This is a genomic window from Streptomyces sp. NPDC107454 (genome assembly GCF_055582885.1).
On the sequence record NZ_JBVJPA010000009.1, the window covers coordinates 1 to 111778 of the forward strand.

The 111778-nt window shown below is 70.9% G+C and carries 111 protein-coding genes and 2 pseudogenes; 57 read left to right on the forward strand and 56 right to left on the reverse strand.

Annotated elements, in window-relative coordinates; genetic code table 11:
- Nucleotides 1–70: 70 nt before the first annotated feature.
- Together ACZ69M_RS23335 and ACZ69M_RS23340 are read right to left on the reverse strand one after the other, a co-directional pair.
- Complete coding sequence (locus ACZ69M_RS23335) at nt 71–2074, reverse strand: alpha-1,4-glucan--maltose-1-phosphate maltosyltransferase (RefSeq protein ID WP_470052473.1); 2004 nt, start codon at nt 2072–2074, stop codon at nt 71–73.
- Nucleotides 2075–2151: 77 nt separating this feature from the next.
- Complete coding sequence (locus tag ACZ69M_RS23340; RefSeq protein ID WP_470052475.1) at nt 2152–2463, reverse strand: DUF5133 domain-containing protein; 312 nt, start codon at nt 2461–2463, stop codon at nt 2152–2154.
- 304 nt (nt 2464–2767) lie between these two features.
- Here ACZ69M_RS23340 and ACZ69M_RS23345 point away from each other — a divergent pair, with 304 nt between their 5' ends.
- Nucleotides 2768–3283: a pep a2 gene (locus tag ACZ69M_RS23345; protein WP_470052477.1), complete on the forward strand. Its 516-nt coding sequence runs from the start codon at nt 2768–2770 to the stop codon at nt 3281–3283.
- Between the two features lie 141 nt (nt 3284–3424).
- On the forward strand, nt 3425–4822 hold the full coding sequence (locus tag ACZ69M_RS23350; protein ID WP_470052479.1) for an FAD-binding oxidoreductase: 1398 nt from the start codon (nt 3425–3427) through the stop codon (nt 4820–4822).
- Here the strand turns inward: ACZ69M_RS23350 and ACZ69M_RS23355 are convergent, their stop codons facing one another.
- The 4 genes from ACZ69M_RS23355 to ACZ69M_RS23370 all read right to left on the reverse strand — a co-directional run bounded on the left by ACZ69M_RS23355 (nt 4823) and on the right by ACZ69M_RS23370 (nt 7464).
- Nucleotides 4823–5632, reverse strand: a complete 810-nt coding sequence (locus tag ACZ69M_RS23355) for an SAM-dependent methyltransferase (protein WP_075029307.1) — start codon at nt 5630–5632, stop codon at nt 4823–4825. It abuts the gene before it with no gap.
- 30 nt (nt 5633–5662) lie between these two features.
- On the reverse strand, nt 5663–6163 hold the full coding sequence (locus ACZ69M_RS23360) for a hypothetical protein (protein WP_470052481.1): 501 nt from the start codon (nt 6161–6163) through the stop codon (nt 5663–5665).
- A 230-nt stretch (nt 6164–6393) separates the two neighbouring features.
- On the reverse strand, nt 6394–6639 hold the full coding sequence (locus ACZ69M_RS23365; protein WP_101406967.1) for a DUF397 domain-containing protein: 246 nt from the start codon (nt 6637–6639) through the stop codon (nt 6394–6396).
- A gap of 3 nt (nt 6640–6642) precedes the next feature.
- Nucleotides 6643–7464, reverse strand: coding sequence for a helix-turn-helix domain-containing protein (locus ACZ69M_RS23370; RefSeq protein ID WP_470053173.1), 822 nt, complete (start codon nt 7462–7464; stop codon nt 6643–6645).
- A gap of 295 nt (nt 7465–7759) precedes the next feature.
- On the opposite strand from ACZ69M_RS23370, the gene ACZ69M_RS23375 reads away from it, so the two are divergent.
- Nucleotides 7760–9172, forward strand: a complete 1413-nt coding sequence (locus tag ACZ69M_RS23375; protein WP_470052483.1) for a hypothetical protein — start codon at nt 7760–7762, stop codon at nt 9170–9172.
- A 140-nt stretch (nt 9173–9312) separates the two neighbouring features.
- On the opposite strand, the gene ACZ69M_RS23380 is transcribed toward ACZ69M_RS23375, so the two are convergent.
- Entirely contained in the window at nt 9313–10104 is a 792-nt protein-coding gene (locus ACZ69M_RS23380; protein WP_470052485.1) for an SDR family NAD(P)-dependent oxidoreductase, read from the reverse strand.
- 174 nt (nt 10105–10278) lie between these two features.
- Between ACZ69M_RS23380 and ACZ69M_RS23385 the strand changes: the two genes are divergently transcribed.
- The 3 genes from ACZ69M_RS23385 (at nt 10279) to ACZ69M_RS23395 (ending at nt 12048) form a co-directional block, all read left to right on the forward strand.
- Complete coding sequence (locus tag ACZ69M_RS23385; protein ID WP_470052487.1) at nt 10279–10761, forward strand: ATP-binding protein; 483 nt, start codon at nt 10279–10281, stop codon at nt 10759–10761.
- Nucleotides 10758–11348 (forward strand): DUF6624 domain-containing protein, encoded by a 591-nt coding sequence (locus tag ACZ69M_RS23390; protein ID WP_470052489.1) that lies wholly within the window; start codon nt 10758–10760, stop codon nt 11346–11348. Before ACZ69M_RS23385 ends, ACZ69M_RS23390 begins: the two co-directional genes overlap by 4 nt.
- A 181-nt stretch (nt 11349–11529) precedes the next feature.
- A complete protein-coding gene (locus tag ACZ69M_RS23395; protein WP_099925902.1) occupies nt 11530–12048 on the forward strand; it encodes a hypothetical protein in 519 nt (172 codons plus the stop codon).
- Nucleotides 12049–12068: 20 nt separating this feature from the next.
- Here ACZ69M_RS23395 and ACZ69M_RS23400 read toward each other — a convergent pair whose 3' ends face one another.
- From ACZ69M_RS23400 to ACZ69M_RS23420, 5 genes are all read right to left on the reverse strand, one after another.
- Nucleotides 12069–13220: an MFS transporter gene (locus ACZ69M_RS23400; protein ID WP_470053175.1), complete on the reverse strand. Its 1152-nt coding sequence runs from the start codon at nt 13218–13220 to the stop codon at nt 12069–12071.
- A 351-nt stretch (nt 13221–13571) separates the two neighbouring features.
- A complete protein-coding gene (locus tag ACZ69M_RS23405; protein ID WP_470052491.1) occupies nt 13572–14441 on the reverse strand; it encodes a LysR family transcriptional regulator in 870 nt (289 codons plus the stop codon).
- A gap of 97 nt (nt 14442–14538) precedes the next feature.
- Entirely contained in the window at nt 14539–15219 is a 681-nt protein-coding gene (locus ACZ69M_RS23410) for a response regulator transcription factor (protein WP_403692700.1), read from the reverse strand.
- Nucleotides 15216–16430, reverse strand: coding sequence for a sensor histidine kinase (locus ACZ69M_RS23415; RefSeq protein WP_470052494.1), 1215 nt, complete (start codon nt 16428–16430; stop codon nt 15216–15218). The genes ACZ69M_RS23410 and ACZ69M_RS23415 overlap by 4 nt, the downstream gene beginning before the upstream one ends.
- Nucleotides 16431–16644: 214 nt before the next feature.
- Nucleotides 16645–17244 carry a TetR/AcrR family transcriptional regulator gene (locus ACZ69M_RS23420; protein ID WP_470052495.1) on the reverse strand — a complete coding sequence of 200 codons (600 nt, stop codon included), beginning with the start codon at nt 17242–17244 and terminating at the stop codon, nt 16645–16647.
- A gap of 123 nt (nt 17245–17367) precedes the next feature.
- Here ACZ69M_RS23420 and ACZ69M_RS23425 point away from each other — a divergent pair.
- Nucleotides 17368–17562 (forward strand): annotated as a pseudogene (locus ACZ69M_RS23425) (MarR family transcriptional regulator); the annotation flags it as partial.
- Here the strand turns inward: ACZ69M_RS23425 and ACZ69M_RS23430 are convergent.
- Nucleotides 17507–17725, reverse strand: a pseudogene (locus ACZ69M_RS23430) (RNA-guided endonuclease TnpB family protein); the annotation flags it as partial. The pseudogenes ACZ69M_RS23425 and ACZ69M_RS23430 overlap by 56 nt on opposite strands.
- Before the next feature lie 42 nt (nt 17726–17767).
- Between ACZ69M_RS23430 and ACZ69M_RS23435 the strand changes: the two are divergent.
- The 4 genes from ACZ69M_RS23435 to ACZ69M_RS23450 all read left to right on the forward strand — a co-directional run bounded on the left by ACZ69M_RS23435 (nt 17768) and on the right by ACZ69M_RS23450 (nt 20471).
- On the forward strand, nt 17768–17974 hold the full coding sequence (locus ACZ69M_RS23435) for an Arc family DNA-binding protein (protein ID WP_470052497.1): 207 nt from the start codon (nt 17768–17770) through the stop codon (nt 17972–17974).
- 80 nt (nt 17975–18054) lie between these two features.
- A complete protein-coding gene (locus tag ACZ69M_RS23440) occupies nt 18055–18744 on the forward strand; it encodes a response regulator transcription factor (RefSeq protein WP_470052499.1) in 690 nt (229 codons plus the stop codon).
- 333 nt (nt 18745–19077) lie between these two features.
- Nucleotides 19078–19275 carry a ferredoxin gene (locus tag ACZ69M_RS23445; protein ID WP_054235675.1) on the forward strand — a complete coding sequence of 66 codons (198 nt, stop codon included), beginning with the start codon at nt 19078–19080 and terminating at the stop codon, nt 19273–19275.
- On the forward strand, nt 19272–20471 hold the full coding sequence (locus tag ACZ69M_RS23450; RefSeq protein WP_470052501.1) for an NAD(P)/FAD-dependent oxidoreductase: 1200 nt from the start codon (nt 19272–19274) through the stop codon (nt 20469–20471). The genes ACZ69M_RS23445 and ACZ69M_RS23450 overlap by 4 nt, the downstream gene beginning before the upstream one ends.
- Before the next feature lie 76 nt (nt 20472–20547).
- Here the strand turns inward: ACZ69M_RS23450 and ACZ69M_RS23455 are convergent, their stop codons facing one another.
- Complete coding sequence (locus tag ACZ69M_RS23455; RefSeq protein WP_470052503.1) at nt 20548–21600, reverse strand: NAD(P)H-dependent amine dehydrogenase family protein; 1053 nt, start codon at nt 21598–21600, stop codon at nt 20548–20550.
- Nucleotides 21601–21698: 98 nt separating this feature from the next.
- Nucleotides 21699–22292 carry a TetR/AcrR family transcriptional regulator gene (locus ACZ69M_RS23460; RefSeq protein WP_470052505.1) on the reverse strand — a complete coding sequence of 198 codons (594 nt, stop codon included), beginning with the start codon at nt 22290–22292 and terminating at the stop codon, nt 21699–21701.
- A 199-nt stretch (nt 22293–22491) separates the two neighbouring features.
- Here ACZ69M_RS23460 and ACZ69M_RS23465 point away from each other — a divergent pair, with 199 nt between their 5' ends.
- From ACZ69M_RS23465 to ACZ69M_RS23495, 7 genes are read left to right on the forward strand one after another with little or no spacing between them, the layout of a single operon-like run.
- A complete protein-coding gene (locus ACZ69M_RS23465; protein ID WP_470052507.1) occupies nt 22492–22683 on the forward strand; it encodes a hypothetical protein in 192 nt (63 codons plus the stop codon).
- Nucleotide 22684: 1 nt separating this feature from the next.
- A complete protein-coding gene (locus ACZ69M_RS23470) occupies nt 22685–23962 on the forward strand; it encodes an acyl-CoA dehydrogenase family protein (protein ID WP_470052509.1) in 1278 nt (425 codons plus the stop codon).
- Entirely contained in the window at nt 23959–24975 is a 1017-nt protein-coding gene (locus ACZ69M_RS23475; RefSeq protein ID WP_470052511.1) for a phosphotransferase family protein, read from the forward strand. Before ACZ69M_RS23470 ends, ACZ69M_RS23475 begins: the two co-directional genes overlap by 4 nt.
- On the forward strand, nt 24972–25913 hold the full coding sequence (locus ACZ69M_RS23480; RefSeq protein ID WP_470052513.1) for an NADPH:quinone oxidoreductase family protein: 942 nt from the start codon (nt 24972–24974) through the stop codon (nt 25911–25913). Before ACZ69M_RS23475 ends, ACZ69M_RS23480 begins: the two co-directional genes overlap by 4 nt.
- Nucleotides 25903–26826 carry an acyl-CoA dehydrogenase family protein gene (locus ACZ69M_RS23485; RefSeq protein ID WP_470052515.1) on the forward strand — a complete coding sequence of 308 codons (924 nt, stop codon included), beginning with the start codon at nt 25903–25905 and terminating at the stop codon, nt 26824–26826. Before ACZ69M_RS23480 ends, ACZ69M_RS23485 begins: the two co-directional genes overlap by 11 nt.
- Entirely contained in the window at nt 26823–27971 is a 1149-nt protein-coding gene (locus ACZ69M_RS23490) for an acyl-CoA dehydrogenase family protein (RefSeq protein WP_470052517.1), read from the forward strand. The genes ACZ69M_RS23485 and ACZ69M_RS23490 overlap by 4 nt, the downstream gene beginning before the upstream one ends.
- A 15-nt stretch (nt 27972–27986) precedes the next feature.
- Nucleotides 27987–28778: an enoyl-CoA hydratase gene (locus ACZ69M_RS23495; RefSeq protein ID WP_470052519.1), complete on the forward strand. Its 792-nt coding sequence runs from the start codon at nt 27987–27989 to the stop codon at nt 28776–28778.
- Nucleotides 28779–28864: 86 nt separating this feature from the next.
- On the opposite strand, the gene ACZ69M_RS23500 is transcribed toward ACZ69M_RS23495, so the two are convergent.
- From ACZ69M_RS23500 to ACZ69M_RS23525, 6 genes are read right to left on the reverse strand one after another with little or no spacing between them, the layout of a single operon-like run.
- Entirely contained in the window at nt 28865–30082 is a 1218-nt protein-coding gene (locus ACZ69M_RS23500) for a metal-dependent hydrolase family protein (protein WP_470052521.1), read from the reverse strand.
- A gap of 1 nt (nt 30083) precedes the next feature.
- Nucleotides 30084–30404: a hypothetical protein gene (locus tag ACZ69M_RS23505; RefSeq protein ID WP_470052523.1), complete on the reverse strand. Its 321-nt coding sequence runs from the start codon at nt 30402–30404 to the stop codon at nt 30084–30086.
- Nucleotides 30391–31653: an aromatic ring-hydroxylating oxygenase subunit alpha gene (locus ACZ69M_RS23510; RefSeq protein ID WP_470052525.1), complete on the reverse strand. Its 1263-nt coding sequence runs from the start codon at nt 31651–31653 to the stop codon at nt 30391–30393. Before ACZ69M_RS23510 ends, ACZ69M_RS23505 begins: the two co-directional genes overlap by 14 nt.
- 34 nt (nt 31654–31687) lie before the next feature.
- A complete protein-coding gene (locus tag ACZ69M_RS23515; RefSeq protein ID WP_470052527.1) occupies nt 31688–32218 on the reverse strand; it encodes a carboxymuconolactone decarboxylase family protein in 531 nt (176 codons plus the stop codon).
- Nucleotides 32215–32919 (reverse strand): SDR family NAD(P)-dependent oxidoreductase, encoded by a 705-nt coding sequence (locus ACZ69M_RS23520; protein ID WP_470052528.1) that lies wholly within the window; start codon nt 32917–32919, stop codon nt 32215–32217. The genes ACZ69M_RS23515 and ACZ69M_RS23520 overlap by 4 nt, the downstream gene beginning before the upstream one ends.
- Nucleotides 32916–33722 (reverse strand): TauD/TfdA dioxygenase family protein, encoded by an 807-nt coding sequence (locus ACZ69M_RS23525; RefSeq protein WP_470052530.1) that lies wholly within the window; start codon nt 33720–33722, stop codon nt 32916–32918. The genes ACZ69M_RS23520 and ACZ69M_RS23525 overlap by 4 nt, the downstream gene beginning before the upstream one ends.
- Nucleotides 33723–33958: 236 nt before the next feature.
- Between ACZ69M_RS23525 and ACZ69M_RS23530 the strand changes: the two genes are divergently transcribed.
- The 11 genes from ACZ69M_RS23530 (at nt 33959) to ACZ69M_RS23580 (ending at nt 44943) form a co-directional block, all read left to right on the forward strand.
- Complete coding sequence (locus ACZ69M_RS23530; RefSeq protein WP_190173865.1) at nt 33959–34693, forward strand: SDR family oxidoreductase; 735 nt, start codon at nt 33959–33961, stop codon at nt 34691–34693.
- Nucleotides 34690–36126, forward strand: coding sequence for an aldehyde dehydrogenase family protein (locus tag ACZ69M_RS23535; RefSeq protein ID WP_470052532.1), 1437 nt, complete (start codon nt 34690–34692; stop codon nt 36124–36126). Before ACZ69M_RS23530 ends, ACZ69M_RS23535 begins: the two co-directional genes overlap by 4 nt.
- On the forward strand, nt 36126–37328 hold the full coding sequence (locus tag ACZ69M_RS23540; RefSeq protein ID WP_470052534.1) for a CaiB/BaiF CoA transferase family protein: 1203 nt from the start codon (nt 36126–36128) through the stop codon (nt 37326–37328). Before ACZ69M_RS23535 ends, ACZ69M_RS23540 begins: the two co-directional genes overlap by 1 nt.
- Before the next feature lie 37 nt (nt 37329–37365).
- Nucleotides 37366–38727, forward strand: a complete 1362-nt coding sequence (locus ACZ69M_RS23545) for an ABC transporter substrate-binding protein (protein ID WP_470052536.1) — start codon at nt 37366–37368, stop codon at nt 38725–38727.
- 27 nt (nt 38728–38754) lie between these two features.
- Nucleotides 38755–38946: a ferredoxin gene (locus tag ACZ69M_RS23550; RefSeq protein WP_054235694.1), complete on the forward strand. Its 192-nt coding sequence runs from the start codon at nt 38755–38757 to the stop codon at nt 38944–38946.
- A gap of 15 nt (nt 38947–38961) precedes the next feature.
- Nucleotides 38962–40329: a cytochrome P450 gene (locus ACZ69M_RS23555; RefSeq protein WP_470052538.1), complete on the forward strand. Its 1368-nt coding sequence runs from the start codon at nt 38962–38964 to the stop codon at nt 40327–40329.
- 61 nt (nt 40330–40390) lie between these two features.
- Nucleotides 40391–42052, forward strand: coding sequence for a thiolase C-terminal domain-containing protein (locus ACZ69M_RS23560; protein WP_470052540.1), 1662 nt, complete (start codon nt 40391–40393; stop codon nt 42050–42052).
- Nucleotides 42049–42945 (forward strand): alpha/beta hydrolase, encoded by an 897-nt coding sequence (locus ACZ69M_RS23565; protein WP_470052542.1) that lies wholly within the window; start codon nt 42049–42051, stop codon nt 42943–42945. Before ACZ69M_RS23560 ends, ACZ69M_RS23565 begins: the two co-directional genes overlap by 4 nt.
- A complete protein-coding gene (locus tag ACZ69M_RS23570) occupies nt 42942–43460 on the forward strand; it encodes a DoxX family protein (RefSeq protein ID WP_470052544.1) in 519 nt (172 codons plus the stop codon). Before ACZ69M_RS23565 ends, ACZ69M_RS23570 begins: the two co-directional genes overlap by 4 nt.
- Nucleotides 43460–44278 (forward strand): NAD(P)-dependent oxidoreductase, encoded by an 819-nt coding sequence (locus tag ACZ69M_RS23575; protein ID WP_470052545.1) that lies wholly within the window; start codon nt 43460–43462, stop codon nt 44276–44278. The genes ACZ69M_RS23570 and ACZ69M_RS23575 overlap by 1 nt, the downstream gene beginning before the upstream one ends.
- Before the next feature lie 98 nt (nt 44279–44376).
- A complete protein-coding gene (locus ACZ69M_RS23580) occupies nt 44377–44943 on the forward strand; it encodes a TetR/AcrR family transcriptional regulator (RefSeq protein ID WP_470052547.1) in 567 nt (188 codons plus the stop codon).
- Here ACZ69M_RS23580 and ACZ69M_RS23585 read toward each other — a convergent pair.
- The 3 genes from ACZ69M_RS23585 to ACZ69M_RS23595 all read right to left on the reverse strand — a co-directional run bounded on the left by ACZ69M_RS23585 (nt 44897) and on the right by ACZ69M_RS23595 (nt 47451).
- Entirely contained in the window at nt 44897–45625 is a 729-nt protein-coding gene (locus ACZ69M_RS23585; protein WP_470052549.1) for an alpha/beta hydrolase fold domain-containing protein, read from the reverse strand. The two genes, ACZ69M_RS23580 and ACZ69M_RS23585, sit on opposite strands and share 47 nt — an antisense overlap.
- On the reverse strand, nt 45615–46334 hold the full coding sequence (locus ACZ69M_RS23590; RefSeq protein ID WP_470052551.1) for an enoyl-CoA hydratase/isomerase family protein: 720 nt from the start codon (nt 46332–46334) through the stop codon (nt 45615–45617). Before ACZ69M_RS23590 ends, ACZ69M_RS23585 begins: the two co-directional genes overlap by 11 nt.
- Before the next feature lie 109 nt (nt 46335–46443).
- A complete protein-coding gene (locus ACZ69M_RS23595; protein WP_470052553.1) occupies nt 46444–47451 on the reverse strand; it encodes a 2Fe-2S iron-sulfur cluster-binding protein in 1008 nt (335 codons plus the stop codon).
- A gap of 64 nt (nt 47452–47515) precedes the next feature.
- Between ACZ69M_RS23595 and ACZ69M_RS23600 the strand changes: the two genes are divergently transcribed.
- The 7 genes from ACZ69M_RS23600 (at nt 47516) to ACZ69M_RS23630 (ending at nt 55850) form a co-directional block, all read left to right on the forward strand.
- The gene (locus tag ACZ69M_RS23600) at nt 47516–49066 is read left to right on the forward strand and encodes an AMP-binding protein (protein ID WP_470052554.1); all 1551 of its coding nucleotides are present in this window, start codon (nt 47516–47518) and stop codon (nt 49064–49066) included.
- Between the two features lie 35 nt (nt 49067–49101).
- Nucleotides 49102–50280, forward strand: coding sequence for an amidohydrolase family protein (locus ACZ69M_RS23605; RefSeq protein ID WP_470052556.1), 1179 nt, complete (start codon nt 49102–49104; stop codon nt 50278–50280).
- The gene (locus tag ACZ69M_RS23610) at nt 50277–51704 is read left to right on the forward strand and encodes a FadD3 family acyl-CoA ligase (RefSeq protein ID WP_470052558.1); all 1428 of its coding nucleotides are present in this window, start codon (nt 50277–50279) and stop codon (nt 51702–51704) included. Before ACZ69M_RS23605 ends, ACZ69M_RS23610 begins: the two co-directional genes overlap by 4 nt.
- The gene (locus ACZ69M_RS23615; protein ID WP_470052560.1) at nt 51701–53305 is read left to right on the forward strand and encodes a methylmalonyl-CoA mutase family protein; all 1605 of its coding nucleotides are present in this window, start codon (nt 51701–51703) and stop codon (nt 53303–53305) included. Before ACZ69M_RS23610 ends, ACZ69M_RS23615 begins: the two co-directional genes overlap by 4 nt.
- The gene (locus ACZ69M_RS23620; protein WP_470052562.1) at nt 53305–53736 is read left to right on the forward strand and encodes a cobalamin B12-binding domain-containing protein; all 432 of its coding nucleotides are present in this window, start codon (nt 53305–53307) and stop codon (nt 53734–53736) included. Before ACZ69M_RS23615 ends, ACZ69M_RS23620 begins: the two co-directional genes overlap by 1 nt.
- Nucleotides 53737–53859: 123 nt before the next feature.
- Nucleotides 53860–54801, forward strand: coding sequence for an LLM class F420-dependent oxidoreductase (locus ACZ69M_RS23625; protein WP_470053177.1), 942 nt, complete (start codon nt 53860–53862; stop codon nt 54799–54801).
- Nucleotides 54798–55850 (forward strand): CaiB/BaiF CoA transferase family protein, encoded by a 1053-nt coding sequence (locus tag ACZ69M_RS23630; protein WP_470052564.1) that lies wholly within the window; start codon nt 54798–54800, stop codon nt 55848–55850. Before ACZ69M_RS23625 ends, ACZ69M_RS23630 begins: the two co-directional genes overlap by 4 nt.
- A 68-nt stretch (nt 55851–55918) precedes the next feature.
- Here the strand turns inward: ACZ69M_RS23630 and ACZ69M_RS23635 are convergent, their stop codons facing one another.
- Both ACZ69M_RS23635 and ACZ69M_RS23640 read right to left on the reverse strand, forming a co-directional pair.
- Nucleotides 55919–56683: an SDR family NAD(P)-dependent oxidoreductase gene (locus ACZ69M_RS23635; RefSeq protein WP_470052566.1), complete on the reverse strand. Its 765-nt coding sequence runs from the start codon at nt 56681–56683 to the stop codon at nt 55919–55921.
- Nucleotides 56680–57441: an SDR family NAD(P)-dependent oxidoreductase gene (locus ACZ69M_RS23640; RefSeq protein ID WP_470052568.1), complete on the reverse strand. Its 762-nt coding sequence runs from the start codon at nt 57439–57441 to the stop codon at nt 56680–56682. The genes ACZ69M_RS23635 and ACZ69M_RS23640 overlap by 4 nt, the downstream gene beginning before the upstream one ends.
- A 54-nt stretch (nt 57442–57495) precedes the next feature.
- Between ACZ69M_RS23640 and ACZ69M_RS23645 the strand changes: the two genes are divergently transcribed.
- Both ACZ69M_RS23645 and ACZ69M_RS23650 read left to right on the forward strand, forming a co-directional pair.
- Complete coding sequence (locus ACZ69M_RS23645; protein WP_470052570.1) at nt 57496–58923, forward strand: class I adenylate-forming enzyme family protein; 1428 nt, start codon at nt 57496–57498, stop codon at nt 58921–58923.
- A complete protein-coding gene (locus ACZ69M_RS23650) occupies nt 58916–60067 on the forward strand; it encodes a thiolase family protein (RefSeq protein WP_470052572.1) in 1152 nt (383 codons plus the stop codon). The genes ACZ69M_RS23645 and ACZ69M_RS23650 overlap by 8 nt, the downstream gene beginning before the upstream one ends.
- Nucleotides 60068–60167: 100 nt before the next feature.
- Here the strand turns inward: ACZ69M_RS23650 and ACZ69M_RS23655 are convergent, their stop codons facing one another.
- From ACZ69M_RS23655 to ACZ69M_RS23675, 5 genes are all read right to left on the reverse strand, one after another.
- Nucleotides 60168–60980 carry an acyl-CoA thioesterase gene (locus ACZ69M_RS23655; protein WP_470052574.1) on the reverse strand — a complete coding sequence of 271 codons (813 nt, stop codon included), beginning with the start codon at nt 60978–60980 and terminating at the stop codon, nt 60168–60170.
- Between the two features lie 227 nt (nt 60981–61207).
- Nucleotides 61208–61990 carry an acyl-CoA dehydrogenase family protein gene (locus ACZ69M_RS23660; protein ID WP_470052576.1) on the reverse strand — a complete coding sequence of 261 codons (783 nt, stop codon included), beginning with the start codon at nt 61988–61990 and terminating at the stop codon, nt 61208–61210.
- Nucleotides 61991–61996: 6 nt separating this feature from the next.
- Nucleotides 61997–63097: an acyl-CoA dehydrogenase family protein gene (locus ACZ69M_RS23665; RefSeq protein WP_470052578.1), complete on the reverse strand. Its 1101-nt coding sequence runs from the start codon at nt 63095–63097 to the stop codon at nt 61997–61999.
- Nucleotides 63094–63525, reverse strand: a complete 432-nt coding sequence (locus ACZ69M_RS23670) for a nuclear transport factor 2 family protein (protein WP_470052580.1) — start codon at nt 63523–63525, stop codon at nt 63094–63096. The genes ACZ69M_RS23665 and ACZ69M_RS23670 overlap by 4 nt, the downstream gene beginning before the upstream one ends.
- Before the next feature lie 100 nt (nt 63526–63625).
- Nucleotides 63626–64096 carry a pyridoxamine 5'-phosphate oxidase family protein gene (locus ACZ69M_RS23675; RefSeq protein WP_470052582.1) on the reverse strand — a complete coding sequence of 157 codons (471 nt, stop codon included), beginning with the start codon at nt 64094–64096 and terminating at the stop codon, nt 63626–63628.
- A gap of 305 nt (nt 64097–64401) precedes the next feature.
- Here ACZ69M_RS23675 and ACZ69M_RS23680 point away from each other — a divergent pair, with 305 nt between their 5' ends.
- The 8 genes from ACZ69M_RS23680 to ACZ69M_RS23715 all read left to right on the forward strand — a co-directional run bounded on the left by ACZ69M_RS23680 (nt 64402) and on the right by ACZ69M_RS23715 (nt 71523).
- Nucleotides 64402–66519, forward strand: a complete 2118-nt coding sequence (locus ACZ69M_RS23680) for a branched-chain amino acid ABC transporter permease (RefSeq protein WP_470052584.1) — start codon at nt 64402–64404, stop codon at nt 66517–66519.
- Nucleotides 66500–67210 carry an ABC transporter ATP-binding protein gene (locus ACZ69M_RS23685; protein WP_470052586.1) on the forward strand — a complete coding sequence of 237 codons (711 nt, stop codon included), beginning with the start codon at nt 66500–66502 and terminating at the stop codon, nt 67208–67210. The genes ACZ69M_RS23680 and ACZ69M_RS23685 overlap by 20 nt, the downstream gene beginning before the upstream one ends.
- On the forward strand, nt 67207–67914 hold the full coding sequence (locus tag ACZ69M_RS23690; protein WP_470052588.1) for an ABC transporter ATP-binding protein: 708 nt from the start codon (nt 67207–67209) through the stop codon (nt 67912–67914). The genes ACZ69M_RS23685 and ACZ69M_RS23690 overlap by 4 nt, the downstream gene beginning before the upstream one ends.
- Nucleotides 67911–68294, forward strand: a complete 384-nt coding sequence (locus ACZ69M_RS23695) for a hypothetical protein (RefSeq protein WP_470052590.1) — start codon at nt 67911–67913, stop codon at nt 68292–68294. Before ACZ69M_RS23690 ends, ACZ69M_RS23695 begins: the two co-directional genes overlap by 4 nt.
- Nucleotides 68260–68577 carry a hypothetical protein gene (locus ACZ69M_RS23700; protein ID WP_470052592.1) on the forward strand — a complete coding sequence of 106 codons (318 nt, stop codon included), beginning with the start codon at nt 68260–68262 and terminating at the stop codon, nt 68575–68577. Before ACZ69M_RS23695 ends, ACZ69M_RS23700 begins: the two co-directional genes overlap by 35 nt.
- 61 nt (nt 68578–68638) lie before the next feature.
- A complete protein-coding gene (locus ACZ69M_RS23705; RefSeq protein WP_470052594.1) occupies nt 68639–69934 on the forward strand; it encodes an amidohydrolase family protein in 1296 nt (431 codons plus the stop codon).
- Entirely contained in the window at nt 69931–70659 is a 729-nt protein-coding gene (locus ACZ69M_RS23710) for an enoyl-CoA hydratase-related protein (RefSeq protein ID WP_470052596.1), read from the forward strand. The genes ACZ69M_RS23705 and ACZ69M_RS23710 overlap by 4 nt, the downstream gene beginning before the upstream one ends.
- Before the next feature lie 183 nt (nt 70660–70842).
- Nucleotides 70843–71523: an amidohydrolase family protein gene (locus ACZ69M_RS23715; protein WP_470052598.1), complete on the forward strand. Its 681-nt coding sequence runs from the start codon at nt 70843–70845 to the stop codon at nt 71521–71523.
- A 12-nt stretch (nt 71524–71535) separates the two neighbouring features.
- Here the strand turns inward: ACZ69M_RS23715 and ACZ69M_RS23720 are convergent, their stop codons facing one another.
- The 13 genes from ACZ69M_RS23720 to ACZ69M_RS23780 form a co-directional block, all read right to left on the reverse strand.
- The gene (locus ACZ69M_RS23720; protein WP_470052600.1) at nt 71536–72306 is read right to left on the reverse strand and encodes an SDR family NAD(P)-dependent oxidoreductase; all 771 of its coding nucleotides are present in this window, start codon (nt 72304–72306) and stop codon (nt 71536–71538) included.
- 5 nt (nt 72307–72311) lie between these two features.
- Nucleotides 72312–73460 (reverse strand): acyl-CoA dehydrogenase family protein, encoded by a 1149-nt coding sequence (locus ACZ69M_RS23725; protein WP_470052602.1) that lies wholly within the window; start codon nt 73458–73460, stop codon nt 72312–72314.
- Between the two features lie 20 nt (nt 73461–73480).
- Nucleotides 73481–74638 carry a thiolase family protein gene (locus ACZ69M_RS23730; protein ID WP_470052604.1) on the reverse strand — a complete coding sequence of 386 codons (1158 nt, stop codon included), beginning with the start codon at nt 74636–74638 and terminating at the stop codon, nt 73481–73483.
- On the reverse strand, nt 74623–75459 hold the full coding sequence (locus ACZ69M_RS23735) for an enoyl-CoA hydratase/isomerase family protein (RefSeq protein ID WP_470052606.1): 837 nt from the start codon (nt 75457–75459) through the stop codon (nt 74623–74625). Before ACZ69M_RS23735 ends, ACZ69M_RS23730 begins: the two co-directional genes overlap by 16 nt.
- Nucleotides 75456–76658, reverse strand: coding sequence for a CaiB/BaiF CoA transferase family protein (locus ACZ69M_RS23740; RefSeq protein WP_470052608.1), 1203 nt, complete (start codon nt 76656–76658; stop codon nt 75456–75458). The genes ACZ69M_RS23735 and ACZ69M_RS23740 overlap by 4 nt, the downstream gene beginning before the upstream one ends.
- A complete protein-coding gene (locus ACZ69M_RS23745; protein WP_470052610.1) occupies nt 76648–78201 on the reverse strand; it encodes a FadD3 family acyl-CoA ligase in 1554 nt (517 codons plus the stop codon). Before ACZ69M_RS23745 ends, ACZ69M_RS23740 begins: the two co-directional genes overlap by 11 nt.
- Before the next feature lie 78 nt (nt 78202–78279).
- A complete protein-coding gene (locus ACZ69M_RS23750) occupies nt 78280–79449 on the reverse strand; it encodes an acyl-CoA dehydrogenase family protein (protein ID WP_470052612.1) in 1170 nt (389 codons plus the stop codon).
- Nucleotides 79446–80426 carry an acyl-CoA dehydrogenase family protein gene (locus tag ACZ69M_RS23755; RefSeq protein ID WP_470052614.1) on the reverse strand — a complete coding sequence of 327 codons (981 nt, stop codon included), beginning with the start codon at nt 80424–80426 and terminating at the stop codon, nt 79446–79448. The genes ACZ69M_RS23750 and ACZ69M_RS23755 overlap by 4 nt, the downstream gene beginning before the upstream one ends.
- Nucleotides 80427–80428: 2 nt before the next feature.
- A complete protein-coding gene (locus ACZ69M_RS23760; RefSeq protein WP_470052616.1) occupies nt 80429–81235 on the reverse strand; it encodes an enoyl-CoA hydratase/isomerase family protein in 807 nt (268 codons plus the stop codon).
- A 107-nt stretch (nt 81236–81342) separates the two neighbouring features.
- Nucleotides 81343–82101, reverse strand: a complete 759-nt coding sequence (locus ACZ69M_RS23765; protein ID WP_470052617.1) for a FadR/GntR family transcriptional regulator — start codon at nt 82099–82101, stop codon at nt 81343–81345.
- A 90-nt stretch (nt 82102–82191) separates the two neighbouring features.
- Nucleotides 82192–82959 (reverse strand): SDR family NAD(P)-dependent oxidoreductase, encoded by a 768-nt coding sequence (locus ACZ69M_RS23770; protein WP_054235269.1) that lies wholly within the window; start codon nt 82957–82959, stop codon nt 82192–82194.
- Entirely contained in the window at nt 82959–84125 is a 1167-nt protein-coding gene (locus ACZ69M_RS23775) for an acyl-CoA dehydrogenase family protein (RefSeq protein ID WP_470052619.1), read from the reverse strand. Before ACZ69M_RS23775 ends, ACZ69M_RS23770 begins: the two co-directional genes overlap by 1 nt.
- 126 nt (nt 84126–84251) lie before the next feature.
- Complete coding sequence (locus tag ACZ69M_RS23780; protein WP_470052621.1) at nt 84252–84794, reverse strand: hypothetical protein; 543 nt, start codon at nt 84792–84794, stop codon at nt 84252–84254.
- 140 nt (nt 84795–84934) lie between these two features.
- Between ACZ69M_RS23780 and ACZ69M_RS23785 the strand changes: the two genes are divergently transcribed.
- Both ACZ69M_RS23785 and ACZ69M_RS23790 read left to right on the forward strand, forming a co-directional pair.
- Nucleotides 84935–85507, forward strand: coding sequence for a YbhB/YbcL family Raf kinase inhibitor-like protein (locus tag ACZ69M_RS23785; protein ID WP_470052623.1), 573 nt, complete (start codon nt 84935–84937; stop codon nt 85505–85507).
- Nucleotides 85508–85760: 253 nt separating this feature from the next.
- On the forward strand, nt 85761–86411 hold the full coding sequence (locus tag ACZ69M_RS23790) for a DUF4360 domain-containing protein (protein ID WP_099924705.1): 651 nt from the start codon (nt 85761–85763) through the stop codon (nt 86409–86411).
- 102 nt (nt 86412–86513) lie between these two features.
- Here ACZ69M_RS23790 and ACZ69M_RS23795 read toward each other — a convergent pair whose 3' ends face one another.
- Nucleotides 86514–86720, reverse strand: coding sequence for a hypothetical protein (locus tag ACZ69M_RS23795; protein WP_095856636.1), 207 nt, complete (start codon nt 86718–86720; stop codon nt 86514–86516).
- 196 nt (nt 86721–86916) lie between these two features.
- Here ACZ69M_RS23795 and ACZ69M_RS23800 point away from each other — a divergent pair, with 196 nt between their 5' ends.
- Nucleotides 86917–87150 carry a chaplin gene (locus ACZ69M_RS23800; protein WP_470052626.1) on the forward strand — a complete coding sequence of 78 codons (234 nt, stop codon included), beginning with the start codon at nt 86917–86919 and terminating at the stop codon, nt 87148–87150.
- A gap of 1300 nt (nt 87151–88450) precedes the next feature.
- Here ACZ69M_RS23800 and ACZ69M_RS23805 read toward each other — a convergent pair.
- Complete coding sequence (locus tag ACZ69M_RS23805; protein ID WP_470052628.1) at nt 88451–89980, reverse strand: M81 family metallopeptidase; 1530 nt, start codon at nt 89978–89980, stop codon at nt 88451–88453.
- Nucleotides 89977–91209 (reverse strand): ROK family protein, encoded by a 1233-nt coding sequence (locus tag ACZ69M_RS23810; protein WP_470052630.1) that lies wholly within the window; start codon nt 91207–91209, stop codon nt 89977–89979. Before ACZ69M_RS23810 ends, ACZ69M_RS23805 begins: the two co-directional genes overlap by 4 nt.
- Nucleotides 91210–91407: 198 nt before the next feature.
- On the opposite strand from ACZ69M_RS23810, the gene ACZ69M_RS23815 reads away from it, so the two are divergent.
- From ACZ69M_RS23815 to ACZ69M_RS23850, 8 genes are all read left to right on the forward strand, one after another.
- On the forward strand, nt 91408–93201 hold the full coding sequence (locus ACZ69M_RS23815; protein ID WP_470052632.1) for a peptide ABC transporter substrate-binding protein: 1794 nt from the start codon (nt 91408–91410) through the stop codon (nt 93199–93201).
- A 4-nt stretch (nt 93202–93205) separates the two neighbouring features.
- Entirely contained in the window at nt 93206–94165 is a 960-nt protein-coding gene (locus ACZ69M_RS23820; RefSeq protein ID WP_067374682.1) for an ABC transporter permease, read from the forward strand.
- A complete protein-coding gene (locus ACZ69M_RS23825) occupies nt 94162–95043 on the forward strand; it encodes an ABC transporter permease (RefSeq protein ID WP_470052634.1) in 882 nt (293 codons plus the stop codon). The genes ACZ69M_RS23820 and ACZ69M_RS23825 overlap by 4 nt, the downstream gene beginning before the upstream one ends.
- Nucleotides 95040–96704, forward strand: a complete 1665-nt coding sequence (locus tag ACZ69M_RS23830; RefSeq protein WP_470052636.1) for a dipeptide ABC transporter ATP-binding protein — start codon at nt 95040–95042, stop codon at nt 96702–96704. The genes ACZ69M_RS23825 and ACZ69M_RS23830 overlap by 4 nt, the downstream gene beginning before the upstream one ends.
- Nucleotides 96705–96736: 32 nt before the next feature.
- Nucleotides 96737–97651, forward strand: a complete 915-nt coding sequence (locus tag ACZ69M_RS23835) for an ROK family protein (protein WP_470053179.1) — start codon at nt 96737–96739, stop codon at nt 97649–97651.
- Nucleotides 97652–97783: 132 nt separating this feature from the next.
- A complete protein-coding gene (locus tag ACZ69M_RS23840; RefSeq protein WP_352047181.1) occupies nt 97784–98665 on the forward strand; it encodes a hypothetical protein in 882 nt (293 codons plus the stop codon).
- Nucleotides 98666–98773: 108 nt separating this feature from the next.
- A complete protein-coding gene (locus ACZ69M_RS23845) occupies nt 98774–99025 on the forward strand; it encodes a hypothetical protein (RefSeq protein ID WP_266424424.1) in 252 nt (83 codons plus the stop codon).
- A gap of 11 nt (nt 99026–99036) precedes the next feature.
- Nucleotides 99037–100254, forward strand: coding sequence for an SPFH domain-containing protein (locus tag ACZ69M_RS23850; protein ID WP_352047180.1), 1218 nt, complete (start codon nt 99037–99039; stop codon nt 100252–100254).
- A gap of 137 nt (nt 100255–100391) precedes the next feature.
- Here the strand turns inward: ACZ69M_RS23850 and ACZ69M_RS23855 are convergent, their stop codons facing one another.
- The 9 genes from ACZ69M_RS23855 to ACZ69M_RS23895 all read right to left on the reverse strand — a co-directional run bounded on the left by ACZ69M_RS23855 (nt 100392) and on the right by ACZ69M_RS23895 (nt 108881).
- A complete protein-coding gene (locus ACZ69M_RS23855; protein WP_075029393.1) occupies nt 100392–100619 on the reverse strand; it encodes a hypothetical protein in 228 nt (75 codons plus the stop codon).
- A 141-nt stretch (nt 100620–100760) separates the two neighbouring features.
- Nucleotides 100761–102296 carry an NADase-type glycan-binding domain-containing protein gene (locus ACZ69M_RS23860; RefSeq protein ID WP_470052639.1) on the reverse strand — a complete coding sequence of 512 codons (1536 nt, stop codon included), beginning with the start codon at nt 102294–102296 and terminating at the stop codon, nt 100761–100763.
- On the reverse strand, nt 102293–102850 hold the full coding sequence (locus ACZ69M_RS23865) for a phage tail protein (protein WP_060901264.1): 558 nt from the start codon (nt 102848–102850) through the stop codon (nt 102293–102295). The genes ACZ69M_RS23860 and ACZ69M_RS23865 overlap by 4 nt, the downstream gene beginning before the upstream one ends.
- A complete protein-coding gene (locus tag ACZ69M_RS23870; RefSeq protein ID WP_470052641.1) occupies nt 102847–104805 on the reverse strand; it encodes a putative baseplate assembly protein in 1959 nt (652 codons plus the stop codon). The genes ACZ69M_RS23865 and ACZ69M_RS23870 overlap by 4 nt, the downstream gene beginning before the upstream one ends.
- Nucleotides 104805–105245 carry a GPW/gp25 family protein gene (locus ACZ69M_RS23875; protein WP_060901262.1) on the reverse strand — a complete coding sequence of 147 codons (441 nt, stop codon included), beginning with the start codon at nt 105243–105245 and terminating at the stop codon, nt 104805–104807. The genes ACZ69M_RS23870 and ACZ69M_RS23875 overlap by 1 nt, the downstream gene beginning before the upstream one ends.
- 40 nt (nt 105246–105285) lie before the next feature.
- The gene (locus ACZ69M_RS23880) at nt 105286–107202 is read right to left on the reverse strand and encodes a VgrG-related protein (RefSeq protein WP_470052643.1); all 1917 of its coding nucleotides are present in this window, start codon (nt 107200–107202) and stop codon (nt 105286–105288) included.
- The gene (locus ACZ69M_RS23885; RefSeq protein WP_470052645.1) at nt 107202–107930 is read right to left on the reverse strand and encodes a CIS tube protein; all 729 of its coding nucleotides are present in this window, start codon (nt 107928–107930) and stop codon (nt 107202–107204) included. Before ACZ69M_RS23885 ends, ACZ69M_RS23880 begins: the two co-directional genes overlap by 1 nt.
- Nucleotides 107931–107945: 15 nt before the next feature.
- Entirely contained in the window at nt 107946–108371 is a 426-nt protein-coding gene (locus ACZ69M_RS23890) for a phage tail protein (protein WP_470052647.1), read from the reverse strand.
- A 51-nt stretch (nt 108372–108422) separates the two neighbouring features.
- The gene (locus ACZ69M_RS23895) at nt 108423–108881 is read right to left on the reverse strand and encodes an extensin (RefSeq protein ID WP_470052649.1); all 459 of its coding nucleotides are present in this window, start codon (nt 108879–108881) and stop codon (nt 108423–108425) included.
- Nucleotides 108882–111778 lie beyond the last annotated feature (2897 nt).

Here is a 111778-nt window from a genome sequence, read left to right on the forward strand (position 1 = left end):
TTGAACCAGTCGGGGTCGCGGTCCCTGGCCGGGGTGTCCTCGAAAGTGTCCGGGACGGGCTCGTTGACGATCATGTGGTGGGTGACCCTCCGATCCGCGGTGAGGTGTCGACGGCGAGCACATGCGCACCGCCCGGCCCCAGTCGCACGAAGTTGGCCCTGCCCCAGTGGTAGGTCTCGCCGGTGAGCTCGTCGCGCACCGGCACGGACTCCTGCCAGTCCAGGCCGAGTTGCGGCATGTCCAACGAGACCGTCGCCTCCTGGGTGTGGTGGGGGTCGAGGTTGGCCACCACCACGACCGTGTCGTCGTCCGAGCGCTTGCTGTAGGCGATCAGGGCCTCGTTGTCGGTCTGGTGGAAGTGCAGGTTCCGTAGCGCGTGCAGAGCCTTGTGGCGCCGTCTGATCCGGTTCAGCTCCGTGATCAGCGGTGCGATCGTGCGGCCCTCGCGCGCGGCCGACTCCCAGTCACGTGGACGCAGTTCGTACTTCTCGGAGTTCCGGTACTCCTCGCTGGCGGGCCCGACCGGAGCGTTCTCGCACAGCTCGTACCCGGCGTAGACCCCCCACGAGGGCGAGAGGGTGGCGGCGAGCACGGCGCGTACTTCGAAGGCGGGCCGACCGCCCCGCTGGAGATGGCCGGGCAGGATGTCGGGGGTGTTCACGAAGAGGTTGGGACGCATGAAGGCGGCCGTCCCGCTCGACAGTTCGGTGAGGTAGTCGGTGAGCTCCTGCTTGGTATTGCGCCAGGTGAAATAGGTGTACGACTGCTGGAAGCCGACCGCCGCGAGCGTGTGCATGATCGCGGGCCGGGTGAACGCCTCGGCCAGGAAGATCACGTCAGGGTCGGTGCGGTTGATGTCCGCGATGACCCGCTCCCAGAAGACGACCGGTTTGGTGTGCGGGTTGTCGACGCGGAAGATCCGCACGCCGTGGCTCATCCAGTGGCGCAGCACCCGCAGCGTCTCCTGGACCAGCCCCGGCATGTCCTGGTCGAAGGCGATCGGATAGATGTCCTGGTACTTCTTCGGCGGATTCTCCGCGTACGCGATCGACCCGTCGGCCCGGTGGTGGAACCACTCGGGATGCTTCTGCACCCACGGATGGTCCGGCGAGCACTGGAGCGCGAAGTCGAGCGCGACCTCGAGCCGCAGTTGGGTGGCCCGGCGCACGAACGCGTCGAAGTCCTCGATCGTGCCGAGATCCGGGTGGATCGCGTCGTGGCCGCCCTCGGGAGAACCGATCGCCCAGGGCACGCCGACATCCCGACGGCTCGCCGACAGGCTGTTGTTGGGGCCCTTGCGGAAGGTGGTACCGATGGGGTGCACCGGCGGGAGGTACACGACGTCGAAGCCCATCCCGGCGATGGCGGGCAGGCGTTCGGCGGCGCTGCGGAACGTGCCGTGCACCGACGGGTCCAGCTGTCCGCTCTCCGAACGCGGGAAGAACTCGTACCAGGCGCCGTACAACGCCCGCTTCCGTTCCACGAGCAGGGGCATCGGCACCGAGCGGGAGACCCGTTCCCGCAGGGGGTGTGCGGTGAGCACCGCCGTCGCTTCCGGGGCCAGGGCGGCGGTGAGACGAGCCGTCGGCCGCCGGGAGTCGTCGCGCAGGGCGTGCGCCGCGGCGCGTACGACCTCCTGGCCGGCCGGGTCGGGTACCGCGTCCGCGGCCCGCTCGTACAGCGCGGCACCCTCCTCCAGGACCAGACCGGCGTCGATCCCGGCCGGGACCTTGATGGCGGCGGTGTGGCGCCAGGCGGCCACGGGATCGCTCCAGGCCTCCACCAGGCAGGTCCAATGGCCCACGGATTCCGGTGTGACCTCGGCGCCCCAGCGATCGGTGCCCGGGGCGAGCTCACGCATCGCGGCGCGCGGGCCGGGCCGGCCGCTCTGATCGAACAGGACGACTTCGGCGCCGAGCACATCCCGGCCCTCGCCGAAGACGGTGGCGGTGACCTCGAAGGTCTCCCCGACGACCGCCTTGGCGGGGCGCCGGCCGTGCTCGACGACCGGCTGGACGTCCACGATCGGGATACGGCCGATCGGGTCACGGCCATGGGCCGGATGTGCCTCCATGTTTCGCCTCCGCCGTCCTCGCGCCCTGCCCCCTCGGTTCAGAGCTGCACCGAAAATTCCCGACACCACGGTCCGTCTCAGGGACGCCTGCCGACCGCTCGACCCGCTCCCCGCCCCTGAGGTCCCTGGGAGAGCTGAGAGCCCCGCGCGCGGTGCGCCACCGTCATCGACGACAGCGCGGCAGCCGGTGCCTCGTCCCGCAGATAGTGCTCGGCGGCGTCCACCGCCTCCCGCGCGCAGCGCTTCCCCATCAGCACGCACAGGGTGTACCCCGTGTTCTCGAAGTTGCCCCGCACCGTGTGGTCGGCGGGGGCCATGAGCAACAGGCGTTCCCAGGCCCGGTATTGCTCCAGATGCCTGGCGACCTCGGCTTTGGCAGGAAGCAGCATGGGCCGGTCACCTTTCCACTCTCGCGACTGCGCACGGGACACCCGGCTGATGCCAAACGGCCGTGCACGGAAGGGCACCGACCCACTACGGAGGGCGGTGCCCTCACTCATGGTGCCCGCACGGGCACTCAGCGTCTTGTTGGCTCTTCAACGACATGCGCTCGGGCTCTCGTGTTGCACGAACGGAGTAGCACTCGCACTCTGGGACTGACTCAAAAGCGATCAGTGCTCACGCTTCGTGATCGGGGCTCGGTCCGAGAAGGGCGAGGAGAGGCGAGAGCTTCGCCGTGAGGAGCCAACGAAGATGAAACCTGCAGTGCCCTGCTACTACCACCTCGACGTGGAGGTCAGCCCGGAGCGGGTTGGCCAGGTCAAGCGCATATTGGGGGCCCATCTCCGGTACTGGAACCTGGATACGCTCGTCGATTCCGTCTGCCACTGTGCGGAAGCGCTGCTGCACACGATCGACCGGCACGCGACGGACAAGAACACCACCATCGAGATGTGGTGGAACGGTTCCCACCTCATCACCGCGGTCTCCGACAACGACCAGGATCTCCGCCCGCACAACGAGCCCCAGGGCTGTCTGGCGCAGATCGCCGCCCTCAGTGACGGCTGGGGCTGCTGCGCCACCGGCGCCGGCGGCAAGATCATCTGGTTCTCCTGGCGGGCCCGCGCGGCCGAGCATGCTCCGCTGGTCCCGGCCACGCCCATGCCCAGTCTGCGGGAGGCGCGCCGGACGCCGCGTCAGGTGGCGTTGCCGGAACCGGCGCTCGCGGTGTCCCGGCATGACACGGAGGCCGTGACCGCTGTGACGTGATCACGACGACCGAGGGGCGGGGACCAACCACCCGCCCCGGCGGTTGTGCAGAACAGGCGCGCCGGATCCATCGGAGGGAGACTGGAGCCAGGGCCCCGGACACGGGTGCCCTGAAACCGGCCCCCAGGCGGGGGGAGGCGTATGTCCATCACGACGGCAGCGGCGGCGCGCCAGGAACTGACCGAATTCAAGGGGCAGCTGGTCGCACCCGGCGATTCCGGGTACGACGAGGCGCGTACTGTCTACAACGCGATGATCGACCGGCGGCCCGCCCTGGTGGCGAGGTGTGCCGGCGCCGAGGACGTCTCCCACGTCATCGGCTTCGCCCGCGACCACGGTCTTCCGCTCGCCGTGCGGGGCGGCGGCCACCATGGCGCGGGCCTGGGGGTCTGCGACGACGGCGTGGTCCTCGACCTCTCACCGCTCAAGGACATCGAGGTCGATCCGGGGGCCCGCACGGTACGGGCCTCGGGCGGCTGTGTGTGGGGCGAGGTCGACCGTGCCACCCACGAGTACGGCCTGGCCACACCCGCCGGCATCATCTCCACGACGGGAGTCGCCGGCCTCACTCTGGGCGGCGGCATCGGGCATCTCACCCGCAAGTACGGGCTGACCGTCGACAATCTCCTGGCGGCCGACCTCGTCCTGGCGAGTGGCGAGCGCGTGCGCGCGAGCGACACGGAGAACACCGACCTGTACTGGGCGATCCGCGGGGGCGGCGGCAACTTCGGAGTCGTCACCTCGTTCCTGTTCCGGCTGCGTGAGGTGAGTACCGTGGTCGCCGGCCCCACCTTCTGGCCCGCCGAACTCGGCGCCGAAGTACTCACCGCCTACCGCGACTTCCTCCCGGACGCCCCCCGCGAGCTGAACGCCTTCTTCCTGTTCGGCTCCGTGCCGCCCGGCCCGCCGTTCCCCGAGGAGATCCATCTGCGCAAGGTCTGCGGGGTCGTCTGGTGCCGCGTCGGGGACGACACCGAGGCGGCGGCCGCGGAGATGGCACCCCTCCTGGACGCCGTGCCCGAGCCGCTGTTGCACGGAGCGGCGCCGATGCCGTACCCCGCGCTGCAGTCCGCGTTCGACGGGATCTACCCGCCCGGCGACCAGTGGTACTGGCGCGCGGACTTCGTCGACGAGATCCCCGACGAGGCGGTCGCGTCGCACCTCGGGTACGGCGCCGAACCGCCGACCTGGAAATCGGCGATGCACTTGTACCCGATCGACGGCGCCGTCCACGACATCGCACCGGCGGACACCGCCTGGAGCTACCGCAACGCGCGCTGGGCGACCGTGTACGCGGGCGTGGACTCCGATCCGGCCGGCGCCGAGCGCGTCAAGCGGTGGAGCGTCGACTACTCCGACGCCCTGCACCCGTACTCCGCGGGCGGGGCCTACGTGAACATGATGATGGAGGAGGGCCAGGAGCGCGTACGGGCCAGTTACCGCGACAACTACGCCCGCCTGGCCCGTATCAAGGCCGACCGCGACCCGGACAACCTGTTCCGCCTCAACCAGAACATCCGACCGGCGCCGCGCACCTGATCACGGTTTGAGGGCCACCCCGCCGTGCACGTCCGTGGGCTCCGGTGCGGTGCCGGGCTCGGGGCGCCACAGGGGGCAGGAGACGATGCCGGGTTCGATCAGCTCCAGGCCCTCGTAGTACGCGGTGATCTGCTCCGGGCTGCGCAGCACGTAGGGGACGGCGCCCGTGTCGTCGTAACCCTGCTGGGCCTGCTTGAGCGCGGCGTCGGTGTCGGTGCTGTCGTAGTGCACGAAGTAGCTGCCGGAGGGCAGGGCGGCCTGGAGGGTGCGGACGATCGACTTGGCCTCCTCGTAGTCCTGGATGTGGCCGAGGATGCCCATGAGCATCAGGGCGACGGGCTGGTCGAAGTCCAGGATCCGGCTCGCCGCCTCGACGATCTTCTCGGGCTCGTGCAGATCCGCGTCGATGTAGTTGGTGACGCCCTCGGGGGTGCTGGTCAGCAGTGCCTGGGCGTGCCGCAGCACCAGGGGGTCGTTGTCCACGTAGACGATGCGCGACTCGGGCGCCACCCGCTGGGCGACCTGGTGGGTGTTGTCGTACGAAGGCAGGCCGGTGCCGATGTCCAGGAACTGGCGGATGCCGAGCTCACCGGCGACGAAGGTCACGGTCCTGATCAGGTACTCGCGGGAGGCCCGGGCCATCGTCTCGATGTTCGGCGCGACCTCGCGGTAGGCGTCGCCCGCGATCCGGTCGACCTCGTAGTTGTCCTTCCCGCCCATCCAGTAGTTCCAGATGCGGGCCGAGTGCGGCACCGTGGTGTCGATCTTGGACAACGCCTCTTGGTCGGGGTTGGGCCGGCCGTCTGCCATGGATGTCTCCTGCCTCCGTCACGCGGTCTGTCAATAACCTACCGTCAACTGCCTTTCACACAGCCCGAGTTGCTGGTGATGGCTGGCAGGGCCGCAGATGGGGTGGCCGAGGTCCTTGGCCTCCAGGGTCACCACGGGGACGTGCTGGGCGAGGGTGTGCAGCGCCCGTTCGTACGCGTCGACCGCCTCCGTGTCGTGCGTCTCGCCGGTCACATGGACGAGGGCCCCGTCGCGTTCCGCCACCGCTTCGGCGAAGTCGAGGGCCTGGATCCACGTCACCCGGGAGCGTCCGCGGCGCAGCGGTCCGTACACCAGCTCGTGGACGAGACTGCCGTCGACGGCCAGCCGGCCCGACGCGGCGAGGAGTTCGCGGTACGGCTGGGTGGGGTCCACGTGATGGAGGGGGCCGCGGCAGAGCCGGACCAGGAATCCGTGCCGCGCCAGCTCGGCGATCAGGGCGCTTCTGCCGATTCCGTCCGGACCGTCGACGACCAGGGTCCGGCACCGGGTGAGGGCCTGGCCGAGGATCACCCCCGCGCCTTGCGACAAGGACCGGTGCGCATACCGCTCCCTCCGGGACGACCGATTCCCTCAGTGTGGACGGACGACCCGCACGGCGGGAGTGGGCGTGCGGGTTGTCCGGTTGTGCGGGCGTAGTGGTTGTGCGGGCGTAGTGGTGGTGCGGGCGTGGTGATGGTGCGGCTCCGGTGATGGCCCGAGGAGCGGACGCCTCTCCCGGCCTCAGGCGGTCGGCGAGCGCGTCAGGCGACGAGGAAGTCGGCCTGGCCGGACTTCGCGCCTTCGAGGAACGAGATCATCTCGTCCCGGGTGTACACCAGCGCGGGCCCGTCCGGGTCCGTGGACTGGCGGAAGGCCACACTGCCGTCGGGCAGTCGCTTGGCCTCGACACAACTCCCGCCGTTCGTACCGCTCCAGGGCTTCTCCCAGCCCTCCGTGCCCAGGTCGACGGCCGGCATGCCACTGTAAATGGGGCCCTTGAATCCCATGGATCACAACTCCTTACGCAATTCAGCCAGGATGGCCCTGGTCCGAGCGACCGGTTCCGCCTGCACGGACATCCGGTCCAGTACTTCGAGATAGGTGACGACGTCGCCGGGCCGGTCGACATAGACCGCGCCGGCCAGGCTTTCCGTGTAGATGACGTCGGGCAGTTCGGAGAAGCCGAAGCGGAAGTGGTGGAACGGACCGAAGGCGCCGGGGTGTGCCCCCACCCCGAAGCGCATGACCTGGATCCGGACCTTCGGCATGTCCAGGACCTCGTGCAGCCGGTCGATCTGGGCCCGCATCACCTCGGCCCCGCCCACCGGGCGGCGTAGCACCGTCTCGTCGAGGATGGCCCAGATGGCGGGCGCGTCCGGCTTGGCTAGCAGGTCCTGCCGCCTGGTCCGCAGGGCGACACGACGGGCGACGTCCTCCTTCGACTCGTTGGGGAAGCCCACGTGCATGAGCGCGGTGGCGTAGTCGTTCGTCTGCAACAGGCCCGGCACGTAGTGGGGTTCGTAGAGACGGATGACGCTGGCCTCGCTCTCCAGGCTCACGTAGGCGCTGAACCACTCGGGCAGCACGTCGCGGTACTTGTACCACCAGCCCGGCTGGTTGGCCTCCCGGGCCAGCGCGAGGAAGTCGTCGATCTCCGTCGCCGGCACCCCGTAGGTGCGCAGCAACTCCTTCACATAGGGGATCCGGAGGCCGACCTCGGCCTTCTCGATCCGGCGGACCGTCAGTGGAGTGACCTCGATCGCCCGTGCCGCCTCCTCGAACGACACTCCCGCCTGTTCCCTCAGCTGCTTGAGCCGCTTGCCGAGAACCATCCGCAGGACCGTGGGTGCGCTGCCGCCCGAGCGGTTGTCACTCACGTCCTACCTCCCGGTACGGCTGTATCACAGCGTGCAGTGTGCCACGGGGTCGTTGACAGAGACAGGGTGATGCGGATCGTTCTGAAATTATCAGAACGCCGGTTGCGTGTTGAGCCTGTCGGCGACCATAGTGATCGAGTGACCTGTCGCACAGTCCCTGGCGACATTCGTTCAACTGTGCTGTGCCGTAATGAAATTGATGGGCGGGCGGATACGGGCGCAGCCGTACGGACCGTGATGCGAGACCTGGGTGGCCACCGTGACCGACGGACAATCAAGGAGCGCAGGCAAGGGCCCCGGCGGGGCCAACTCGGCGCTGGCGGTCGCCCTCAAGGAAGCCGGTTGCTCCTACGCCTCCCTCGCCCTCAGGGTCAACGAACTGGGCCGCCGCCAAGGCGTGGACTCCAACTACGACAAGGCGTCGGTCACCCGCTGGCTCCAGGGCCAGCAACCGCGGGGCACCACACCGGAGTTGATCGCCGCCGTAGTCTCCGGACGGCTCGGCCGCGCCGTGTCGCCCGCGGACCTCGGCTTCCACTCCGATCAGCAGCGCCCGGTCGCGGGCCGGGCCCTGGTCTATGGCGAGGACGTGGCGGAGACCCTGCACACCCTGGCCGAGCTGGGCTCCACCGACATCTCCCGCCGCAGTCTCCTCGGCTCGGTGCCCTTCGTCGCCGCCGCGCTGACGAACCCCCAACGAGAGTGGCTGCTGTGGCTGTTGGAGCAGCAGGAGGCCTTCCGTCCGACGGTGGTGGCGAGCGGCGGGCCCGTCGAGCAGGTGCACGCGATGATCGCCATGTTCGACCAGATGGACAACCACTACGGCGGTGGCGGGGTGCGCACCAGCATCGTGCACTACCTCTCCACCGAGGTGGTCCCCCTGCTCCAGCGCCGCGGCACCCCGTCACACCTGCAACGGCAGTTGTACGCCGCGGCCGCGCGCCTCGCCGCGATGGCCGGCTGGAGCTCGTACGACGCGGGGGAGTACGGGCTCGCGCAGCGGTACATGACCCAGGGCCTGCGCCTGTGCGCCGAGGGGCGCGACCGGGTGCTGGGCGGCCAGATCCTGGCCGGGCTCTCCCATCTGGCCACCAGCCTCGGCCGCCCCGACGAGGGGGTGGCGCTGGCCCGGGCCGGAGTCGCCACCGCGAAGGGGGCGGGCAGCCCGCTCGGACTGATGCGCCTGTACGCCATGGCGGCACGCGGACATGCCGCACAGGGTCACTCGTGCGACGCCTCGGAGGCGCTGCGCCTGGCGGAAGGGCAACTGGACATGAGCCGGGGCCCCGACCAGGAATCCGTCTGGGTGCGCTACCTCGACCACCACTATCTCCAGGCCGAGGCCGCCCTGTGCTTCCGTGACCTGGGGCTCGCCGCCCAGGCCGAACGCACGGCGAGCGAGTCGCTGAGGGCGAACGCCGACCGGCGCAGACGCCAGGCCATCAGCCGCTCGGTGCTCGCGACCGCGCATCTCCAGCAGGACCGGCTCGACGAGGCCGTCGGCACGGCCACCGAAGCGCTGGACACCCTCAGTACCGTGCACAGTGAACGGTCGATCCAGGCCCTGCGCGACTTCCGTACCCGTCTGGAGCCACGCCGCCACGAGCCGATGGTGCAGGAGTTCCAGCGCAGGTCCCGTGCGGTGCTGGGGGCGGTCGCATGACGGGGAGCGCGGCGGTCGGTCCGGTGGGTGACTTAGCGGGAGGGGTCGCTGGGACGGGAGCGGTCGCTGAGACGGGAAGGGGCCCTGAGGCGGGAGCGGGCCCTGGGGTCGGCAGGGTCCCTGGGACAGGAGCGGTCGGCTCAGTAGCCGTCCGGCGAGGGTGCGTTCTGGGCGCGGTCCACGGGGAGGTGCGCTCCGGAGATACCGCTCGACCAGTCGGACAGCAGAAACACCACCACCCGGGCGACCTCCTGCGGAGCGACCGGCGCTCCGCTCGGAAGCTCCGTCGCCACGAATCCCGCGTACGCCTCGGGGTCCTCCCGGCGCATCCGGTCCCAGCGCCTGCCCGGGATGAGCATCGACCCGGGGGAGACGGCGTTCACCCGGATTCCGTCCGGCCCCAGTTCACGGGCGAGCGAGGCGGCCAACTGGATCTGGGCGGACTTCGCCACCCCGTACTGGACGGGCGGCCCGGGCTTCCAGCCGGAGATCGACGAGATCACCACGACCGATCCGCCCCCGGCGGCCCGCAGATGCGGCACCGCGGCCCGGACCAGGCGCGCGGCATGGCCGACGTTCACTTCCCAGGTCGCCGCCCAGTCCTCGGCGTCCGTCTCCTCGAAGCGGCCGCCGCGCGAACCGCCCGCACAGGCCACCACCCCGTCGAGCCCGCCGAAACGATTCGCCATGGCCGCGACAAACGCCTCCAGGTGCTCCGGCTCGGTGACGTCCAGCGCCTGGGTGAACAGCGGGGAGTCCAGCGATGCCGCCAGCGCCGCCAGGTCGCCCGCGCCGCGCGCGCAGGTCCCCACCCGGGCCCCTTCGGCGGCGAGCAGCCGCACGATCTGCTCGCCGAGACCCCGCGTTCCACCGGTGACCAGCACGCGCTTGCCGCGCACCCCCGACCACCCGGTGGGATCGTCTGGGCGCACCGGTGTCCGGCTCCCGCTCACGTTCCTCACCCGATCGAACATACATCCCATGTCACTACGTGCCTGCAACCGGACAACCCCGATACCCCCTGGTCGGCGCGGGGCCGTGCCCTGTTGGCTGCACGGGCAGCCACCGAGCACATCCCCCACCCGCGCTGCAACGAAGGAGAACCGATGACGGCATCCAGGGCTCAGCGCCGCGGGCCGTCGCCCTCACCGCGGCGCGACGCCGCCGTGCTGCCCAGGACCCACCCCAGCCTGGTGCGGACCACGGTCCCCGCCCACCCCTCGCGCGCGGCCGGCGTGCGGGACATGGTCGCCGAGCTCCTCACCCCGCTGCGCCTGCCCTCCGAGTGCCTCGACAACGCTGTCCTCGCCACGGACGAGCTGTTCGCCAACGCGGTCAGACACGGCAGTCCCGGCCCCCGCGACACGATCACCGTCACCCTGGAACACATCGGGCACGAGCTGCGGGTGACGGTCGCCGACCGTTCGTCCGCCCTGCCGCGACCGCGCGACACGGGCGGCGCCGAGGAGTCGGGACGCGGACTGGCCATCGTGGCCGCTCTGACGGACGACTGGGGCATCGCACCGGCCGACCCCGGCACCACGGGCAAGAAGGTGTGGTTCACCCTGGCGCTCCGGGGCATGCCATGAACCGATTACCGGGGCACCGGACGGTCGGCCCGCCGACGGAGCCGGACGGAGCACCGGTGGAGCCGGGGCCCGCGTCCGCGGGGATCCTCCCGGCACTCGCCGCCGCGCTTGCCCGGGAACTCTCGCGCCGGGCCGACGAGGAGCGGCACCTGATGCGGCAGGCGCGGACGAACCCCACCCCACAGGTCCGGCGCGGCCTCGTCGCGTGCCGCAGGACCAATGCCGACGCCCTCGGAACGATCGTCCGCCGACACGGCTGGCCGGCCGCGGACCTGGTCGGCGCGCCCGCCTCGACCGCGGCCCTGATGATCCTGCTGCACGCCCCGGACCTCGACTTCCAGCTCCGCTGCCGCGACCTGATCGCCCAGGCCACCGCCGACGGCCGCTGCCCCGGCCCGCACCACGCCTACATCGCCGATCACTGCGCGGTCGAACTGGGCCAGCCCCAGTTCTACGGCACCCGGGTCGACCCCGCGACCTTCCGCCCGTATCCGATCAGGCGGCCCGAGACCCTCGAGGAGCGGCGCCGAGACGTCGGCCTCGGCCCCCTCGACGAGCAGATGCGGACGCTGCGCCGCGGTGCCTGAGAACGTGATGTGCAGCACGCGCGGAAATGTCCCCCTGGTGGCAGGGACACGGGTTCTGGCTGGGCACGGCTTGATCGCCGATCAAGGAGGGCAAAAACGCTGGCCACGGCGCGTTCCGCCCATTTGACACCCCGTTGAGGGCACAGATAGGAAACAGCTCTCTGAGGTGGAGAGGTGGACCGTGCACGAACCGAACGTGGTCGGGGACTGGCAGGAGTACGACGAGCACGCCGGCCTGCGCGTCCGCGTCCACGGGGTGGAGCGGGCGGAGCCGCCGCGCGGACGCGACGACGCCGCCGAAGGGCTGACCTACTTCCGGTGCCGGGTGACCGTCGAGAACCGTGGTGGCGAGCACTTCGGCATCCATCTCGAGGACGGCCAGATGGACATCCGGGTCGGCCCCGACGGTGAGAGCGCCTTCCTGGACTGGCGGAACTCCCAGTTCATCGAGGGCTACGACGTCTACCCCCTGCGCCGGGCCACCGCGGTCCTCTTCGCCGCGGGCCCGGACGCCTCCCTGCCCCGGGTGGACATCCAGATCCAGCTGAAGGTCGACGACGAGTGGACCGACCGGTACCTGTGGGTCGGCGGCATCGACCTCTACGAGGGTTCGGTCGATGCCGCCGCCCGCTCCGACTCGGCGCGGGACAGCCTCGCCTGTCAGGTGAGCAACTTCCTGCGGGGGGAAGCGGGATCGTGACCCGCTCCCCGGGTCACTGATCAGGCCGTACGGCGTTCCGTCGTCCAGTGGAGCAGGCCCAGCACCGGCAGGGCGGCGCCCAGGACGGTGACCGCGCTCCAGCCGGCCGCGTGGTAGGCGATCGAGCCGAGCTGGGAGCCGAGCGCGCCGCCGACGAAGAAGATCGCGATGAACGCGCTGTTGAGGCGGGCGCGGGCGTTCGGGTCGAGTTGGTAGATGGTGTGCTGACCGAGGATCAGGGTGGACTGCACAGCCGTGTCGATCAGGATCGCGGCCAGGGCGATCAGGGTGATGTGGGACTGACCGAAGCCCGCGAGCGCGAAGGCCAGGGCCGCGACGGCGAAGGCGATTCCGGTCATGGGACGGACGAGCCCGCGGTCGGCCCAGTGACCGGCGAACGGGGCGACGGCCGCACCGGCCGCGCCGACGAGCGCGAAGAGGCCGACACCGATGGGCGAGTAGTGGAAGTGGGGGCCGGTCAGGACGTACGACACGGTGGTCCAGAACGCGCTGAACGCACCGAACATCGCCGCCTGGTAGAGGCCCCGGCGCAGCAACACGGGGTGGTGGCGCACCAGTTGGAGCGTGGAGCGCAGGACATGGGCGTACGGCATGGTCGTGGTCGGCGCGTGCTGCGGCAGGGCCGCGCGCAGGGCCAGGGCCAGCAGGGCCATCAGGACGGCGGAGCCGAGGTACACCACCCGCCAGCCCGCCACGTCGGAGACCAGGCTGCTGAGGGTGCGGGAGAGCAGGATGCCGGTGAGCAGGCCGCTCATCACCCGGCCGACGATCCGGCCGCGGGCGTGGTCGGGGGCGAGGCTCGCCGCGAAGGGGATCAGTATCTGGGCGACGACCGAGGTGCCTCCGCTGATCAGGGAGGCGATCAGCAGCATGGGGAAGTTGGTGGCCAGACCCGCGGCGACCAGGGCGAGCGTGGTGACCGTCAGGAGCACGCTGATCAGTCCGCGCTTCTCCAACCGGTCGCCGAGCGGGACGAGGAAGAGCATGCCCAGGACGTAGCCGACCTGGGTGAGGGTGATGAGTCCGCCGGCCGCCGCCGTGCCGACATGGAACACGTCGCGCAGCGAGGACAGCAGGGGCTGGGCGTAGTACAGGTTGGCGACCGTCATGCCGGAGGCGACGGCGAAGAGGGCGACCAGCCAGCCCGGCACGCCGTGCGCCGCCTGCGCGGTGGCGGTCTGGCCCGGTGACTTGAGGACGGGGGACGACTTGGACACGGACACGGGCACCTTCTCGGGAAGGGAACCGGTGGAGCGGTTCGGGAAACGCCGGGGGTGGTCGAGCGGCCTCATTGCCGCTCGCACGGTTTCCTCAGCGCCCGAGAAGCCTCCGTGCTTCCCCTGCCGTGGCGATGATTTCGAATGTCAGTCATCTCCGGACGAGATGGGCTGAGAGATCGAGCTCAAAGATCGAGTTCAGAGATCGGGCTCAGAGGTCGAGCTGATAGATCGAGCCGAGGGATGAGCCACTTCGTCCCTCCGTCGCCTCCCGCGCCACACCCGTCAGGCCATGTGCCGCAGCAGGGCCGCGACCGCCGGGGGCACCTCCCCGCGAGGCTGGACCACCATGATCTTCCAGCTCGGCGCGTGCCGGTCGAAGCGGTGCTTGTGCAGGTCGGGGAAGCGGTCGGCGATCGAGATGGGCATGACGCACACACCGAGGTCGGCGCGGACGAGTTCCGACGCCGCGACGATGTCGTTCACCTCGAAGGTCGACTCGCGCTCGACGGCGGCAGCACGGAACGCCCGGTCGACGGCGAGGCGGATCGCCCAGCCGGGCGTGAAGTCCACCAGCGGCAGCCGGGCCGCTTCGGCGAGCGTGACCCTCCCCTCGGGCGCGGCCCCGCCCAGGGCCCGGCCCGGCGCGGACACCAGCACCATGTCCTCCCGGGCGAGCAGCCGGGTCACGAGACCGCGCTGCTGCTGACGGTCGAGGGCGACCACCGCCAGATCCACCGTGCCCTCGCGCAACGCCTGGCGGATGTCGGTCACGGCCCCCTGCCGCAGCCGCACCACCACGCCCGGATGCTCCGCGCGCAGCGCGGCCAGCGGGCGGTGCAGGTCGGCCCACACCCCCTGCATGGTGCCGATCGTCACCCGTCCGCGCAGCTGTCCCCGCGCGGCGTCGACCGCCGACCGCGCCTGTTCGGCGGCCCGCAACGTCGCCCGCGCGGCCGGTACGAAGGCCTCGCCCGCCGGCGTCAGCGACACCCGGTGCGTGGTGCGGTCGAACAGCGGGGTCCCGAGCTCCCGCTCCAGCGCGCGCACGGTGCTCGACACGGCGGACTGCACCACGTGCAGCCGCTGCGCAGCGGCGGTGAACCCGCCCTCCTCCGCCACCGCGACGACGACCTCCATCTGCCGCAGATCCATGTCCTCTCCCGATGCCCCGGTTCATCTCTCACAGAGATCCTGCTCCTCCTGGGCTATCACAGGACGGGGCGGGGCGGCCTCCCGGCGTGGTGCGGTGTCAGGGGGTGGGGGGTGTGGCGGTGACGAGGCCGGTCTGGTAGGCGATGACGACGAGTTGGGCGCGGTCGCGGGCGCCGAGTTTGGTCATGGCGCGGTGGACGTGGGTGCGGACGGTGAGGGGGCTGACGGTGAGTTGGTCGGCGATCTCGCTGTTGGAGTGACCTTCGGCGGCGAGTGCCATGACTTCGCGTTCGCGGGCGGTGAGGGTGGTGAGGGCCTCGGGAGGTGCGAGGGGGGCGTTGGGAGTGGGGGTGGTGAGGAAGCGGGTGATGAGGGTGCGGGTGGCTTGGGGGGAGAGGAGGGTGTCGCCGGCGGCGACGGTGCGGATGGCGTCGAGGAGGGCGTCGGCGCCGACGTCTTTGCCGAGGAAGCCGCTGGCTCCGGCGCGGAGGGCCTGGGCGACGTATTCGTCGATTTCGAAGGTGGTGAGGATGAGGACGCGGGTGGAGTCGAGGTGGGGGTCGGCGCAGATGGTGGCGGTGGCGGTGAGGCCGTCGGTGTGGGGCATGCGGATGTCCATGAGGACGACGTCGGGCTGGTGGATGCGGGCGAGGTCGACGGCTTCTTTGCCGTTGGTGGCCTCGTCGACGACTTCGAGGTCGGGGCAGGAGTCGATCAGGATCCGGAAGGTCGCCCGGAGCAGGGCCTGATCGTCGGCGAGCAGCACACTGATGGTCATGGGGCGCGGTCCTCTTCCGGGGCGGGCGTGTACAGCGGCAGATCCGTGGTGACCTCGAAGCCGCCCTCGGCCCGGTGATCGGCCCTGAGCCGGCCGCCCACGGACAGGGCGCGCTCACGCATGCCGATGAGACCGAAACCGTGGCCCGGGGCCGGAGCGGCGGTCACCGTGGTCTCCCCCTCGTCGGTGACCGTGATGGTCAGCCGGTTGTGGGAGTAGACGAGCCGCACGTGGGCGGTGTCCGAGGCGGCGTGCTTGGTGACGTTGGTCAGCGCCTCCTGAATGATGCGGAAGGCGGTCAGGTCCACTCCCGGTGACAGCGGGCATGCCGCGCCCTCGGTGGTGACGTCGACCTTGAGTCCGGCGGTCGCGAACGCGGCCGTGAGTTCCGGGAGCTGGTCAAGGCCCGGGGAGGGTTCCAGCGGCGCGTCGGGGTCGTCGGTCTGGCGCAGCAGCCCGACGGTGGCCTTGAGTTCGCGCAGCGCCGATGCGGTGGTGCCGGCGAGGTCGTCGAGGATCTTCTGCACCTGCTGGGGATGGGTGCGCGCGAGATGGGCGGCCGTCCCGGCCTGCGCGTTGGCCAGCGCGAGGTGGTGGGCGACGACGTCGTGCAGCTCACGGGCGATCCGCATGCGCTCCTCGGCCACCCGGTGCCGCGCCTCCTCCTCACGGGTGCGCTCGGCGATCTCCGCGCGGGCGTGCACGGCCTCCAGGTAGTCGGCCCGCAGCCGGGTGGCGGTGCCCCAGGTGATGGGCACCAGCACCCAGAAGACGGGGCCGACCGTCTTGAGGACGAGGGACAGCGGTTGGTGATAGGAGTCGACGAGCAGCGCCGTGGTGACCAGCAGCGCGGTGGTGCCGGCCAGGCCGATGCGCGTGGTCCTGCGGTCGGTCTGGCCGGCCAGCCAGTACAGCGCGGCCATGAGCGGTGCCAGCAGCAGGGGAGTGATCAGATAGCCCAGGGCGCTGGCGGCGTTGGCGGTGGCCGCGGTCACCGCCACCACCGTGAGCGGGTACCTGCGGTGCCACATCAGGGCCAGGGCACCGATGCCGCCCAGGAGCACACCGGGCCACGGAGCGATGTGCCGGCCGATGGGTTCCCCGCTGGTCCAGGTGCTGCCGAGAGCGGCGGCGGCGAACAGCAGCAGAACGACCGCCACCTGCAGGACGCGGGGGTGGTCCTCGGCGAACCGCTGCTGGCTGGTGCTCATCGGGAAGGTTTCCTGTCGGGTGCTGTGACCATGGTGAACCATTTCAGCTTGCCTGAGCAGGAACGTGCCGTCGTCATGTGTGTGCCGACTCTCCCGGCTACTGAGAACGCAGTATCAAACGCCTGGTATGTGCTACCTGAGCATGACGAGCGGTCCCCCTCCCGGGCGCACGCCCGCCGCGCGCGGGGACGCCGGTACGAACGTGGGCGTCGGTCTAGTCCTCGGTCACCAGGATGAGGTCGAGGAAACGGTTCAGCGGTTCGATGATGTCGAGGCGCTGGTTGAGCAGCCACTGCGCCTGAAGGCCGTTGAGTACCGCCTGGAAAAGGGTCGCCGCACTGTCCGGACCGAGGCCCTCCCGCAGCTTCCCCTGCGCCTCCAGTTCCCGCAGGCGTCGCGTGACATGGGTGCGGCTGCGCTCGTACCGCTCGACGAAGTAACCGTGCGCGGGGTGGTCCGGCCGAGAGGCGGCCGCCGCCAGCTCCAGCCACAGACGCATCAGCTCGGGGGTCTTCTGGTGGCGCACCAGCAGAGTGCCGAGGTAGGGCGCGAGCGCTTCGAGGCTGTCGACCTCGGCCACGCCCTCCTCCCACTCCTCGGTGTCGCGCTGGGCGAGCACCTCGGCGAGCAGTTCGTCCTTGCTGCGGAAGTGGTGCAGGAGACCGGCGTGGGTGATGCCGGCCCGCTCGGCGATGTCGCGGAGCGAGGCCCGGGCGTATCCGCGCTCGGCGAAGCTGTCGCGCGCCGCGCGCACGATCTCCGCTCGCCGGGCCGGTGTCTTCGCGTACGGGCCACGTGCCTTCCCCTGATCCACCAGCGCATCGTAGCGCTGTGTGAGCGCTTGCTATGCGGACGGCATTCGGCCGAGGGGATTGCTTGACGTAGGCAAGCGTATTGGAGCTTGCTTGAGTCAGGCAAGTAGTGCTGTCTTGAGGGTATGCCCGCACCAGTGCCACAGGCGCCAGCCTCGTCCGACGTGGTCGAGATCGAGCGAGCCCTCAATCGCATCTCCTGCCTGAACAGCCGGGTCCGGCAGCACGATCGCCTGATGGCCATGGCCGGACTGCGGTTGGACCGTGCCGCGGTGGCGCTGCTGCGGCAGATGGCCGACTCCGATCCCATGCGTCCCGGTCGCCCTCGACGCCAGCCGGGTTCAGGCCTGCCCGGACGAGCATCACGCGGGCGGAGTTTTTGTCTCTGGGGGAGACGACTTTGCACGCGGTGCAGGTGTAGGTGCGCTCGGACAACGGCAGCGCGTGCTTGGTTCTCGCTCCGCACGATGCGCAGTCCATGGTGCCCCGTCGGCTTCCCTCGGCGTCGTCATGCACCGTAGCGTCATGATTCGTTTCTCACTCCGGATCCCGGCAGACCTACATGAACAGGTGACCGCCCGCGCCGCCGCGGACCGGCGGTCCCTCAACTCCGAGATCCTCCACCTCCTGGAGGTCGCCCTCACCGCTCCCCGGCCGGACGCCGGACCGCCCGGCGGCGATCCGGCGTCCCCTGCCCCGCTCCGCGGGAAACCGGATTCCTCCCCGGCCTGAAGGCCGGGGCATCCTCCGGGAATCCCGGTGAAGTCGTGATGCTCCAGCTCCGCACGAATGGTCGCTCCAGGGACGGAAACATGAGTGAGAAGCGGTCGCCGGCTCGCGGCGACGGACAACACGTCCTGGTCGTCGTCGAGGACGCCGAGACCACCGAACTGCTCGCGACGACCATGGAGTTGGCGGGCTATCGGGTCAGTACGGCGAGCTCCGGCGCCGAGGCCATGGTGCGCCTCGTCGAGCACCGCTTCGACCTGGTCGTCCTCGACGTGACCCTGCCCGATCTGCAGGGCCTCTCGCGCGGGAGCCGCTTCACGCCCGTCGATCGCCCCCCGGTGCTCTTCCTGACCGCCTATCAGACCCTGGGTCGGCTCATCCCCGAACTCGGTGCCGGCAGGGAGGACTACGTCACCAAGCCGTTCCGGATCGCCGAGGTCCTCGCGCGGGCCGAGGTGCTGCTGCGCGACCGCGGACCCGTACGGGAAGGACCGTCCTACGGAGACCTGGTCCTCGACGACGACACCTGTCAGGCGTGGCGCGGCCAACGGGAGATCGACCTCACCCCCGGGGAGTACCGACTGCTGCGGCATCTGCTGGTCAACGCCGAGCGGGTGCTGTCCAAGGAGCAGATCCGCCGTCATGTGTGGGGCGAGGGTCGTGCCGACAACGCGATCGAGAAGCTCGTCTCCCGTCTGCGGCACAAGGTGGACCGGGAAGGTCCCGTGCTGATCCACACCCGCAGGGGCTTCGGGTACTGGCTAGGCCACTGACCTCGCCCGTGATGGTGATCTGCGTCACGTCAGCTTGTGGTCAGGGAACTGACCGGAGCGTGTCAGTCCGGTCCGGTTGCATATGCGTACTGGTCTTTTCGTCGTTCTTCGTTCTCCGTCCTGACGGAGCCCCCCATCGAGGGGTGCCATGGCCGCGCCGTCGGTCCAGGCGCCGGTGGAGCCGTGTGACCCGAAGCCGGTCGCAAAGGTTCGCATCTGGGACGCGAGCACTCCGACACGGGTTCTTCCCTTGCGACTGCGACTGCGACTGCGACTGCGACTGCGACTGCGCACCGACCTGTACTGACGTGTACCGACCGAAAGGAAAAGATCATGCGTGTGGAACTGGACGAACCGAAGTGCGTCGCGTCCGGGCAGTGCGTGATGGCTTCACCCGAGGTGTTCGACCAGCGGGAGGACGACGGCGTCGCGATCCTGCTGGCGGAGGAGCCCGGTGCCGAACTGCTCGACGGCGTGCGCGAGGCCGTCGCGATCTGCCCGGCCGCGGCGATCCGGCTGGTCGAGAAGTGAGGCGGATCCTGGTCGTCGGCGCCTCGGCCGCCGGGCTCGCGGCGGCCGAGACGCTGCGCCGGGAGGGGTACGACGGCACGCTCACCCTCGTCGGTGAGGAGGCCCACCTGCCCTACGACCGTCCGCCGCTGTCCAAGCAGATCCTCTCCGGCGAGTGGAGCCCGGAACGGTTGCCGCTGCGCGCCCGTGCCGATCTCGACGCCCTCGACCTCGACCTGCGTCTGGGGCACGCCGCGACAGGCCTCGACCTCGCCGGGCACGCGGTACTGCTGGCCGACGGGGCGCGACTGCCGTACGACGGCCTGATCGTGGCGACCGGCGTACGGCCGCGCAGGCTGCCCGGCGAGGGGGACGCGCATGTGCTGCGCACCCTGGACGACGCGCTGGCCCTCAGGGACCGGCTGGGGCCAGGGCGGCGACTCGTGGTCGTCGGTGCGGGGTTCCTCGGCGCGGAGGCCGCCGCGGTGGCGCGGGGGCTGGGCACGGAGGTCACGCTCCTCGAGCCGGCGCCGGTTCCGCTGGCCCACGCGGTCGGTGAGCAGGTGGGACGGGTCCTGTCGGGGGCTCATCTGGACCACGGCGTGGACCTGCGCACCGGGGTCGGTGTGGCCGAGGTGTCCGACAGCGGCGTACGGCTCACGGACGGGGAACTGGTCGCGGCCGACGAGGTGTTGGTGGCGATCGGTTCGCTGCCGAACACCGAGTGGCTGGAGGGCAGCGGCCTGAAGGTGGCCGACGGGCTCGTGTGCGACGAGTACAGTGCCGCCGCGCCGGGTGTGTACGGGGCCGGGGACGTGGCCCGCTGGCACAATCCGCTGTTCGGCACGTCGATGCGGATCGAGCACCGGACCAACGCCGCAGAGCAGGGCATGGCCGCCGCCCGCAATCTGCTCCGTCCGGACGCGCGCAAGCCGTTCGCGCCGGTGCCGTACTTCTGGTCGGACCAGTACGACATGAAGGTGCAGGCGTTCGGCCATCTGCGCGGACACGACGAAGTCGCCGTGGTGGAAGGCGAGTTGGCCGCACGTCGGTTTGTGGTCGCCTACCGTACCGGTGACCGTCTGGTGGGGGCCCTGGCGATCGGTATGCCGCCCAAGGCGATCCGCGGCTGGCGCCAGGCCGTGGCCACCGGTGCGTCATGGCGCGAGGCCGTCGACGCGCCGCCGCCTTCCGGGGCCTCGGCCCGTCGGACGTAGGCCACGGCGCCGAGGATCCCGTAACGGCCGGTGGCCGGTGTGCTGTTGGGGCTCAGCGGCTCAGCGGCTCAGCGGCTCAGCCGAGCCGGGCCACGATGTGCGGAAGGTCGGCCGTCGAGCGGATTCCGGGGGGCGCCTCGCACAGGACCGGTACGGCGTTGACGGCGCGGTTCGCCGTGTACGAGGGTGACACGGCGGCCATCCGGTCCAGGGGCACCGGGAAGCGCAGGTCGATGTCGAGCGGCGCGTCGCCGTCGACCGTGATGTGCCAGCCGGTGGCGCGGACGTCCCAGGCGCGGTCGAGGTCGGTGGTGCAGTACCAGGTGGCTCGGAAGCGCAGCAACGGTCGGCCGCCGCGCAGTCCCGAGACCGTGATCCGCTGGGCGGCCACGGTGTTCGGCCGCAGGGTGCCCGCCGCGATGTGGACGGGGCGGGGCGCGGTCGCGACCTCCCCCTCGGCCTCCACCGAGTCGAGCGGGATCGAGAGCGTGTCGGCGACCATGTGCAGCGACGGACCGAAGCTGTCGCGGACCACGGACAGCCGGCGCTCGTCGTACTCGGCGGGGGGCTTGCCGAACCCCATCACGTCGAAGAGGAGTGCGGGCGAGTCGCGCTGGGAGAGATCGGCGAACTCCTCGATCGTCAGGCCGTCGAGCCGCCGTTGGATCGAGCTCAGGGCGAGGGGCAGCGCCTCCGTGATGAACCCCGGGCTGCTGCCGGTGCTGTGGATCGAGGACTTGCCGCTCTCGCACGCGGCCTCGACCCGCTCGCGCACCGCGGGGTCGAGACTGGCGGCACGATGGAACTCGCCGCGCGTCGTCACGACGTTCGCGCCCGAGGCCAGCAACCGGCACACCTCGTCCATGTCGCAGGCGCGCGGCGTGTAGAGGACACAGTCGGCGCCGAGCGCCACGATCTCGTCGATGTCGTGGGTGGCGATCACACCCGTCGGGCCCAGGCCGCACAGCTCGCCCGCGTCACGCCCCGCCTTGTCCGGCGTGTGCGCGTACAGCCCGGCCAGCGTCAGGTCCGGATGTTCGAGGACCGCCCGCAGCGCATGGGAGCCGATGGTGCCGCTGGCCCATTGGACGACCCGGTAGTGAGGCCTGGCGTCCGTCCGTACGGTCATGGGAACCCCCTGATCCTCCGGCACAATGATGAGAACCATACTCTCCGAAGGGGAGAATGGAACTCCCTGCGTGGGGGGTCAGAGGGTCCGGGCCCGTGTTACGCGGAGGCGGACCTGCCCGCCGTGGCCGGAACGCCCGAGATGCCGCCCAGGCAGAACTGCCAGACCTCCTCGGAGGTCACCGGGTGGGCGTGGCTGTCGGCGGGGACGCCGTGGGCCTGCGAGGCGAACATGACGGTCTGCATGACGAGGGCGGCCTGACGGCGGGGTTTCCCGCCGGCGATGAGACCCGCCTCGGCGGCCCGCTCGATGATCTCGGTGAAGACCGTGAGCAGCGGGATGTGGGCGGTCGCCACCTGCTCGGGGTGCTTGACCAGCAGTTGCAGCGCGAAGTCGTTGAACAGCGGGCGCTGGACGCCGGGGCTGGGGTGCGACTGCTCGTAGAGCGTCTCGACGGCGATCCGCAGGCGCTGCAGCGGGTCGCTCTCGGTGGCGGCGGCCTCGCGGACCTTGGCGGCGCCCATCGAGAGGGCGTCCTCGAACAGAGCGAGGAGCAGTTCGTGCTTGCCGTCGAAGTGCTGGTAGAAGCTGCGCAGAGACTGCTTCGAGCGGTCGACGACCTCCTGGACCGTGAAGTCGGTCGTGCCCTTCTCGACGATCAACTCCTGTGCCGAGTCCAGGAAGCGCTGCACGCGTTGCTCCGCGCGAAGCTTCGCGGCACGGGTCGATCGCTCTACGGCGCGCTGGCGCCACGCTGGTTCTTCGGGGACTGCGGTCACTTGCAGAACGATACTCCACTTCAGTGGGAATAAGTTGCGGCGCCCTACCGAATCGCGCATCACAGGTTACGAGACTCTTACTTGCATTCACTGAGAATGTTATTCTCACCTCATGTATCTGGGATGGCAGGCGAAGCCGGGCGACCCCGCCGCCGAGTGCCTGGAGCTGATCGAGCGTCACCGGGTCACGCGCGCACCGTTCGTCCCCACCCTGTCCGTCCGCATGTTCAAGCTGCCCGCCGCCGACGTGAGGGGCCTGCTCCGGGAGACGTACTGGCGGAACCACGAAACGAGGATCGTCTGACATGGCATGGGACTTCTCCACCGAGCCGGAGTTCGAGAAGAAACTGGAGTGGATCAGGTGGTTCCGCGCCGAGCGCGTGGACCCGCTGGACCTGGTCTACCCCGACCGGGCCTTCCACCCCCTCGACGAGGAGACCGGTCCGGTCGTCCGGGCCCTCAAGCAGCAGGTGCGCGACCAGGGCCTGTGGGCTCCCCATCTCGGCCCGGAGCTCGGTGGACGAGGCTTCGGACAGCTCAAGCTGGCCCTCATCAACGAGATCCTGGGCGAGTCCAGCTGGGCCCCCGTCATCTTCGGCACGGCCGCGCCGGACACCGGCAACGCGGAGATCATCGCCCGCTACGGCACCGAGGAGCAGAAGGAGCGCTATCTCGAGCCGCTGCTCGAAGGTGAGTGCTTCTCCTGCTTCTCCATGACCGAGCCGCAGGCGGGCGCCGACCCGAAGATGTTCACCACACGCGCCGAACGGGACGGCGACGACTGGGTCATCACGGGCCGCAAGTTCTTCTCCTCCAACGCGCGCACCTCCAAGTTCGTCATCGTGATGGCGGTGACCGACCCGGACGTCAGCGCGTACCGGGGCATGTCGATGTTCCTGGTGCCCAGCGACACCCCCGGCATCCGGATGGAGCGCCACCTCGGTCTGATGAGCGAGGCCCCGGACGACGGCATGCACGCGCTCATCGAGTACGACGGCGTCCGCGTCCCCGGCGACGCGCTGCTCGGCGGTGAGGGCCAGGCCTTCGCCATCGCGCAGACCCGGCTCGGCGGTGGGCGCGTCCACCACGCGATGCGGGTCGTGGGCCAGTGCCAGAAGGCGCTGGACATGATGGCCGAGCGCGCCCTGTCCCGGGAGACACAGGGCAGCAGGCTGGCCGACAAGCAGCTCGTCCAGGCCGACCTGGCCGACTCCTACGCGCAGTTGCAGCAGTTCCGGCTGTTCGTGCTGCACACGGCCTGGCAGATCGACCGCTACCAGGACTACAAGCGGGTCCGCAAGGACATCTCCGCCATCAAGTTCCTGACGCCGAAGGTGTTGCACGACATCGTGTACCGCTCCATGCACCTGCACGGCGCCCTGGGTGTGTCCAACGAGATGCCCTTCGCCGACATGTGGACCGGCGCGGCCGTCATGGCGGTCGTCGACGGGCCCTCGGAGATCCACAAGGTCACGGTGGCCAAGGACCTCCTGCGCGGCTACGAGGCCGCGTCGGGGCCCTGGCCCTCACAGCATCTGCCCGCTCGCCGGGAGTGGGCCCGCAAGCAGCTGGAGAACATGTGAACATCGAGTCGCTCGCCCGCTGGCTGGACGGTCAGGACATCGCTCCGGGTGAACCGGTCGAGGTGTCCCTCATATCCGGGGGCACCTCCAACGACATCTTCGACATCCGGCGCGGCGAGCGGCGGATGGTGCTGCGCAAGCCCCCGGAAAAGGTCCCGCCGGGCCGCAACGAGACGATGCTGCGGGAGTTCCGGGTGCTGAACGCGCTGGGCGGGACGGAGGTGCCGCACCCGGAGGCCATCGCGGTCTGCGACGACACCGACGTGATCGGCTCGTGCTTCTACCTCATGGGCCATGTGAACGGCTGGTCGCCGATGAACACCGACGGCTGGCCCGAACCCTTCAGGAGCGATCTGTCCCTGCGCCCCGGTCTCGCCTACGAGCTGGTGGAGGGCATCGCGAAGCTCGGCAACGTCGACTGGCGGGCCCGGGGACTCGAAGGTTTCGGCCGGCCGGACGGCTTCCACGACCGCCAGGTGGACCGCTGGCAGGCGCATCTGGCGAAGTTCAGGTTCCGCGAGATACCGGGACTGGACGCGGCGGCCGCCTGGCTGCGCACGCACCGGCCCCGGCACTGGGAACCGGGCATCATCCACGGCGACTACCAGTTCGCCAACGTGATGTTCAAGCACGGGGCGCCCGCCGAGCTCGCCGCCCTCGTCGACTTCGAGATGGCCACGGTGGGCGATCCGCTGCTCGACCTCGGCTGGGTCGTCATGGGCTGGCCGAACGCCGACGAGGACCGGGACGCGGCGGGCAGGTACGCCGACTACACGGGCATGCCGGACCGGGCCGACATCATCGAGCACTACGCCAAGGTCAGCGGCCGGGACGTCGCCGACATCGACTACTACGTGATCCTCGCCCGGTTCAAGATGGCGATCGTGCTGGAGGGCGGCTACGCGCGCCATGTGAAGGGCGACGGCGGCAACCCGAAGATGGCCTACTACGGGGACGCGGTCCTGCAGATGGCGGCTCGGGCGGCCGAACTGGCCGCGACGACACGGCTATGAGGGCGGCACGGTGCCATGCCGTCGGCGGCCCGGTGGTCGTGGAGGAGATCCCCGACCCGGACGGTGACGTACCCGTCGAAGTGCACTACGCGGCGGTGAACTTCGCCGATGTCCTGGTGGTCGAAGGCACCTACCAGGTGAAGGCGGACCTGCCGTTCACTCCGGGCAGCGAGTTCGCCGGGGTGGTCGCCGAGTCGGGGCACGGGTTCGAGAAGGGCGAGCGGGTCTTCGGGTCCGTCTTCGTCGGCGCGTTCGCCGAGCGGGTCGCCGTCCGGGCGGCCAGCCTGTACCGGATCCCCGACACGGTCCCGACCCGGCGCGCGGCGGCCTTCGGTGTCTCGCACGCCACCGCCTACAACGCGCTGACGCTGATCGGCCGTCTCCGGGAGGGGGAGCGGGTGGCGGTACTGGGGGCGGCCGGCGGGGTCGGTCTCGCGGCCGTCGAACTGGCCGCGCTGCTCGGCGCGGAGGTGGTCGCCGTGGCCTCCACGGAGGAGAAGCGGGCGGCCTGCCTCGAACAGGGCGCCCATGAAGCGCTCCCGTACGACGACCTCAAGCGGCGGCTGCGGGACTCGGGCGGGGCCGACCTCGTGATCGACCCGGTCGGCGGACCGCACTCCGAACAGGCGCTGCGGGCCATGCGCTGGGGCGGCCGGTTCGTGAACGTCGGCTTCGCCAGCGGCGAGGTGCCCCGGCTCCCGCTCAATCTGGCGATGCTCAAGGGCGTCACGATCCACGGCTTCGACTTCGGCGGCTGGGCGCGGCACGGCCGGGAGCAGCTGGCCGTCACCCGCGGCGAGCTGAACCGCATGTTCGCCGAGGACCTGATCCACCCCCGGGTCCACGCCGTCCACCCGCTCGACGAGGTGGCGACGGCCCTGGACCTGGACCGCCGTGCCATCGGCAAGACCCTTCTGGAGGTGGGCCGTGGAGTTTGAGTTCGACGAGGACCAACGGCTGCTGCAACGGCTGGTACGGGAGACGGTCGCCAAGTCGCGCTCGCAGCCCCCGGACCAGCTCTGGGCGACCTATCTGGAACTGGGGTGGCTGGAGGCCCCACCGGTGGAACTCGCCATCGTCCTGGAGGAGTTGGGGTACGCCGCCGATCCGACCCCCTTCCTGGCCACGGCCACCTGGTTCGCTCCGCTCGCCGGGCGGCTGCCGAGTGGCTCGGGAACCGGGGTGTTCGACGGCACCGGCCGGTTCGTGCTCGACGCGGACCGGGCGGACGAGATCGCCCTGCTCACCCGCGACGGCGTGCGGATCGTGGCGGGTCCTGAGCTCGGCGCGGCACGTGTCGACATCTTCGACCCAACCTTCCACGCGGCCCATGTCGAGGTCCCCGACCTGGTCCCCGGGATCCCGGACCTCGCCCTGATGGGCCTGGCGATCTCCACGGTCGGCAGCTGCCGGCGCATCCTGGATCTGGCCGTGGCGCATGTGAAGGAACGCGTCCAGTTCGACGTGCCGATCGGTTCCTTCCAGGCCGTCAAGCACAAGGCGGCGGACATGTACGTCGCCATCGAACGGGCCCGGGCCCTCGCCCACTTCTCCGCGCTGACCATCGCCGAGGACGACCCACGGCGTGGCAGAGCGGCCTCGATGGCCAAGGCCGCCGCCGGGGAGTGCCAGCGGATCGTCTTCCGTAACGGCTTCCAGCTCTTCGGAGCGATGGGCTTCACCTGGGAGAACGAACTGCAGATCCACCTCAAGCGGGCCAAGGCCGGCGATCTGCTGCTGGGGACGGCGGCCGTACACCGCAGGGCGTTGCTGGAGAAGACGCGGCAGGAACGGGAGAGGTCCGGGCCGGATCGAGAGACGAGCGGGCAGGAAGGGTTGGTGGCGGGATGAAGTTGGACTCCGGCTCCGAAGTGGAGGAGTTCCGCGCCGAGTTCGCCGCCTTCCTCGACGCCCGGCTGCCCACCCCCGACGAGGCCCACCCCGCGTCGCGGTCGAGCGCCGACGTCCCCGCCTGGGCGCGCCGCTGGCAGCGCACGCTGTTCGACGCGGGCTGGCTGCTGCCCGGCAACCCCCCCGAGTACGGCGGCCGGAACGCCACCCTTCCGCAGCAACTCGCCCACCTGGAGGAGCTGTCGAGGCGGCGGATCTACCACAGCTTCAACCCCCAGGGCATCGGCATCATCGCCGCCTCGATCCTCACCTTCGGGACCGAGGAGCAGAAGAAGCGGTGGGCGATTCCCCTCCTGCGCACCGAGATCACGGCGGCGCTCGGCATGAGCGAGCCGGGCGCCGGATCCGACCTCGCCGGGCTGCGCACCCGCGCGGTCCTGGACGGCGACCACTTCGTCGTCAACGGGCAGAAGGTGTGGACGTCGGGCGCGCACGACGCGGACGTCCTGCTGACGTTCGTCCGCACCGACCCGGCCGCGCCCAAGCACAAGGGCATCAGCGTGCTGCTCATCCCCACCGACACCGAGGGTGTGGTGCGCAGGCCGTTCGCGTCCATGGCCGCCCAGGACGACCTCGACTTCAACGAGGTGTTCTTCACCGACGTCCGGGTCCCGCGCGAGAACCTCGTCGGTCCTCTGAACAAGGGCTGGTCGGTGGCGCACGGCTCGCTCGGGCACGAGCGGACCATGCTGTGGCTGAGCTTCGCCGAGCGCCTCGACGACCTGATCCGGGACGCGCCCAGCGACGAGGAGTGGTACGCGACGCTCCTCATGGACGCCCAGGCGCTCAGGCTGCTCGGCTACCGCCAGTTGGGCGGCGACCGTGACCCGGCGGAGCTGTCGGTCCTCAAGCTGCTCGGCTCCGAGGCGATCCAGGCCGCGAGCCTCAACGCACTGGAGGACCGCGGACCGGAGGGCCTGGTCCATCCCGAAGTGACCGGCCCGCCGAACCACATGAGCATCGACCACTTCATCTCCAGCTGGTTCGAGCGGTACGCGCGCAGCTTCGCCGGGACGATCGCGGGCGGCACCTCGGAGATCCAGCGCAACATCATCGCCGAGCGCGTCCTCGGCCTGCCGAGATAACCCAGGAGGACGTGGATGGACCAGATTCTGTACGAGGTCGAGGACCGGGTCGCGGTCATCAGCCTCAACCGGCCCGAGGTCGCCAACGCCCAGACCATGGGACTCCTCGACGACCTGGACGCGGCCTGGACCCGCGCCGCGGCCGACGAGGACGTACGGGTGATCGTGCTGCGGGGCAACGGACGGCACTTCTCGGCCGGCCACGACCTGAAGGACCGCTGGCCGAGCCCCGACAAGATCACCCTGGAGTGGATCTACACCGCCGAGGCGCGCAGATACCTGGAGTACACCCTGCGCTGGCGCAACGTGCCCAAGCCGTCGGTCGCCGCGGTCCAGGGCAAGTGCATCGCGGGCGGCCTGATGCTCTGCTGGCCCTGCGATCTGATCGTGGCCGCCGAGAACGCCGAGTTCTCCGATCCCGTGGTGCACATGGGCATCGGGGGAGTGGAGTACCACGGCCACACCTGGGAGCTCGGACCGCGCAAGGCGAAGGAGATCCTGTTCACCGGCCGGGCCGTCACCGCCGAGGAGGCGGAGAAGGTCGGCATGGTCAACCGTGTCGTCCCGCTCGATGAACTGGACGCGGCCACCATGGAGTTGGCCGGGCAGATCGCGCGGATGCACCCCTTCGCGCTGCGCCAGGCCAAGCGGGCGGTCAACCAGACCCTGGACGTACAGGGCTTCTACGCGGCCGTCCAGTCGGTGTTCGACATCCACGAGACCGGGCACGGGAACGCGCTGAGCGTGGGCGGCTACCCGATCCTCACGCGGCTGGAAGAGATGAAGGACCACATCAAGGCGCAGTGAACGCGGCCGGGTTGAGGACGACGTCTTGAGGGGCGGGGCGCGCGACGCGCCCCGCCCCTCGGAACAACCCCGCGGGCAGATCTTGTTCAGCCGCGCTCGTGACGGAAGACCTTCCCTCCCTTCATCACGAAGCGGACGTCGGCCATCACCGAGATGTCCTCCAGCGGATTGCCGGGGACGGCGATCAGGTCCGCGAGGAGTCCCTCGGCGATCCGTCCGCGGTCCTCGGCGTCGATCAGTTCGGCCGCGTTGACCGTCGCCGCCCGGAGCACCTCCAGCGGGGTCATCCCGCGCTCGACGAGGGCGACGAGCTCCTGGGCGCCGCGGCCGTGCGGGATCGCCGGCGCGTCGGTGCCGACCGCGATCTTCACGCCCGCCTTGAGGGCACGGGCGACGACCGTCCTGGCGTGCGGGAAGATCTCGCCGGCCTTGGCCCTCAGTTCGGGCGGGGCTTTGGAGATGTCCATGCCGTCGATCAGGGCGGTCGTGGCGACGAGGAAGGTGCCGCGCTCGGCCATCAGCTCGATGGTCTCGTCGTCCAGCAGGAAGCCGTGCTCGATGCAGTCGATGCCGGCCTCCACGGCCGACCGGACGGCGGCGGCGCCGTGGGTGTGCGCCGCCACCTTGAGTCCGCGCCGGTGGGCCTCGTCCACGATGGCCCGCAACTCCTCGTCGGAGTAGTGCTGGGCGCCCGCGGTGCCCGTGTGGGACATGACCCCGCCCGACGCGCAGACTTTGATGAGCTGGGCGCCGTACTTGATCTGGTACCGGACGGCCTTGCGGACCTCGTCGACGCCGTTGGCGATGCCCTCCTCCAGGGAGAGGGGCATGATGCCGGGGGCGTACGCGGCGAACATCGTGGGGTCCAGGTGCCCTCCGGTCGGGGTGATCGCGTGCCCCGCGGGGACGATGCGGGGGCCGTCGATCCAGCCGGCGTCGATGGCCTTCGCCAGGGCGACGTCCAGCAGATAGCCGCCGGTCTTCACGAACAGGCCGAGGTTCCTGACGGTGGTGAACCCCGAGCGCAGTGTCCGGCGTGCGTTGGCGACCCCGCGGAGCATGCGCAGCGGCGGGTCGTCCTGGACGGGGGAGAGGCCCGGGACCTCGCCCCGGCCTCCCATGAGGAGGTTGACCTCCATGTCCATCAGGCCAGGCAGCAGGGTGACGTCGCCCAGATCCAGGACGTCACTGTCGCCTCCTTCTGCGCCGCCCGCGATGCGGTCGCCGTCGACGGTGACCAGGCCCGCATCCTCGATCCGCCCCGTGTCGACGTGCAGGACGCGGGCGGCCTTGAGCGTGACCACCTCAGACCTGCGGCTCGGCGATGACGTCGAGGTAGGCGGCGCCCGAGTCGGGCACGCGGGGCTGTTTCCAGACCTCGATGGGGAACGACACCATGACGAGGGAGAACATGAGCAGCATCAGGTTGCGTTCGGGCTCGGGCAGGTCGTCGAGCGGGAACGTGTCGAGGTGTGTCGTCGCGCGGTCCAGCAGGGGGAACGCCGCGTCGTAGAACGCCTGCATGTCCGGCATGCTGCTGGCGAGGCGCTTGGCGTAGCGTTCGCGTTCGCTGCCGAGGATCCAGCCGCTGTAGGGCTCGAGTTCGGCGAAGTCACTCGGCAGCATCGGCGTGCTCCTTCACGTAGTCCCTCACGACCTTGTGGAGGTGGCGCAGGAGGATCTCCTGGTCGTTGAGGGGGAAGTCGGTGACGTAGCGGCCCTTGAGCATGGTCTGGGTGGCCTCGAGGGTGTTGCCGTCCTGGAGGGCGTACTCCTTGAAGGTGACGGCGGTGAGTTCCTGGGCGAGGCGGTCGCGGGCCGTCTTCGCGGGGACGAAGTAGAGGTGCGCCTCGAACAGGTGCTTGTCCACGGCCGTCGGCCAGTAGTGGTACGTCAGATACCAGCCGGGTGCCCACAGGAGCAGCATGAAGTTGGGGAACAGCACGAAGGAGTCGGTGCCCCAGGAGTGGTGGCGGGCCGGGTTGACACCGGCCGGCAGCGTATCGAGGCCCGCGATGTCGGGCCGGTCCCAGGGGCCGAACAGACCGCTGCGCAGCTCCCGTTCGATCGGTTTGACCATCGAGGGGTCCTTCGGCGGCGCCATGCCGCCCCAGGACGAGATCATCGAGTGGGGGCTGTGCAGCTCGTAGTGGAGCGCCTCGAAACCGTAGCCCAGGAGTTTCTCCGCCTCCTCCTTGGTGGCCTGCTTCTGGTGCAGGACGGGAGCGTGGTAGAACTCCGCGAAGGCGTCGATGAACAGCTTCCAGTTGCTGCCGATCTCGGCCTTGTAGGTGAAGACGTCGGTCATCTCGTGGAAGGGGTAACCCTCCAGGCCCTTGGCCATGTCCCCGAGGTACTCCCGCAGGCTCTGCTGGGGGTCGAGGTTGACGAAGACGAAGCCTTCCCAGATGTCGCAAGCGACTTCCTTGAGGCCGTAGTCGTCCTTGTCGAGGTCGAAGAACTCGCCCTCCTGCTGGACGAAGGTGAGCTTGCCGGTGAGGTCGTAGCGCCAGGCGTGGTACTTGCAGGTGAACTGGCGGCAGGTGCCCTTGACCTCCTCGCCCGGGAAGTCGTTCCAGACGAGCTTGTTGCCGCGGTGGCGGCAGACGTTGTGGAAGGCGCGGATCTGCTGGTCGCGGCCGCGGACGATGATCAGCGAGGTGTCGGCCGCGGCGAGTTCCTTGGTGAAGTGGTGGCCGGGCTTGGGGACCTGCTCGACGCGGCCGACGTTGAGCCAGGTCCGCTTGAAGACGGCCTCCCGCTCGGCCTCGTAGTAGGCGGGATCGATCGAGTCCTCGTAGTTCACGGGACTCGTGCCCAGTTCGGGGTACTGCTCGGTCCAGCTCCCGGCCTCAGGCTTGCTGAAGTGTGGCATGGCTGCCCCCCTTTCCAGGGTGAGAATAGCATTCTCATTCAGTGATAGTGAAGTTCTCCGCAGGTAGGCCGGGATCGAGCTCCACCTCGAAGGTGTTGAGGACCATGGCCAGCAGGCCGTATGTGCCGACGGTGAAGACCAGATCCATCAGCTGCCGGTCGTCCAGCTCGGCGGCGAGCGCCCGGTAGGTGTCGTCGGACAGGCCCGAATCCGCTTCCAGTTCGTCCACCGCCCGGGTGATCGGCGTCGGCTCGCCGGCGCGGATCGCGTCGATCTCCTCGTCGGTGACGCCTGCCTTGCGTGCGATCAGCACGTGCTGGACCCACTCGTACCGGCAGCGCCTGCGCCACGCCACCCGCAGGATGGCCAGCTCGCGGGTGCGCGGCGACAGCGTCGAACCGCCGCCCAGTAGATAGCGGTTGTAGCCGAGGAAGGCCGTGGCCAGTTCCGGGTGCTGCGCGAAGAGGCCCAGGACATTGGACGGCGGCAGCCTGCGCCCCGGCGCGAGGGGCGCCAGCGCCTCGGTGTCCCACTCGTCATAGGGGAGCGGCGGGATGCGGTTCATGTGTTGCGGCCCCCGTTCACGCCCAGGATCTGGCCCGTGATGTAGCCGGCCTCTTCCGACACGAGGAACGCGCAGGCCGCGGCGATGTCCTCCGGGCGGCCGACCCGTCGTACCGGAGTGCGCTGGATGTGCTCCGCGACCGTCCCGCCGAGCAGTTCGCGCGCTTCCGCCTTGCGCAGCATCGGGGTGTCGATGAATCCGGGCGGCACCGCGTTGACGGTCACGCCGAACGGGCCGAGCTCCAGGGCCAGCGCCTTCGTCAGGCCGTTGACCGCCGACTTGGACGCCACGTAGTGCGTCATGAACGGCTGGCCCGACTGGGCGCTCGAGGAGGAGATGTTGACGATCCGGCCCCAGCCCGCCTCCATCATGTCCGGCAGCGCGGCCTGGACACAGTGGAAGACGCCGTTCAGATTGACGTTGATCACCCGGTACCAGGCCTCGAAGGTGAGGTCGGAGAAGCGCTTGAAGCCGTCCATTCCGGCCGCGTTGACCAGGATCGTGACCGGTCCCAGCCGCTCCCTGACCGCGGCCAGCGCTGTGTCCACCTGGGCCCGGTCGGCGACGTCGGTGGCCGGAACGACACTCGTGTCCGACGGATTGAGGTCGAGTGCGGCGACCTGGTAGCCGTCCTTGGCCAGCCGCTCCGCGATGGCCAGACCGATACCGGAAGCGCCGCCGGTGACGACCGCCGTCCTCATGACAGCTCCTCGTCGCCGACGATGGTGGTGCGCTGGAGCGTGCGCTGCGAGTCGGCGCTGTACGGCAGCGCCCGGTGCAGCATCCCGGTGTTGTCCCACACCACCAGGTCGCCGACCCGCCAGTCGTGGGTGTAGCGGAACCTCTCCTGGGTGGTCCACTCCAGCAACCGGTCCAGCAGGGCCCGGCTCTCGGCGGCCGCCATGCCGACGATGTGGTCCGCCGTCGCCCCGATCACCAGTGAGCGGCGGCCGTCACGGCGCTTCCACACCAACGGCGTCTCGTGGGTGGGGACTTCGCGCCAGCCCGCGAGCAGCTCGGGACCCGGTTCGGGCGTCACCAGTCGCTGGGCGGCCTCGAAGCTGTGCACCACGCGCAGGTCGTCATACTGCTTGCGGTCCGCCTCCGGAAGGTTCTCGTACGCCGCGTAGGTACTGGCGAACTCGGTCCCGCCGCCGGTCATCGCCACGTGCCGGGCGGTCAGCGTGGTCGTCCTGGTCGGTACGGGGTCGGTGGTGCCGTCGATGTGCCAGTGGAACGTCCCCTTGAGGTACTCGGCCGTCGGGTTCCTGGCCGGGTCGAGCGAGACGGTGAAGATCTCCTTGCCCCGCACCGCGAAGACCTTGCCCAGCTTGCGGCTGAAGGCCAGTTGGCCCTCGTCGTCGAGGTGCAGTCCGCGGATGAGAAGGATGCCGCGCCACTGAAGCGCCTCCGCGCACCGGCTGATCAGTTGATCGTCGAGCAGATTGCCGACGCCGGTGACCTCTACGCCCAGGCTCGGGCCGAGGGTCTTCGTTGCGATCATGAAAATCTCCCTTCCGGATGCGAGAATAGTATTCTCGCCGGTTGGTCTACCGGAAGGCCCGGGACGACCGGCCTCTCGCCTCCCGCTGTCCGTGGAGGTGAGCCTCTGATCCTGAATGATGGTCAGGTTTGGCCGGTCCTCGCCTTCTCTTGGCTGCCATGACGTTCTCGTTTCCGGAATATTGATTTGCGCAGACTGAGAATGTAGTTTCCACGGCATCCGAGCAAGGAGGCAGGATGCGGTTCCAGGACAAGGTTGCGATCGTCACCGGCGCGGGCCAGGGCATCGGCGAGGGCTATGCCCGGGCACTGGCGGCCGAGGGCGCACGCGTGGTGGTCGCCGAACTCAACGAGGAACAGGGCGAGCGGGTCGCCAAGGAGATCGGCGACGCGGCGCTGTTCGTCAAGGTGGACGTGGCCGACCCGGCGTCGGCGGAGGCGATGGCGGCCGCCGTGATGGCGGAGTTCGGACGCATCGACTACCTGGTCAACAACGCTGCCATCTTCCACAGCATGCGGCGCGACGGCCTCACCACGGTCCCCCTCGACTACCTCAACCGCTTCCTCCAGGTGAACCTGATGGGCGCGCTGCACTGCACCCGCGCCGTCGTCCCGCACATGCCCGAGGGCGGCGCCATCGTCAACCAGTCGTCCACCGCCGCCTGGCTCGGTGGGGGCTACTACGGACTGGCCAAGGCCGGGATCAACAGCCTGACCGCCTCGCTCGCCGCCGAACTCGGCGGCAAGAACATCCGGGTCAACGGGATCGCGCCGGGCCCCACGGACACCGACGCCACCCGCAGCATCGTGCCCAAGGAGTTCCAGGAGCAGATGACGAACAGCCTGGCCATCAAGCGGATGGGCACGCCCGAAGACCTGGCGCCCGCCGTCTTGTTCCTGCTGTCCGACGAGGCGCGCTGGCTGACCGGTCAGGTCGTCAGCGTCGACGGCGGACAGGTGGTCCGGCTGTGAAGCGCCTGCTCATCGACGGCCGGCTCGTCGGGACCGAGAAGACCTTCCCCTCGCTCAACCCCGCGACCGGCGAGGTGCTCGACCAGGCCCCCGACGCCACGGCCGCCGACACCGCAGCCGCCGTCGCGGCCGCCCGCCGCGCCTTCGACACCACGAGCTGGGCGACCGACACCGCCCAGCGCCTGCGCTGCCTCCGTCAGCTGCACCAGGCGCTGACCGACCATCAGGAAGAGCTGCGCGACCTGACGATCGCCGAGGTCGGCGCGCCCCGCATGCTCACCCACGGCCCCCAGCTGGACGAGCCGGTCAAGCTGGTCGCGTACTACGCCGACCTGCTGGAGAAGTACCCCCTGACCGAGGAGCTCGGCGAGACCGAGATCCGCGGGCAGCGCCACCGCCGCTGGGTGGAGAAGGAGGCGGCCGGGGTGGTCGCCGCGATCATCCCGTACAACTACCCGAACCAGCTCGCGCTCGCCAAGCTGGTCCCCGCGCTCGCCGCCGGCTGCACGGTCGTCCTCAAGGGCGCCCCGGACACCCCGCTGACCACGCTGTATCTCGGTGAACTGATCGCCGAGCACACGGACATCCCGCCCGGTGTGGTCAACGTCATCGTCTCCTCCGGGATCGAGGCCGGCGAGGTGCTCACCCAGCACCCCGACGTCGACATGATCACCTTCACCGGCTCCACCGCGACCGGCCGACGGATCATGGAGGCCGCGAGCGCCACCGTGAAGAAGGTCTTCCTGGAACTCGGCGGCAAGTCCGCCATGATCGTGCTCGACGACGCCGACTTCCGCGCCGCCTCCATGTTCGCGGCCTTCACCATCTGCTCCCACTCGGGACAGGGCTGTGCGCTCACCTCCCGGCTGCTCGTGCCGAGGGAGCACCACGACGAGATCGTCGCCATGGTCGCGGCCGGCCTCGAACGTGTGTCGTACGGCGATCCGGCCGACCCCAAGACCTTCATGGGGCCGCTCATCAGCGAACGCCAGCGCGACAAGGTCGACCGCATGGTGCGGCGAGCCGTCGAGGCCGGCGCCACGCTGGTCACCGGCGGCAAGCGCGTCGACCCGGGCTTCTTCTACACGCCCACCCTGCTCGCCCACGTCGACCCGGCCAGCGAGATCGCGCAGGACGAGGTCTTCGGACCGGTGCTCGCGGTCATTCCCTACGACGGCGAGGACGACGCCGTACGCATCGCCAACGACTCGATCTTCGGCCTGTCCGGCGCGGTGCACAGCGCCGACGACCAGCGGGCTATCGCCGTGGCGCGCCGGATCCGTACCGGCACCTTCAGCATCAACGGCGGCAACTACTTCTCCCAGGAAGTCCCCTTCGGCGGCTACAAGCAGTCGGGCGTCGGCCGGGAGAGCGGCGTCGCAGGACTGGAGGAGTTCCTGGAGACCAAGTCCTTCGCGGTGGTGGTCCCGTAATGCGTCCGCTCGAAGGCATCCGCGTCCTCGAAGTCGCCATGTACGGCTTCGTCCCCTCGGCGGGAGCCGTGCTCGCCGACTGGGGAGCGGACGTCATCAAGGTCGAACACGCCGTCACGGGCGATCCGCAGCGCGGCCTGCGCCAGACCGGCACACTGCGCGTCGAGGGCGACCCGAACCCCAACATCGAGCACGCCAACCGGGGCAAGCGCAGCCTCGGCCTCGACATGACCCGGCCCGAGGGCAAGGAAGTCCTCCACGACCTGGCCCGCCGCTCCGACGTGTTCCTCACCAGCTTTCTGCCCGGACACCGGCGGCGGTTCGGCATCGACGTCGACGACATCCGCGTGGTCAACCCCCGCATCATCTACGCCCGGGGCAGCGCGCTCGGGCCGCGCGGACCGGAGTCCGAGAAGGGCGGGTACGACATGACCGCCTTCTGGGCCCGGGGCGGCACCGCCGCCAGCATCACCCCACCGGGCGTCGAGGGCATGATCAGCCCCACACCCGCCTACGGGGACACCATCTCCGGCACGAACCTCGCCGGAGGCATCGCGGCGGCACTGCTGCGGCGCGAGCGCACCGGCGAACCGTCGGTCGTGGACGTCTCCCTGCTCGGCAGCGGCGTATGGGCCAACGGCCAGGCCACCGCGGTCTCGCTGCACCTCGACACGTCCTGGGTGGCACCGGTGCCCGGTGCCCACGGCTCGCCGGTCAACCCGCTGTCCGGTATCTACGCCACGGCCGACGACCGCTATCTGGCCTTCGTCATGCTCCAGCCCGGAAAGTTCTGGGCCGACGTGTGCCACCACATCGACCACCCCGAGCTGGCCGACGACCCCCGGTTCGCCACGGCGGAGCTGCTGGCCGCGAACACCGAAGAGGCCGTCAAGATCCTGCGGACGGTGCTGGCCGGCCGCACCCTCGCCGAGTGGACCGAACGCTTCGCCACCCTTGCCGGGCCGTGGGCCCCGGTGCAGGACACCCTGCAAGTGGGCGCCGACGCGCAGATCCGGGCGAACGAGTACCTGCTCCGGGTCGGCGAGATCGATCTGGCCGCCAGCCCCGTGCAGTTCGACACCACCGCTCCCGCACTCGGGCCGGCGCCCGAGTTCGCTGCCCAGACCGAGGAAATCCTCAGGGAACTGGGACTGGACTGGCCCCGCATCATCGAGCTGAAAGAAGCGGGCGCGGTCACCTGACCACCCTTTTTTCGGGGAACGAAACCGAGGAGAACCGATGAGACGCTTGCTCATCGCTGTGGCCGTCCTGGCCCTGGCCGGGTGTTCCGCCCGGTCCACCACGTCGCCGAGCGGCGACAAGCCCTCCGCGTCGGCGTCCGACTCCGCCTCGGCGGCCGACTTCGGCACGCTCAAGAACGTCTGCCACTCCGGCACCGCCAAGGCCTCCACCTCCCAGGGAGTCACCGACTCCGAGATCAAGGTCGGCGTCTTCAGCGACGTCGGCTTCACCAAGAACCCGGAGTTCGTCGACGCGGCCAAGGTGTTCACCTCCTGGTGCAACGACGCGGGCGGCATCAACGGACGCAAACTCGTTCCCGTCACCCACGACTCCAAGCTCGTCGAGGTCCGTCAGCGGATGATCGAGGCCTGCCGCTCGGACTTCGCGCTCGTCGGCGGCGGCGCCGCCCTCGACGGCATGGGCGTCAAGGACAGGCTGAACTGCCTGCTCCCCGACTTCCCCGGCCAGACCAGCCAGGCCATCGGATCGGACCTCCAGGTGACCGTCCAGGGCGCCGCCACCGGTTACTCACCCTACGGCGGCTACTTCTCCTGGCTGCTCAAGGAGGCGTACCCGGCGTCGGCGGGCAGCGTCGGGATCATCGCCGGTGACTCCCCGGTCGTGAAGCCCATCACCGCGCAGGACAAGGAGACGCTGACCGCGGCGGGCGGCAAGATCACCTACTCGGACCTGTATCCGGCCCAGGGCGTGTCCGACTGGACGCCGTACGCCCAGGCCATCAAGAACAAGAAGGTCAAGGGACTGGTCTTCCTCGGTGACTTCGCCAGTCTGGCCAAGCTGGAGCAGGTGCTCACCAACATCGGCTACGCACCCGACTGGATCGACGCCAACAGCAACGCCTACGGCCCCGCCTTCCTCCAGCTGGCCGGTACCGCGCTGGCGAAGCAGGTCAACTTCGCCGACCTCGGCGGCTTCTCGCCGCTGGAGGACGCCTCCGCCAATCCGGCGACCAAGTTGGTCGAGGACCTCTACAAGAAGTACGCCCCCAACGCCCAGGTCACCCTGCCGGCGCTGAAGGCCTTCTCCAGCTGGCTGCTGTTCGCCACCGCCGCGGGCGACTGCGCCGAACTCACCCGCACGTGCGTGTACGACAACGCGATCAAGCAGACCGCGTGGACGGGCGGTGGCCTTCAGGCCCCGATGGACCTGTCGTCCTCCACCGTGCCTCCCAAGTGCTTCGACCCGGTCAAGGCGACCGCCAAGGGCTGGGTGGCCGCCGACTTCAAGCCCGACACCGGCGCCTATCGCTGCAACGTGACCCCCTACAAGTTCAAGGGCACCTACACCAAGCCCATGACCCTGGCCGATGTCGGCAAGTCCCTGGCCGACCTCAAGTAGCCACCCCCGCGGCAGGAAGGAAGCGACGTGAAGGTACGGGTAGACCCGGAGCGCTGCCAGGGGCACACGCTCTGCGCCATGCGTGCTCCGGACATCTTCGAGCTCAGCGAGATCGACGGTCACTCATCGGTCATCAAGGAAGAGGTCTCGGACGACCAGCAGGACGAGGCCGTCGAGGCCGTCAGGTCCTGCCCCGAGCGAGCGATCTTCATCTCCTGAGGGGAGAACACTCCGATGACCACGGACGACACCGTCAACGACGACCCCAAGAGGAACCCGGTGCACTTCGACCGGCACACTCCCGAGTACCGCCACGAATTCCAGGCGGTCACCCAGGAGTTGCAGTCCAAGTGCCCCATCGCCTGGTCGGAGACCTACGGCGGCCACTGGGTCGCCAGTGGCAACCGCGAGGTCTTCGAGCTGGCCCGGTCCGCCGAGTTCCTCTCCAACGACCATGACGTCAAGGGAGAGCGGCGCGGGTACCAGGGCATCACCATCCCGCCGCCGCCCCGGGCGAAGGCAGCCAGGGGCGGGTTCCTGGAGATGGATCCGCCCGAGCAGCGCTACTACCGCCAGACGCTCAACCCCTATCTGTCGCCCGCCGCCATCAGCCGCTGGATTCCGCTGATCGACGAGGTGGCGCGCGCCTGCATCGACGAGAAGGCCGAGTCGGGGCGGATCGACTTCGTCGACGACCTCGCCAACGTCGTGCCGGCCGTGCTCACGCTCGCCATGATGGGCATCCCGGTCAGGAAGTGGACCATCTACAACGAGGCGGCCCACGCCTCGGTCTACACACCGCCGAACTCTCCCGACCAGGCCCGCGTCGTCGAACTGCAGAAGGCGATGGGCATGGATCTGGCCATGACCATCGCGGAGATCCGGCAGACACCGCGGCCGGGTCTGGTGGACGCCCTGGTCCGCGCGGAGATCAACGGCCAGATGCCGCCCGACGACGAACTCCTCGGTGTGCTCGCCCTGTTGATCGGCGGCGGTTTCGACACCACCACGGCGCTCACCGCGCACGCACTGGAGTGGCTCTCGGAGCACCCGGCCGAACGGGACCGCCTCAGCCGGGACCGCACGGCACTGCTGGACTCCGCGACCGAGGAGTTCCTGCGCTTCTACGCCCCCGCGCCCGGGGACGGACGGACCTTCTCCGCGGACTGCGAGATCGCCGGCACCCGGTTCAAGGAGGGCGAACGCCTCTGGCTGTCCTGGGCGATGGCGAACCGGGATCCGCAGGTGTTTCCGGAGCCCGACTCCATCGACATGGAACGCAAGGGCAACCGGCACAGCAGCTTCGGACTCGGCATCCACCGCTGCATCGGCTCCAACGTGGCACGCACGGTGTTCAAGCGGATGGTCACCCAGGTCCTCGACCGGATGCCCGACTTCCGCTGCGACCCCGAGGGCGCGGAGCACTACGAGACCATCGGCATCATCCAGGGCATGCGGCACCTCCCGGCGACCTTCACGCCGGGCCCCCGGACCGGTGCCGGCCTCGACGAGACCCTGGAGACCCTCCAGAGGGTCGTCGACGAACAGCGGCTCGCCGAGCCGGTCACGGTACGCAAGGGGCAGGCGAGGCTCGACCGCTGATCTTCGGCGGCCCGTCAGGAGTACGTGTGCCACCCGAGCGGTGGCACGGTGAGGAGACGATGTGGCCGGACCCACGGGACGTCCGCTGCCGGTGATCACAGAGGAGAACGAGTTCTTCTGGACCTCCGGCGCGGACGGCCGGTTGCGCCTGACGGAGTGTGAGTCCTGCTCGTCCCTGCTGCATCCACCCCAGCCCGTCTGCCGCTACTGCCGGGGGCGCGAGACCGTGGTGCGGGCCGTCTCCGGGTACGCGACGCTGATCGGCTTCACCGTCAACCACCGGTTCAGCGCGCCCGGCATGCCCGCGCCCTATGTGGTCGCGCAGGTCGCCGTCGAGGAGGACACCCGGGTCCGGCTCACCACCAACCTCGTCGAATGCGACCCCGACGCGCTCGAACTGGGCATGCGGCTGGAGGTCGTCTTCGAACAGGTCGAGGACGTATGGCTGCCGCTCTTCCGCCCCGCGGCCGAGCAGGGGACCCCGGCTCCGCTGCCCTCGGACGAGGTGGAACCCGAGCACATGCGGCGCCACATACGCCCCATGGCCACGCCCGAGAAGTTCGAGGACAAGGTCGCGATCAGCGGCATCGGGATGTCGGAGATCGGGCGCCGGCTGATGGTCCCGCCGCTGTCGCTGACCGTGCGGGCCTGCGAACGCGCCGTCGCGGACGCGGGCCTGACCCTCGACGACATCGACGGCCTGGCCACCTACCCGGGCGCGGGCGCCTACGGCGGCTTCGCCGAGGGCGGCATCACCGCGCTGGAGGACGCCCTCGGCATCAGGCCGACCTGGTACAACGGCGGCGCCGAGACCTTCGGTCCCGGCGGCTCGCTCATCGCCGCGATGCTGGCCGTCGCGGGGGGACTCGCCCGCCATGTGCTGTGCTTCCGTACGGTCTGGGAGGCCTCCTACGGCGAGCTGGTCCGGCGCGGCCGGATCACCCAGGAGGCCGGTCGCAGGGTCACGGGCTGGCAGAAGCCCTTCGGGGCGATCTCGGCGGCCCACACCCTGGCCCAGAACGCCCAGCGGCACTTCCACCGTTACGGCACCTCGCGCGAGACGCTCGGCTGGATCGCGCTCAACCAGCGCGCGAACGCCGCGCTCAACCCGACGGCGATCTACCGCGATCCGATGACCATGGACGACTACCTGTCGGCCAGGACGGTCACCACCCCCTTCGGGCTGTACGACTGCGACGTGCCCTGCGACGGATCGGTGGCCGTCATCGTGTCGGCCGTGGACGCCGCACGGGACCTGGCCAAGCCGCCCGTCCTGGTGGAGGCCGTCGGCACCCAGATCATGGAGCGGCTCGAATGGGACCAGAGCTCCCTCACCCATGAACCGCAGGTGCTCGGCCAGTCCGCCCACCTGTGGACGCGCACGTCACTGCGCCCCTCGGACGTCGACGTGGCCCAGCTCTACGACGGCTTCACCTTCAACTGCCTCTCCTGGATCGAGGGGCTCGGCTTCTGCGGCATCGGCGAGGCCAAGGACTTCCTCGACGGAGGCAAGAACATCGCCAGGAACGGACTGCTCCCGCTGAACACCCACGGCGGCCAGCTCTCGCACGGCCGCACCCACGGCCTGGGGCTCGTCCACGAGGCCGTCACACAGGTGCGCGGCGAGGCCGGAGCGCGCCAAGTGGACGGTGCCCGGGTCGCCGTGACGAGCACCGGCGGTCTCACCCCGAGCGGCGTCATCCTGCTGCGGGCGGACACATGACCGGCGTCTCCCGTGTCGTCGACGTCGACGGCATCCCCGTATCGGCGCTGCTCCAGGAGGCGCAACGGCCCCGGGCCGTCGTCCTGGCGCTGCACGGCGGGGCGGCGCACTCGGGGTACTTCGACTACCCGGGCAGGCCGCATCTGTCGCTGCTGCGCACCGGTACGGCGCTCGGGTTCACCGTCCTCGCTCTCGACCGGCCGGGATACGGCAGCTCCGCCCCGCACGCCGGGGAGCTGGCTCCGGTGGAGCGGCGGGTCGATCTCGCCTACGCGGCGGTGGACCGGCTGCTCGCCTCGCGTCCGCGCGGGGCGGGCGTCTTCGTGATGGCGCACTCGATCGGCTGCGAGCTGGCGCTGCGCATGGCGGCCGACGAGCGGGGGAGCGACCTGCTGGGCGTGGAGATCGCCGGCACCGGGCGCCACCACCACGACGACGCGGTGGACATCCTGGGCGTACGGCACAACGAGTCATGGCCGAGGCCGGCGGCCGGCAGCGTCCGGGACCTGCTGTGGAATCCCTCGCACCTCTACGAGGACGATGTCGTCGGCGGCGCCCGGTTCGCCTCGCCCTCGCCCTCCTACGAGGGGGCCGTGGCCAGGAGCTGGCCGCTGGTCCTTTCCGAACTCGCCCCTCTGGTGCGCGTCCCCGTGCACTACAGCCTCGGCGAGCACGAGCGGGTATGGCGGTCCGGGCCCGCGGCACTGGCCGACATCGCGTCCCTGTTCACCGCCTCGCCGCGCGTCGTCGTCGGCGAACAGGCGGACGGCGGCCACAACTTGAGCATCGGGCTGACGGCGATGGCGTACCACCTCAAGATCCTGTCGTTCGCCGAGGAGTGTGTGCTGGCTCGCGCGAGCGCGGCACAAGAGCAGCCCGGGAGGGCGAGTTGAGCGACGCGGACGTGGCGGCACTGCTGCTGGTACGGGTGCTCCTGGGGATCGTGATGATCGCCCACGGACTCAACCACTGGCGGGGCGGCGGCCGGATCGAGGGCACCGCCCGCTGGTTCACCGGCCTCGGCCTGCGCCACGGCACGCTTCAGGCGTGGACGAGCGTGGCCACCGAAGTCGGCGCGGGCGCCCTGCTGATCGCCGGGCTGCTCACGCCGCTGGCCTGTGCGGCGGTCATCTCCGTGATGCTGGTCGCGGGCGTCCTCGCGCACCGGCCCAACGGATTCTTCGTCTTCAAAGAGGGCTACGAGTACGTCCTCGTCCTCGCGCTGGTCTCGCTGGCCCTCGCGGTGCTGGGGCCCGGCCGGCTCTCCGTGGACCATGCCGGGGACATCGAGGTGACCGGCTGGGCCGGCGGAGGCATCGCCCTCGGGGTGGCCATGGCGGCGACGGCCGGTCTGCTCGGAGTGTTCTGGCGCCCGGCACCGAGACCGGCCGAGCGGGAGAGCCGCTGATGCGCGTCGGATTCATAGGTCTGGGCAGTCAGGGCGCCCCCATGGCACGCCGGATCGTCGACGCGGGCTTCGAGACGACCCTGTGGGCACGCCGTCCCGCCTCGCTCGCCCCCTTCGACGACACACCCGCGAAGCGTGCCGTGTCCCCCGCCGAACTGGCCGCCGCCAGCGACCTCGTGTGCGTCTGTGTCGTCGACGACGCGGACGTCGAGGAGGTTGTCGCGGGGGATCGCGGGGTGCTGGCGGGGCTTCGGCAGGGAGGGGTGATCGCCGTGCACAGCACCGTCCACCCCGACACCTGTCACCGTCTCGCCGACCGGGCCCGCGCCCACGGGGTCACGCTGATCGACGCGCCGGTGAGCGGCGGCGGTCCGGCGGCGGCCGAGGGCCGACTGCTGGTGATGGCCGGGGGCGAGTCGGGCACCGTCCGGTTCTGCCGCAAGGTGTTCGAGACGTACGGCGATCCCGTGGTCCACATGGGCCCGCTGGGCTCCGGTCAGCTCGCCAAACTCCTCAACAACGTGCTGTTCACGGCACATCTCGCCACCGCGGCGGGCACCCTCGCACTCGGCCGGGAGTTCGACGTCGATCCCGCCGCTCTCGCCGAGGTGATGGCCCACGGCAGTGGATCGAGCTTCGCGCTGGACCGGATCGCGGCGGCCGGTGGGAGGCTCGACCGCATCGCGGCCCAGGCCGGACCGCTGCTGCGCAAGGACGTCCGGCTGGTGGCCGAGCTGGCCGACGCGGCCAAGGCCTCGGCGGGCATCGTGCTGGAGGCCGCCGACACCACCCTCGCCCTGATCGACCACGAGCGCTGACCCCCGGCCGTACGAACGGCGCGTGTTCGAGGGGTCCCCCGACGGCGACGGCAAACGTAGTGTTACGTCGGCACGGTCCGTCGCGGGAGGGGTACCGCATGAAAGAGACCCGGCGCGAGGAGATCCTCGAGGCGGCCCTGCGGGTGTTCGCGGAGCGGGGCTACCGGGGGACCTCGATCGACGCGGTCGCCGAGCGGGCGGGACTGACCCGGCAGGGTGTGCTGCACTACTTCCCGAGCAAGAAGAAGCTCTTCATGGCGCTCCTGCGCTTCCGGGAGGATCTCAACCGCGAGCACCTCGCCGGCCATGACGACAAGGACGACTGGCCGGCGCTGTTCGCCGAGGTGGTCGCCTACGACCACACCTACCCCTGCCTGGCCCAGGTCCACAGCGTGATGCTGGCCGAGGGCGTCACGGGAGCCGACCCGGCGCAGCAGTACCTGCACGACCACTACGAGACCATGCAGGCGCTGATGATCGCCCGGCTCACCGAGCGGTACGGCGAGCGCCTGCCCAGCGGTCTGGCCCCGCGGGCCGCGGCCCGGGCCATGCTGGCGATGCTCGACGGCATGCAGCAGCAGTGGCTGCTGGACGGCGAACAGGACGACTATCCCGAGATCATGCGGGATGTGCTGTCCGTGCTGCTGGGGTCCACGCCCGTATGAACTCGCCCATGGCGGTGACGGTCTCCGGGTGCAGACTCGTCGCGTCGGGCCGGATCCGCAGGTCCACCGTGACTCCGGAGTGCGCCGCACGGGTGGCGAACCCCAGGGAGTCGTCCAGCAGGGGATCGGTGCCCGCCGCGAGCAGCTGGACGGGGGGCAGCCCGTGGAGGTTGGCGTGCAGCGGGCTCAGCAGCGGATCGGTCGGCGGGGTGCCCGCGGCGTAGTGCGCGCAGCGGCGCCGCAGTTCGGGGACGTCGAAGGCCGGATCGGCCGCCGCGTTGAGCAACAGGCTCGGGGAGTCCAGGGTCAGGTCGAGCAGCGCCGAGTCGAGCACCCCGCACAGGGGCGGCGGGGCTCCGAGGTCCCGCAGCCGCACCAGCAGGGCCGCCGCGAGCCCGGCCCCCAGCCGCTCGCCCGCCACCGCCACCGGTCCCCTGGACTCGCCGTAGTCGTACGCGGCGTGCACGTCGTCCAGCGCGTCTGGGAAGGTGCCCCCGTAGCGGGCGCAGACCACGACGGCGTCCGTCCACAGGGCGAGGCGGCCGGCCAGGCCGAGCGCGGCCTCCGGGGTGCACGAGAGGTGCCGGTCGCCGTGCAGATAGAGCACGACCAGTTCGGTGTCGCCGGGCGGCCGTACGACCGGACCCACGGGGCTCGTCTCCACCTGGACCTCACTTGCCACGGGACATCACCTTCTCCGCTGCTTGCCAGTGTTCGTCGGCCACCCACAGGCGGGCGAAGGCGCGCGCCGCCTCGGTCGCCGGTACGGCGCCGCTCATGACGCGCTTGATCTCCCGCGCCGGGACGGAGGCGAGGGAGCGGGCCAGGGCGCGCCAGCCCTCGTCGAAGTCGGCCCGCGGCAGCACTCGGTCGATCACCCCGAGCCGCTGGGCCTCCTCGGCGCCGAGCACGGTTCCGGAGCCGGCGAGCATCAACGCCCGCCCCCTGCCGATCAGTTCCGCGAGCCGCTCGGCGCCGCCCCACGCCGGCATGATCGCGAGGTTCACCTGGGTGAAGCCGATCCTGATGTCGTCCGCGGCCACCCGGATGTCGGCGGCCATGGCGAACTCGGCGCCGCCGCCCAGGGCGTGGCCGTTCAGGGCGGCGATCACCGGGCCGGGGAAGTGCGCGAGCCGGTCGCAGACCCCGCGCATCCGCAGGGCCATGGCCGTCGCCTCGTCCTCGGTGCGGATCGCGGCCAGTTCCTTCAGATCCCCGCCCGAGACGAACGCCCGGTCGCCCGCGCCCCTGACCACCAGGGCCAGGGCGTCCGCGGCCGCGTCGAGGGCCTTGTCCAACTGGTCCATGGTGGCAGGCGCGATGGCGTTGCGGGCGTGCGGACGGTCGATGGTGATGACCGCGAGCCCCTGGTCCAATTCAAGATCAACCATGCGGGATTCTCCATGAGGGAGAGTGTCATTCTCGCTGAGCGAACATCATATTCTTACTAAGGGTGGCGGTCCAGGCCGACGCCGTCCTCTTCTGGGCGCGCGGCGCTCGTCAGTCCTCGTAGACGACGGTGATGTCCGGGGTCACCGGCTCGCCCTGACAGGTCAGCACCCAGCCCTCGGCGACCTCGTCGTCGTCGAGGGCGTTGTTGACCCGCATCTTGGCCTCGCCCTCGGTGACCTGGGCGATGCAGGTGCCGCAGTTGCCCGACTCGCAGGAGAAGGGCGGCAGGAGACCGGCCCGGCGTGCGCTTTCCAGCAGGGTCTCGCCGGAGTGCCGCGGCACCGAGCGCCGCTTGCCGGCGAGGGCGATGCTGACCGTGCCCTCCTGCTCCGCCGGGGCCGCGCTCCCGCTCACCGGGCTGCCGGGAGTCTCCTCGGTCGCCGGGGTGAAGCGCTCGGCGAGGATCTGCCCGGCCTCGACGCCGTGCACGAGCAGGGCGCGCTCCGCCAGGTCCATGAAGGGCGCGGGGCCGCAGAGGTAGAAGTCCGCGTCCAGGTCGACGCCGGCGAACTCACGCACCTGGGGATCCGTGAGGAAACCCCCCTGGTCGTCCAGGTGGTGGCGGATCTCGAACCGGTCCGGGTGCCGCTCGGCCAGTTCGGTCAGCGCGGACCCGAAGATGACCGAGCCTGCGTCCCGGTTGGCGGACAGGACGCGGACGCGCCGGTTCGTCGTCGCCAGCGCGGTCTTGACGAGCGAGAGGACCGGTGTGATGCCGCTGCCCCCGCAGTAGGCCACCAGGGGCTCGTCGGACTCCCGCAGACAGAACACTCCGGCGGGTGCCGTGGTCTCTATGACGTCGCCGGGCGCGAGATGTTCGTGCATCCAGTTCGACACCAGGCCGCCCGGCACGCGCTTCACCGTCGTCATCAACTCGTCGTCGGTCTCCGGGGAACTCGACATCGAGTAACTGCGCAGGGCGCCGCAGGCCCTGACCGTCAGGAACTGCCCGGCCCGGTAGGGGAACGGGGCGTCGAGCACGTATGTGCGCGTGTCGGCTGTCTCCTGGACGATCCGCTTGATCCGGACCGAGTGGAAGCCGTGGTCTCGTACCATGTATGGAATTTAGCTTCTCCTTCTGCGAGAGTGCAATTCTCGCACCGAGGAGGGAGCTCTCGCCATGCGGACCGCCATGCGGACGATGCCCGCCGAGCTGATCGAACGGTATGAAGCGGAGGGCTGGTGGACTCGGGAGACGATCGGGGACCTGCTGGCGTACGGCCTCGACGCCGCCCCCGATGCCGAGTTCCGGGTGCACTCGGCCGTCCGGCCCTGGGAAGGGACCTTCGCCGACGTCGAACGGACGGCCCGCAGGCTTGCCGCGGGGCTGCGCGCCCGGGGGGTCGGCCCCGGTGACGTCATCGCCTTCCAGCTGCCCAACTGGATGGAAGCCGCCGCGGTGTTCTGGGCCTCGGCCTTCCTCGGGGCGGTCGTGGTGCCCATCGTCCACTTCTACGGGCGCAAGGAGGTCGGCTACATCCTCGACGCCGTCGCGCCCCGCGTCTTCGTCACGGCCGAGCGCTTCGGCCGGATGGAACACCAGCCGGACCTGTCGGCCGCGGTGCCCGTCGTCGGCCTCGTGGGGCGGGACTTCGACGACCTGCTCGCCGACGAGCCGCTGTCCGGTGTCCTCGCGACGGACCCGGCGGCGCCCGCGCTGATCGCGTTCACCTCCGGGACCACCCGTGACCCGAAGGGTGTCGTCCACTCCCATCGGACACTGGGCTTCGAGACGCGCCAGCTCGCCGGGCTCTACCCGCCCGACCGCGGCCGCCAGCTCACGGCGGCCCCGGTCGGGCACTTCATCGGGATGGTGAACTCCTTCCTGATCCCCGTCCTCGACGGCTCGGCGGTGAACCTCGCCGACGTCTGGGACCCCGCGCGGGTGCTGAAGCTGATGGAGAGCGATGGACTCACCGTGGGCGGCGGGGCGGCGTACTTCATGACGAGCCTGCTCGACCACCCCGACTTCACCCCCCGGCACCTGGCCGCCATGAAGTACGCGGGTCTCGGCGGGGCGGCGGTCCCGGTCGCGGTCACCACCCGCCTCACGGAACTCGGCATGACGGTCTTCCGCTCGTACGGCAGCACGGAACACCCCTCGATCACCGGCTCCCGGTACACCGCTCCCGAGGGCAAGCGGCTCCACACGGACGGCGACGCCCTGCCCGGCACGGAGATCCGGCTGGCCCCGGACGGCGAGATCCTCAGCCGCGGACCCGACCTGTGCCTCGGGTACACCGATCCGGCCCTGACCGAGCGCGCCTTCGACGGCGAGGGCTGGTACCGCACCGGTGACATCGGGGTGATCGACGAGGACGGCTACCTCACCATCACCGACCGCAAGGCCGACATCATCATCCGCGGCGGCGAGAACATCGGTGCCCTGGAGGTCGAAGAGGCGCTGCTCGCCCTGCCGGCCGTGGCCGAGGCCGCCGTGGTGGCCGCCCCCGACGCCCGCCTCGGCGAACACGCGGCCGCGGTCCTGCGGCTGAGGCCCGGTCACCCCGCGCCCACGCTCGACGAGATGTGCGCCCACCTCGAACGGGCGGGCCTGGCCCGGCAGAAGTGGCCGGAGGAGCTGCATGTCGTGCCGGAGTTCCCGCGGACGGCGAGCGGCAAGGTGCAGAAGTTCGTTCTCCGTCGGGACATTGCCGCACGAGCAAGTTGAGAATAGGATTCTCGTAATCAGCGAAGGAGGATCTCATGCCGTCGCGCGTGTTGCCGTATCCGCTGTTCGACGCCGACAACCACCTGTACGAGACGGAGGATGCGCTCACCCGGTACCTGCCGAAGCAGTACGAGGGCGCCATCCAGTACGTGCAGGTGAAGGGCCGTACGAAGATCGCGATCCGTGGTCGGATCAGCGACTACATCCCCAACCCCACGTTCTCGGTGGTCGCCCGGCCGGGGGCGTGGGAGCGGTACTTCCGGGAGGGCAATCCGGAGGGCAAGTCGCACCGCGAGCTGTTCGGTGAGCCGATGAAGTCGATTCCCGCGTTCCGTGAGCCCGGGCCGCGGCTTGAGCTCATGGACGAGATGGGGATCCAGCAGGCGCTGAACTTCCCGACTCTGGCCAGCCTGATCGAGGAGCGGATGCGGGACGACCCGGAGCTCATCCACGCGGTCGTCCACTCGCTCAACGAGTGGCTGTACGACACCTGGAAGTTCAACTACAAGGACCGGATCTTCACCACGCCGGTGATCAGCCTGCCGATCCTGGACAAGGCGATCGCCGAGCTGGAGTGGTGCCTGGAGCGCGGAGCGCGCTCGATCCTCGTCCGGCCCGCCCCGGTCCCCGGGTTCGGTGGCTCGCGGTCCTTCGCGCTGCCGGAGTTCGACCCCTTCTGGAAGCGGGTCGAGGAGGCGGGGGTGCTGGTGTCGATGCACTCCTCCGACAGCGGCTACTCCCGCTACTCCAGCGACTGGGAGGGCAGGAGCCAGGAGATGACGCCGTTCCAGGCGCAGACCTTCCGGATGCTGGGCGAATGGCGGCCGGTCACCGACTCCGTGGCCTCCTGGGTCTGTCACGGCGCGCTGTTCCGGTTCCCCGAGCTCAAGGTCTCGGTCATCGAGAACGGATCCTCCTGGCTGGTGCCGCTCCTCGACCAGCTGGCCGACGTCTACAAGAAGCAGCCGCAGGGCTTCCTGGGCGACCCGGTCGAAGAGGTCAGGAACCGGATCCACATCAGCCCGTTCTGGGAGGAGGACATGGCCGAGCTGGCCGGGATCATCGGTGTCGAGCGGGTGCTGTTCGGCTCCGACTACCCCCACCCCGAGGGGCTGGCCGACCCGGTCACCTACATCGACGCGATCCAGGGCATGAAGGAGGCCGACCAGGCCAAGATCATGGGCGGCAACCTGGCCCGGTTGATCGGCGTATGAAAGGGGAGACCATCCCGCGGATGGTGCTGAGCGCGGCTGACCGCTTCGGTGACGCCGAAGCGGTCGTGGACGGCCGACTCCGGCTCACCTTCAAGGAGTTGGCCGATCGCGTGCGCACCGCCGCGGGGGCGTTCGCGGCGGCCGGCGTCGGCAGGGGCGACCGGGCGGCCATCTGGGCGCCCAACTCCGCCGAGTGGATCATCGCGGCCTTCGGGCTGCTGACCGCAGGCGGCGTCCTGGTCCCGGTCAACACCCGGTTCAAGGCGGACGAGGCGGGCGACATCATCCGCCGCAGCGGAGCCAAGGTCGTCCTCGTCGAGAAGGGCTTCCTCGGTCTGGACTTCGAGGTGCCGTCGGGCGTGCCCGTGTGCGACATCAAGTCGGACTTCCTCGCGAGCGGTTCGCCCTACGAGGCCGAGGTGAGCGGCGACGACGTGTGCGACATCGTGTTCACCTCGGGGACCACCGGGCGGCCCAAGGGTGTGCTGATGACACACGCCCAGACACTCCGGCTGTACGCGGAGTGGTGCGACCTGGCGGACCTCAGGGAGGGCGACCGCTATCTGGTCGTCAACCCGTTCTTCCACATCTTCGGCTACAAGGCGGGCTGCATCACGTCCCTGATCCGGGGCGCGACCATCCTCCCGGTGCCGGTCTTCGACGTGGACCGGGTTCTCGAACTGGTCGAGCGCGAGAAGGTGACGGTCCTGCCGGGGCCGCCCACCCTCTACCACTCACTGCTGGCCGCACAGGGCGGCCACGACCTGTCCTCGCTGCGGGTCGCCGTCACCGGAGCCGCCGACATCCCGGTCGACCTCGTCCGCAGGATCGTCACCGACCTGCCCTTCCGCACCGTCATGACGGGCTACGGCCTGACCGAGGCGGGCACGGCCACGGCCTCGCGCCCCGGCGACTCCTTCGAGGACATCGCGACCACCGTCGGCACCCCCTGTGACGGCGTCGAGATCCGGATCGCGGACGACGGAGAGGTCCTGGTGCGCGGGTACAGCGTCATGCGCGGCTACCTCGACGACCCGGCCGCGACCGCCGAGGCGATCGACCCGGACGGCTGGCTGCACACCGGGGACCTCGGGACGCTCGACGACCGGGGCCGGCTGCGGATCGTCGGCCGCAAGAAGGACATGTTCATCGTGGGCGGCTTCAACGCCTACCCGGCCGAGATCGAGGGCTTCCTGATGGAGCATCCGGCCGTCGCGCAGGCCGCCGTGATCGGCGTACCGGACGAGCGGCTCGGCCAGGTCGGCAAGGCCTTCGTGGTCCTTCGCGAGGTCCTCGCGGCGGGCGAGCTGATCGCCTGGAGCCGGGAGCGGATGGCCGGGTTCAAGGTGCCCAGGTATGTGGAGTTCCTCGAAGAGCTGCCGCTGAACGCCACCGGCAAGGTGATGAAGGACCGATTGCGATGACGTCTGAAGCGAAGCCGCCGGAGAAGGACGACTTCTCCCACACGGCCTCCGGGATTCCCCTCAAGGCGGTCTACGGGCCCGCGGACCGGCCCGTCGAGCCGCCCGCGCCGGGGCGCTTCCCCTTCACCCGCGGCAACTACTCCTCAGGCTACCGGGGGCGGCTGTGGACGCTGCGCCAGTACTCCGGCTTCGGCACCGCCGAGGAGTCCAACCGGCGCTACCGCTACCTCCTCGAACAGGGCGGCACCGGACTGTCCGTGGCGCTCGACCTGCCCACCCAGTGCGGCTACGACTCCGACGACCCGGAGGTGAGCGAGGAGGTCGGCCGGGTCGGCGTCGCCCTCGACACGCTCGCCGACGCCGAGGTGCTCTTCGAGGACATCCCCCTCGACCGGATCAGCACCAGCTTCACCATCAACGGCACGGCGGCGATCCTGCTGGCGTTCTACGTGGCCGCCGCCGAGCGCGGCGGAGTACCCCGGGCGAAGCTCACCGGGACGATCCAGAACGACATCCTCAAGGAGTACGCCTCCCGGGGCACCTGGATCTGGCCGCCGGAACCGTCGCTGCGGCTGATCGCCGACACCATCGAATTCTGCGCCGCCGAGGTGCCGCGGTTCAACGCGATCTCGGTGGCCGGCGCACACTTCCGCGACGCCGGCGCCAACGCCGTGCAGGAGATGGCGTTCACGCTCGCCGACGGCGTCACCTACTGCGACACGGTGCTGGCGCGCGGCCGGATGACGATCGACCGGTTCGCCCCGCAGATCTCCTTCTTCTTCTACACCCACGGCGACTTCTTCGAGGAGATCGCCAAGTACCGTGCGGGCCGCAGACGCTGGGCGACGATCGTCCGCGAGCGGTACGGCGCGAGCACCGACAAGGCGTCGATGTTCCGCTTCGGCTGTGTGGCGGGCGGGGCCTCCCTGTACGCGCCGCAGGCGCAGAACAACACGGTCCGGGTGGCCTACGAGGCGATGGCCTCGGTGCTGGGCGGCGTGCAGTCGATGTTCACGGCGGCCTGGGACGAGCCGTTCGCGCTGCCCAGCGAGGAGTCGGCGACGCTCGCCCTGCGCACCCAGCAGATCCTCGCCCACGAGACCGGCGTCGCCCGGGTCGCGGACCCGCTCGGCGGCTCGTACTTCGTGGAAGCCCTCACGGATGCCACCGAGGAACGCATCGCCGAGATCATGGCGGACCTGGAACACCACGGGGGAATGGTCCGGGCGATCGAGGACGGCTACCTCCAGGGACTCATCGCCGACGAGGCCTACCGCCTCCACCAGGACGTCGAGGCGGGCACCCGGCCGGTCGTCGGCGTCAACCGCTTCGCCACGCCCGAGCCGCCGCCCCAGCTGGAGACGTACGAGCTCGACGGGGAAGGCCGCGACCGGCAGTTGAAGCGGCTCGCCGACGTGAAGGCCACCCGCGACGCCGCGGCCGTACGGGACCGCCTCGCCGCCCTCGCCCGTGGCGCCGAGGGCACCGACAACCTCATGCCCCTGCTCATCGACTGCGCCAAGGCCTACTGCACGGTCGGCGAGATGGTCGCCGCCCTCAAGGCGGTCTGGGGCGAGTTCCGGCAACCGGTGGTGTTCTGATGTCGTCCCGTGTGCTCATCGCCAAACCCGGTCTGGACGGCCACGACCGCGGGGCCAAGATCGTCGCGCGGGCACTGCGCGACGCCGGGTTCGAGGTGGTCTTCACCGGCATCCGCCAGCGCGTCGACACCATCGTGGCGACCGCGATCCAGGAGGACGTGGCCGTGGTCGGCCTCAGCATTCTCTCCGGCGCGCATCTGGCGCTGACGACGCGGGTCGTGGAGGGGCTGCGGGCCGCCGGGGCCGAGGACATCGCCGTCGTCGTGGGCGGCACCGTCCCGCCGGCCGACGTGCCCCGCGTGAAGGCGGCGGGTGCGGCGGCGGTCTTCCCCACCGGAACACCCCTCGACGCCATCGTGGCGCAGATGCGCGCCCTGACGGCGGTCGTCCCGGCCTCGCCCGCGCCCCCCGGACCTGCCGCTGCCGGATGACGCGGGAGACCGGCCACTCGAAACATCGGCACCTCGAAGCATCGGCACCTCGAAACAACGGGACTCCAAAACCCCGAAACCCCGAAACCCCGAGAACTGGGAGGCACTGTGCGGGTCGGTGTGATGATCGGGCCGGAGCGTGGGGACTCCGCGCGCAAGGTCGCGCGGATGACCGACGACGTGACCTGGGCGGAGCGGGCGGGCCTCGACACCGCCTGGGTGCCCCAGATCCCCACGGACTTCGACGCGTTGACGGCCGTGGCCCTGATGGGGGCGCGGACCGAGCGGATCGAGATCGGGACCGCGGTCGTACCGCTCCAGACACAGCACCCGATCGCCCTTGCGCGCCAGGCGCTGTCCGCGCAAGGCGCCGCGGGCGGGCGGCTCGCCCTGGGCCTCGGACCCTCCCACCACTGGATCGTCCGGGACATGCTCGGACTGCCCTACGAGCGGCCCGCCGCCTTCACCCGTGACTATCTGGACGTCCTGGACGCGGCGCTGCGCGGACCGGGCCCGGTCGACGTCGAGAACGGCACGTTCACCGTGCACAACCCGCTCGACCTCGCCCCCGTGGCCCCGCTCCCGGTGCTGCTCGCCGCGCTCGGCCCGGTCATGCTGGCACTCGCCGGCGAGCGGGCGGACGGGACCGTCCTGTGGATGGCCGACGAACGCGCGGTCGCCGACCACGTCGTACCCCGTATCACCAAGGCGGCGGACGGCGCGGGGCGCCCGGCGCCGCGGATCGTCGCGGGCATCCCGGTGTGTCTGTGCCGGCCCGCCGAGGTCGACGCGGCGCGCGAGCGGGCCAACCGGATCCTCGGGGAGGCCGAGATCTCGCCCAACTACCAGCGGCTGCTGGACTACGGCGACGCCCGGGACATCGGCGACCTGTGCGCGGCCGGTGACGAGACGGCCATCGCGGCCCGCTTCCGTCGCTTCGCCGACGCCGGGGTCACGGATCTGTCGGTACGCCTGCTGCCGATCGGCGAGCGCCGCGAGGAACTGATCGCCTCCAAGCGCCGGACCCGCGAGGTGCTCGCCGGGATCGCGGCGGACTTCCGATGACCCCCGGCCCCGCGACCCCCGGCCCGCTGGCCGGCATCCGCGTCCTGGAGGTCGGCCACATGCTGGCGGGCCCCTACGCCACGATGATGCTCGCCGACCTCGGTGCCGAGGTCGTCAAGATCGAGCCGCCGGGCGGGGACATCTCCCGGCAGGTGAGCGACGCGTACTTCGCCAGCCTCAACCGGGGCAAGCGCAGTGTCCGCTTCGACCTGAGCACGCCGAGCGGTCAGGAACGACTCGGTGAACTCGTCGCGGACGCCCACGCGTTGCTGGTCAACCTCAAACCGTCGGCGATCCACCGGCTCGGGCTCACCTACGAGGCGCTGAAGAAGTGGAACGCACGGATCGTCTGCGTCGCGCTCACCGGATTCGGCCTGGACGCGGGCGACGACCCGGCCTTCGACTACGTCGTCCAGGCGGTCACCGGCGTCGCCGCGCTCACCGGCGACCCGGCAGGCCCGCCGACCCTGCCCGGCTACTCCTCGGCCGACAACTCCTCCGGCCTCACCGCGGCACTCGGCCTGCTCGCGCAGATCGTCTCGGGCCGCGGCGGGCAGGTCGAGGTGTCACTGCGGGACGTGATGCTCTCCCAGCTCAACTACCGGGCGTCCGCCTACCTCAACGAGGGAGTCGAGCCGCGCCGACTGCCGCTGGGCGCACACTCCTACTACGTACCGGCGCAGCTCTTCCCCACGGCGGACGGCCACTTGGCCCTGTTCATCACCCACGACAACTTCTGGAAGTCCTTCGCCGCCGAGGCGGGCATCGAGGGCTTCCCGGCGATGGCCGAACGCGCGGCGCGTCGCGAGGAGGTGCTCGACGTGGTCACGAAGGCCCTGTTGAGCGACACCGCGACCGCCTGGGAGACACGCCTGCGTCCCCTGGGCGTGCCCGCGGCGGCCGTACGGACGTTGCCTCAGGCGCTGGCGGCGACACCGGAGGCGATCGTGACAGCGGGGGAATTCCGGCTCGTACGCGGTCCCGTGCGGGTGGCCGGGTACGAGCCCGCGTACGGGCCCCCGCCCCGCCTGGGCGAGCACGGCTCGTAGAGCGTGGGCCGTTCGCGGCGAACACGCGAAGGGGTCCCGGGAGTCCGACTCCCGGGACCCCCTTGCGTTCACCCCGGCATCGACTCCGACTTCTGCACCGTGCCGGTGATACCGCTCGCGTCCTGGCCGGCCAGGCGTACCGCGGCGTGGGCCATCGCCTCCGGGGGTTCGATCATCTCCGGTGGGATCTCGCGTCCGCCGCCCCCGGCCTGCCAGCCCTCGGTGACGACGACACGCGACGGGGCGAGGCAGTTGACCGCGATGTTGTCGGTCTTGAGGGTGGCGGCGAGCCCGAGATAGAGGCGCTCGACGCCCGCCTTGGAGACCCAGTACGCGTTGGCTCCCCTGTCGGTCATGCCGACCCCGTTGGTCGTCACCGCCACGAGCGAGCCTCCGCCGCGCGCCCTGATGTGCGGGATGACGGCCCTGGTGACGAGGAAGACCCCGGTGAGATTGACGTCCAGGCACAGCTGCCAGCGCTTGAGCGGCGTGGACTCGACCGGGCCGAGCCACATGACCCCGGCGTTGGCGATCAGGATGTCGATCCCGCCGAACTCCTCGACGGTCGTGGCCACGGCGGCCTCGACCGACGCCTCGGAGGTCACGTCGCACGCGACCGCGAGGGCGCGGCCACCCGCCGACGTGATCCGCCCGGCGACGGCGTGGATCGTGCCGGGTGTCCGGCCCTCCTCCTCGGAGCGCGCGGCGACCGCGACCGCGGCCCCCGCCTCCGCGAGTCCCCACGCGATCGTGCGGCCGATGCCCCGGCTCGCCCCGGCGACGAACGCCACCTTCCCCTTGAGCTCGCCGCTCACGTTCGGGCGGCCGTTCACTTCGGCGGGAACCGGAGGGCGCCGTCGAGGCGGACGACCTCGCCGTTGAGATAGTCGTTCTCGCAGATGTGTTCCACGAGAGCCGCGTACTCGGGGGAGCGGCCCATGCGCTTGGGATGCGGGACCTTGGGCCCCCAGTAGGCCTCCAGCTGGTCGCCCGCCGCGCCGTAGGCCGGGGTGAGGAAGGTGCCCGGGGCGATCGTGACGACCCGGATGCCCAGCGGCGAGAGGTCGCGCGCGGCGACGAGGGTCATGCCGACCACCCCGCCCTTGGCGGCGGCGTACGGGATCTGCCCGATCTGCCCTTCGTACGCCGCGATCGACGCGGTGTTGACGATGACGCCCCGGTCGCCGTCGACCGCCTCCTGGCGTGCGATGGCCGCGGCCGCCAGGCGCATGACGTTGAAGACGGCCGTGAGGTAGAAGTCGATGGTCTTGCGGAAGCCCGCGAGGTCCAGGGGTTCGCCGTCCTTGCCGACGAGCCGGCCGCCACTGGCCGGGCCGCCGTGCGCGTCCACCGAGATCCTGAGCGGTCCCGCCGCCTCGGCCTCGGCCATCGCCGCCTTCACGTCGTTCTCGTCGGTGGCGTCCGTGCGTATGTAGCGGACGCCCAACTCCGCCTCGAGCGCCTTGCCCTTCTCGTCGGCGAGGTCGGCCACGACCACCTTCGCTCCTGCCGCGTGGAGGCGACGGACGGTGGCCTCGCCCAGGCCCCCCGCCCCACCGACCACGACCGCGGAACTCCCACTGATCTGCATCAAGGTTATCCTCTCTTGCAAGCAGGGCTCTGTGTATACGAGAATAGCATTCTCATGAATATCACCATGATCCTTGAGATGGCGGCTTCGGCCGGCGATCGGGCGGTGATAACGGCGGGCGGCCGTTCGCTGACCGCCGCCGAACTGCTGCGCCGCGCCCATGCCGCCGCCCACCGCTTCCGGGGCCATCAGGCCGTCGTCCATCTCGGCGCCAACCAACTCGCCTATCCCGTCGCCCTGTTCGGAGCCGCTCTGGCGGGCGTTCCCTTCGTCCCGGTCAACTACCGGCTCGGCGAGCAGCAGTTGAACGCCCTGCTGGCCCGCCATCCCGGCGCCGTGGTCCTGTGCCCCGCCGACCTCGACGCCCTGCTCGACGAGCGGCCGGACGTGGAGTTCCTGGACCCGCCGCAGGACCAGGAGTCCGTCGCCGTGCTGCTCTACACCAGCGGCACGACCGCCGAGCCCAAGGCGGCCGTGCTCCGGCACCGCCATCTGCTCGCCTACGTGCTGAACACCCAGGAGTTCGCTTCGGCCGAGGAGGACGACGCGTCGCTGGTGGCGGTACCGCCGTACCACGTCGCGGGACTCATGAACCTGCTGACGAACCTCTACTCCGGCCGTCGGATCGTGTACCTGCAGACGTTCGAACCACGGCACTGGCTGGAGACCGTACGCGGGGAGCGGATCACCCACGCCCTCGTGGTCCCCACCATGCTCGCCCGGATCGTCGCCGAGGTGCCCGGCGACGACGCCGGGGCGCCCCTGCTGCGCAGCCTCGCCTACGGGGGTGCGCGCACCCCGGGGCCCATCGTGGAACGGGCGTTGCGCATCTTCCCGCAGACCGGCTTCGTCAACGCCTACGGCCTGACCGAGACCGCCTCCTCCATCGCCGTCCTCGGCCCCGACGACCACTGGCGGGCGTCCGTGTCGGACGACCCCGCGGTACGCGACCGCCTCGGCTCGGTGGGCCGGGCGCTGCCCGGGATCGAGATCCAGATCCGCACGGACGACGACAGACCGGCCTCGGCGGGGGAGACCGGACTGGTCTTCGTACGCGGCGAGCAGATCTCCGGCGAGTACGGCGGCCGCAGCGCCCTGGACGCCGAGGGCTGGTTCGCCACCCGGGACCGGGGACGGCTCGACGCCGAGGGCTACCTCTTCATCGAGGGGCGCGCCGACGACACCATCATCCGTGGCGGCGAGAACATCGCCCCGGCCGAGATCGAGGACGTACTCCTCGCCCACCCCGGCATCGTCGAGGCGGCCGTCGTCGGGCTGCCCGACCCCGAGTGGGGGCAGCGGATCGTCGCCATCGTCGTCGGCGCGGGCGACCCGGCCGAGATCCGGCAGTGGGTCAAGGACCGGCTCCGCTCGTCCAAGACGCCGGACGCCATCGTGTTCCGCGCCGAACTCCCCAAGACCGAGACCGGAAAACTGCTGCGCCGCACCCTCCTGGCCGAGTTGGAGACCACCCATGCCTGAAGCAGTCATCGCGTCCGCCCTGCGCACCCCCATCGGCACCGCAGTCAAGGGCACCCTGCGCGACACGACCGCGTTCGACCTGGCCCACCACATCGTCACCGCGGCGGCCGAAGGCCTCGACCCGGCCCTCATCGACGACGTGATCCTCGGCGAGGGCCTCTACGGCGGCGGCGTCCTGGCCCGGCACGCCGCGGTCACCGCGGGGCTCACCTCGGTCGCGGGGCTGGCCAGCAACCGGCACTGCGCCGCGGGCATGGCCGCCGTCCAGAGCGCCGCCGCGAGCGTGATGGCGGGCATGGACGAACTCGTCATCGCCGGCGGCGTCAACTCGGCCTCCACCTCCCCGAAGGCGCTCTTCCGGGTCAACGGCGCGTGGGTACCCTGGATGTCGCCCACCCACCCCGACCGCCCCGACGCCCCCAACAAGGACATGTCGATCACGGTGGGCTGGAACACCGCCGTGGCGGCGGGCCTCACCCGCGCCGAACTGGACGCCTGGGCGCTGCGCTCGCACCGCAACGCCGTGGCGGCCATCGACGAGGGCCGCTTCAAGGAGGAGATCGTCCCGATCGAGACCCCCCACGGGCTGTTCTCCGTCGACGAGCACCCGCGCCGGGACACCAGCGCGGAGAAACTGGCCAGGCTGAAGCCGCTGCACCCGGAGATCGACGGCTTCAGCATCACGGCGGGCAACGCGGGCGGTGCGAACGACGCCGCGGTCGCCCTGGTCGTCGCGAGTGAGGCGACGGCGGCCCGTGAGGGGCTGACGGCCCTCGCCACCGTACGGTCCTGGGCGTCCGTCGGTGTCGACCCCGCCGAGATGGGCCTGGCCCCGGTGAAAGCGATCCCCAAGGCCTTGGCCCGCGCGGGCCTGTCGGTCGCCGACGTCGACCTGTTCGAGATCAACGAGGCGTTCGCCTCGGTGCCCGTCGCCGCCGTCCGGCTGCTCGAACTCGACCCGGACACGGTGAACTTCAGCGGCAGCGGCTGCTCCCTCGGTCACCCGGTCGCCGCCACCGGGGCCCGCATGCTGGTCACGCTCGTCCACGAACTGCGCAGGCGCGGCGGCGGCATCGGGGTGGCCGCCCTGTGCGCGGGCGGCGGTATGGGGTCGGCGACGGTCATCGAGGTCCCGGCTCCCTGACCTGACAGCGCCCCCCGGCGCGGAGGCCCGGCGCATGCCGCGTGGCCGCGCCGGGGTGCCCCACTGATCGGCACCCCGGACGACCCCCGCCGCCGGTGGATCAGCTCCGGAAGCGGAGCAGCGCCTCCTGGGCGTACGAGGCGACGAGTGTGCCGTCCTCGGTCAGGACGTCCCCACGGCCGAAGCAGCGGCCGTGGGCGAGGATCGGGCTGTGCTGGTGCAGCAGCAGCCAGCCCTCGATGTGCAGCGGCCGGTGGAACCAGAGGCTGTGCGAGGTGACGGCGGAGGTGAACGCCGTGCGCGAGTCCCGCTGGGAGATCCCGTCGAGGCGGCGCACGGCGGTGCCGATGAGTGTCAGGTCGGTGGAGTACGCGACGAGTGCCGGGGCGAGTTCGGTGGCGGCCTCCGGCATGCGCATCCACAGGTCGTACTCGGGCGGCGCCGCCTTGGGGGACTCCAGGTCGGTGACCGACCGGGTCGTCCAGGGGATGAGGCCGAGGTCCACGTCGTGCTCCGCGCCGGGCACGGAGGGGACCTTGAAGTCGCTCTGCTGGTCGAGTCCGTCCTCCACGGCGTGCAGGGACGCCGAGGCGGTGGCGATGACGCCAGGCGTCTGCCGGGCGACGATCGTCAGGGTTGCGAAGGTGCCGCCCTCGCGATGGCGCGTCACTTCGTAGTGGACGGGTTCGTCAGTCAGGCCCTCGCGCGGGAACTGGGCGTGCAGGGACTTGACGGCCTTGTCCGGGCAGGTGAGAGCGGCGGCCCGGACGAACTGGGCCAGCAGCTGTCCGCCGAACAGCCGGTGATGGCTGAGGTGTTGGTTGGATCCTTCGAAGCCCGTGACGGGCTCGGGGGCCGAGGGGCCGGGGCGCAGCTCCAGGCAGCTGAGCAGGTCGTTCCAGAGGTCGGTCACGGGCACTCCCGGTGCGGTTCGGTGGGATGCGAGGGGATGTGGGCCTTGCGGCTGTGAGGTTGGGCCGGCCGTGAGGTTCTTTCGGGGGGAGGGCGGAGGCGTCGGGGGGAGTCGCCGCCGACCACTGACACCCGGGCGCCCGGTCGAGGGACGGGCCTACGCGGCCCCGCTCGTGGGCTCCCGGCTCCGCGACCGCCGCGGCAGACCGGGCCGCTCACGCGTCCGCGTCACAGCTGTGCGAGTCGCGGAGCCGAGCGGTCCTCGCGTATCAGCGCCCCGGCCTCCCGCGTCAGCTCCCGTGCGCTGCCCAGCAGTCCGTCCAGCACGAGGGCGCGCCGGACGTGCCGGTGCAGGTCGTGCTCGGCGGTGAAGCCGATCCCGCCGAGGACCTGCTGACAGTGCCGGGCGGCCGTCAGCGCCGCCTGTCCGGCCGCCGCCTTGGCGAGCAGGCAGCCGAGGTCGTCCTCGGCGGCCACGAGGGTCGCCTCGGCGCCGTCGAGCGCGACAAGGGTCTCGGCGAGCCGGTGCCGTACGGCCTGGAAGGAGGCCAGGGGACGGCCGAACTGGGTCCGGTCGAGCACGTGTGAGCGGGCGAGCGCGAGCATCGCCCGGCCGGTGCCCAGGAGCCACCAGCCGAGCGCCCGGCGTCCCGCGGCGAGCGGGACGGGATCCCCGGCCGCGACGGTCCGCAGCGGCAGCTCGCCGTCCAGCGCCCCGCCCGTCTCGTCCGTGCGCTCCCACGCGACCCACGCGCCGCCCGTGTACGGCAGGGGCAGTGTGCCCCCGACGGCACGTCCCGCCGCGTGCAGCAGGACGTCGTTGAGCAGCGGCGCGTGCGCGCCGGTCTCGCCGAGCAGCCCGAAGGTGAGCGGGACCGCCACGTCCGGCACTTCCGTCAGCAGGTCGGACCAGCCGAGGGCGGCCAGGGCCGTGTCGAGGGCGCGGCCCGACGCCGCCGTCATCGTCTTGCGGAGCGTCTGCGCGAACAGGTCTCGCTCGGCGGCATCCATCGTGGGTCAGTCCCTTCCCAGGTCCAGCAGTCGACGGGCGATGATGTTGCGCTGGATCTCGGCGGTGCCGCCGTAGATGGTCGCCGCCCGCGAGTACAGGAACTCCTCCCGCCATGGCGCGTCCGTCAGTTCCAGCACGCCGGGGAGCAGGTCCCGGGCGGTGTCGAAGAGTTGCTGCTCGGCGGTGGCCAGCAGCACCTTGTCGACGGAGGTCTCCGGGCCGAGCCGGGCGCCGGCCGCGAGGCGCCGCTGGGTGGCGTGGGAGCGGCAGCGCACGGTGTGCAGCGCCAGATAGGCGGCGCCCAGGGCCAGGTCCTCCCCGGCGTCATCCGGTTCGGCCAGCTCCGTGAGCAGCCGGTCGAGCCGGGTGTAGAGGTGGGCGACGCGGTGCCAGAAGCAGGTGGAGCGCTCGTGCGGGAGCAGGTCCATCGCGAGTCGCCAGCCGTCGCCGGGGCGGCCGAGCATCCGGTCGGCGGGGACGACCACGTCGTCGAAGAACACCTCGGCGAACTCGTCCACGCCGTGCATCGTGCGCAGCGGCCGCACGGTGATGCCGGGGGTGTCCATGTCGACGAAGAACGCGGTGATCCCGTCGTGGCCCGGCGCGGTGCGGGTGAGCAGGACACAGCGCGCCGCGTACTGCGCGAGGCTCGTCCACACCTTCTGGCCCGTCACCACCCAGTCCCCGCCCCGGGGGACGGCCCGGGTGGTGAGAGAGGCGAGGTCGCTGCCCGAGCCGGGTTCGGAGAAGCCCTGGCACCACTGCTCCCGGCCGCCGAGCAGCAGCGGGACCATCTCTGCCGCCAGCTCCGGGCGGGCGTACGAGATCATCGTCGGGGCGAGCACCTCGATCATCGAGTAGATGCCGGGCTCGGCCAGGCCCCGGGAGGCGACCTCCTCGCCGAGCACGGCCCGCAGTACGGCCGGCCCGCCGAGACCTCCCACCCCGGCGGGCCAGCCGTAGCGCATCCAGTCCGCCTCGTAGAGCGCGCGCCGCACCCGGGCCAGCTGCGCGACCTGGCCGTCGAGGGAGTGATCGGGCCCGGGGGAGAGGTCGTTCCGGTCGAGCCAGTGGCGCAGACCCGACCGGAACTCCGTGACGTTCACGCGCCCGGGCGTTCGAAGGAGTGCGGGCGGCCCGAGTCGTGCGCCCCGCTGCGGCGGATGAACGTCATCGCCCGCGTCCGCAGCCGCCAGCCGTCGGCGGTCCGCAGATAGGTGTCGTTGTAGTAGCCGATCCGCATGGCGTGGGTGGCGTGCTCGATGAAGCACAGCGGCTGGGTGCCGGTCGCGGTGTTCCCGTCCGTCCCCGCGTGCTCGGGCAGCTCGATCACGGCCGTACCCACCAGGAACAGACCTTTGGGCGCGGCGGCGACCAGCGCCGGGAACTCGTCGAGGCCATAGGTGTCCCCGAAGGCGCTGTAGGTGCCGTCGAGGGTGAAGACCGCGAGCACCCCGTCGATGTCGCCCCGGGTCATGTGGACCGCGTAGCGGCCCAGCAGCTGCTGAATCTCCATCAGGTCGTCAGTGGACAAGGACCTGTCCGCCCTTCGGTGAGAATGCCGATGAGAATGTCATTCTCATTCATGAGTGGCAGGTTTCCATGTGTGGGTCACGGCGTCAACGGCCGTGGTGTCAACGGTCGCGGCGGAGCTTCGCGAAGTCCCAGCTCACGACCTTCTCCGCGGTGAGCCGGAGCCAGCCGTGCTTCCCGTCGTACCGGAACGCGCCGCCGCCCATGTACTTGTCCGCGAAGAGCCGTTCGGGGCGCGCGAGCTCGTCCAGGGGGTCTCCCTTGCGGGGTGCCTCGCCGACGACCTCGACGCTGCCTCGTAGTTCGACGCCGCGCAGGGCCATGAAGTCCGTGCCCCCGTCGTCGACGATCACGCCGAGCCGGGGATCCCGGTCCAGATCGGTCCAGCGCTGGCTGCGTACCAGCGAGTTGAGCCACAGCGTGGACCCGTCCCACACGAACCACAGGGCGCTGACGTGGGGATCCCCGTCCCGTCCTACGGTCGCGACCCGGCACAGCGGCTGGGTTCGCAGGAAGGCGTCCCGCTCGGAGTCGGTCATGGCGATCGCGGTTCCCCTGCGCTGTCCGCTCATCGTCTCTCCTGCCTTTGTGTGAATGGTTGATTCTCTCTTAGTGAGAAGCTAGTTTCCACCCATAGAGAGGAGGAGAACCACCTCGCGCTCAAGGTGGCCGCGGCGATCACCTGTTCCCGCCGGCCGCTCGGGGACAGCACCGAGGAGGAGACCCCTTGAACCAGCCCACACCCTTCGCCGCCCTGGGGGCGATCGCCAAGTACGCCTGGCGGCAGATGGCACCGCCGTCACCGCCTCCCGGCCGACCGGCCGCCGAGACCATTCGTCCTCGCCGGTCGCGGCGAGTGTGTGAGTGACGGCCCGTCATGGAGCAGTTCCTCACCTTCGGGATCGTCGGCCTGAGCACCGCCGCGATCTACGCGGTCATCGGCAGCGGACTGGTGCTCACCTACACGACGACCGGCGTCTTCAACTTCGCGCACGGCGCGGCGGGCATGCTGTCGGCCTTCACCTACTGGCAGCTCACCGCCGGCTGGGGCTGGCCGGTACCGGTGGCGCTGGCCGTGGTCCTGCTCGTCCTCGCGCCTGCCTTCGGCCTGTTCGTCGAGAAGGTCGTCCTCCGGCCCGTCCAGGCACTGGGTGAGGCCGAACGGCTGGTCATGACGGTGGCGCTGCTGAGCGGCCTCATCGCCGTCGCCCGCTGGATCTGGGATCCCAACGTGCCGCGCACGCTGCCCACGTTCTTCGCCGACCGCAAGCCCTTCCACCTCGGCTCGGCCGTGGTCACATGGCACCAGGCCCTCACCATGACCGTCGCGGTGCTGGTCGCGGTCGGCCTGCGGATCCTGCTCTACCGCACCCGCCCGGGCGCCGAGATGCGGGCGACCGTCGACGACCGCGCCCTGGTCGGGCTGACGGGAGCCCATCCCGTACGGGCCAACAGGACCGCCTGGATCCTCGGCACCCAACTCGCCGCGATCGGCGGCATCCTGATCGCGCCGACCGTCACCCTCGACGCAGCCCAGCTCTCGCTGCTGATCGTCAGCGCCTACACCGCAGCCATCTTCGGCCGGCTCCGCAGCGTGCCCCTGACCTTCGTCGGCGCGATCGTGGTCGGCTGTGTGGAGAGCTATCTGACCGGCTATCTCCCGCAGAACGCCTACCTGCCCGGCCTCAGGCTGGCCGCCCCCGCGCTGCTGCTGTTCGTGGCCCTGCTGGCGTTCCCGCACCGGCGACTGCGCGGCCGGGACCGCAAGCTGCGCCCGGTGCCGGTTCCGACGGCCCGCGGCACGGCCGTGTTCGCCGCCTGTGTCGTCGCGTTCGGCGCGGTACTGGCCTCGGTCCTCGGCGAGGCCGACCTCATCACCTACGGCGCCATCTTCTCGCTCGGCGTGGTGGCCCTGTCGTACGTACCGCTGGCCGGGTACGCCGGGCAGATATCGCTCTGCCAGCTGAGCATGGCAGGGATCGGGGCCGTCGTATGGGCCCACCTGGGCGCGCAGGGGGAGTTCTGGGCCCTCGGAGCCGCGATCCTGGTCTCCGCGGTGGCCGGCGCCCTCGTCGCGCTGCCCGCACTGCGGCTGTCCGGGGTGTACCTGGCGCTCGGGACCGCCGCCTTCGCGGTCGTCCTGGACCGGTGGATCTTCACCCTGCCGTCCTTCCACCTGTTCGGGATGCGGATCGCCCTGTTCGACCAGGGCTCGGTGGACGTGGCCGGACCCCGGCTCTTCGGCCTCGAACTGGACACCGCGGCGAAGCAGCTGGTGTTCGCGGCCGTCTGCCTCGCGCTCGCCTCACTGGCCGTGGCGGCGGTGCGCCGGGGCCCCTTCGGACGGCGGCTGATCGCGCTGCGCGACAGCGAGGCCGCCTACGCGACCCTCGGCGGCAGCCTGCTGCGGGCCAAGGTCCTGGTGTTCGCGCTCTCCTCGGGCATCGCCGGGCTCGGCGGCGCGCTGTACGGAATGCAGCAACGGTCGATCACCGCCGACCAGTTCAGCCTGGTGGCGGGACTGCCCGTCTTCCTCGTCGCGGTGGTCGGCGGCCTCGGCGCGGTGGGCAACGGACTGTTCGCCGGGACCGCCTACATCGGCCCGACGAACGCGCTGGTCGCCGTGGCGCCCTGGGCGCAGAACCTGGTCGCCCTGCTGCCCGGCCTCGCCGGCATCGGACTCGGCCACAACCCCGACGGCATCGTGGTCCGCTTCCGCCGCGAGTGGGAGCCGCTCGGCCGGGACCGGATCGCCCTGCCCGGCCTGCTCTGCGTACTCGCCCTGCTGTGGGTCCTGCGGCTCGGCGACCTGATCAACGGCTGGACGTTCCTGGGCTGTTCGGTGGCCGCGGGGGTGGCGCTGAGGATCTGGGCGAGTGCTCGGCAGACCGCCGCACCGACCGAACCGGAGGTCCCCGTCGAGTGGTGGGGACTGAAGCGCGCCTGGCGCCCCGAGGACAGGGAGGTGCTCGCCCGTGGCCTTGCTGCGGATTAGCGGAGTGACCGTCGCCTTCGGCGGCAACCGGGCTCTGGACGGCGTCGCCCTGAGCGCCGAACCGGGCCGCGTGACCGGACTCATCGGCCCCAACGGAGCAGGCAAGAGCACCCTGTTCGACGTCGCCTCCGGACTGCGCAAGCCCTCCTGCGGACAGGTCTTCCTCGACGGCCAGGACGTCACCCGGACCAGCCCCGCGGGCCGTGCCCGGCGCGGACTCGCCCGCACCTTCCAGCGCCTTGAACTCTTCGGCCGCCTCACCGTCCGCGACAACCTCCTCGTCGCGGCCGAACTCGGTCCCGACCGGCGCCGGGCACACCACGCCGTCACCGAGACCCTCACCAGGCTCGGCCTGACCCACCTCGCCGACAGCCCGCCCGACGCACTGCCCACCGGAGTCGGCCGCCTGGTCGAGGTCGGCCGCGCGATGGTCATCCGGCCCAAGGTGCTCCTCCTCGACGAACCCGCCGCGGGACAGGACAGCGAGGAGACCGAACGGTTCGCCGCGCTGCTGCGCTCGCTGACCGAAGACGGCACGGCCGTGGTCCTCGTCGAACACGACATGAGCCTCGTCATGGGCGTGTGCGACGAGGTGTACGTACTCGATCTCGGCAAGGTCATCGCGTCCGGCCCGCCCGAGGTGATCCGGAACGACGAGACCGTCCTGGCGGCCTACCTGGGGGACGCGTGAGCGCCATTCTCGAACTGAGCGGCGTCCATGCCGCCTACGACCGGATCACGGTCCTGCACGGCGTCGACCTCCAGGTCGCCGCCGGACAGGTGGTGGCCCTGCTGGGCCCGAACGGGGCGGGCAAGACCACCACCCTGCGCGTCGCCTCCGGAGTCCACCCCCTCGCATCCGGCCGCCTCCGGCTGGGCGGCCGGGACATGACCGGAGCCGACCCCCGTGACCTGGCGCGCGCCGGGGTCTGTCTGATCCCCGAGGGCCGCGGCGTGTTCCCCAACCTGTCCGTCCGCGACAACCTCCTGATGATGACCTTCACCGGCCGCGGCCGCGCGGAGATCGAGGAGATCGCCTTCCAGCGCTTCCCGATCCTCCACCGCCGCGCCTCGCAGGCGGCCGGCACCCTCTCCGGCGGCGAGCAGCAGATGCTCGCGCTCGCCCGCGGCCTCGCCACCGACCCCGCCGTCCTGCTGCTCGACGAACTCTCCATGGGACTCGCCCCGTTGATCGTCGGCCGGCTCTACGAACAGGTCGCCGAGATCGCCCGGCAGGGGGTGGCCGTCCTGGTGGTCGAGCAGTTCGCGGCCGCCGTCCTCGACATCGCCGACCACGCGGCCGTCCTCGTACGTGGCGGGGTCCAACGGCAGGGCCACCCCGACGGCGGGCTGCGCGCCGAACTGTCCGCCCTCTACCTGGGGAGTTCCGCATGACCACCACCGAGCCGCGCGCGGACCGCTTCGTCCGAGAACTGGCGGTACTGAAGATCCCCGACCCGGCCGCCGCCCGGGCCACCCTCTGGCTGCGCCTCGGCGTCCTGCTGATGGCGGGCGGCCTGGTGCTCGGCGTGTCGGGCTACCTGGTGTCCCACAACACCGTCGACCCGCTCGTCCAGGGCGACGGACTCGCACTCGGGCTGGGGGGCGTCTGCGCGACCGTGGTGGGCTCCGCGCTCTTCCTGCGGTACTCGCTCACCGGCTTCCTGCGGTTCTGGATGGCCCGCCAGTCCTACGACATCGACCTGCTCGCCGATCGCCTGCTCGAAAGGGACATCCACCATGACCCCACCGGTAACGACGCCGCGCCCCGGTGACCAGCTCGCCAGCGCCGTGTGCGGCACGCGGGTGGTCGTCGTCCGCGCCCCCGCCGGCGGCTCGGTCCAGCTCTCCTGCGGAGGCAGTCCGATGCTGCCCGCGACCGCCGCGAAGCCGGCGCCCGTCGGGGCTGCCGAGGCCGTCACCCTCATCGGCAAGCGGTACGTGGACGCCGACGGGGCCCTCGAAGTGCTCTGCACCTCCTCAGGCACCGGCGAACTGAGCTGCGACGGCGTCCCGATGACCATCAAGGCGGCCAAGCCGCTGCCCGCCTCCGACTAGCCGTACGCACTCAAGCCCCCACCCGAGCCGCCTGCCTCCCCCTTCCGGAAGGGAACCCGTCATGGATCGAGACGATCTCATCCTCATCAGCGTCGACGACCACATCATCGAACCCCCCGACATGTTCGTGAACCACCTCCCCGAGCGGTACAAGGACGACGCGCCCCAACTGGTCCACCAGGACGACGGCACCGACACCTGGACGTTCCGGGAGACGGTGATCCGCACCGCCGCGCTGAACGCGGTGGCCGGCAGGCCCAAGGAGGAGTACGGCCTCGAACCGCAGGCCCTGGACGAGATCCGCCCCGGTTGCTACGACGTGAACGAGCGCGTCGCCGACATGAACGCGGGCGGCATCCTCGCCCAGATGAACTTCCCGTCCTTCCCGGGGTTCGCGGCCAGGCTGTTCGCCACGGAGGACGCCGACTTCTCGCTCGCGCTGGTACGGGCCTACAACGACTGGCACATCGACGAATGGTGCGGGGCGCATCCCGGGCGGTTCATCCCGATGGCGATTCCGGTCATCTGGGACGCCGAACTGTGCGCGGCGGAGGTCCGCCGGGTGGCCGCCAAGGGCTGCCACTCGCTGACGTTCACCGAGAACCCCGCGGTGCTCGGGTACCCGAGCTTCCACGATCCGTACTGGAACCCGCTCTGGCGGGCGCTGTCCGACACCGGCACCGTCCTGTCGGTGCACATCGGCTCCTCGGGCAAGCTGGCGATCCCGGCGGTCGACTCGCCGCCCGACGTCATGATCACCCTGCAGCCGATGAACATCGTCTCGGCCGCCGCCGACCTGCTGTGGTCCCAGCCGGTCAAGGACTTCCCCGATCTGAAGATCGCCCTGTCGGAGGGCGGCACGGGCTGGATCCCCTACTTCCTGGAGCGGGTGGACCGCACCTTCGAGATGCACGCGGCCTGGACCCTCCAGGACTTCGGCGGGAAGCTGCCCTCGGAGGTCTTCCGGGAGCACTTCCTCACCTGCTTCATCAGTGACCCGACGGGGGTGAAACTCCGTCACGAGATCGGCATCGACAACATCGCCTGGGAGTGCGACTACCCGCACAGCGACTCGATGTGGCCTCAGGCGCCCGAGGAACTCATGGGCGTGATGGAGCGCTTCGACGTGCCCGACTCGGACATCAACAAGATGACCCACGAGAACGCCATGCGCTGGTACTCCTTCGATCCCTTCACCCATGTCCCGCGCGAGCAGGCCACCGTGGGAGCGCTGCGCAAGCGGGCCGAGGGCCACGACGTGTCCATCCAGTCGCGCAGCCACCGTCTGATCGAACCCGCCGAGAAGCTGGAGGCGTACCGCTCCCGGGCGCGCGCGGCGACGGGTGCCTCCCGATGAGCGACCTGGTGCTGACCGAACGGGTCGGCAACGTCCTCGTCGCCACCCTGAACCGGGCCGAGGCCCGCAATGCCCTGAGTCCGGAGCTGATCGACGACCTGTCGGACGTACTGCGGGAGGCGGACGCCGATCCGGGCGTCCGGGCGATCGTCCTGACGGGCGCCGGAACCGTGTTCTGCGCCGGCATGGACCTCAAGGCGTTCGCGAAGGGCGGCGGCAAGTTCGACGGCCTGGTGTGGTTCTTCCGGGACGGCATCGGCACCCCCGTGATCGCGGCGCTGAACGGCTCCGCGCTCGGCGGCGGCTTCGAGATGGTGCTGGCCTGCGACCTGGTCGTCGCGGCTGAGGACGCCAAGCTCGGGATCGCCGAGGTCAAGCGGGGTCTGTTCGCGGCCGGGGGCGGTACGACGCTCGCCGACCGGGTGCCGCTGGCGGTCGCCCTGGAGATGGGCCTGACCGGCGATCCGGTCACGGCCGCCCGGGCCGAGCGCGCCGGCCTGGTGAACCGCGCGGTCCCCGCCGACCGAGTACGGGAGGAGGCGCTCGCGCTGGCCGGGCGGATCGCCGCCAACGGTCCGCTGGGTGTCGCCATGACCAAGAAGCTGATGAGGGAACGCCGTTGGGCCGAACCGGACGAGGTCATGTCGGTGTTCCGCAGCAAGGACGCGGCGGAGGGCGCCCACGCCTTCGCGGAGCGCAGGACGCCGGTGTGGAACGGCAGTTGACGCGCGGCGTCCTGCGACGGCCGTCGTACGGTGCCCACGTGACCCCCAGATCGCCGCGCCGCGCGGCGCGTTCAGCGCCCGGCCGCCGTCGCGTCGGACGAGGAGGGGGCGTCCGACGCCGCGGCGTACGGGATCACCGGGTTCACCAACGCGGATCCGCATCCGGGCCAGGGCCTGCCGGAGTTGCTTTCGGTACTGCCGCAGCGGCTCGTCGTGATGGGGACCGGCGACGCGCCGGTGAAGTTCCTGCTCGACGACGCGACCCTGCCGACGCCGGGTGAGCCGGCGGCATCCGTGGCGGCGGTGCGGCCCCGCCCGGTGGCCGTGCACTGTGTGACCCGGGTGCAGTTGCTCGTGACCCTGCTCGCCCTGGAGGAGGCCGGGCCGGTCGCGGGCGACCGGATCGAGCACGGGTCGGTGATCCCGGCCGAGACGATGCCCTGGCTCGCGCGTCTCGGCGTGACGGTCGTGACACAGCCGCACTTTCCCGTGGAGCGGGGACGGGAGTACGCGACCGATGTGGACCAGGACGACCAGGCCCACCTGTACCGGTGCCGGTACCTTGCCGAGGCGGGGATCGCGCTCGCCGCCGGGACCGACGCGCCGTACGGAAGTGCCGACCCCTGGGCGGTGATGCGGGCGGCCGTCGAGCGCTCCGGCGGGGAGGCGGTGGACCGGCGCGCGGCGCTGGACCTGTTCGCCGGAGAGCCCCGGCACCCCTCCCGGGTACGGCGGTTGACGGTCGGCGCGGTCGCCGACCTGTGCCTCCTCCACGTACCGCTGAAAGAAGCCCTCGACCTCATGTCCGCCGACGTCGTACGCGCGACGTTCGTCGGCGGACGGCGGATCACGCCGCCGGAGTGAACACCCGGGGCACTACACGCTGTACCCGCCGTCCACACCCAGCTCCTGCCCGGTGATGAAGCCCGCGCGGTCCGAGGCCAGGAACGCCACCGCCTCCGCGATGTCCTTCGCCTCGCCGAAACGGCGCAGCGGGATGTTGCGCCGGGTGATGTCCAGGGCCGCGGTGTCGAGTTCGCCGGAGCTGATCAGACGGGCGGCGATGCCGTCGGTCAGCATGCCGGGGCCGACGCAGTTCACACGGACGCCATAGCGGCCCTCCTCGGCGGCCAGCGCCCGCGCCACCGCCTCGACCGCCCCCTTCGTACCCGACGACAGCCCGTCGCGCACGGGGAACCGGCGGGTGGCCACAGTGGTGACGGCGACGATGGAGCCCCGCCTCTCCCGCAGCCGGGGCAGCGCGGGATGGACGAGGTTGAAGAACGCCACCGCGTCCGCGTCGAGCTGGGCCCGGTACTGACTCGGCGTCACCTTGCTGAGGTGCACCATCGGCACATGCGGGCCCGCCGCGTACACCAGTGTGTGCAGGCCCCCGGAGGCGTCGGACGCCTCGGCGACGGCCTCCGCAGTGGCCCGCTCGTCGCCCAGGTCGAGGCGCAGCGCGAGGACTTGGCGCCCGTACGCCTTCACCTCGGCGGCCAGGGCGTCGGCCCCGGCCTGGCTGGTGCGGTACGTGAACGCCACGTCGCTGCCGCGCTCGGCCAGCATGCGCACGACGGCCGCGCCGATGCCGCCGGTGCCGCCCGCGACGAACGCGACGCCGGTCCTGCCGGAGAAGTCACCCATGCTGCTCACAGTCCCAGGGATTTGGCGATGATGACCTTCATGACCTCGCTCGTGCCGGCGTAGATGCGGGTGATGCGCGCATCCGCGTACAGCCGGGCGATGGGGTACTCCAGGATGTACCCGTACCCCCCGAAGAGTTGCAGACAGCGGTCGACCGCGCGTGCCTGCATCTCCGTGCAGAACAGTTTGACCTTGGCCGCGTCCGCGCCGGAGAGTGCGCCGTCGACGAGCTCGCGCACCGCGCGGTCGAGCATCGTCTGCGCGGCCTCGATCTCGGCGGCCACCGCGGCGAGTTCGAACTTCGTGTTCTGGAAGGAGGCGACCGGAGTCCCGAACACCTGCCGCTCCTTGACGTATGCGAGGGTCGTCTCGAGTGCCGCCCTCGCCTGCGCGACCGAGCCGACCGCCACCGTCATCCGCTCCTGGGGGAGGTTGTGGCCGAGGTAGCCGAAGGCAGCGCCCTCCTCGCCGAGCCGGTTGGCGACCGGGACCCGCACCTCGTCGAAGGACAGCTCCACCGTGTCCTGCACCTTGATGCCCATCTTGTCGAGGACCCGGCCGCGCGCGAACCCGGGCATGCCGTCCTCCACGACCAGCAGCGTCAGGCCCGCCCGCCGGTCGTCGGGATCGGTCGACGTGCGCGCCACCACGATCACCAGGTCGGCGAGGAGACCGCCCGTGATGAAGGTCTTGGCCCCGTTGAGGACGTACGCGTCCCCGTCGCGTACGGCGGTGGTGCGGATGCCCGCGAGATCGGAGCCCGTGCCCGGTTCGGTCATGGCGACGGCGGTCAGGAGCCGGCCCGCCACGAGGCCGGGGAACCAGCGCGCACGCTGGTCCTCGTCGGCGTACGCGAGGAAGTACGGCAGGACGACGTCGAGTTGGGTGCGTACCGTGCCGAGCGTGACCAGGGCGCGGGCCGCCTCCTCCTGGAGCACGACGTTGTAGCGGTAGTCGTGCAGGCCCGCTCCGCCGTACGCCTCGGGTACGGACATGCCCAGCACTCCGAGCGAGCCGAGCTTATCGAAGAGCTCGCGCGGCAGCCGGCCCGCGTGCTCCCACTCCGTGTAATGGGGGACGACCTCCTTGGCCACGAACTCCCGGACGAGCTGCCGGAACGCCTCGTGGTCGGCGGTGAAGAGTTCTCGGCGCACGACGTCCTCCGTGAGGGTGCTCAGGATGCGGGGGATACGAGCTCTACGAGGGTCGCGTTGGCGGTGCCGCCCCCCTCGCACATGGTCTGCAGGCCGTAGCGGATCCCGTGGTCCCGCATGTGGTGGACCATGCGGGTCATCAGCACCGCCCCCGACGCGCCGAGCGGATGGCCGAGCGCGATCGCGCCGCCCAGCGGATTGAGCAGCGCGGGGTCCGCGCCGGTCTCGGCGAGCCAGGCCAGGGGTACGGGCGCGAAGGCCTCGTTCACCTCGAAGACGCCGACCTCCGGCAGGCCCACGCCCGCCTTCCGTAACACCTTCTCGGTCGCGGGGATCGGGCCGGTGAGCATGAGCACCGGGTCGGAGCCGGTGACCACGCCCGCGTGGTAGCGCACGAGCGGCGTCAGTCCCAGCTCGCGCGCCTTCTCCGGCGTCGTCACGAGCAGCGCCGCCGCCCCGTCGGAGATCTGGGAGGCGTTGCCCGCGTGGATCACACCGTCCTCGGTGAACGCCGGCCTGAGCTTGGCGAGGGTCTCGACGCTCGTACCGCGCCGGATGCCCTCGTCGAGGGTCACGGTCGTCGCACCCTCGGTCGGCACGGCGGTGATCTGGGCCTCGAAGGCACCGGCGTCCTGCGCCGCCGCGGCCCGCTCGTGCGACAGCGCCGAGAACGCGTCGAGCCGCTCCCGTGCGAAGCCCCACTTGTGCGCGATCTTCTCCGCGGAGATGCCCTGGTCGAAGGAGAAGTCCTCGTAGCGGGTGAGGACCTGGGGCCCGTACGGCATGCCGGTGGAGCGCGCGGAGCCGAGCGGCACCCGGCTCATCACCTCGACGCCGCCCGCCACGACGACGTCCTGCTGGCCGGACATGACCGCCTGCGCGGCGAAGTCCAGCGCCTGCTGGCTCGATCCGCAGGCCCGGTTGACCGTGGTGCCCGGGATGCTCTCGGGCCAGCCCGCGGCCAGCACCGCATAGCGCCCGATATTGCTCGACTGGTCCCCGACCTGGGAGACACAGCCCCAGACCACGTCGTCGACGACCTCCGGACCGATCCCCGTCCGCTCGACGAGCGCGCCCAGGACGACCGCGGAGAGGTCGGCGGCGTGCATGCCCGACAGCCCGCCGTCGCGCTTGCCGACGGCGGTACGGACCGCCTCCACGATCACTGCTTCCCGCATGTCGACCCCTCCGGTCGGTGAGATGGCCCCGAACTCGCCACTGCCCAGCGGCCCGTGAAGACCGGCGCACGCTTCTCCTTGAACGCGGAATACGCCTCCGGGACGTCCGCCGTCGCGAAGTTGACCGCCTGGGCCCGCGCCTCGTTCGCGAGCGCGTCCCGCAGTGTGCGGTCGGCCCCCTCGTTCAGCAGTGCCTTGTTCTGGGCGAGGGCCACCGGGGCGCCCGCCACCAGACGTGCGCCGAGGCGCGCCACGAAGTCGTCGATCTCCTCCGCGCGCACCACCCACGTCACCAGGTTCAGCGACCGCGCCTCCTCGGCGTCGATCGTCTCGGCGAGCAGCGCGAGCCGTTTGGCCTGCTGAAGGCCCACGAGCCTCGGCAACAGCCAGGATCCCCCGCAGTCGAGGGACAGCCCGCGCCGCGCGAAGACCTGTGAGAAACGCGCCTGGGGAGTGGCGACCACCAGATCGCACCCGAGCGCCAGATTCCAGCCCGCGCCGACCGCCACTCCGCTGACCCTGGCGATGGTCGGGACGGGCAACTCGTGCAGCAGCAAGGTCACTTCGCTCAGGATGCGCATCCGGTACATGGGGTGCGCGGCACTGAGTCCCCCCGAGATGTCCGCGCCGGAGCAGAACGCGCCACCGGCCCCGGTCAGCACGAGTGCCCGTACGGACCGATCGTTCCCCGCGTCCGTGAGCGCGTCCCGCAGGGCGCGCCACAACTCCTCGTCGATCGCGTTCCTGCGGTGCGGACGGTTCAGCGTCAGCGTCCGTACGCCGCCCGAGTCGTCGCAGAGCAGCACCGGTTCCTCGCTCACAGCAACTCCCCCTCGGCGTCGATCCCCAACTCGGCGAGAACGGCCGCGGTGTGTTCACCGAGGGCCGGGATCGGCCCCATCGGCTGTTCGTAACCGGAGATGACCGGGGGCGGCAGCAGCGCCGGAACCGGACCGCCCGGCGTGCCGATCTCGCGCCAGCGGTCGCGGGCCGTCAGATGCGGGTGCGCGACGACGTCGCTCGGGGTGTTGTAGCGGGAGTTCCCTATCCCCGCGGCATCCGCACGGTCCTGGACGTGGGCCAGGTCATGACGCGCGCACCAGGCGCCGATCTCCGCGTCGAGGACCTCACGGTGCGCGACCCGGCCGGAGTTGCTCCCGAAGCGCTCGTCGTCCGCCAGATCCGGGCGGCCGAGCAGCTCACGTGCGAGCCGCTGCCACTCGCCGTCGTTGGTGGTGCCGAGGACGACGGTGTGACCGTCGGCCGTGGGATAGGCCCCGTACGGCGCCACCGCGGGCGAGCCCATGCCCTTCGGCTCCTGGTCCACGCCCGTGTGCCGGGTGTAGGTCAGCGAATAGCCCATCAACTCCGTCATGGTGTCGAACAGGCTGACCGCGGCGGAGGCGGGCCCCTGCACCCGGCCGCGCTCCTTTCCGCAGAGCAACGCCATGATCGACAGGGCGGCGTACAGACCGGTGCTCACATCGGCCATCGGCGGCCCCGCCTTGGCCGGCGCGCCCGGTCGGCCCGTGGTCGCGCACGCCCCCGACTCGGCCTGGACCAGCAGGTCGTAGGCGCGCTTGTGGGAGAGCGGCCCGCCGGGCCCGTACCCGTCGATCTCCACCGCGATGAGCCAGGGATGGCTCACGGCCAGGTCGGCGGGAGCGATGCCGAGTTTCGCGGTCGCCCCGGGCGTGAGGTTGGAGACCAGGACGTCGGCGCGGTCGAGCAGCCGGCGCAGCACCGCCATCCCGGCCGGGGACTTCAGGTCCAGGGCCACCGACTCCTTGCCCCGGTTGAGCCAGACGAAGTGGGCCGCGAGGCCGCCCACCACGTCGTCGTAGTGCCGGGCGAAGTCGCCGCCCCGGGGGTTCTCCACCTTGATCACCCGCGCCCCGAAGTCACCCAGTGTGCGGGTGCACAGGGGAGCCGACACCGCCTGCTCCAGGGTCACCACGGTGATGCCCGCGAGGGGACCGGCCGAGCCGTGTCCTGATGTGTCCGCGCGATCAGTTGTCACTCGGCTTGCTCCAATCGCGCCGCAGCCCGTCCTTGAGCACCTTCTGACTCGCGTTACGGGGCAGCGCGTCGACGAACCGGACATGCCGGGGGACCTTGAAGTTGGCCATGTTCTCGCGTGCCCACGCGACGACGTCGGCCTCGGTGAGCCGGTGGCCCGGTCTCCTGACGAGGAAGGCGCAGCCGACCTCACCGAGCCGCTCGTCCGGCACTCCGATGACGGCGGCCTGCCCGATGGCCTCGTTCCCGAGCAGCAGTTTCTCGATCTCGGCCGGATAGGCGTTGAAACCGCCGACGATGTACAGGTCCTTCTTGCGGTCGACGATGGAGAGGTTTCCTCTCTCGTCGAGGCGCCCGACATCACCGGTGTGCAGCCAGCCGTCGGCGTCGACGGCCGCGGCGGTGGCCTCGGGGTCGTCCCAGTACCCGCGCGTGACGTTGTAGCCGCGCACCAGTACCTCGCCGTCCTGCCCGGTGGGAACGGCCAGGCCCCGGTCGTCGACGATGCTCACCTCGACGTCCGGGATGGTCCGACCCGTGGTCCGCGCGACCGTCTCCTCCGAGTCCCCGATCCGGGTGGTCGTCACCAACGCGGTCGACTCCGTCAGCCCGTACGCGCTCATCACGATGTCGAAGGACAGTTCCGACTTCATGGCGCGGATCAGCGATTCCGGGATGGTGGTGCCGCCCGTCATGGACACCCGCAGCGAGGAAAGGTCGGACGCGGATCGGTCCGGGTGGTTGACCAGATCCTGGAAAATGGTCGGAGGCCCCAGGAGAATGCTGACCCGTTCCCGGCCGATGATCTCGAGCGCACGCCCCGCGTCGAAGGTGCGCATGGGGATGACCTTCACACCGTGCATCAGGGAAGCGAGCCACCCCGCCTTGTAACCGAAGCAGTGGAAGAACGGCGGGATGACCAGAAAGCTGTCGGAATGCCTGAACGTGTATTCCTCGGACATCCAGCCGTAGGCGCGCAGGGACTGTCCATGGGTCAGCACGACACCCTTGGGATGGCCGGTGGTGCCGGAGGTGAACATCACGTCGGACACGTCGTCCGGAGTCAGCCGGTCGATCAAGTCATGGGCCGTGGACGGCGAGTCGGCCTCTCCCGCGCGAAGGAAGTCCTCCCACCCGAGGTCCGCCGCCCCCTGCGGGCCGAGAATCGACACCGTCCTGCGCAACGCGGGCAGATCCGGATCGGTGTTCCTCAACCCGGCTGTGTAGTCCTGGCCGAGGAACGACGAGGCGAAGACGGCCTTCGCTCCGGACCTGCGCAGAATGTAGGAGATCTCCTGTGCCTTGAACCTCGTGTTGAGCGGCACCACGACGCCCCCGGCGCCCTGGATGCCGAGCGCGGCCAGGATCCACTCGGCGGAGTTCGGAGCGCACAGACCGACACGGTCCCCCGGCTCGACCCCCAGCGCGACGGCGGCCTTCACGGCCCGGACCATGTGGTGCTCCAGCTCACGGAAACTCCACCGGCGGCTCTCGTCGACGAGGGCCGGCGCGTCCGCGAATCGCTTGGCGGCAACTCTGATCACATGGGGAATGCTCCGGAATTCGAGGTCGTATCGCACGGGTGAACTCCCATCGGACATGAAATCCCGCTGATCCAAGCCCTAGTCGCCGGACGGCAGACCCAGGACCCGTTTCGCGATGATGTTGCGCTGGATCTGCGATGTTCCGCCGTACACGGACGCGGCTCTGGAATAGAGGTAGTCCCCGAACAGCTCGCTCGCCCCTGCCCGCTCCTCGCCTTCTTCCTCCTCGCCCCGGAGTTGTTCTTCGGGGAAGACCTTGAGCGCCGTCTCGTACAGCCGCTGCTCGGCCCTGGTCATCAGCAGCTTGTCGATGGACGACTCCGGTCCGGCGGGCTGTCCGCCCAGCCGCTCGGCGGTGCGGCGCCGGGCGTGCGCCACCAGGACCTCGTAGTCCACGAAGCACCGGCCGATCTCGGACAGCAGCCCGTCCGGAAGGTCGCCCCGGCGCTCCCGGGCGGTGCGCCGCAGCCGTTCGACGAGCAGCCCGTACTTCGAGAGGTGCCCGGTGTCCAGGGCGTTGCGCTCGTACGACACCGTCGTCATGGCCAGCGGCCAGCCGTCGCCCTCGGCGCCGATGCGCTCGGAGCGCGCGACGCGTACGTCGTCGAGGAACAGCTCGCAGAACTCGTCGTCACCGTTCGCCGCCCTCAGCGGCCGTACCGTCACTCCCGGCCGGTCCAGCGGCAGGGCGAACGCCGAGATCGACTGGTGCGCGGGCGCCGACCGGTCGGTCCTTGCGAGCAGCAGACACAGACCGGAGTACTGCGCGTAGCTGGTCCAGAGCTTCTGCCCCCGTACGGTGTAGTGGTCCTCGTGCGGGGTCGCGACCGTGCTCATCCCCGCGAGGTCCGATCCGGCCCCCGGCTCGCTGAAGCCCTGACACCACACGTCGTCACCGGCGAGCATGCGCGGCAGCCAGCGCCCGCGCTGCTCCTCGGAGCCGAACTCCAGGAGCGCGTGGGCGAGATAGCCGATCCGGGGGACCCCGGGGGCGTGACAGGCACCGAGTTCATCGCTGATGGCGACCTGGTGCAGCGCGCTCAGGCCCTGGCCGCCGTACTGGACGGGGACGTCGAGGCCCACCCAGCCGCCCGAGTACAGCAGGCGGTGCCACCGGTGGAGGAAGACCGGGACCGGCTCGTCCGGGAGACGTTCGGGCAGCGGGTGGTCGGCCAGCCAGGCACGGAAGCGACGGCGGAGCCGGTCGAGGTCCGCGGGGTCGCCGAAGTCCAGGGGCATGTCGGTCATCGGGTCAGCTCCGGCCGGGCCAGCGTCTTCAGGAGATCGGCCGTCGTCGCCAGCGTCATGGCGCCCAGCCGGACCTTGCGGAGGTACAGGTGCGCGATGTGCTCCCAGGTCTGGGCGATACCGCCGAAGACCTGCATGCCCGCGTACACCGCGTCGAGGGCCGAGGCGTTCACCTCGGCCTTGGCGACGCGCGCGGCCGTCAGGGCCCTCGCGGGCGACTCGTTGTCCAGGCACCAGGCGGCGTACCGGGTGGCACTGGTGCAGGCCTCGACGAGGACCGTCGCGTCGGCGAGCAGATGCTGGACCGCCTGGAACGAGCCGACCTCCCGCCCGTACTGACGGCGCTCCCGGGCGTACTCCACGCTCAGCCGGACGAACGATCCGGCCGCGCCGACGAGTTCACCGCTGACCATGACTAGCGCGTAGGCCTGCCAGTGCCGGTACTCCTGGGCGTCGAGTCGGCCGAGGACCCGTGCGGGCGACTGGGACGGCACCGAGCGGATGCCGCGCAGGAGGTCGATGCCCGGTGCGGTCGCGCCGAGTTCGAGGGCGGTCACCGTTCCGTCGGGTGTGACGCACAGTGCGCTGTCCGCTCCCTCGCAGTCCCAGGCGAGGAGTCGGGACGGGGAGGAGTCCGGGAAGCGCAGGTCGTGGGCGAGGGCGATCGTCGGTGTCCCGCCGTGTGCCGAGGGCTCGGCCCGATCGAGGAGCCGCAGCAGCTCCGGGGCGAGGAGCACGGTGCCGACCAGCGAGGTGGTCAGCGGCTGCCGGCCGTGTTCCTCGGCGAGCAGGGCGCACTCCTGGACGGTGGCGGCCGGGGGTGAGGAGCGGCGCAGCTCGGTGAGACCCAGATCGCCCAGCGCCTCCTGCGCGGCGGTGCGCGCGGTCGGCTTCACCTCGTCGGCCGAGCCGATCCGGAACCGAGCGGCGAACGTGCGGAACATGTCCCGTACGAGCAGGAACTCCTCGGCCTCCACCGTCAGTCCTCCTCGGCCTCGGTGCCGTTCGGCCGTCGCCGGGCGCGGGACGCCAGCTCCTCGACGATCCGGATGTGGTCCGGGCTGGTCATGGTCGCCCGCTCGGCCATCAGCGCCGCCTCCATGCCGCCGCGGGACACCTGCTCGACCACCACGGCGAGGGCCATCTTGGTGGCACGCAGCGCCTCGGCCGGCTGGGCCGCCAGCCGCCGGGCCAGCGCGAGGGCCTCCTTCTGCAGGTCCTCGCGGGCAACGGTGCGGTTCGCCAGGCCCAGTTCGACCGCCGTGGCGGCCGGAATGCGGTCGCCGGTGAAGAGGTACTCCTTCGCGCGGAGCAGGCTGGTGAGCAGGGGCCAGAGGGTCACCCCGCCGTCGCCCGCCACCAGGCCGACCGAGACATGGGGGTCGGCGAGGTAGGCGTCCTCCGCCATCAGGACCAGGTCGCACCCCAGCGCCAGGCTGCAACCCAGCCCGACCGCGGGGCCGTTGACCGCCGCGATGACGGGCAGCGGGAAGCGGATCATCGCCGTCTGGATGCTGCGGTCGAGCCGGATCGACCGCTCGCGCAGCTCCGGATCGCTGTGGTGGCGCCGCAGGTGGTCGAAGTCGCCGCCCGCGCTGAACGCCCGGCCCGCGCCGGTGAGGACGACGGCCCGTGCGCCGGGGTCGTCCGCCAGCTCCCGCCAGACGTCGGCCAGTCGGCGGTGGAGCTCCTCGGACACGCCGTTCAGCCGCTCGGGCCTGTTGAGCGTGACGATACGGATGTCGCCGTCCGCTTCGACGGTGATGACGGAGCTGACCTCGCCCATGGGGACCCCATCTCCAGTGCCTCAGTCGCCCCAACCTCAGATGATATTAAAGGTCAGACCGAATGGCCGTCAATGATCCGGGGAGGCCCGCCTTGAGCTCGTGGGAGTCAGTCCTCCGTGGGCCCGGACAGTTCCACCTGGCCCCGCTGGTCCACCCGTGCGGCGGCGTCGGCGAATCCGCACACATGGCGTGCCATGCGCCGCATCGCCGCAGGCCCGTCCTGGTCGCGGATCGCGTCGGTGATCTTCGCGTGCGTGCGGGCGGTGATCGAGCGGATCTCGGCGTCCATGAACTGTTCGAGGTTCGTGGCGGCGTAGATCGACTGCGAGAGCGCGCTCATGAACCCGATCAGGAGTTCGTTGTCGCTGGCCCTGGCCACCGCGCTGTGCCAGTCGATGTTCGCCCGCAGGAAGCGCGGGATGTCGTCCCCGGCCTCGACGAGATCCCGCTGGGCCGCGTCCAGTTCGGCGAGGTCGCGGTCGGTGCGGCGCACCGCCGCCAGCGCGGCGCACGTGGGCTCGATCGCCTCCCGCGTCTCGTGCAGCGCCTCCAGCCGGATCCGCTGGCCCCGGATGACCAACTGCACGGTACTGGCGAGCGATTCACGGCCCGGTCGGTGCACGAAGGCGCCGCCCCCGCGGCCCGGCCTGATCTGGAGCAGCTTCTCCACCTCGAGGATCCGCAGCGCCTCCCGTACCGTGGCGCGGCTCAGCCCCGTCTGCTCGACGAGTTGACGCTCCGGCGGCAGCGCCATGCCCTCGGTGAACTCGCCGGAGAGAATGCGCTCCCGCACCTCCGACGCCAGCACGTCCGATGCCTTCGGAACCGTCAGGGCGTCGAAGCGCGGGTGAGACCTACCGGGCATGTACGTACTCCTGGGACCGATGCCACTGCTTTGGTTGAACCATTCAGCATAGTACGGATGCTCATGGCCCCCACGAGCCGCGGACGCGGGTCACATGACCATGCCGCCGTCGACGGGGAGCACCTGCCCGGTGACGAAGGAGGCGGCGTCCGAGGCGAGGAAGACGAAGCTGCCGGCGATCTCCTCGGGCTCGGCCCAGCGTCCCAGCGGGATCCGGGCGAGCATCGCGTCCGCGAACTTCTTGTCGGTGCGGATCGTCTCCGTCATCGGCGTCGCGGCCAGCGGTGCCAGCGCGTTGACCTTGATCTGCTTGCGCGCCAGTTCACGCGCCAGGGACTTCGTCAGGCCGATGATGCCCGCCTTGGCCGCGGAGTAGTTCACCTGGCCGAGGGTGCCGACGATGCCGGCCGACGAGGTGACGTTGATGATCCGCCCCGTGCCGTCGGTGGGCAGGTACGGCAGCGCGGCCTGGGCGCAGTGGAAGGCGCCCATCAGGTGGATGTCGACGATCCGGCGGAACGCCTCCTCCTGGAGGTTCTCGAACATGTCCGGCGCGATGATTCCGGCGTTGTTGACGAGGATGTGCAGCTTCCCGCCGGTCAGCGCCGCCGCCCGGGCCGCCGCGGCGTCGGCGGACGCGCGGTCCCGTACGTCCAGTACGGCACTGTCCGCCCGCTCGCCGGCCGCGGAGATCTTCTCGGCGACCGCGGCCGCCGCCGCCCCGTCGACGTCGGTGACGAGGACCGCCGCCCCGGCGTGCGCGAGCGCCTGGGCGACCGCGGAACCGATGCCCCCCGCGGCGCCGGTGACCAGGGCCGATCGCCCGCTGAGATCGAACAGACCGGTGTTGTCGGCCATCAATAGCTCCTCGGCATTCCCAGAGTGTGCGATCCCAGATAGTTCAGGATCATTTCCTGACTGATCGGCGCGATCTTCATCAGACGGGCCTCGCGGAAATAGCGGGCCACGTTGTATTCCTCGGAGTAGCCCATGCCGCCGTGGGTCTGCAGGGCCCGGTCGGCGGCGGTGAACCCGGCGTCCGCGCACAGGTACTTGGCGGTGTTCGCCTCACGCCCGCACGGCCGGCCGTTGTCGTAGAGCCAGGTCGCCTTGCGCAGGATCAGCTCGGCCGCGTCCAGCCGGGCGAGCGAGTCCGCGAGCGGGAACTGGATGGCCTGGTTCATGCCGATCGGTCTGCCGAACACCACGCGCTCGTTGCCGTAGCTCACGGCCTTCTCCAGTGCCACCCTGCCGATCCCGAGTGCCTCGGCGGCGATCAGCATGCGCTCCGGATTGAGCCCGTCGAGGAGGTAGCGGAACCCCTGGCCCTCCTCGCCCACCCGGTCCTCGACCGGGACGCGCAAGTCGTCGATGAACAACTCGTTCGAGGTCACGGCGTTGCGGCCCATCTTCGGGATGGGGCGGACGTCGATCCTGTCGCGGTCCAGGTCGGTGAGGAACAGTGTCATTCCGTCGGTCCGCCTGGCGACCTCGCCGACCTTCGTGGTGCGGGTCAGCAGCAGGATCTTCTCGGACTCCACGGCTTTGGAGATCCATACCTTGCGGCCGCCCACGACGTAGTGGTCGCCGTCCCGCCGGGCGAAGGTCGTGATGCTCGTCGTGTCCAGGCCGGCGTCGGGCTCGGTCACCCCGAAGCAGACGTGGAGATCGCCGGTGGCGACACGGGGAAGCGTGCGCCGCTTGAGTTCCTCGGAACCGTGCACCACCACGGGCTGCATTCCGAAGATCGACATATGGATCGAGCTCGCGGCGTTCATCCCGCCGCCGGATCGCGCCACTTCCTCGAGCAGCAGCGTGGCCTCGGTGATGCCGAGACCGTGACCGCCGTACTCCTCCGGAATGGTGAGCCCCAGCCATCCGCCGTGCGCGACGGCGGCGTAGAACTCCTCGGGAAACCGGTGGTCCCGGTCCCTCTCCATCCAGTACCGGTCGTCGAAGCCGCGCAGGAGCCCGACGACTGCCTTGCGGATGGTTTCCTGATCTTCGGTCAGCTCAAAGTCCACGATGTTGGACCCCTCCGCAGCTTTGATATCTGCGAAACATAACAAAGGTCAGACCGTAACCACAATATGGATACGTCGGCCCTCCGTGAGCGCGTGTGACCTGTTGTCGAGCGTGTGCGACCTGTTCTAGCGGTCCGCGGCCGGGTTGCCCTCGACCCACTGGATGAGGAGCTGGCGTACGTACGGGTTGCCCTCCTGTGCGGAGTGCGCCAGGCGCTCCGCACTCGCGCGTGCCGCCCGCCAGGCCACCGGGGTGTCCTCGGTGTGCGCGGTGTCGGCGGCGGCCAGCGCGTCGGCCGCCAGGCCCCGCAGATCCTCGGCGAGGTCGTCGTGTGCCGCGGTCCGGTACGCCTCAAGACGCAGCGCCGTCAGTTCCTCGGCGGTGGGGGCGGGCCGCGCCGGGGGCTGGGCGTACCCGCTGACCGCTATGACCACGCAGAAGGTCGCCACATCACGGCGGCTCTCCCGCTGTCCCCGCGCGATGGCGGGCCCGAGCCAGGCGGCGGCCTTCCAGTGGGCCACGGTGGTGGCCGCGAGGAGGGAGACGGTGAGCGCGGTAAGAGGAATCCAGCCACCGAGGAAGTAGCCGATCGGGCCGAGCACGAGGAGGCAGGCCCCGCTGAGCATCCAGATGCGACGGCGGCCGATTCTGAGGTGTCGGGGCTCCATGCCCTTCAGTGTCTCAGGGGCGCGCGGGGAGTGGTGAGGCGGCGCGGGTTTCGCGGAGCGCGCCGTCCAGTGCCGGGGGAGCGGAGCCGGTCGGCCGGGTTGCCCGCCCGGGTCGCACGCCTGGCGCTAACGTGGCGGACATGCGCCGTGGGAACTGGCTCGGAACCGTCGTGACGGCAGCCGTGGTGGCCCTCACCGCGGGGTGTGGCGGTGCCTCGGGGGCACCCGCCGCGTCCGCGGCACCGACACCGGGCGCCTCGGGGGCGATCGCGGTGACGAGCTCGGCGTTCGGGGACGGCGGCACCGTCCCACGCCGTTTCACCTGCGACGGTGCGAACGTGTCCCCGCCGCTGCGTCTCTCCGGTGTGCCGGGTGGCGCGGCCGAGCTGGTCGTGCTGGCCGAGGACCCGGACGCCGCGTCCGGCACGTTCGTGCACTGGCTGATGTGGGGCGTCGACCCGCACGAGACGACGCTGGGTGCGGGCGCCGTCCCGAAGGGGGCCGTGCAGGGCCGCAACGGCTTCGGACAGCGCCGCTACGGCGGTCCCTGCCCGCCCGCCGGCAAACCTCACCACTACGTCTTCTCGGTCCTCGCCGCCGACGTGCGGCTGCACCTTCCCGGGGACGCCACCGTCGACGCCGTACGGCGCGCGCTGGCCGGTCACACGGTGGGCTCCGGCACCCTCGTCGGGCGCTACGGACGTACGGGCTGAATGGCCGGAGATCGCCCTGCCCAAGGGTGACGGGCGTACATACGATGCGGTCGATCCCGGCCTTCACAGCTCCTTCACAGGGCGGGGTCGCATCGGCATGTACTTGACATGTCCATGCTTCAACGATCCGCGCTTGATCCAACGCACTGGTCTGCGACGGCACCGCACGTCCGCGTGAGGCGCCGCACCCCCCAATTCACGGCGGCACACGTTCCGTGCCGCCGTAGACACCAACGCAACGGATTGGAGCACCATGGCTGGTGGGCTGCTTCTGGGTGGCGCGATAGCCGCCCTGTTCGCCACCGCACTACCGGGTCCGGACCCGTCCTCCGGGATCGTCGACCCGCCCCCGGACAAGATCGTCATCAAGGTCGCCACCGTGAACGGCTCCGGCTGCCCGCAGGGAACCGCCGCCGTCGCGGTCTCCCCGGACAACACGGCCTTCACGGTCACCTACAGCGACTACCTCGCCCAGGTCGGAGGCAACTCCGACCCCACCGCCTTCCGCAAGAACTGTCAGCTCAACCTGATCGTCCACGTGCCGCAGGGCTTCACGTACGCCATCGCCAGCGCGGACTACCGCGGCTTCGCCGCACTCCAGTCGGGCGCGAGCAGCACCGAGAAGGCCTCGTACTACTTCCAGGGCTCGTCGAGCACGGCGGCCATCACCCACCCCTTCCGCGGCCCCTACAACGACAACTGGCAGTCCACGGACGTCACCGACTGGGCCCAACTGGTGTGGGCGCCCTGCGGTGTCCAGCGGAACTTCAACATCAACACCGAGCTGCGCGTCAACGCGGGCACGTCCACGCCCGGCAGCAGCAGTTTCATGACCATGGACTCCACGGACGGTGACATCAGCACCATCTACCACCTCGCCTGGAAGGAGTGCCCCGCCTCCTGACCTCCCGCTCCGTCCGCGTGACCTTGACCGGCTCCGCCGCATCGGAGCCGGTCAAGTGGAGCCGGCGAACTGGGTGGCCGGGTAGTCGGGTCGCCGGACGCGCTAGGGAAGCAGGCGTTCGATGGCTGTGGGTCCGTCCTCCCGCAGCCTGCGCTCGGCCCAGGCGAGGTTCTTCGGACTGAGGTCGCGACCCGCGGCGAGCACCATGTCCTCGGCGGTCACGGGGCCTTCGGAGCCGGTGTGAAGCAGCGTGTCGGGGGTCGCCCTGTCGTCGGACGGTGAGGACGAATCGGGCTGGCTTGTTGGCATGATCTCTCCCTCTTCCACCTGACCTGTTCTCACGCTACGGGCATTCCGCACACCCCGCGCGACACGCCCCGTGCGGAGGCCGTTCGGGGAGGGGTCGGGGTGCCCGCGCCCCGTTCGGACGTACAACGATGTCGGTCGTCGGCCGCGGAGGTGATGGTGGAACCACTCGCACCCCTGCGACTGATCGGAGCCTGTAATGCGTATTCGTCTGATGGCCGCCGCCGGGCTGGCAGGCGTGGCCCTGCTCGCCACCGCCGGGACCGCCGCCGCCGACCCCGACCCGATGGGTGTCGCCGCGAACAGTCCTGGTCTGCTGTCCGGCAACGTCATCCAGATCCCCCTCGACCTCGGCCTCAACCTCTGCGGCGACTCCATCGACCCGGTGGGTCTGCTGAACCCGGCCGCGGGGACCACCTGCACGAGCGACTGAACCGGCTGACCGCCGAGCCGCGCCGGGCAGGTCTCCCCCTGCCCGGCGGACGGCCCCGGATTCCTGGCGGACGGGGATCGGCTTGGGCGGGTGGCCTCGTGCCCTGGCGGACGATCACCGGCGTTGGCGCAGGGTCCCGGTTCTGGCGGACGGCTGCCGGTGGTGGCGGATGGTCGCCTGTGTTGGCGAACCGCTGCCGGATGTGGTGGACGGCCCCCGGCTTGGACGCACGGTTGTCGGTGTTGGCGAACCGTTGTCGGGCGGCGGTTGTGGGCCGTCGGTCTGGCGGACGATCACCGGCGTCGGCGCAGGGTCCCGGTTCTGGCGGACGGCTGCCGGTGGTGGTGGATGGTCGCCTGTGTTGGCGAACCGCTGCGGGATGTGGTGGACGGTCACCGGCTTGGACGCACGGTTGTCGGTGTTGGCGAACCGTTGTCGGGCGGCGGTTGTGGGCCGTCGGTCTGGCGGACGATCACTGGCGTTGGCGCAGGGTCCCGGTTCTGGCGGACGGCTGCCGGTGGTGGTGGATGGTCGCCTGTGTTGGCGAACCGCTGCGGGATGTGGTGGACGGCCACCGGATTTGGCGGACGGCCATCGGCTTCGGGGCCGGGTCGTCGGTTCTGGCGGACGGCCGCCCATCCCGGCGGAGTGGGATCTGCCCTGGCGGACGCCACTGGTGTCGGCGGGCCGCTGCCAACGGCGTCGGTTTTGGCGAACCGGTGCCGGACGTCGCCGGTCGGCCATCGGTTTTGGCGGACGATCACGGGCATCGGCGCACGAGCGCCGGTCTTGGCGGACAGCTACCGTTCTGGCGAACCGCTGCCGGACATGGCGTATGGCCACCGGCTTCGGCGCTGGGGCGCCGGTCCTGGCGGACGGCCACCGATTCCGGCGGAGGGGGATCGGCCCTGGCGGACTGCCCCGGGTGTCGGCGGGCCGCGGCTCGTCCTGGCGGGTGGCCATCGATACCGGCGGGCCGTCGCCCGACCCGGAGGGCGGCCACCCGACCCAGCGGGCCGTTGTCGATCCCGGCGGGCCGCCACTCGTTACGGCAGGTGGCCGTCGGTACCAAGGTGGGCCGCCCCCCGCAGTCAGCCACTGGTTCTGGGGAAGCGCTGCCAGGCCCGGCGATGTGCCATCAGAGCCGGGGATCCGTGCCTCCGACCCGGCAGTCTGCCTCCGATCCGGGCGGTCTGCCTCCGATCCGGGCGGGGTGCCGCTCGTACCGGCGGGGTGTCGGCCGTACCGATGGGTGCCGGCCGTACCGATGAGGGGTTCTGGATGTCGGGCGCCCGGTGGGTTACTCGTCCGTTGCGTCCAGTGGCTCGTTCGACGGGGGGATGATGCGGGCCGTGAGGTCTGGGTCGGGCATCTGTGGGTCGAAGGGGAACATGGGGCGGCGGATGCGGTGGTGGCCCAAGCGGACGAGGTCCTGGTCGACTCCGCCCGGGGTCAGCGCCATCTTCCAGCCGGCGGACATGGCGAACAGTTCCGGTTCCAGATAGCCGATCTTGACCACGACGACGTCGGCGCCGCGCGGGTCGAGCGCCAGGCCGGTGAAGTCGTGCTCGTAGTGGTACGGCTTACGGAGCCGCGTGATGATCACGTACACGCTTCCGACCCGCAGGACGACCTCCGTCCCGGCGTCCCGGTCCCCGTGCCGGACCGCGTGGACCACCCCGGTCATGGTGAGCGGCCCGGCGTGCCGGTCGTCCACCTCGGCACCGGCCGTGACCGTTACGGTCGCGCCGACGCCCGCCTGCTCCGCGGTCGCGACGGCGGCCGGCCCCGGCACGGACGCGTAGATGACCCTCGGCCCGGACGGTTCCTTGAACTCCGGCCGGGAGAGGACGCGTTCGAGCCCCCATGTGACATCGCCCGCGCCGCCCGCCGTCGGATTGTCGCCGGTGTCGCTGATGAAGAACGGCCGGGCGTCGGGGGAGGAGGCCAGCGCCTCGTCGAGGCACTCGTCCAGTGACCCGGTCGGCGCGACGAACGCGAACGCGCCCCGCGCCTCCCAGAATCCGCGCGCCAGCCGCTCGGCGCCCTGCGCGACGGCGGCCTCGGACGGCCCGGTGACCACGACCGCGGCGCGGTTGCGCGGCTCGTCCGCCCATGCGTACCCGACCCAGATCGCGGCGTCGGTCACGCCGTCCGTCGCCTCCACCTCGTCGATGGCCGCGTACACACTCCTGGCGGGCTCGATGCGCGTCGAGGTCTGCTCACCGGCCAGCAGCACCGGCACCGGGATCCAGGCCTTGACCGGCCGGGGCGCACCGGTGGCGAGCAGATCCACGAGATGACGGGCGGCCCGCTCCTTCGTCTCCATGTGGTCCTCGTGCGGAGCCGTCCGGTAGCAGGTGATGAGGTCGCTCATGTGCGCGAGCTCGCGCGAGACGTTGCCGTGCAGGTCCATGGAGGCGGACACGATGACGTCGGCTCCGACGGTCTCGCGGATCCGCGCGAGCAGGACGGCCTCGGCGTCGTCGACGCCCTCCACCGTCATGGCGCCGTGGATGTCGTACCAGAGCCCGTCGAGGCGCGGCAGCTCCCCGAGCCGCCGCAGGAGCTCCGCGGAGAGCTCCGCGAACGCGGCCGCGGTCACCGTACCCCCGGGCAGCGCCTTGCCGACGAGCGCGCCGCGCCAGGAGGCCGCGTCACGCAGGGGCGTCCCGGGCGCGAGGAAGGGATACCGCGTGAGGACGTCCTCGCCGCGCTGCGGGTGGAAGGCGGGTGCCTCGGTCCGCGCCGGTGAGAACGTCGACGACTCGATGCCGAGTCCGGCGATGGCGATGACGGGCCGGGCGACGGCGGTACGGGGATGCGTCATGGCTCCTCGATTCGTATGCGCTGGTCGGTATGGGGTCCCGCTCCCGCTCCGGTCACGGTCTGGAGTGCGTGGACCAGCGCCCGTTGGAGCGCGAACTGGCCCGCGCCGACCAGCCCGGCGTCCGCGCCGAGGCTCGCCCGCTCGATCACCAGGTGCTTGGTCACCAGCGGATGGCACCCCTCGTACAGCTGACTGCGGACGGCGGCGACGAACGGTTCGAGCGTGGAGAGGATGCCGCCGAGGTACACGGCGTCCGGGTTGAAGAAGTTGACGTTGGCGGCCAGCACCATGCCGAGGTAGCGGCCGGCCTGACGGACGGCGCGGGTCGCCTCCGGGTCGGCGTCGGAGGCGAACCGGACGACGTCCTCGATCGAGTCGACGTCGAGCCCCCGCTCACGCAGGACGCGCACCAGTGCCGCGCCCGACGCGACGGTCTCCAGACACCCGGTGTTGCCGCAGGAGCAGGGGATGTCGTGGCCCGCTTCGACCCGTACGTGGGTGATCTCGCCGGCGGCGCCGGTCCCGCCCCGGTAGAGCCGTCCGTCGGCGATGACGCCCGCGCCGATCGCGGAGCCCATCTTCACCATGATCGACTGGCGGCGCTCGGCCGGCTGGACCGTGTGCTCGCCGACGGCCATGCAGTTGGCGTCGTTCTCGATCGCCGCCGGAACGCCGAAGCGGTCCTCGAGCCAGGCCCGGACGGGGAACCGGTTCCAGCCGGGCATACGCGACGGCAGCGTCACCACTCCGGAGGCGACGTCGACCGGCCCCGGCAGCGAGAGGCCGACCCCCTTGAGCAACTCCCGCCCATGTTGCTGGGCGAGGGTCTCCAGTGTCTCGGCGAGCCCGGGCAGCGCGGCCTCGGGCCCCTCCGCCGTCGGGAACGGCACCGTCGACACGTCCGTGAGCCCGCCGCCCGGCAGCACGACACCGACGTGCGCGTGTCTGCCCCCGAGTTCGGCCGCGACCGCGAACCCGTCGCTGCCGCCGAGCCGCAGGACCTTGCGCGGACGCCCTCCCGCGGAGGAGCGCGTGCCCTGCTCCGCCACCAGCCCGTGGGCCACGAGCTGACCGACCGTCAGGGAGATCGTCGAGGGCGCGGCCCCGAGCAGATCGGCGAGTTCGGTGCGCGTGGTCGCCTGCCCGGAGGCCAGCAGTTCGAGGACGCGCTCGGCCAGGGACGAGACGCCCGTGGCACCCCTGCGGTGTACCGCACTTTTTTCAGGCATGGACGAAGTAACTTCCGACGACGGGATCGGGATGCCGAGCGTACGTCCCTGAATCCGCCTCTCCACTTTTTTCAGAACAGCAGAAACAGGCTTTTTACAGGAGGGCGTCTGTTTCTTCGAACAGTCGGGTCGTTGACTGGCTCCGCCACGCCCCTTGCCCCACCCCTTTGTTCACCCCTGTTCACCCCGAGGAGAGTCATGTCCCCTGCTCGCGCGACACTCGTCGCCGGTGCCGTCGTCTCGGCGGGCACGCTGCTGCTCGCGGGCTGCTCCGGGACGAGCGGCACGTCGTCCACGTCCCCCGACTCCATCAACTACGCGCTGCCCGCGAACTTCACCCCGAACTGGATCCTGCCGATCGGCACGGCGGCGCACCTCAACACCAACAACATCTCCATCGCCAACAGCCTCTGGGAGCCGCTCGTCGCGTACGACGGCTCGACCGGCAAGATCGCCTGGAACAAGAGTGGGTCCATCGCCACCGCCGCCGACTTCGCCTCCGACGGCAAGAGCGTCACCCTCACACTCGGCGACCGCAGGTGGAGCGACGGCAAGCCGGTCACCTCGCGCGACGTGGAGTTCTGGTTCAACCTCATCAAGGCGAACAAGGAACAGTGGGCGGGCTACAACCCCGGCAAGGCGCCGGACAACTGGACCTCGTTCAAGACCGTCGACGACCACCACTTCACGCTCACGTTCGACAAGGCCTACAACTCCGACTGGATGCTCGCCAACGAGCTGAGCGCGATCAACCCGCTCCCCCAGCACGCATGGGACAAGACGGCCGCATCGTCCGCGGTGGCGGACGCCGACCGGACGGCCGCAGGCGCCAAGCAGGTGTGGACGTACCTCAACACGGCGGCGAAGAACATCTCCGGCTACGAGAAGGACGCGCTGTGGAAGACCATCAGCGGTCCCTACGCGGTCAAGTCCTTCTCGACCGCGGGCAAGGTCGTGCTCACCGCCAACAAGAAGTACGACGGCGGTGAGAAGCCGGACATCGCCACCGTGAACCTCCTCCCGTTCACGACGGCGGACGCCGAGAAGAACGCACTGCGCTCCGGGAGCGTCGACTACGGCTACATCGAGGCGACCGACCTCGACCAGAAGGACCGGTTCACCGCCCAGGGGTACACGGTCAAGCCCTGGTCGGGCTGGGCGATCACCTACATGCCGTACAACTTCAACAACCCGTCCATGGGCGCCGTGTTCAAGCAGCTGTACGCCCGGCAGGCAGTCCAGCGGTCGATCGACCAGAGCAGCCTGGCGAAGGTCATCTTCAACGGCACCGCGGTCCCCGGCTACGGCCCGATCCCGCAGGCGCAGTCGAGCGACTTCCTCTCGCCCACGCAGAAGGCCAATCCGTACCCCTTCTCGACCTCGGCCGCCAAGTCCCTGCTGACCGGCCACGGTTGGACCGAACAGGGCGGAGTCATGGTGTGCACGGACGCGGGCCCAGGTGCCTCGCAGTGCGGTGACGGGGTCGCCAAGGGCACCAGGTTCCAGATGCAGGTGCTGTCGCAGTCCGGCTCGACCGTCACCGACAACATGATGAGCGCTGTCCAGTCCTCGCTGGAGAAGACCGGGATCAAGTTCACGATCAAGACCGCGCCCGTGAACTCGGTGCTGTCCCAGACCCCGCCGTGCACCGCGGGCCAGTCGATCTGCACGTGGCAGCTGTCGTTCTTCGGTACGGCAGGCAGCTGGTACTTCAACGCCTTCCCGACCGGCGACTCGCTCTTCCAGAGCAAGGGCGGCTCGAACTTCGGCAGCTATTCCAACCCGGAGATCGACCAGCTGATCACCGCCTCCACCACGTCGAACTCCGCGCAGGCCGTACGGGACTACAGCGCGGCGGTCGCCAAGGACCTCCCGGTCATCTGGCTGCCGGAGCCCGACTACCAGATCTCGGTCCTCAAGAACGGCCTCGGCGGCTTCTCACAGGACTCACTCGCCAACTTCCACCCGGCGCAGTGGAAGTGGAACCGCTGACCGCATGGACACCCTCCTCTACCTGACCCGGCGCGTCCTGCAGTCCCTCGCGGTGATCCTCATCGTGACGGTGGTGGTCTTCTGCCTGTTGCACGCGCTGCCCGGCGGACCCGCACGCGGGATCCTCGGCCCGCAGGCGACGGCCCAGCAGATCGCGCAGTTCGACCACGAGCAGGGCCTCGACCGCTCGCTCCCCGTCCAGTACCTCTACTACCTGCGTACCCTGCTGCACGGCGACCTCGGCACCTCGTACACCCTGAACGAGGCGGTCTCCCGGCTCATCGAACAGCGCCTCCCGAAGACCCTGGTCCTCACCGTGCTGTCGGCACTGGCCGGGCTCGCGCTCGCGATCCCGCTCGGCATGTGGCAGGCGGTCCGGCGCAACAAGCCGGTGGACTACGTCATCACGACGCTGAGCTTCGTCGCGTACTCGACCCCCGTGTACTTCCTCGGGCTCGTCCTGGTCCTGGTCTTCACGCAGTTGCTGCCCTGGTTCCCCTCGCAGGCACCGCAGGGCGACACGCTCGGGCAAGTACTCTCCCAGCCGAACGCACTGGTCCTGCCGGTCGTGGCGGGAGCCGCGTCCATGGTCGCCGTCTTCAGCCGGTACATGCGCGCCGCGACCCTGGAGAACCTCTCCGAGGACTACGTACGCACCGCGCGGGCCGGCGGCTCCCGGCCCCGCGCGATCCTGTGGCGGCACGTGTTCCGCAACTCGCTGACCCCGGTCGTCGCGATGCTCGGCTACTACGTGCCCGTCCTCTTCGGCGGCGCCCTCGTCGTCGAGCAGCTCTTCAACTACCCGGGGATGGGGCTGCTGTTCTGGAGCGCCGCGCAGTCCTCCGACTACCCGGTGCTGCTCGGCTGCGTCCTCGTCATCTCCGTCGCGACGGTCGTCGGCACCCTGCTCGCCGACATCGTCCAGCGGATCGTCGATCCCCGAGTGAAGGCGGGCCGGTCATGAGCGCCGTATTGCCGGTGACACCCACCGTGGAGGCGGCCGCAGGCCATCGCCTCGCCCTGCGCCGGTTCACGCGCAACAGGCTCGCGGTCACGGGTCTGGCGGTCGTCGTCCTGTTCCTGCTCCTCTGCTTCGCCGGCCCGCTGCTCCACCCGACCGACCAGACCCACACCCATCTGACCCAGGTGAACCTGGCGCCGGGCGGCGCGCACCTGCTGGGCACCGACGCCGTCGGACACGACGAGCTGGGGCGGCTCATGTACGGCGGCAAGGTGTCGCTGCTCGTCGGACTCGCCTCCGGCCTGCTCGCGACCGTCATCGGCACGCTCTGGGGCGCGGTCGCGGGCTACGCGGGCGGCTGGATCGACGCGGTGATGATGCGGGTCGTGGACGCCGGAATCGCCATCCCGGCGCTCTTCATCCTCCTCGTCGTCTCCGCCATCACCACCCCGGACACCTGGGGGCTCGTCGTCATCCTCGGTCTGGTCTCCTGGCTGGTCCCCTCCCGTCTCGTCCGGGCCGAGACGCTCACCCTGAAGGGCCGGGACTACGTGCTGACACTGCGCGCCATCGGCGGCACGCACGGCCGGGCGATCGGCCGGCACATCCTGCCGAACTCCGTCTCGACGGTCGTGGTCGCCGCGACCTTCCAGGTCGCCGACGCGATCCTCCTCGTCGCCTACGTGTCCTATCTCGGCCTGGGCGTCCAACCTCCGTCGACCGACTGGGGCGGCATGCTCTCGGCCGGTCTGACCGCCGCGTACTCGGGACGCTGGTGGCTCATCGTGCCGCCCGGCCTCGCCATCATCCTCGTCGTCTGCGCCTTCAACGCCATCGGCGACGGACTGCGCGACGCCTTCGACGTGAGGGGGCGCGGATGACCGCCGACCTCCTGCGGATCGAGAACCTGGGCGTCACCTTCGCCACCGAGACGGGTGACGTGGCCGCGGTACGAGAGGTCTCGTTGCGGGTCCGGCCCGGTGAGACGCTCGCCCTCGTCGGCGAGTCGGGCTCCGGCAAGTCGACCGTCGCGCTGGCCGCGATGGGGCTGCTGCCGGGCACCGCCCGCGCCACGGGTCACGCCGTCGTCGGCGGCACCGACGTCATCGGCGCCACCGAGGCCGACCTCGCGGGGCTACGGGGTCGCACCGCGTCGATGGTGTTCCAGGAACCCGCGACCGCGCTCGACCCGCTCACCCGGATCGGCGCCCAGATCGCCGAAGTCATCCGCAACCACCGTCCCGTCACGGCCAGGGAAGCAGCCGGGGAGGCGGTCGAACTCCTGCGCCGCGTCGGCATCCCGGATCCGGACACACGGGCGTCCTCGTTCCCGTTCCAGCTCTCCGGGGGACAGCGGCAGCGCGTGGTCATCGCCATGGCGATCGCCAACGCGCCGAGCCTGCTCATCGCCGACGAACCGACCACCGCGCTCGACGTGACCGTGCAGGCCGAGATCCTCGACCTGTTGCGGTCGCTCGCCGCCGACTTCGACACGGGGGTGCTGCTGGTCACGCACAACATGGGAGTGGTCGCCGACTTCGCGGACCGCGTCGCCGTCATGCTCCAGGGGGAGATCGTGGAGACGGGGCCGGTGGAGGAGGTGCTCCTGCGGCCCACGCACGAGTACACCAGGCGCCTGCTCGGGGCGGTGCCGCGGCTGGCCGTCGCCGAGCCGGGGGCCGGCCCCCGGCTTACCGGAGCGGAACGGCCGGCCGCGGACCCGGTGGTCGAACTGCGGGACGTGAGCGTGCGGTTCGGCCGTGGGCGCCGCGCCGTCCGGGCACTCGACGGCGTCTCGCTGACGGTCGGGGCCGGTGAGACCGTGGGTCTGGTGGGGGAGTCGGGCTCGGGCAAGTCGACCGCGGCGCGCGTCGCGCTGGGCCTCGTACCCCCGTCGTCGGGCTCGGTGTCGCTGTTCGGCGCCGACCTCGGCAGGACCCGGGGGCGGGCACGGCGCGCCCTGCTGGCCGGTGTCGGCGTGGTCCTTCAGGACCCGGTGGCCTCGCTCGACGCCCGGATGAGCGTGGCGGAGTGCGTCGCCGAGCCGCTGCGCGTGCACCGCCGCGGCATGCCGGCGGCCGAGCGCCGCACCCGGGTCGGGGACGCACTCGAACTTGTGCGTCTGCCGAGGGAGTTGGCCCATCGAGGTCCGCGCGAGCTGTCCGGTGGCCAGCGGCAGCGGGTGAGCCTCGCCCGGGCCCTTGTCCTGGAGCCACGGCTGCTGGTCGCGGACGAACCGACGAGCGCGCTCGACGTGAGTGTGCAGCAGTCGGTCCTCGAAGTGATCGCGGGGCTCCAGGGCGAGCTGGGGTTCGCCTGTCTGTTCGTGTCCCACGACCTCGCCGTCGTACAGCAATTCGCCCAGCACGTGGTCGTCCTGCGGGCCGGGCGCATCGAGGAGGAGGGCAGTACCGCGACCACGCTCCTGCACCCGCGCACGGACTACACGCGTCGGCTCATCGCCGCCGTGCCTGTGCCCGACCCGGTGCTGCAACGCCGTCGGCGCGCGGAACGGCGGGCCGCCGCGGGGGTCACGGCGTGACCGTATCCGGGAGCCGCCCTCCGACGCCCGGGGTGTACGCCGGAATCGACATCGGCGGTACGACCACCCAGGTCGTGCTCTGCGCGGCCGACCTCACCGTCGTCGAGTCCGTGGAGGTGCCGACACCGGCGGCCGAGGGAGGACGGGCGATGGTCCGCGCCGCGCTCGCCGCTCTGGATCCGCTGCGCGCACGCGCGGGCTCGCGACTGCTGGGCGTCGGGGTCGGCGCGGCAGGTGTCGTCGACAGCCGCGCCGGCCGCATCCTCGTGGCGAGCGACTCCTTCCGCTCCTGGGCCGGGTTCCCGGTGACGGCGACGGTCGAGGACGCGCTCGGCGTACCGGCCTTCCTCGACAACGACGTCAACGCCTTCCTGCGCGGCGAGGTCGCGAAGGGGGCCGTCGCGGGAGAGCCCGCGGCACTCGGGATGACGCTCGGCACCGGGGTCGGGGGCGCGCTGTGGCTGGACGGTGCGCTGTTCGAGGGGGCGCACGGGGCGGCGGGCGAGATCGGTCACCTCCCCGGTTTCGGCGACCTGCCGTGCACCTGCGGCGGCCGTGGCCACCTGGAGACGCTCGCCTCCGGCCGTTCCCTGGCGGCCCGCTACGGCGAGCGGACGGGGCGCTCCCTGACCGCCCGGGGCATCGCAGAGGCGGCGGTGAACGGCGACTCCGCGGCACGCGCCGTCTACCAGGCCGCGGGGGCGGGCGTCGCCCGCGCGATCCTCATCACGGCGGGCCTGGTGGACCTCACGACCTTCGTGATCGGCGGTGGGGTCAGCCGGGCCTGGGACCTCCTCGAACCGTCGATCGCCGCCGCGCTCGCCGCCGAGCCACCGGTCAGCGGACAGCCGATCCGAGTCGTACGGGCCCGGCTGGGGAGCCGTGCGGTGGCGATCGGCGCGGCGTCCCGGGTCCGGACGGAACTCGGGGCGGTGACAAGGGTGTAGAGGGCAGGGTGGGTAACTGCCGTTGACCGGTGGGTGAGTTGACGGCCAACGCTCCTCCATTGGTCTGTACATGACCGCAGTTGACGGGCCAGACTGTGCGCCGAAACCGCACCCCCCACCGAGGAGCACCTCATGCGCATGCCCGCCCGGCAACGTTGTCACGCGGTCCTGGCCGGACTCGTCACCCTCGCCACGGCCGCCGTGCTGTCCGTCTCCGTCACCACACCCGCCTCGGCCGCCGACACCTGGACCGAGGTGGGCTCCGACCGCGCCGACCCGCTGACCGAGAGCCAGGGCCTGACCTCGGTCGAGGTCCCGGCCGGCAGCCCCAACCACTACACCGGGATCGGCACCATCCCGATCGGCGTCAGCAGCCGGGGCTGGAACCACGTCGGCGACCCGGACGCCTCCTACAACGGCTACTACGTCGAGCCGTACCAGAGCGACTCCGGCAGCTCCAAGATGTACCGGGTGCAGGCGCCCGGCGGCGCCTGGTCGGAGTACGTCCACGCGCTGAGCCCCGGCGAGGCGCTGAACAACTCCTTCGACACCATCTCCCCCGACGGCCAGTGGATGGTGTCCGGGGAGTGGGGCACGATGACCCGGCTGCTGGTGTTCCCGACCCCCGGCGTGAACCCGAGCACCTCCCCCTCGGCCAACCTCCCGCAGGCCTCCACCATCAACCTCGACCACGCCGTCCGTGACGTACAGGGCTGCGACTTCGTCACCGCGACCCAGCTGCTGTGCTCCTCCGACGACCCGGCGGGCACTCTCTTCGGCATCACCAAGCCGCTGCTGCAGATCGACCTGTCCGCCGCCCCCAGCGGCAGCGGCGACGTGACGGGCCATGTCACCGCCCTGCGTCAGCTCCCGCTGCGCAGCTCCTGCTCGGGCACCTTCGAGGCCGAGGGCATCGACTACGACCGGCGCACCGGCACACTGCGCGTGATCGTCGTGTCGCCCGGCTTCTGCGTCCTGACCGACAGCAAGACCTACCGGTTCACCAAGAGCTGAGCGTCCGCACGCGGGGAGTGACACCGGCGGCGACGGGAGCGTAGGCGTCCGAGGTGGGGGAGGTCTAAGGTCGGAAGCAGAACCAGAGAAATGGGGAGGCGGCCGACAGTGGTGCAGGACGAGGCCGTGATCGGCTGTACCGGGGAGCTGCTCATCGGCACACGGGGAACCGCCGGTCCCGGCGAGATACTCGTGCGGGTCAGAGGCGGATCCGAGACCTTCCTCGCCTGGTCGCAGGAGCCCCTGCCGATGGGGGCGACCGTGCTCGTGGTCGAATCCAGAGGATGCCGTGAGGTCGACGTCATCCGCTGGGTCGATCCGCTGGACGCGTTGGACGGCGATTCCGTCGACGCCGGTTAAGGAGAAACAGGATGTTCGGTTACCGCGTTCCCGCTCCCGACGAGGCGATGCTGATCTCGGGAGGCAGGCGGGGACTGGGGGGCGCGCCGTTCCGGGTGGTCACGGGGCACGGAAAGTTCGTGCTGCCCGTCTTCCGCAAGACCCGCTTCCTCACGCTGTCGATGTGCGAGGCCGAGGTGACCGAGACCTGTGTCACCAGGCAGGGCATCGCGCTGCACGTCCGCGCCGTCATCGCCTTCAAGGTCGGCAACGACACCGAGAGCATCATCAACGCCGGTCAGCGCTTCCTCTCCGACCAGGAACAGATGTCGGTGCTGACCGGCCGGATCTTCGCCGGCCATCTGCGCGCCATCATCGGCTCGATGACCGTCGAGGAGATCGTCACCGAGCGGCAGAAGCTCGCCGCGGAGGTCCTGGACACCTCGAAGGTCGAGATGGCGAAGATCGGTCTGATCGTGGACTCGCTGCAGATCCAGTCGATCGACGACGGTGACACCGGCTACATCGCGGCCATGTCCGCACCGCACAAGGCCGCGATCCAGCGGCAGGCCCAGATCGCGCAGGCCCAGGCGACCCAGGCCTCGGTCGAGGCGGAGCAGGTGGCCGCGCGCAACCAGGCCGAGTACGCCCGCCAGACCGCGATCGTGAAGGCGGAGTACTCGGCCGAGGTGGACCGCGCCCAGGCGCAGGCCGCCCAGGCCGGACCGCTGGCGCAAGCGCACGCCCAGCAGGAGGTGCTCGCCGCGCAGACCGAACTGGCCCAGCGGGCGGCCCAGTTGCGTCAGCAGCAGCTCGTCGCCGAGATCGTCAAGCCCGCCGAGGCCGAGGCGGAGCGGATCAAGGTGCTCGCCATCGCCGATGCGGAACGCATGAAGATCCAGGCCGAGGCCGCCGCCTCGCACGACCGCGTGGCGCTCGACCGGATGCTGATCGACCAGCTCCCGCTGATCGTGAAGGAGGCCGCGGGCGGTCTCGCCGGCGCCAACGTCAACGTCCTGAACGGCGCGGACGGCCTGGGTGAGATCGCTGCCGGGCTGGTCGCCCAGGGCCTGACGATCCTGGACTCGGTCCGCCAGAACCTGAACGGCCAGAACGCGGGCGACCAGAAGTCCGGGGGGCGTTCGGAGAAGACGGAAGGACTGCTGGAGCTCCAGAGCTACCGGCGGACCCCGGAACAACAGGACAGGGACGGGAACGAGCCGGAGGGCGGCCCGTCCTCGACGACCTGACCCGAGGTTCCCGTACCGCAACGGCGCGTGCGTCCGGTTCGGTGCGGTGGTGGACGAGTGACGGAGTGAAGCGGCCGCCGTTCCCTGGGGACGGCGGCACGCTCCCACCCGGGCGGTACACCGGTATCGACGTTCCGTCAGGAAAGCCAGCCGGTGGAGCTGTTGCCGGGAGGAAGGGACGGGGGCAGCGCGCGAGGGCCGGGGCCCGGAGCGCCGGGCGGTCTCGGGAGGAGACCACCCGACGAGGGATCCCTGTTGAGGATCCATTCGAGTTCGCGCTGGATTCTGCGGGCCTCGTTGCGGACCTGCAGGGGTATGTCCCCTCGTTCGGAGATCAGTTGGGCGTAGATCGGTGCGTCGTGCACAGGTAGTGCTTCTCCTCGGGTCTGGTGCCTTGCCTCTACGGTAAGGCCGCGGTGGTGCCGCGGGACTCATCCTCCCAGTTCGGCCAGAACCGGAACCACCCGACCAAGGAATGGCACCTTCCCCACGAACCGTCGGTGTCCCTACGAGTCGTTGGCGCTCGAGGGACCGAACAACTCGATCTCGGCTATGGAGACCTGCTTGTCCTTGGCCGCGCCGTAGGCCGAGCGGATGATGAAACGGACCGCCGTGACATCACCCACGCGGAACTTGCGCTGCTGACTGCCCGCGACCTGGTCGAGAGTGAGGAAGCGGGTGCTCGTCTTGCCGTTCGCCGTGGTGATCCGGGCCTCGATACGGTGCGGCAGCGCCGACTTCGAGAGCTGGTCCGCGCGGATGGACGTGCCCGAGGTGAAGATCACGTCAAGCAGCCGGGTGGGCTGCTCGAAGCGGGCCTCGAGCCACTCGCCGTCCCCGGACTGCGCTACGCCGGGTCCCCACCAGGTGTTGTTGAGCTTGTCGAAGGCGAGCCCCGCGCCGTGGCCGGGGAAGGAACGGGACGCCTTGACATGGTCCGGGCCGACCGGGACCCGCTTGGCGAAGTGGTCCTTCACCGCCTGCACGGCCGTACCGGTGTTCATCACGGCGAACACCAGCAGGCCCAGCACCACGGCGCCGACCACCCAGTTCATGACGCGTCCGAAGCCCCGCCGCAGTCGGGGCCGGTCCCCGGCCCACGGCACCTCTCCGTTGCGGGAGTTGAGCACCCGGCGCCACCAGGGCAGCCGGCCCGGCACCTGCCGCTCCCCGGCCATCGACAGCGCGCAACGCCCGCAGAAGTGCCGGTCCGGCCGGTTGGGAGTGGCGCACCAGGGACAGGGCACACCCCCGTCCGCACCGGGCTCCGCGACCGGGGTACGGACCTGTGGGCGGCTCGCCGCGGGGCGGCCGGGCAGTACGGGCGCCACCGACGGCGCGACCCGCGGTTCCGGGTCCGCCACCGGCACCAGCAGGGACCTGGCCCGCTCGGCCGCGGAGTCCTGGCCGGGGGCGGCGGAGGGCAGGGGCTCGGTGGCCGCGGTCTCGTCCGGCCGCGCGGGAGCGGCCGGTACGGAGCCGTGGGCGGCGACGGGGGCCGGGTGGGGACGCGCGGTGTCGTCGCTCATCGGGCTCGGATCCGCCGCGTCACCGAACACCGGCGCACCAGGGACCGGCGCGTCCGGTCCGGTCGGCCCACCGCCCACTCCACCGTCCTCGTCCGGGCCGTCGGCGGGTCGCGCGGTGCCCGTCCTGTCGGCGCTCACGGTGTCCGCGTCCGCGATCGCGTCCGGCGTCGGCCGCCCGCCGGCTCCGGGCGCCGCGTCGTGCGCCGTACGAGCCGTTCCCGTACCGGCGCCCGGTCGCGCGAACGCGTCCCAGCCCGGCTCGCCCTCGGCCGACCCGGCGGATCCCGCCGCCCGGGAGCCCTGGTCGCCGGCCGCCGGCGGCGCCTCGTCGGCACCAGCCGCGGGACGACGGGTCCGAGCCGCGACCCCCGCCGGAGCCGGGTCCCCGGCCCAGTCGAGCACCGCGCCGCAGGCGTCGCAGAAGGACTGGCCGGGCTCCGCCCGGGTGCCGCACTCGGCGCAGGCCGGGGCGCGCCCGGGGCCGGTGCCGGTGCCTGGGGTCTGGGTGGTCATTTCTCGGGGATCCTTTCGGCGGCGGTCACCTGGACCGTGTAGGGCATGTGGGCGGGACGGGCGGCCGCCACGAGGTTCTCCAGCCGGTACTCGTCCGCCGGGGTCGGCTCGGGCAGCCGGAGCGTGACGTGCAGCCGGGGGCGCCGGTCGCCGGGGACCGGGCCGAGCGGTCGCGGGTCCCAGGCGGCGGCGCCGCTCTCGGTGATCTCCGGCTCGACACCGAAGGCGAGGCGTACCGCTTCGGACAGGCCGCGGCGGGTGCCTCGTACGCGATGCAGGTACGCGGCGGCGGCGACGGCCGCGCGCAGCCGCGCGTCCGGTTCCGTGCCGTCGACCTCGGCGCCGACCCAGGTGCCCAGCCAGCGGGCGAAGTCGGCGGGTGCGAGCGCCGGGTCGAAGTAGGTGTGCAGACAGTCGAGGGCCAGCAGGATCGGCGCGACCACCTCGTCAAGACCCGCGACGAAGCGCAGCGCCAGGTCGTCGTCGGCGAAGACCGCGGGGAGCATCCCGCCGATCGGCGCCGAGGACTCCAGGCCGTCGATGGAGCCCCTCATGAGCCGTCTCCGATGACGCGGACCCGGTGGTCGAAGGAGAACACCAGCGAAGGGGCCTCCAGGTCGATCCGGTCGGTCGGGTCGCCACGCTTGCCGGTCAGCGGGTCGGCGGGGTGGAGCTGCACCGCGTCGACGAGTTCGACGCCGGGCACACGTTGCAGCACCGCGAAGACCTCGCCCGCCTGCACGGGCCGGCCGAACGGCCAGCCGGTGCCGTCCGCGCCGCCGGTGAGCGGGTCCAGATGGCGGTAGAGCGCGTCGTGGGCCTGGCGGCGCACCCGGTCGGTGTCGACCCCGCGGAAGGCGTGCACGGTGGCGACGACGGTGACGCCCTGGTAGAAGGGCGGCCCGACCGCGAGCCGGGTGCCGATCAGCCGGCGCTCGTCGAGGTGGCGGGTGATGCGCTGCAACAGGGAGTCGCCGGGGACGAGTTGCTCGAAGCGCAGCCGTCCGCCGGGGTCGGGCACGGCCTGCGGGACGACCAGGACACGGACCGCGTAGGCGCCGTGCTCGCCCTCCTCGCCCTCCAGACACGTGATACGGGCCGTCTCGGGGGCGGCGCGCCGGGCCAGTTCCTCGTAGTCGCGCAGGGTCACGGCCCGCTCCTGGGCGCGCAGCGTGATCGGCGCCCGGGTCTTGGCCTCCTCGACCGTCTCGCCCTCGACGCCGCCCCGGGCGGCCTCCCGGTTGACGACGTCGGCCACGTACGGCACCGAGCTGCGCAGCACCTGGACGGCGCCCCGGGCGACGTTCCCGGCCCGGCCGCCACCGGTGCGGTAGCGGCGGGCGCGGATCACGGCCCCCTTGGGCGCCACCGTCCCGTACTGGCGCATCGTGCCGTCGGCTTCGCGGACGGCGGGCCCGAAGGCGATCTCGCCGGTCGCCGCGTCCAGGGTGATGTGCCGGTCGGTGGGACCGGACGCGGCGAAGTGCGGGACGACGTCCCAGTCGACCCAGCCGTCGCGCTCGGCGGTCTGCAACAGCACCGGCGGGGTGTCGCCCACGACGGGGAAGTGGGCGAGCCGCAGCCGCTGCCCGGGCAGACCGGTGGACTCGCCGAGCGCCTCGTCCTGGACGGTCTCCGCGTGGATGGACGAGGTGGTCCCGCCGAGGGTGAACGCGTCGACGGACCGGATGGTCGGAGACGTGGTGTAGAAGGGCTGGTCGGACAGCGGTTCGGTGACCCGGCAACGCAGCCAGCCCGCCTCCTGGCCTCCGGTGCGCGACAGGGTGTGGCCGCCCGGCACGTGCAGGACCACCTCACCGGGCCGGTTCAGACCACCGGTGCCGTCCCGGTCCACCTCGCAGGCCGCCCAGCCGTCCTCGGTCCACGCCTCCCAGACCAGCGGCGGCTGCCGCGGATCGACACCGACACCGTCGACCCGGCTGTCGAGCTCCAGGCCCAGCGCGCAGTGCGGTACGGCGGCGGTGAGGCCGAGGAGCATGCAGTCACCGGGGCTCGGTGACTCCGCGAAACACAGCACGTCCTTGCCCTCGGCGAGATCGGCCGTCCGGTCGGTGACCGCACCACCGCTCTGCTGCACGACGAGACGACGCAACGAGCAGGGAACCACGGTCAGTTCGCGCTCGGTCGCGAAGACGACCGCCTCCTCGTTCTCGGTACGCACGGTGGCGGCCTCGGTTCCCACGGGCAGCACGATGGGCTCCTCGTGCGGCGCGGACAGCCAGAACGTGAGGTCCGTACGGGCGGCCGAGGGCGGGAACAGCGTGATGCCGACGAGGTCGAGGAACGCCAGGTGGTTCTTCTCGGGGACGCGGTTGAGCCGGTAGACGATCTGGTCGGCCATGTGGGCGACCGTTTCCACGAGGGTGACGCCGGGGTCCGACACGTTGTGGTCGGTCCATTCGGGAGCGCGCTGCTGGATGTAGCGCTTGGCGTCGTCGACGAACTGCTGGAAGCGGCGGTCGTCGAGGTTCGGGGAGGGCAGTGCCATCAGCGGTCGCTTTCAAGGGAGTTGCCCGCGCCGGAGGCGTCGGGCTCCTCGTGGGAGGGGATGACGTAGAACGGAAAGACCAGGCTGCGCGGGTTGTTGGTGCCGCGGATCGAGTAGCGCACGTCGATGAAGAGCACGCCCTGGTCGGGACCCGCCGTCACCTCGACGTCGTTGACCTCGATCCGTGGCTCCCAGCGGTCGAGAGTGGTGTACACCTCGTGCTGGATCCGGCCCGCCGTCGCCTCGTTGACCGGCGCGAACACCAGGTCGTGGATGGCACAGCCGAACTCGGGCCGCATCGGCCGCTCGCCCGGCGCGGTGGCCAGCACCAGCCGGATGGCCTCCTCGATCTCCCGCTCCCCGCTGACCATGGCGATGCCACCGGTGGGACCGATGCGCATGGGGAACGCCCAGCCGGATCCAACGAACTGCTCGGCCATCAGAGGGCCACCCGCCTACTCCTGAAGAACGTCCCGGCCGTCACGGCAGCGGATACGGCTTGTTGTTGACCAGCACCACACCCTGCAAGGCGAGCGTGATGGCCCGAATGCCCACATTCGCGATGGAGTTGACCTGCACGCTGCCGCCGGCAGTGAGCGTCGCGGCGCCCACCGCCTTGAGGCTGAGCGCCCCCAGCGCGTCGACGGTGACCGCACCGCCGAGCGACTTCAGGTTGACCAGGCCGCGGCCCTCGATGTTGAGCGGGCCGCCGCTCTTGATGGTCAGACTCCGGCGCGCGCTCAGGGTGAGGTCGGTGCCGGCCTCGACCGACACCGACCGGGAGCCCTTGATGGTGACCGAGCCCTTGCTGTCCACGGTGATCTCGGTCTTCGTGCGATCGAGATTGATGGTCAGCTTGTCGTTGCCGGAGGCGATCCGCACCCCCTGCTTGCGGGCACCGGTCTGCTGGCTGAGCAGGTCCACCCGGTTGCCCTTCCGGTCGGAGAGGGTGTGCCGGATCGCCTGCTTCTTCAGCCCGTCGTGCAGTGGTACGTCACTGACCACGGTCGGTTTGTCCTTGCCGTTGTAGAGGCCGCCGATGACGAACGGGTGGTCCAGAGCGCCGCGGTCGAAGGCCACCAGCACCTCGTCGTTGACGTCGAACGGGAAGACCCCGCCGCCGCCCTTCCCACCGAGCTGCACGGTCCGCGTCCAGTCGCTCTCGTACGCGTCGTCCAGCCAGGGGAACTGGAGCTTGACCCGGCCCTGCTTCAGCGGGTCCTGCACATTCGTCACCAGGGCGTTGGCCACGCTCGGCAGCTTCGGCGCGGTGGCCGTGCCCCCGCCGGACGTGAGCCCGTACAGGGAGCGCCACTGCCGGCCGCTGACGGTGATCCACGTCTGGTAGTGCTCGTCGTAGCCGAAGACGTGCCGCACGGACGTCACCGTGTACTTGCCCTCGAACGGTTTGCCCACGTCGGTCAGCGTGACCGGAACACCGGGACGCAGCTTGGGGTTGCCGAACACCATGACCTCCAGCTCGGCGAAGGAGGAGGTCACGTCGTCGGCGAGGGCCTTGGCGGCGACCTTCACCTCGGCCAGGCGGTCGTAGGGTGTGTCGGTCTCGACCAGTTTGGCGGTCTTGAACTTCTTCGCCGTCTTCTGCGGGGTGGTGCCGATCGCGAAGCCGTCGTTGGACGTGGCGGGCGACGTGGCGGTGAGCTTCTTCTTCGTCGTGATGTTCCAGCCGCGGACCTCGGTCTTGGCGACCTGGTCGGCGGAGGTCACCGCGGCCCGGCAGCGCAGTATGTCCACGCCGCCCTGCAGCACGAAGGGGCTCTTGTCGCCAGGGGTGCTGGTCGGCGGCGCGGTGGAGGCCGGGTCGGCCTTGACGAACTGGAACTTCCCCTCGGAGTCCAGCGACATGACCACGTCGTTCTCGTCGGCGAGCCGGGCGAGGAAGTCCCAGTCGGTCACGTTGGCCTGACTGATGAACTCGTAGACCGTCGTGGTGGGCTTGATGCCGCCCTTCCCCGTGCCGATCGGAATGCCGTTCATCGTGGCCAGCTTCTTCGCGATGTCCGCGGCCGTCTGGTTGCGGTACGCGGCCACCCTGCGCTGGCGCATCAGACGGTGGCCCATGTCGTAGCCGCGGATGACGGTGAAGGTGCCGGTGCCGTCGTAGTCGGTCTCCATGCCGGTCACCTCGCCGGTCAGCAGCGGGGAGGCCGCGCCCTGGCCGTCCGCGACCGGAGCGAGCGTCACCAGGGTGCCGCACTGGATGCCGAGTTCGCCGAGCACCAGCCGGTCCGGGTCGCGGAAGGTCAGCCGGAACGCGGCCGGCACCCCCGCCCCGAGGTCGACCCAGCAGCCGACGAGGTCGGAGGCGATCTTCTCCGGGACCGGACTGCCGTCCACGGTCACGTGGACGACGTTGGAGTACGAAGGCTGGACCATCAGAAACCCACCTCTTCGGCGGCGGGCAGCACGAGCTCGGTGCCGTTCGACAGCCGGTTCGGGTCGTCGATGCCGTTCGCCTCGGCGATCGCCCGCCAGGCCGCCGCGTTCCCGTACTCCCGCCACGCCAGCGACTGCAGCGAGTCGCCCGCGACGACCCGGTGCACACGCTGCGCGGTGAGCGCCCCCGACGTCGGGTTCTGCCCCTTGGTCTTGCTGGGGATCTCGTGCAGATGCACCTGACAGGTGGCGCGGATCGGCACGCCCGTCGTGCCGAACAGGGAGTAACTGGCGTCCACCGAACTGACGTACGCCGTGAACCGCGCGGTCGAGAACGACCCCCACTGGAACACCACCCACGGAGTGGACGGCTGCTTGGCGGCGATGCTCTTCTCCGTCACCTCGCAGCAGGAGAACAGCGACTCGACCTTCTTCAGCACCGAGTTGCTGGTCGGGTCGTCGGACGAGTCGAGGAAGATCTCGACGGTCATCTCTTGGGGCTCGGGCCCCATGAACTCCGGGAGTGAGCCCTTCCGTACGGCCGCGGTCGGAGTGGTCTTCCAGCGGGCGCGACGGCTGAGTGAGAGCGTCGAGGGGTTGAAGTCGAAGTTGAACGTCTTGATCAACCCGCCCGGAGTGGTGCTGCGGCCGATGGGCGGCTCGTGAATGGCCAGTGAGGCCCTCACAAGACTCTTGCCCGCGCCGCCCTTTCCTGACTTGCCTGCCATGTTCTTCGCCGTTCCCTAGTCCGTGAACCCGTGGTGGGTGATTTCCAGCACCTCCGTGGCCACGGCCGGGCTGGCCGGGTTGAGGGAGGGCCCCTGCCAACTGACCGGGAGCACGTCGAGCAGACCCCAGCGGGCCACCTCCGAGCCGTCCGCGCGCAGCGCCGCGATCTGCGCCGTCGGCCGCTTGACCCCCGTGGTCACGGAGGACACCCAGGCCGCGACCTTCGCGGTGTCCGGTGTCAGGGGGCGGGTCAGCCGGATGTTGGAGAAGGTCACGCGGGACGGAAGCTGCCACACGAACCCGTTGTTGCCGCCCTCCTGGCGCTGCTCGATCTCCACCTGCGACGAGAGTCCTTCACACCCGTTGAAGTAACCGAGGCTCTCGCCGTCGATGGTGAGGGTGAAGAAGATGGTGGAGCCCGGGTCTCGATCGGTGGCCATCGGGGATCGGCCTTTCTTGGGGTGTCGTGTAGGCGTACGGGGTGGTGGAGGTCAGCGACGGGGATCGCGCAGCTTGCCGATCCGCTCCCGCTCGAGGCGGAGTTCGGTCCGCAGCAAGCGGGTGATCGGCCCGGCCATCTTGTGCGTCAGCTCGTCGATCTGACCCTGGGTCAGGGACCGGGGATCGAAATCGACGGGGGTGTACGCGGGCGGGGCCTCTTCGCGCTCGGCGTGCGAGGGCAGTGGCCGATGGGGCGGTTCGATCGAGGAGTACGGGGGCGGGGGGCCGCTCGGCGGCGGCGAGGCGGGTGAGTACGCGGGGGGCGGGGACGTCGGGTTGACGTCCCGCTGGACCGAGAGGAGGGCGGGGGGTATGGCGGGGGTGGCAGGTGTGGTGATGGTGGTGCCGGTGGTGGTGAGTGCGGTGCCGGTGGTGGCGGGTGCGGGCAGTACGGGGGATGTGGGAGGTACGGGAGGTACGGCCGAGGAGCGCTGTACCGGCAGGGCCACGGGTGGGGCGGCGGGGGTTGCGTTGAGGGGGACGGCCGCTTTGGGGGTGGGGCTCGCGGAACTCGTCGGGGGCGCTGAGGGCGTTGGCTGCGCTGGGGCCGTTGAGGTCATGCGCTGAATCGGTGGCGTCGGTGGCGTCGGGCGTGCCGGTCGCGCCGGGTCTGTCGGAAGGGGGAGTCCGTCCGACGGGCGAGGCATCGGCGTGCTCGGAGTGGAGGAACGCTGTACGACGGGGGCGGAGGCTGCGCTGTGCGTCGCCGGCGGCGTGAGACCGAGGGAAACGCCTTCGGTGGGCTGCGGGTGCGCAGGGGTGTGGCGAGCCGTCGAGCGCTGAACTGCGGGTGCGTCGGGTGCCTGCCGTGGCGGAGCGGGCTCGGTGGCGACTCGCTGGACGACGGGGGCACCGAGGCCGAGACGGTGTGGGGTCGTGGCATCGGGGCGAGGAGCGCGGTGCTGCTTCGCGGACACCGGGGGTGGGGACGCGGGCGCCGAGGTCTCGGGCTGCCGAACTGCCGAGCGCTGCACCGGGGGCAGGGGAGACACGGGAGGCACGGCGGCCCCGGCGACATGCGTACGGGCGATGCCGGAAAGCTCTGGAGCTGGAGCTGGAGTCGGCGCAGATGCGCGAGGTGCGAGCGGTCCCGTGGCACTTGTGGGTGTTGCCGGTGACGCACTCGCACGGGGCAACGGTGTCGTGGACTTTGAGGGCGTCGAGGAGGCAACACGCTGTACTGCAGGGACAGTTGCCGTCGGTGAACTCGACGTCGACGGGTTTGCCGGGCCTGCGGAGGCCGAACCGCGTCGCGCCGATGGTCCGCTCGCAACGGTGCCGGGTTGGGCAAGGGGAACGGTGGCAAGGCGCCGGAGGACTGGAGCATCGGCGCCGGGAGCCTCGGGGCCGCGCGCCGCCGGACCGCCATGGGTACCTGCGACGGGCCCGCCGGCCGACGGTCGCGGCACTGCCCGCTGCACCATGGCACCGGTGCCACCGGTGCCACCGGGCAACCCAGGCGCACGGGTCGACGAAGGTGCCGCTCCCGGTGCCTCAGGCGATCGGCGTATCGGACGGGATACCAGACTGCCGCCAGGCCCGGAACGGGCCCCGGCTGCCGAGGAACGCTGCACGGCCGGTGCCGGTGCCGGTGCTGGTGCCGAGCCCGGTGCCGGGGTCGTTCCGGCTGCGACCCCACCGGGGGCGATGGACGTGCCCCCTGTCGGGCCGGCTGCTCCTGCCGACCCGGGCCCGTCGGCACGCCCCGCCGACGGGCTACTCGCGGAGCCACCGCCGGAGCCGCCGGAACGGGACCCGCTGCGGCCGTTGTCGGCTGTTGTCGCGCGCCGCAGCGGTACGGCCACGGGAGCCGTACGACGCTGCACGGCGGCGGCAGGAGGCGTGGTGGGCAGCAGCGAGGTCAGTGCGCGTGCGGGAGCGAGCGGGCGCACCGGTGGACGCGGCGATGGCGAGGAGGTGGGAGCCACCTGCTCCGCGCCACCGTCCCGCAGGGGGGCGACGGGCCCACTGCCCGCCGGGCTCTGCGCCGTGCCCTCCACCGCACTCGTACGTTCCTGAACGCGAGGTTCCGCCACGACGGCCCGCTGTACGACAGGGCTGCCCACCGTGGCCGTCCCTGACGCGGCGGAACCGGCCGGTGCCAGAGCCTGGGGCGCGGTCGACACCGCACGCTGAACAGGCAGGTCCCCGGACGGGGTTCCCGCCTCGGGAATCTCCGGTCGAGACGGTGCCGCACCTGATGACGACGATCCCGAAGGCGGCATCCCTGGCTCCGGGGTCGCCGTCCTGGGGGACGTCGTAGCGGAGGGAACGGGGGGAGTCGTCGCACCGCTGCGTGCGGTCGGTCGTCCCGTTGGGGTTCCCGCCGCACGCTGCACCGGACGGCGTACCGGCGTCGCGTTCGAAGGCGGGGCGGACAAGGGCGCGCCCAGCCCCGAGCGTCGACGCGGGGGAACCGCGGTCGGGCTGCCGCCCGGAGTCACCGGAGCTCCTGGAGCGGTCGGTGCCGCCGCCGTCGGTGCTGCCGGAAGGGGGAGCGCTGGTACGGATGCCCCGGCCGACGGCTCGTCCCCGACGGACGGCGCCCCCGGCCCCGTACGTCCGGAACCGCCCGACGTACTCCGCTGGACCGGAAGATCGGACCCGGCTGCAGAACCGCCGCGCGATCGCGACACGGAGACGGGAGGCGCGACCGGGCCGGCGGAGGCAGCCGGTGTCCCGGAACCCGGGACCATGGCGGCGGGAGCCGAAGCCCGGGGAGCGGCGTCCGATGTCCGGGAAGCACTCACCGAAGCGGCAGAACCGACCGACGTTCCGCCACTGCCACTGCCACTGCCACTGCCACTGCCACCCGCACCTGCGCCGCCACCGGTAGCCGGGACGGTGACGGCGGGCGTCGACGGCGGCTCCGGTACGGACGGCAACGGCGCGGACGGCTTCATCGCCGGCAGAGCCCGTCGCTGTACCGCGGGCCTGGCCGGGGCTTTGGTCAGTGAAGTCGGGCGGGTGGCCCGGGGAGCGGCGGGCGTCACCCGTGGGCCGGCCGGCCCACGGGCCGCCACCGGGGAACTCATGCGCTGCACGGGCAGCGCACCGGTCTCCTCGCCCGACTCCACGGGCAGGGCCACCGGCAGGGAGAGCGAGGGGAGTTCGAGCCCGGAGGCAGGTCCCACCGGGGCGGCGAGCAGGCCCTTGACCAGTCCGCCGGGCGCGCCGTCGAGGACGGCGTGCGACAGCGTGCCGGTGAAGGAGGGGTTCTGCCAGGTTGTCAGACGACCGCCGAACCCGGCGTCGGCGACGGAGCCCGGCCGGTCCGTCGCCCGCTGGATCGGCGGCAGCGCGGGCCAGGCGGCAGGCCGGACCACACGCGCACCGGCTCCCCGCC

Coding starts and splice junctions, on each gene's coding strand:
- ACZ69M_RS23335 (WP_470052473.1), bottom strand. CDS start 2,074: ATGGAGGCACATCCGGCCCATGGCCGTGACCCGATCGGCCGTATCCCG.
- ACZ69M_RS23340 (WP_470052475.1), bottom strand. CDS start 2,463: ATGCTGCTTCCTGCCAAAGCCGAGGTCGCCAGGCATCTGGAGCAATAC.
- ACZ69M_RS23345 (WP_470052477.1), top strand. CDS start 2,768: ATGAAACCTGCAGTGCCCTGCTACTACCACCTCGACGTGGAGGTCAGC.
- ACZ69M_RS23350 (WP_470052479.1), top strand. CDS start 3,425: ATGTCCATCACGACGGCAGCGGCGGCGCGCCAGGAACTGACCGAATTC.
- ACZ69M_RS23355 (WP_075029307.1), bottom strand. CDS start 5,632: ATGGCAGACGGCCGGCCCAACCCCGACCAAGAGGCGTTGTCCAAGATC.
- ACZ69M_RS23365 (WP_101406967.1), bottom strand. CDS start 6,639: ATGGGATTCAAGGGCCCCATTTACAGTGGCATGCCGGCCGTCGACCTG.
- ACZ69M_RS23370 (WP_470053173.1), bottom strand. CDS start 7,464: ATGGTTCTCGGCAAGCGGCTCAAGCAGCTGAGGGAACAGGCGGGAGTG.
- ACZ69M_RS23385 (WP_470052487.1), top strand. CDS start 10,279: ATGACGGCATCCAGGGCTCAGCGCCGCGGGCCGTCGCCCTCACCGCGG.
- ACZ69M_RS23390 (WP_470052489.1), top strand. CDS start 10,758: ATGAACCGATTACCGGGGCACCGGACGGTCGGCCCGCCGACGGAGCCG.
- ACZ69M_RS23405 (WP_470052491.1), bottom strand. CDS start 14,441: ATGGATCTGCGGCAGATGGAGGTCGTCGTCGCGGTGGCGGAGGAGGGC.
- ACZ69M_RS23410 (WP_403692700.1), bottom strand. CDS start 15,219: ATGACCATCAGTGTGCTGCTCGCCGACGATCAGGCCCTGCTCCGGGCG.
- ACZ69M_RS23415 (WP_470052494.1), bottom strand. CDS start 16,430: ATGAGCACCAGCCAGCAGCGGTTCGCCGAGGACCACCCCCGCGTCCTG.
- ACZ69M_RS23435 (WP_470052497.1), top strand. CDS start 17,768: ATGATTCGTTTCTCACTCCGGATCCCGGCAGACCTACATGAACAGGTG.
- ACZ69M_RS23440 (WP_470052499.1), top strand. CDS start 18,055: ATGAGTGAGAAGCGGTCGCCGGCTCGCGGCGACGGACAACACGTCCTG.
- ACZ69M_RS23445 (WP_054235675.1), top strand. CDS start 19,078: ATGCGTGTGGAACTGGACGAACCGAAGTGCGTCGCGTCCGGGCAGTGC.
- ACZ69M_RS23455 (WP_470052503.1), bottom strand. CDS start 21,600: ATGACCGTACGGACGGACGCCAGGCCTCACTACCGGGTCGTCCAATGG.
- ACZ69M_RS23465 (WP_470052507.1), top strand. CDS start 22,492: ATGTATCTGGGATGGCAGGCGAAGCCGGGCGACCCCGCCGCCGAGTGC.
- ACZ69M_RS23470 (WP_470052509.1), top strand. CDS start 22,685: ATGGCATGGGACTTCTCCACCGAGCCGGAGTTCGAGAAGAAACTGGAG.
- ACZ69M_RS23480 (WP_470052513.1), top strand. CDS start 24,972: ATGAGGGCGGCACGGTGCCATGCCGTCGGCGGCCCGGTGGTCGTGGAG.
- ACZ69M_RS23490 (WP_470052517.1), top strand. CDS start 26,823: ATGAAGTTGGACTCCGGCTCCGAAGTGGAGGAGTTCCGCGCCGAGTTC.
- ACZ69M_RS23495 (WP_470052519.1), top strand. CDS start 27,987: ATGGACCAGATTCTGTACGAGGTCGAGGACCGGGTCGCGGTCATCAGC.
- ACZ69M_RS23505 (WP_470052523.1), bottom strand. CDS start 30,404: ATGCTGCCGAGTGACTTCGCCGAACTCGAGCCCTACAGCGGCTGGATC.
- ACZ69M_RS23510 (WP_470052525.1), bottom strand. CDS start 31,653: ATGCCACACTTCAGCAAGCCTGAGGCCGGGAGCTGGACCGAGCAGTAC.
- ACZ69M_RS23515 (WP_470052527.1), bottom strand. CDS start 32,218: ATGAACCGCATCCCGCCGCTCCCCTATGACGAGTGGGACACCGAGGCG.
- ACZ69M_RS23520 (WP_470052528.1), bottom strand. CDS start 32,919: ATGAGGACGGCGGTCGTCACCGGCGGCGCTTCCGGTATCGGTCTGGCC.
- ACZ69M_RS23525 (WP_470052530.1), bottom strand. CDS start 33,722: ATGATCGCAACGAAGACCCTCGGCCCGAGCCTGGGCGTAGAGGTCACC.
- ACZ69M_RS23530 (WP_190173865.1), top strand. CDS start 33,959: ATGCGGTTCCAGGACAAGGTTGCGATCGTCACCGGCGCGGGCCAGGGC.
- ACZ69M_RS23540 (WP_470052534.1), top strand. CDS start 36,126: ATGCGTCCGCTCGAAGGCATCCGCGTCCTCGAAGTCGCCATGTACGGC.
- ACZ69M_RS23545 (WP_470052536.1), top strand. CDS start 37,366: ATGAGACGCTTGCTCATCGCTGTGGCCGTCCTGGCCCTGGCCGGGTGT.
- ACZ69M_RS23555 (WP_470052538.1), top strand. CDS start 38,962: ATGACCACGGACGACACCGTCAACGACGACCCCAAGAGGAACCCGGTG.
- ACZ69M_RS23565 (WP_470052542.1), top strand. CDS start 42,049: ATGACCGGCGTCTCCCGTGTCGTCGACGTCGACGGCATCCCCGTATCG.
- ACZ69M_RS23575 (WP_470052545.1), top strand. CDS start 43,460: ATGCGCGTCGGATTCATAGGTCTGGGCAGTCAGGGCGCCCCCATGGCA.
- ACZ69M_RS23580 (WP_470052547.1), top strand. CDS start 44,377: ATGAAAGAGACCCGGCGCGAGGAGATCCTCGAGGCGGCCCTGCGGGTG.
- ACZ69M_RS23590 (WP_470052551.1), bottom strand. CDS start 46,334: ATGGTTGATCTTGAATTGGACCAGGGGCTCGCGGTCATCACCATCGAC.
- ACZ69M_RS23595 (WP_470052553.1), bottom strand. CDS start 47,451: ATGGTACGAGACCACGGCTTCCACTCGGTCCGGATCAAGCGGATCGTC.
- ACZ69M_RS23600 (WP_470052554.1), top strand. CDS start 47,516: ATGCGGACCGCCATGCGGACGATGCCCGCCGAGCTGATCGAACGGTAT.
- ACZ69M_RS23605 (WP_470052556.1), top strand. CDS start 49,102: ATGCCGTCGCGCGTGTTGCCGTATCCGCTGTTCGACGCCGACAACCAC.
- ACZ69M_RS23610 (WP_470052558.1), top strand. CDS start 50,277: ATGAAAGGGGAGACCATCCCGCGGATGGTGCTGAGCGCGGCTGACCGC.
- ACZ69M_RS23615 (WP_470052560.1), top strand. CDS start 51,701: ATGACGTCTGAAGCGAAGCCGCCGGAGAAGGACGACTTCTCCCACACG.
- ACZ69M_RS23620 (WP_470052562.1), top strand. CDS start 53,305: ATGTCGTCCCGTGTGCTCATCGCCAAACCCGGTCTGGACGGCCACGAC.
- ACZ69M_RS23625 (WP_470053177.1), top strand. CDS start 53,860: ATGATCGGGCCGGAGCGTGGGGACTCCGCGCGCAAGGTCGCGCGGATG.
- ACZ69M_RS23630 (WP_470052564.1), top strand. CDS start 54,798: ATGACCCCCGGCCCCGCGACCCCCGGCCCGCTGGCCGGCATCCGCGTC.
- ACZ69M_RS23640 (WP_470052568.1), bottom strand. CDS start 57,441: ATGCAGATCAGTGGGAGTTCCGCGGTCGTGGTCGGTGGGGCGGGGGGC.
- ACZ69M_RS23645 (WP_470052570.1), top strand. CDS start 57,496: ATGAATATCACCATGATCCTTGAGATGGCGGCTTCGGCCGGCGATCGG.
- ACZ69M_RS23650 (WP_470052572.1), top strand. CDS start 58,916: ATGCCTGAAGCAGTCATCGCGTCCGCCCTGCGCACCCCCATCGGCACC.
- ACZ69M_RS23660 (WP_470052576.1), bottom strand. CDS start 61,990: ATGGATGCCGCCGAGCGAGACCTGTTCGCGCAGACGCTCCGCAAGACG.
- ACZ69M_RS23675 (WP_470052582.1), bottom strand. CDS start 64,096: ATGAGCGGACAGCGCAGGGGAACCGCGATCGCCATGACCGACTCCGAG.
- ACZ69M_RS23680 (WP_470052584.1), top strand. CDS start 64,402: ATGGAGCAGTTCCTCACCTTCGGGATCGTCGGCCTGAGCACCGCCGCG.
- ACZ69M_RS23695 (WP_470052590.1), top strand. CDS start 67,911: ATGACCACCACCGAGCCGCGCGCGGACCGCTTCGTCCGAGAACTGGCG.
- ACZ69M_RS23700 (WP_470052592.1), top strand. CDS start 68,260: ATGACCCCACCGGTAACGACGCCGCGCCCCGGTGACCAGCTCGCCAGC.
- ACZ69M_RS23705 (WP_470052594.1), top strand. CDS start 68,639: ATGGATCGAGACGATCTCATCCTCATCAGCGTCGACGACCACATCATC.
- ACZ69M_RS23710 (WP_470052596.1), top strand. CDS start 69,931: ATGAGCGACCTGGTGCTGACCGAACGGGTCGGCAACGTCCTCGTCGCC.
- ACZ69M_RS23720 (WP_470052600.1), bottom strand. CDS start 72,306: ATGGGTGACTTCTCCGGCAGGACCGGCGTCGCGTTCGTCGCGGGCGGC.
- ACZ69M_RS23730 (WP_470052604.1), bottom strand. CDS start 74,638: ATGCGGGAAGCAGTGATCGTGGAGGCGGTCCGTACCGCCGTCGGCAAG.
- ACZ69M_RS23750 (WP_470052612.1), bottom strand. CDS start 79,449: ATGACCGACATGCCCCTGGACTTCGGCGACCCCGCGGACCTCGACCGG.
- ACZ69M_RS23760 (WP_470052616.1), bottom strand. CDS start 81,235: ATGGGCGAGGTCAGCTCCGTCATCACCGTCGAAGCGGACGGCGACATC.
- ACZ69M_RS23765 (WP_470052617.1), bottom strand. CDS start 82,101: ATGCCCGGTAGGTCTCACCCGCGCTTCGACGCCCTGACGGTTCCGAAG.
- ACZ69M_RS23770 (WP_054235269.1), bottom strand. CDS start 82,959: ATGGCCGACAACACCGGTCTGTTCGATCTCAGCGGGCGATCGGCCCTG.
- ACZ69M_RS23780 (WP_470052621.1), bottom strand. CDS start 84,794: ATGGAGCCCCGACACCTCAGAATCGGCCGCCGTCGCATCTGGATGCTC.
- ACZ69M_RS23785 (WP_470052623.1), top strand. CDS start 84,935: ATGCGCCGTGGGAACTGGCTCGGAACCGTCGTGACGGCAGCCGTGGTG.
- ACZ69M_RS23790 (WP_099924705.1), top strand. CDS start 85,761: ATGGCTGGTGGGCTGCTTCTGGGTGGCGCGATAGCCGCCCTGTTCGCC.
- ACZ69M_RS23795 (WP_095856636.1), bottom strand. CDS start 86,720: ATGCCAACAAGCCAGCCCGATTCGTCCTCACCGTCCGACGACAGGGCG.
- ACZ69M_RS23800 (WP_470052626.1), top strand. CDS start 86,917: ATGCGTATTCGTCTGATGGCCGCCGCCGGGCTGGCAGGCGTGGCCCTG.
- ACZ69M_RS23805 (WP_470052628.1), bottom strand. CDS start 89,980: ATGACGCATCCCCGTACCGCCGTCGCCCGGCCCGTCATCGCCATCGCC.
- ACZ69M_RS23810 (WP_470052630.1), bottom strand. CDS start 91,209: ATGCCTGAAAAAAGTGCGGTACACCGCAGGGGTGCCACGGGCGTCTCG.
- ACZ69M_RS23815 (WP_470052632.1), top strand. CDS start 91,408: ATGTCCCCTGCTCGCGCGACACTCGTCGCCGGTGCCGTCGTCTCGGCG.
- ACZ69M_RS23820 (WP_067374682.1), top strand. CDS start 93,206: ATGGACACCCTCCTCTACCTGACCCGGCGCGTCCTGCAGTCCCTCGCG.
- ACZ69M_RS23825 (WP_470052634.1), top strand. CDS start 94,162: ATGAGCGCCGTATTGCCGGTGACACCCACCGTGGAGGCGGCCGCAGGC.
- ACZ69M_RS23830 (WP_470052636.1), top strand. CDS start 95,040: ATGACCGCCGACCTCCTGCGGATCGAGAACCTGGGCGTCACCTTCGCC.
- ACZ69M_RS23840 (WP_352047181.1), top strand. CDS start 97,784: ATGCGCATGCCCGCCCGGCAACGTTGTCACGCGGTCCTGGCCGGACTC.
- ACZ69M_RS23850 (WP_352047180.1), top strand. CDS start 99,037: ATGTTCGGTTACCGCGTTCCCGCTCCCGACGAGGCGATGCTGATCTCG.
- ACZ69M_RS23860 (WP_470052639.1), bottom strand. CDS start 102,296: ATGACCACCCAGACCCCAGGCACCGGCACCGGCCCCGGGCGCGCCCCG.
- ACZ69M_RS23865 (WP_060901264.1), bottom strand. CDS start 102,850: ATGAGGGGCTCCATCGACGGCCTGGAGTCCTCGGCGCCGATCGGCGGG.
- ACZ69M_RS23870 (WP_470052641.1), bottom strand. CDS start 104,805: ATGGCACTGCCCTCCCCGAACCTCGACGACCGCCGCTTCCAGCAGTTC.
- ACZ69M_RS23875 (WP_060901262.1), bottom strand. CDS start 105,245: ATGGCCGAGCAGTTCGTTGGATCCGGCTGGGCGTTCCCCATGCGCATC.
- ACZ69M_RS23880 (WP_470052643.1), bottom strand. CDS start 107,202: ATGGTCCAGCCTTCGTACTCCAACGTCGTCCACGTGACCGTGGACGGC.
- ACZ69M_RS23885 (WP_470052645.1), bottom strand. CDS start 107,930: ATGGCAGGCAAGTCAGGAAAGGGCGGCGCGGGCAAGAGTCTTGTGAGG.
- ACZ69M_RS23890 (WP_470052647.1), bottom strand. CDS start 108,371: ATGGCCACCGATCGAGACCCGGGCTCCACCATCTTCTTCACCCTCACC.